90 protein-coding genes (2 of these 90 running past the window's edge) are annotated in these 115343 nt (G+C 72.5%); 43 read left to right on the top strand and 47 right to left on the bottom strand.

All coding sequences use genetic code 11. The annotated features are described in order from the left end of the window. The 3 genes in view from ACIBSW_RS11585 to ACIBSW_RS11575 are tightly spaced (at most 35 nt apart) and all read left to right on the top strand, a layout consistent with a single transcriptional unit that may run on beyond the window. On the top strand, positions 1-817 hold the 3' portion of the coding sequence (locus tag ACIBSW_RS11585; protein WP_354722258.1) for a polysaccharide deacetylase family protein. 65 nt of this gene lie to the left of the window's left edge; the window shows 817 of its 882 coding nt (coding positions 66-882); its start codon lies beyond the left edge, outside the window; it ends in the stop codon at positions 815-817. 35 nt (positions 818-852) lie between these two features. Then, entirely contained in the window at positions 853-3393 is a 2541-nt protein-coding gene (locus ACIBSW_RS11580) for a cellulase family glycosylhydrolase (protein WP_354722259.1), read from the top strand. A 22-nt stretch (positions 3394-3415) separates the two neighbouring features. Continuing rightward, positions 3416-4240: an MBL fold metallo-hydrolase gene (locus tag ACIBSW_RS11575; RefSeq protein ID WP_354722306.1), complete on the top strand. Its 825-nt coding sequence runs from the start codon at positions 3416-3418 to the stop codon at positions 4238-4240. On the opposite strand, the gene ACIBSW_RS11570 is transcribed toward ACIBSW_RS11575, so the two are convergent. From ACIBSW_RS11570 to ACIBSW_RS11560, 3 genes are all read right to left on the bottom strand, one after another. Continuing rightward, positions 4237-4995: a hypothetical protein gene (locus ACIBSW_RS11570; protein ID WP_354722260.1), complete on the bottom strand. Its 759-nt coding sequence runs from the start codon at positions 4993-4995 to the stop codon at positions 4237-4239. The genes ACIBSW_RS11575 and ACIBSW_RS11570 overlap by 4 nt on opposite strands. Before the next feature lie 52 nt (positions 4996-5047). Further along, positions 5048-6829 carry an FAD-binding dehydrogenase gene (locus tag ACIBSW_RS11565; RefSeq protein ID WP_354722261.1) on the bottom strand — a complete coding sequence of 594 codons (1782 nt, stop codon included), beginning with the start codon at positions 6827-6829 and terminating at the stop codon, positions 5048-5050. A 144-nt stretch (positions 6830-6973) separates the two neighbouring features. Then, positions 6974-8074, bottom strand: coding sequence for a LacI family DNA-binding transcriptional regulator (locus ACIBSW_RS11560; RefSeq protein ID WP_354722262.1), 1101 nt, complete (start codon positions 8072-8074; stop codon positions 6974-6976). 310 nt (positions 8075-8384) lie between these two features. Between ACIBSW_RS11560 and ACIBSW_RS11555 the strand changes: the two genes are divergently transcribed. The 5 genes from ACIBSW_RS11555 (at position 8385) to ACIBSW_RS11535 (ending at position 12418) form a co-directional block, all read left to right on the top strand. Further along, on the top strand, positions 8385-9689 hold the full coding sequence (locus ACIBSW_RS11555; protein WP_354722263.1) for an extracellular solute-binding protein: 1305 nt from the start codon (positions 8385-8387) through the stop codon (positions 9687-9689). Positions 9690-9765: 76 nt separating this feature from the next. Further along, the gene (locus tag ACIBSW_RS11550) at positions 9766-10785 is read left to right on the top strand and encodes a sugar ABC transporter permease (protein WP_354722264.1); all 1020 of its coding nucleotides are present in this window, start codon (positions 9766-9768) and stop codon (positions 10783-10785) included. Position 10786: 1 nt separating this feature from the next. Then, positions 10787-11653: a sugar ABC transporter permease gene (locus tag ACIBSW_RS11545; RefSeq protein WP_354722265.1), complete on the top strand. Its 867-nt coding sequence runs from the start codon at positions 10787-10789 to the stop codon at positions 11651-11653. 67 nt (positions 11654-11720) lie between these two features. After that, a complete protein-coding gene (locus ACIBSW_RS11540; protein ID WP_354722266.1) occupies positions 11721-12212 on the top strand; it encodes a DUF2975 domain-containing protein in 492 nt (163 codons plus the stop codon). After that, positions 12212-12418 carry a helix-turn-helix transcriptional regulator gene (locus ACIBSW_RS11535; RefSeq protein ID WP_354722267.1) on the top strand — a complete coding sequence of 69 codons (207 nt, stop codon included), beginning with the start codon at positions 12212-12214 and terminating at the stop codon, positions 12416-12418. Before ACIBSW_RS11540 ends, ACIBSW_RS11535 begins: the two co-directional genes overlap by 1 nt. Positions 12419-12445: 27 nt before the next feature. Here ACIBSW_RS11535 and ACIBSW_RS11530 read toward each other — a convergent pair whose 3' ends face one another. The 9 genes from ACIBSW_RS11530 to ACIBSW_RS11490 all read right to left on the bottom strand — a co-directional run bounded on the left by ACIBSW_RS11530 (position 12446) and on the right by ACIBSW_RS11490 (position 24316). After that, positions 12446-12841, bottom strand: a complete 396-nt coding sequence (locus ACIBSW_RS11530; protein ID WP_354722268.1) for a DUF2750 domain-containing protein — start codon at positions 12839-12841, stop codon at positions 12446-12448. Positions 12842-12913: 72 nt separating this feature from the next. Beyond that, positions 12914-14410 carry a sensor domain-containing diguanylate cyclase gene (locus ACIBSW_RS11525; protein ID WP_354722269.1) on the bottom strand — a complete coding sequence of 499 codons (1497 nt, stop codon included), beginning with the start codon at positions 14408-14410 and terminating at the stop codon, positions 12914-12916. 105 nt (positions 14411-14515) lie between these two features. Further along, the gene (locus tag ACIBSW_RS11520; RefSeq protein ID WP_354722270.1) at positions 14516-15838 is read right to left on the bottom strand and encodes a nucleoside permease; all 1323 of its coding nucleotides are present in this window, start codon (positions 15836-15838) and stop codon (positions 14516-14518) included. A 46-nt stretch (positions 15839-15884) separates the two neighbouring features. Then, a complete protein-coding gene (locus tag ACIBSW_RS11515) occupies positions 15885-16964 on the bottom strand; it encodes a Gfo/Idh/MocA family oxidoreductase (protein WP_354722271.1) in 1080 nt (359 codons plus the stop codon). 61 nt (positions 16965-17025) lie between these two features. Further along, positions 17026-19140, bottom strand: a complete 2115-nt coding sequence (locus ACIBSW_RS11510; RefSeq protein ID WP_354722272.1) for a PQQ-dependent sugar dehydrogenase — start codon at positions 19138-19140, stop codon at positions 17026-17028. A gap of 10 nt (positions 19141-19150) precedes the next feature. Next, positions 19151-20107, bottom strand: coding sequence for a sugar phosphate isomerase/epimerase (locus tag ACIBSW_RS11505; RefSeq protein ID WP_354722273.1), 957 nt, complete (start codon positions 20105-20107; stop codon positions 19151-19153). A 320-nt stretch (positions 20108-20427) separates the two neighbouring features. Further along, complete coding sequence (locus ACIBSW_RS11500; protein WP_354722274.1) at positions 20428-22032, bottom strand: methyl-accepting chemotaxis protein; 1605 nt, start codon at positions 22030-22032, stop codon at positions 20428-20430. Positions 22033-22158: 126 nt separating this feature from the next. Then, positions 22159-23070 carry a hypothetical protein gene (locus ACIBSW_RS11495; protein WP_354722275.1) on the bottom strand — a complete coding sequence of 304 codons (912 nt, stop codon included), beginning with the start codon at positions 23068-23070 and terminating at the stop codon, positions 22159-22161. 88 nt (positions 23071-23158) lie between these two features. Then, positions 23159-24316: a TetR family transcriptional regulator gene (locus ACIBSW_RS11490; protein WP_354722276.1), complete on the bottom strand. Its 1158-nt coding sequence runs from the start codon at positions 24314-24316 to the stop codon at positions 23159-23161. 80 nt (positions 24317-24396) lie between these two features. Between ACIBSW_RS11490 and ACIBSW_RS11485 the strand changes: the two genes are divergently transcribed. Further along, complete coding sequence (locus ACIBSW_RS11485; RefSeq protein WP_354722277.1) at positions 24397-25611, top strand: acetyl-CoA C-acetyltransferase; 1215 nt, start codon at positions 24397-24399, stop codon at positions 25609-25611. Positions 25612-25621: 10 nt separating this feature from the next. Beyond that, positions 25622-27721 (top strand): 3-hydroxyacyl-CoA dehydrogenase NAD-binding domain-containing protein, encoded by a 2100-nt coding sequence (locus tag ACIBSW_RS11480; protein ID WP_354722278.1) that lies wholly within the window; start codon positions 25622-25624, stop codon positions 27719-27721. Here ACIBSW_RS11480 and ACIBSW_RS11475 read toward each other — a convergent pair. Further along, entirely contained in the window at positions 27672-28802 is a 1131-nt protein-coding gene (locus ACIBSW_RS11475; protein WP_354722279.1) for an acyl-CoA dehydrogenase family protein, read from the bottom strand. The genes ACIBSW_RS11480 and ACIBSW_RS11475 overlap by 50 nt on opposite strands. Before the next feature lie 63 nt (positions 28803-28865). On the opposite strand from ACIBSW_RS11475, the gene ACIBSW_RS11470 reads away from it, so the two are divergent. Continuing rightward, on the top strand, positions 28866-30296 hold the full coding sequence (locus tag ACIBSW_RS11470) for an aldehyde dehydrogenase family protein (RefSeq protein WP_354722280.1): 1431 nt from the start codon (positions 28866-28868) through the stop codon (positions 30294-30296). Here the strand turns inward: ACIBSW_RS11470 and ACIBSW_RS11465 are convergent. After that, positions 30262-30912: a GntR family transcriptional regulator gene (locus ACIBSW_RS11465; protein WP_404799302.1), complete on the bottom strand. Its 651-nt coding sequence runs from the start codon at positions 30910-30912 to the stop codon at positions 30262-30264. The genes ACIBSW_RS11470 and ACIBSW_RS11465 overlap by 35 nt on opposite strands. Positions 30913-30971: 59 nt before the next feature. On the opposite strand from ACIBSW_RS11465, the gene ACIBSW_RS11460 reads away from it, so the two are divergent. Beyond that, positions 30972-31760, top strand: a complete 789-nt coding sequence (locus ACIBSW_RS11460) for an enoyl-CoA hydratase-related protein (RefSeq protein WP_354722282.1) — start codon at positions 30972-30974, stop codon at positions 31758-31760. On the opposite strand, the gene ACIBSW_RS11455 is transcribed toward ACIBSW_RS11460, so the two are convergent. Then, positions 31746-32402, bottom strand: a complete 657-nt coding sequence (locus ACIBSW_RS11455; RefSeq protein ID WP_404799301.1) for a TetR/AcrR family transcriptional regulator — start codon at positions 32400-32402, stop codon at positions 31746-31748. The two genes, ACIBSW_RS11460 and ACIBSW_RS11455, sit on opposite strands and share 15 nt — an antisense overlap. Positions 32403-32420: 18 nt before the next feature. Further along, complete coding sequence (locus ACIBSW_RS11450; protein WP_354722284.1) at positions 32421-34193, bottom strand: AMP-dependent synthetase/ligase; 1773 nt, start codon at positions 34191-34193, stop codon at positions 32421-32423. A 194-nt stretch (positions 34194-34387) separates the two neighbouring features. On the opposite strand from ACIBSW_RS11450, the gene ACIBSW_RS11445 reads away from it, so the two are divergent. The 4 genes from ACIBSW_RS11445 to ACIBSW_RS11430 are packed head-to-tail and all read left to right on the top strand — an operon-like array spanning position 34388 to position 39546. Continuing rightward, positions 34388-35611, top strand: a complete 1224-nt coding sequence (locus tag ACIBSW_RS11445) for an oxygenase MpaB family protein (protein ID WP_354722285.1) — start codon at positions 34388-34390, stop codon at positions 35609-35611. A gap of 11 nt (positions 35612-35622) precedes the next feature. Then, positions 35623-36834, top strand: coding sequence for an oxygenase MpaB family protein (locus tag ACIBSW_RS11440; protein WP_354722286.1), 1212 nt, complete (start codon positions 35623-35625; stop codon positions 36832-36834). Continuing rightward, positions 36831-39074: a molybdopterin cofactor-binding domain-containing protein gene (locus ACIBSW_RS11435; protein ID WP_354722287.1), complete on the top strand. Its 2244-nt coding sequence runs from the start codon at positions 36831-36833 to the stop codon at positions 39072-39074. Before ACIBSW_RS11440 ends, ACIBSW_RS11435 begins: the two co-directional genes overlap by 4 nt. Further along, positions 39067-39546, top strand: coding sequence for a (2Fe-2S)-binding protein (locus ACIBSW_RS11430; RefSeq protein ID WP_354722288.1), 480 nt, complete (start codon positions 39067-39069; stop codon positions 39544-39546). The genes ACIBSW_RS11435 and ACIBSW_RS11430 overlap by 8 nt, the downstream gene beginning before the upstream one ends. Positions 39547-39550: 4 nt before the next feature. Here the strand turns inward: ACIBSW_RS11430 and zwf are convergent, their stop codons facing one another. From zwf to ACIBSW_RS11415, 3 genes are all read right to left on the bottom strand, one after another. Further along, positions 39551-40951, bottom strand: a complete 1401-nt coding sequence (gene zwf, locus ACIBSW_RS11425; RefSeq protein ID WP_354722289.1) for a glucose-6-phosphate dehydrogenase — start codon at positions 40949-40951, stop codon at positions 39551-39553. Between the two features lie 10 nt (positions 40952-40961). After that, the gene (locus tag ACIBSW_RS11420; RefSeq protein WP_354722290.1) at positions 40962-42548 is read right to left on the bottom strand and encodes an MFS transporter; all 1587 of its coding nucleotides are present in this window, start codon (positions 42546-42548) and stop codon (positions 40962-40964) included. An 84-nt stretch (positions 42549-42632) separates the two neighbouring features. Beyond that, positions 42633-43046, bottom strand: coding sequence for a hypothetical protein (locus tag ACIBSW_RS11415; protein ID WP_354722291.1), 414 nt, complete (start codon positions 43044-43046; stop codon positions 42633-42635). A gap of 181 nt (positions 43047-43227) precedes the next feature. Between ACIBSW_RS11415 and ACIBSW_RS11410 the strand changes: the two genes are divergently transcribed. Continuing rightward, a complete protein-coding gene (locus tag ACIBSW_RS11410; protein ID WP_354722292.1) occupies positions 43228-44130 on the top strand; it encodes a hypothetical protein in 903 nt (300 codons plus the stop codon). Positions 44131-44136: 6 nt separating this feature from the next. Here the strand turns inward: ACIBSW_RS11410 and fxsT are convergent, their stop codons facing one another. The 5 genes from fxsT to ACIBSW_RS11385 all read right to left on the bottom strand — a co-directional run bounded on the left by fxsT (position 44137) and on the right by ACIBSW_RS11385 (position 52785). After that, positions 44137-48036, bottom strand: a complete 3900-nt coding sequence (gene fxsT / locus ACIBSW_RS11405) for an FxSxx-COOH system tetratricopeptide repeat protein (protein ID WP_354722293.1) — start codon at positions 48034-48036, stop codon at positions 44137-44139. Positions 48037-48039: 3 nt separating this feature from the next. Further along, on the bottom strand, positions 48040-49491 hold the full coding sequence (locus ACIBSW_RS11400) for an effector-associated domain 2-containing protein (RefSeq protein ID WP_354722294.1): 1452 nt from the start codon (positions 49489-49491) through the stop codon (positions 48040-48042). Between the two features lie 50 nt (positions 49492-49541). Continuing rightward, positions 49542-51233, bottom strand: coding sequence for an HEXXH motif domain-containing protein (locus tag ACIBSW_RS11395; RefSeq protein ID WP_354722295.1), 1692 nt, complete (start codon positions 51231-51233; stop codon positions 49542-49544). 321 nt (positions 51234-51554) lie between these two features. After that, positions 51555-51728, bottom strand: a complete 174-nt coding sequence (locus ACIBSW_RS11390) for a hypothetical protein (RefSeq protein ID WP_354722296.1) — start codon at positions 51726-51728, stop codon at positions 51555-51557. Positions 51729-51876: 148 nt separating this feature from the next. Then, positions 51877-52785, bottom strand: a complete 909-nt coding sequence (locus ACIBSW_RS11385) for a TIR domain-containing protein (RefSeq protein ID WP_404799300.1) — start codon at positions 52783-52785, stop codon at positions 51877-51879. Positions 52786-52906: 121 nt separating this feature from the next. On the opposite strand from ACIBSW_RS11385, the gene ACIBSW_RS11380 reads away from it, so the two are divergent. Further along, complete coding sequence (locus ACIBSW_RS11380) at positions 52907-53263, top strand: DUF6204 family protein (RefSeq protein ID WP_354722298.1); 357 nt, start codon at positions 52907-52909, stop codon at positions 53261-53263. 211 nt (positions 53264-53474) lie between these two features. Beyond that, positions 53475-53858 carry a hypothetical protein gene (locus tag ACIBSW_RS11375; RefSeq protein WP_354722299.1) on the top strand — a complete coding sequence of 128 codons (384 nt, stop codon included), beginning with the start codon at positions 53475-53477 and terminating at the stop codon, positions 53856-53858. 18 nt (positions 53859-53876) lie between these two features. On the opposite strand, the gene ACIBSW_RS11370 is transcribed toward ACIBSW_RS11375, so the two are convergent. Then, positions 53877-54548, bottom strand: coding sequence for a hypothetical protein (locus tag ACIBSW_RS11370; RefSeq protein WP_354722300.1), 672 nt, complete (start codon positions 54546-54548; stop codon positions 53877-53879). A 112-nt stretch (positions 54549-54660) separates the two neighbouring features. Next, positions 54661-60954: an amino acid adenylation domain-containing protein gene (locus tag ACIBSW_RS11365; protein WP_354722301.1), complete on the bottom strand. Its 6294-nt coding sequence runs from the start codon at positions 60952-60954 to the stop codon at positions 54661-54663. A gap of 174 nt (positions 60955-61128) precedes the next feature. Between ACIBSW_RS11365 and ACIBSW_RS11360 the strand changes: the two genes are divergently transcribed. The 4 genes from ACIBSW_RS11360 to ACIBSW_RS11345 all read left to right on the top strand — a co-directional run bounded on the left by ACIBSW_RS11360 (position 61129) and on the right by ACIBSW_RS11345 (position 67472). Further along, complete coding sequence (locus tag ACIBSW_RS11360; protein WP_354722302.1) at positions 61129-63942, top strand: type 2 lanthipeptide synthetase LanM family protein; 2814 nt, start codon at positions 61129-61131, stop codon at positions 63940-63942. Continuing rightward, positions 63935-64165 carry a hypothetical protein gene (locus ACIBSW_RS11355; protein WP_354722303.1) on the top strand — a complete coding sequence of 77 codons (231 nt, stop codon included), beginning with the start codon at positions 63935-63937 and terminating at the stop codon, positions 64163-64165. The genes ACIBSW_RS11360 and ACIBSW_RS11355 overlap by 8 nt, the downstream gene beginning before the upstream one ends. 34 nt (positions 64166-64199) lie before the next feature. After that, on the top strand, positions 64200-67145 hold the full coding sequence (locus ACIBSW_RS11350; RefSeq protein ID WP_404799299.1) for an ATP-binding protein: 2946 nt from the start codon (positions 64200-64202) through the stop codon (positions 67143-67145). A gap of 111 nt (positions 67146-67256) precedes the next feature. Continuing rightward, the gene (locus ACIBSW_RS11345) at positions 67257-67472 is read left to right on the top strand and encodes an MbtH family NRPS accessory protein (RefSeq protein ID WP_354723199.1); all 216 of its coding nucleotides are present in this window, start codon (positions 67257-67259) and stop codon (positions 67470-67472) included. Between the two features lie 56 nt (positions 67473-67528). Here ACIBSW_RS11345 and sbnB read toward each other — a convergent pair whose 3' ends face one another. Together sbnB and sbnA are read right to left on the bottom strand one after the other, a co-directional pair. Further along, positions 67529-68512 carry a 2,3-diaminopropionate biosynthesis protein SbnB gene (gene sbnB, locus ACIBSW_RS11340; RefSeq protein WP_354723197.1) on the bottom strand — a complete coding sequence of 328 codons (984 nt, stop codon included), beginning with the start codon at positions 68510-68512 and terminating at the stop codon, positions 67529-67531. Further along, entirely contained in the window at positions 68506-69516 is a 1011-nt protein-coding gene (gene sbnA, locus ACIBSW_RS11335) for a 2,3-diaminopropionate biosynthesis protein SbnA (RefSeq protein ID WP_354723195.1), read from the bottom strand. The genes sbnB and sbnA overlap by 7 nt, the downstream gene beginning before the upstream one ends. Positions 69517-69680: 164 nt before the next feature. Between sbnA and ACIBSW_RS11330 the strand changes: the two genes are divergently transcribed. Further along, a complete protein-coding gene (locus tag ACIBSW_RS11330; RefSeq protein ID WP_354723193.1) occupies positions 69681-76712 on the top strand; it encodes an amino acid adenylation domain-containing protein in 7032 nt (2343 codons plus the stop codon). Positions 76713-76727: 15 nt separating this feature from the next. Here ACIBSW_RS11330 and ACIBSW_RS11325 read toward each other — a convergent pair whose 3' ends face one another. From ACIBSW_RS11325 to ACIBSW_RS11315, 3 genes are all read right to left on the bottom strand, one after another. Then, positions 76728-77264, bottom strand: coding sequence for a hypothetical protein (locus ACIBSW_RS11325; RefSeq protein ID WP_354723191.1), 537 nt, complete (start codon positions 77262-77264; stop codon positions 76728-76730). Between the two features lie 361 nt (positions 77265-77625). Beyond that, positions 77626-78183, bottom strand: coding sequence for a GNAT family N-acetyltransferase (locus ACIBSW_RS11320; protein ID WP_354723189.1), 558 nt, complete (start codon positions 78181-78183; stop codon positions 77626-77628). A gap of 156 nt (positions 78184-78339) precedes the next feature. Beyond that, positions 78340-78555 carry a hypothetical protein gene (locus tag ACIBSW_RS11315; RefSeq protein WP_354723187.1) on the bottom strand — a complete coding sequence of 72 codons (216 nt, stop codon included), beginning with the start codon at positions 78553-78555 and terminating at the stop codon, positions 78340-78342. A 176-nt stretch (positions 78556-78731) separates the two neighbouring features. On the opposite strand from ACIBSW_RS11315, the gene ACIBSW_RS11310 reads away from it, so the two are divergent. From ACIBSW_RS11310 to ACIBSW_RS11290, 5 genes are all read left to right on the top strand, one after another. Continuing rightward, the gene (locus tag ACIBSW_RS11310; RefSeq protein ID WP_354723185.1) at positions 78732-79481 is read left to right on the top strand and encodes a helix-turn-helix domain-containing protein; all 750 of its coding nucleotides are present in this window, start codon (positions 78732-78734) and stop codon (positions 79479-79481) included. 280 nt (positions 79482-79761) lie between these two features. Continuing rightward, complete coding sequence (locus ACIBSW_RS11305) at positions 79762-79965, top strand: cold-shock protein (RefSeq protein ID WP_354723183.1); 204 nt, start codon at positions 79762-79764, stop codon at positions 79963-79965. Between the two features lie 124 nt (positions 79966-80089). Then, positions 80090-80368, top strand: a complete 279-nt coding sequence (locus tag ACIBSW_RS11300) for a hypothetical protein (protein WP_354723181.1) — start codon at positions 80090-80092, stop codon at positions 80366-80368. Between the two features lie 63 nt (positions 80369-80431). After that, a complete protein-coding gene (locus tag ACIBSW_RS11295) occupies positions 80432-81868 on the top strand; it encodes a hypothetical protein (protein WP_354723179.1) in 1437 nt (478 codons plus the stop codon). Between the two features lie 51 nt (positions 81869-81919). Next, positions 81920-82903 carry an NAD(P)-dependent alcohol dehydrogenase gene (locus ACIBSW_RS11290; RefSeq protein WP_354723177.1) on the top strand — a complete coding sequence of 328 codons (984 nt, stop codon included), beginning with the start codon at positions 81920-81922 and terminating at the stop codon, positions 82901-82903. A gap of 42 nt (positions 82904-82945) precedes the next feature. Here the strand turns inward: ACIBSW_RS11290 and ACIBSW_RS11285 are convergent, their stop codons facing one another. The 12 genes from ACIBSW_RS11285 to ACIBSW_RS11230 all read right to left on the bottom strand — a co-directional run bounded on the left by ACIBSW_RS11285 (position 82946) and on the right by ACIBSW_RS11230 (position 96302). Beyond that, positions 82946-85207, bottom strand: coding sequence for a lantibiotic dehydratase (locus ACIBSW_RS11285; RefSeq protein WP_354723175.1), 2262 nt, complete (start codon positions 85205-85207; stop codon positions 82946-82948). A gap of 1 nt (position 85208) precedes the next feature. Further along, positions 85209-85448, bottom strand: coding sequence for a phosphopantetheine-binding protein (locus ACIBSW_RS11280; protein ID WP_354723173.1), 240 nt, complete (start codon positions 85446-85448; stop codon positions 85209-85211). Next, the gene (locus ACIBSW_RS11275; RefSeq protein WP_404799318.1) at positions 85445-86947 is read right to left on the bottom strand and encodes an amino acid adenylation domain-containing protein; all 1503 of its coding nucleotides are present in this window, start codon (positions 86945-86947) and stop codon (positions 85445-85447) included. The genes ACIBSW_RS11280 and ACIBSW_RS11275 overlap by 4 nt, the downstream gene beginning before the upstream one ends. Then, on the bottom strand, positions 86947-89250 hold the full coding sequence (locus tag ACIBSW_RS11270; protein ID WP_354723169.1) for a lantibiotic dehydratase: 2304 nt from the start codon (positions 89248-89250) through the stop codon (positions 86947-86949). The genes ACIBSW_RS11275 and ACIBSW_RS11270 overlap by 1 nt, the downstream gene beginning before the upstream one ends. Further along, entirely contained in the window at positions 89243-90499 is a 1257-nt protein-coding gene (locus ACIBSW_RS11265; RefSeq protein WP_354723167.1) for an MFS transporter, read from the bottom strand. The genes ACIBSW_RS11270 and ACIBSW_RS11265 overlap by 8 nt, the downstream gene beginning before the upstream one ends. Beyond that, the gene (locus ACIBSW_RS11260; protein ID WP_354723165.1) at positions 90472-91404 is read right to left on the bottom strand and encodes an ornithine carbamoyltransferase; all 933 of its coding nucleotides are present in this window, start codon (positions 91402-91404) and stop codon (positions 90472-90474) included. Before ACIBSW_RS11260 ends, ACIBSW_RS11265 begins: the two co-directional genes overlap by 28 nt. Positions 91405-91430: 26 nt before the next feature. After that, positions 91431-92720, bottom strand: coding sequence for an aspartate aminotransferase family protein (locus ACIBSW_RS11255; protein WP_354723164.1), 1290 nt, complete (start codon positions 92718-92720; stop codon positions 91431-91433). A gap of 81 nt (positions 92721-92801) precedes the next feature. Further along, positions 92802-93404 (bottom strand): response regulator transcription factor, encoded by a 603-nt coding sequence (locus ACIBSW_RS11250; protein WP_354723162.1) that lies wholly within the window; start codon positions 93402-93404, stop codon positions 92802-92804. Between the two features lie 267 nt (positions 93405-93671). Further along, positions 93672-95057 (bottom strand): RNA-guided endonuclease TnpB family protein, encoded by a 1386-nt coding sequence (locus ACIBSW_RS11245; protein WP_354723160.1) that lies wholly within the window; start codon positions 95055-95057, stop codon positions 93672-93674. A gap of 19 nt (positions 95058-95076) precedes the next feature. Continuing rightward, the gene (locus ACIBSW_RS11240) at positions 95077-95403 is read right to left on the bottom strand and encodes a transposase (RefSeq protein ID WP_354723158.1); all 327 of its coding nucleotides are present in this window, start codon (positions 95401-95403) and stop codon (positions 95077-95079) included. Beyond that, on the bottom strand, positions 95327-95641 hold the full coding sequence (locus tag ACIBSW_RS11235) for a transposase (protein WP_354723156.1): 315 nt from the start codon (positions 95639-95641) through the stop codon (positions 95327-95329). Before ACIBSW_RS11235 ends, ACIBSW_RS11240 begins: the two co-directional genes overlap by 77 nt. A 43-nt stretch (positions 95642-95684) precedes the next feature. Then, positions 95685-96302 carry a response regulator transcription factor gene (locus tag ACIBSW_RS11230; protein ID WP_354723154.1) on the bottom strand — a complete coding sequence of 206 codons (618 nt, stop codon included), beginning with the start codon at positions 96300-96302 and terminating at the stop codon, positions 95685-95687. Positions 96303-96573: 271 nt separating this feature from the next. On the opposite strand from ACIBSW_RS11230, the gene ACIBSW_RS11225 reads away from it, so the two are divergent. Next, a complete protein-coding gene (locus ACIBSW_RS11225) occupies positions 96574-97008 on the top strand; it encodes a hypothetical protein (RefSeq protein ID WP_354723152.1) in 435 nt (144 codons plus the stop codon). 3 nt (positions 97009-97011) lie between these two features. Here ACIBSW_RS11225 and ACIBSW_RS11220 read toward each other — a convergent pair whose 3' ends face one another. Beyond that, on the bottom strand, positions 97012-98058 hold the full coding sequence (locus ACIBSW_RS11220; protein WP_354723150.1) for a hypothetical protein: 1047 nt from the start codon (positions 98056-98058) through the stop codon (positions 97012-97014). 59 nt (positions 98059-98117) lie between these two features. Here ACIBSW_RS11220 and ACIBSW_RS11215 point away from each other — a divergent pair, with 59 nt between their 5' ends. Then, positions 98118-98555: a MarR family transcriptional regulator gene (locus ACIBSW_RS11215; RefSeq protein ID WP_354723148.1), complete on the top strand. Its 438-nt coding sequence runs from the start codon at positions 98118-98120 to the stop codon at positions 98553-98555. A 75-nt stretch (positions 98556-98630) separates the two neighbouring features. After that, on the top strand, positions 98631-99593 hold the full coding sequence (locus tag ACIBSW_RS11210) for an alpha/beta hydrolase (protein WP_354723146.1): 963 nt from the start codon (positions 98631-98633) through the stop codon (positions 99591-99593). Between the two features lie 17 nt (positions 99594-99610). Here ACIBSW_RS11210 and ACIBSW_RS11205 read toward each other — a convergent pair whose 3' ends face one another. Then, positions 99611-100237 (bottom strand): isochorismatase family protein, encoded by a 627-nt coding sequence (locus tag ACIBSW_RS11205; protein ID WP_354723144.1) that lies wholly within the window; start codon positions 100235-100237, stop codon positions 99611-99613. A 2-nt stretch (positions 100238-100239) separates the two neighbouring features. After that, positions 100240-101433 carry a CoA transferase gene (locus ACIBSW_RS11200; RefSeq protein WP_354723142.1) on the bottom strand — a complete coding sequence of 398 codons (1194 nt, stop codon included), beginning with the start codon at positions 101431-101433 and terminating at the stop codon, positions 100240-100242. A 59-nt stretch (positions 101434-101492) separates the two neighbouring features. Here ACIBSW_RS11200 and ACIBSW_RS11195 point away from each other — a divergent pair, with 59 nt between their 5' ends. Genes ACIBSW_RS11195 through ACIBSW_RS11185 form a run of 3 tightly spaced genes read left to right on the top strand, consistent with a single transcriptional unit; the run spans position 101493 to position 104761 of the window. After that, complete coding sequence (locus ACIBSW_RS11195; protein WP_354723140.1) at positions 101493-102383, top strand: hydroxymethylglutaryl-CoA lyase; 891 nt, start codon at positions 101493-101495, stop codon at positions 102381-102383. Between the two features lie 42 nt (positions 102384-102425). Then, a complete protein-coding gene (locus tag ACIBSW_RS11190; RefSeq protein ID WP_354723138.1) occupies positions 102426-103907 on the top strand; it encodes an AMP-binding protein in 1482 nt (493 codons plus the stop codon). Beyond that, the gene (locus tag ACIBSW_RS11185) at positions 103904-104761 is read left to right on the top strand and encodes a DUF4437 domain-containing protein (RefSeq protein WP_354723136.1); all 858 of its coding nucleotides are present in this window, start codon (positions 103904-103906) and stop codon (positions 104759-104761) included. Before ACIBSW_RS11190 ends, ACIBSW_RS11185 begins: the two co-directional genes overlap by 4 nt. 38 nt (positions 104762-104799) lie before the next feature. Here ACIBSW_RS11185 and ACIBSW_RS11180 read toward each other — a convergent pair whose 3' ends face one another. Beyond that, entirely contained in the window at positions 104800-106233 is a 1434-nt protein-coding gene (locus ACIBSW_RS11180) for a dihydroorotase family protein (RefSeq protein WP_354723134.1), read from the bottom strand. 76 nt (positions 106234-106309) lie between these two features. Between ACIBSW_RS11180 and ACIBSW_RS11175 the strand changes: the two genes are divergently transcribed. From ACIBSW_RS11175 to ACIBSW_RS11140, 8 genes are all read left to right on the top strand, one after another. Then, positions 106310-107503 (top strand): CoA transferase, encoded by a 1194-nt coding sequence (locus tag ACIBSW_RS11175; protein WP_354723132.1) that lies wholly within the window; start codon positions 106310-106312, stop codon positions 107501-107503. Then, a complete protein-coding gene (locus ACIBSW_RS11170) occupies positions 107504-108271 on the top strand; it encodes a cyclase family protein (RefSeq protein ID WP_354723130.1) in 768 nt (255 codons plus the stop codon). It abuts the gene before it with no gap. Continuing rightward, the gene (locus tag ACIBSW_RS11165) at positions 108268-109644 is read left to right on the top strand and encodes an MmgE/PrpD family protein (protein ID WP_354723128.1); all 1377 of its coding nucleotides are present in this window, start codon (positions 108268-108270) and stop codon (positions 109642-109644) included. Before ACIBSW_RS11170 ends, ACIBSW_RS11165 begins: the two co-directional genes overlap by 4 nt. 239 nt (positions 109645-109883) lie before the next feature. Further along, entirely contained in the window at positions 109884-111491 is a 1608-nt protein-coding gene (locus ACIBSW_RS11160; RefSeq protein ID WP_354723126.1) for a WxL domain-containing protein, read from the top strand. Positions 111492-111565: 74 nt separating this feature from the next. Continuing rightward, positions 111566-112537: a WxL protein peptidoglycan domain-containing protein gene (locus ACIBSW_RS11155; RefSeq protein WP_354723124.1), complete on the top strand. Its 972-nt coding sequence runs from the start codon at positions 111566-111568 to the stop codon at positions 112535-112537. Next, positions 112534-113628 (top strand): hypothetical protein, encoded by a 1095-nt coding sequence (locus ACIBSW_RS11150; RefSeq protein ID WP_354723122.1) that lies wholly within the window; start codon positions 112534-112536, stop codon positions 113626-113628. The genes ACIBSW_RS11155 and ACIBSW_RS11150 overlap by 4 nt, the downstream gene beginning before the upstream one ends. Continuing rightward, complete coding sequence (locus ACIBSW_RS11145) at positions 113625-114947, top strand: ABC transporter substrate-binding protein (protein ID WP_354723120.1); 1323 nt, start codon at positions 113625-113627, stop codon at positions 114945-114947. The genes ACIBSW_RS11150 and ACIBSW_RS11145 overlap by 4 nt, the downstream gene beginning before the upstream one ends. Then, a protein-coding gene (locus ACIBSW_RS11140; RefSeq protein ID WP_354723118.1) for an ATP-binding cassette domain-containing protein crosses the window boundary here: on the top strand, positions 114934-115343 show its 5' portion. Its footprint extends 313 nt past the window's final position; 410 of the gene's 723 nt are visible here — the first part of the coding sequence; its start codon is at positions 114934-114936; the stop codon falls past the right edge of the window. The genes ACIBSW_RS11145 and ACIBSW_RS11140 overlap by 14 nt, the downstream gene beginning before the upstream one ends.

Raw genomic sequence — 115343 nt, 5'->3', positions numbered from 1 at the left:
GGGCGCCCGGCCCGAGGCGTTGCCGGCGAGCGTGGCCGCGGCCCCGTCGGCCCCGTCCGCCGCGCCGACGCTCGAGGCGGCGCCCGCTGCGGCGGTGCGGCCCGGTGAGCGCCCGCCGGGGTCGCTGCCGCCGGTGCGCCGGCACGGCCCCCGCGGGGCGAAACGGGTGGCGCTGACCTTCGACGCCGACATGACCGACGCCATGATCGGCCGGCTGCGGCGCGGCGAGGTCTCCTCGTACGCGAATCTGAAGCTGCTGGGTCTGCTGGAGCAGCAGGCGATACCCGCGACGTTCTTCGTCACCGGGCAGTGGGCCGAGCAGTACCCGCAGGTGATGCGCCGGATCGCAGGGAACCCGCGGTTCGAGGTGGCCAACCACAGCTACGAGCACGCCGCGTTCACGCCCGGTTGCTACACGCTGCCGCCGCTGCCGGCGAAGGAGATGACCCGCGACGTCGACCGGACGTTTCGGACGCTGGAGCCGTTCGGGGGCCGGCAGACCCGGTACTTCCGGTTTCCGGGGCTGTGTCACGACCGGGCGGCGCTGCGGGCCCTCGCGCCGCTCGGCGTGACCGTGATCGACGGCGACGTGGTCAGCGGCGATCCGTTCGCCCGGAGCGCGTCGCCGGTGGTGCGGGCGGTGCTGTCGCAGGTGCGGCCGGGCTCGATCGTGATCATGCATCTCACCGAGGCGAACGCCCGGTACACCGACGACGCGCTGCCGCGGATCCTCGCCGGCCTCCGCGAACGCGGCCTGGAGCCGGTCGCCCTGTCGGAACTGCTGGGCGAGCGGCCGGTCGCGCCGGGCCAGGGCTGACAAAACGCGGAACGCGAGTAATACTCGCGTCCACCATGACCAGTACTGACCTTGCCGGGTACCTGCGTGCGCGCTGGGCGGCGCCGCGGGTCCGGGCCGCCGCGGCCGCCGTCGTCATCCTCGTCGCCGTCCTCGCGGTCGCCGCCGCCACGGACCCCTCGGGCCTGCTCGCGCCGATCGGCGGCCGGGGGCTGCCGCTGCTGGGTACGGGCGGCGTCTACCGGTGGGCGCCGCTCGTGGTCGGCCTCCCGGTCCTGCTCGCGGGCACCGCCGTACCCACCTTCCTGGTCGCCGGGTACGCGCGGGCCAGGTGGGTGTTCGCCGCCGCCTGGATCGCGGTGATCGGCGCCGGCGCCCTGGCGACTGCCGCGACCGGTTTCGCGTCGGCCGTTCCGATGCTGGGTCCGCACCTGTCGCTCGGCTCGGCCGCGACGTACGCGCTCAGCACGTGCGGCTTCGCGGCGGTCAAGTTCGTCTTCGTCGGCCCCCTCGTCGCGGCCGGCGCGGCGCTCGCGGCCCGGTTCGGGCCGCGCCCGGCCTCCGGCGCCGAGAGTGGCGAGGCCGAGCCGTACCCGGTGGCCCGCACCGCGGCGGTCATGGTGGTGGTGACCGGCCTGGCGGCGATCGGGCCGGCGGCGCACTGGTGGCTCGGCGGGCCGGTCGGCTACTCGTTCGCCGGATTCGTCGTCGCGCCGACCGCGGCCAACGGCGTGCTCGGCTTCCTCGCCGGCACGGCCGTGTTCCTGGCGGTGTTCGCCGGGGTCGTGCGCCTGGCGCGGCCGCGGCCGCCGCGGGCCGGCCGGTCGGCGGCGGCGGTGACCGTCGGCCTGGCGTCGGTGGTGGCGGGGCTCGGCCTCGGGGTGGCCGGCGCGGTCGCCGCCGCGCTGCCCTGGTCGAACCGGCTCGACGGCGCCGGGCCGGACGAGTGGTGGCTCGCCACCTCGCTGATCAGCGTCGCTACCGGCGTCGGCTATGGCGCGGTCGTCGGCCTCATCGGGGCCGTCGTGGTCGCGGCGGGATGGCGCCTGCGGTCGCGGTCGGTGCCGGTCGTGGCGATCGGCGTGCTCGTTCTGGCGCTCGTGCCCGTGATCGGGGCGTCGGCTCCGGCCGGGCCGCCGGCCGTCGAGGCGGTCGCGGCGTCCGGCGGCATGGAGTACCTACAAGTGCACCCGGCGCCCGCCGCGGGCGGGCTCGCCACGATCGGCGACGTCACGGGGCGGCAGGTGATCCTGCGGGGCGTCAACGTGAACCAGCTGATCGACTACCACCTGCGGGATCCGGCCGTTCCCGCGACCCAGCCGCCGACCGACGGCGACTTCGAGCAGATGGCGGCGATGGGCTTCAATGTCATCCGCCTCGGCATGTCGTGGTCGCGGCTGGAGCCCCGGCGCGGGACGTTCGACGAGTCCTACCTTCGGCAGGTCCAGGCCGCGGTGGCCGGTGCGAAGGCGCACGGGATCTACACCGTGCTGGACATGCACGAGGACGCGTGGGGCAACGCGCTCGCCCGCCCGTCCGAGCGGTGCGGCGGCGGGACCACCCCGACCACCGGCTGGGACGGCGCGCCCGCGTGGGCGACCATCACCGACGGGACCGCGCACTGCCAGTTCATGGCCCGCGACCTCGCGCCGGCGGTGGCGACGGCGTTCGGGAACTTCTACACCGACCGCGACGGCATCCAGAGCGAGCTCGTACGCACCTGGGCGTTCGTCGCCGAGGCGTTCGCCGGCGAGCCCGCTGTGGCCGGCTACGACCTGCTCAACGAGCCCGGGATCGGTGCCAACCCGCCGATCAGCTCGGGGCTGCTGCTCGGGCGGTACTACGACGCCGCGATCACGGCCATCCGGGCGGCCGAGCGGGCCGCCGGCGGGCACACCCACCTGGTCTTCTTCGAGCCGAGCGTGCTCTGGTCGGGGCTCGGGTTCGACGCGGCGCCGGCGCCGGGATTCACCGACGACCAGCAGCTGGTGTTCGCGCCGCACCCGTACAGCGAGTCCATCAGCATGGACCAGAGCCTCGGGCTGACGATCGCGTCGATCGAGCGGAATGTCGCCATGTCGGCCCGGGCCGCCCGCGCCTACAGGTCCGCGTTGTGGCTCGGCGAGTGGGGGTGGTTCGGCAATCCCGCCGCGGAGGGCGACAACGTGTGGCGCCTCGGTGCGGCGCAGGACCGGCTCGGCGTCGGCGGCGCGTTCTGGGTGTGGCGGCAGGGCTGCGGCTCGCCCGAGACCGGTGCGGACGCCACGACCTCCGGGAATCTGGTCGCCGTCGACTGCCGCACCGGTGCGTCGACCCCGCCGCCGGCGGACTTCGCCCGGCCGCTGTCGAGGGCGTTCCCGCGGGCGCTGCCGGGCCGGTTGGAGTCGCTCTTCTCAAGCCAGATCGGCGAGCTGCGGATCGCCGGCACCGCCCCCGACAGCCCCGCGAACTGCCGGGTCGACATCTGGGTGCCCGGCGCCCCGAAGCCCCGCCTGACGACGACCGGGGTCACCGAGGCGTCGTCGGAGCAGGTGCCGGGCGGCTGGCGGGTCACCGGCTGCGCCCGCGGCTCGTACACCCTGACCGCGGGCCGTTGATCACTGGCAGAATCACGATGTGATGCGCTTCCGGGAGGTCGCCGACCGGGTGTACGTCCTGCGGTATCCGGTGCTGGACGTCAACGTCACGCTGGTCACCTCCGCCGGTGCGGCCCTGGTGGTGGACACGCTGTCCACCGCCGGCCAGGCCGGCGAGCTGGCCCGCGCGATCCGCGGGATCACCCGCGATCCGTTGATCGTCGTGAACACCCACCACCACTTCGACCACTGCTTCGGCAACGCGACGCTGGCCGCGCCCGGCGCGCCGATCTGGGCGCACGAGGAGGCCGCCCGGGAGCTGCGCGAGAACGCCGGAACCCTGCAACGGCACTGGTACGAGCAGTGGCTGCCGCGCGACCCGGAGCTGGCGGCCGGGCTCGCCGAGGTCACCGTGCGGGTGCCCGACCGGCTCGTGCGCGCCGAGGCGACCGTCGACCTGGCCGGGCGTACCGTGTCGCTGCGCCACCTCGGGCGCGGGCACACGGCGGGCGACCTGGTGGTCGGGGTGCCCGACGCCGGGGTGGTCCTCGCCGGTGACCTGGTGGAGCAGGGCGCCCCGCCGTCGTACGGCGACGACGCGTACCCGCTGGAGTGGCCGGACACGGTGGCCGCGCTGCTGGGCCTGGTCGCGCCGGACGGCGTCGTGGTGCCGGGGCACGGCGCGCCGGTGGACCGCGCGTTCGTGCGCGCGCAGCACCAGCAGCTCGGCGAGCTGGACCGGCTGATCCGCGAGGGTCACGCCGGCGGCGCCGAGCCGCCGGACGTGGCGGCCCGCTCGCCGTTCGGCGCCGAGGCGTCCCTGGTCGCGGTGCGCCGCGGCTACGCCGAGCTGTCCGGACACGCCTAGCGCGGAGCCCGGCGTCCGGACGGCAGGAACGTCCGGTACATCAGCACCACGACGACGACGAGGCCGATCGCGCCGGCGCGGCCGATCCACAGCCAGGGCGAGGTGGGCTCGGCCCAGATCAGCCGGGCGAGCACCGTGCCGATGCAGCGGCCGCGCGGGCCGACCGCGCCGAGCGCGACACCGAACGCGGTCATGAGCATGAACAGGAACAACAGCCCGACCAGCGAACGCCGCAGCACGCTGGTCCCGGGTGGTGCTCCGACGGCGAAGAACAGCGATGCCCAGGTCATCAGGAGCAGGATCAGGATCGACCCGCCGCCGACGAGGGTGCCCACGAAGATGGCGACGAACGCGTACGGCACGGCGTGCTCGTCGATCAACCACAACGGGTAGATCAGCGGCAACTGGGCGATGCCGAGGACGAACACCGCGGCCATCGGGGGGAGCGTGTTCCGCAGGACCGACAGCACGTCGCGGGAGCGGCGCAGCGACGCACGCAGCGCCGCGACCACCGGGATCGCCAGCGGCAGCAGCGGCCAGATCGGCATCGTCTCCGGGTCCTCGTCCACCGCGAGGCCGGCGGCGGCCACCGCGACGAAGATGACCACGGTGTTGATGACCAGGGCCCACCGGATGGAGTGCCAGGGCAGCAGGTCGCTGACCGGCGGGGCCGGTGCGGGCTGCTCCGCGGTCCGCCACGGATCGGGACGCTGCGGGCGGCGGCGAGGCGGGTGCAGGCGGCGGCGACGTGACATCGGCACGACCATAATCCACCCGCGCCACATCGCCAACCAGGAGAAACACGCCTCAGGACGCGGTGGCCGCCGCGGCGGCGCGGCCGGCCGCGCGGCCGGTGAAGAGGCAGCCACCCAGGAACGTGCCCTCCAGGGAGCGGTAGCCGTGCACGCCACCGCCGCCGAAGCCGGACGCCTCGCCGGCCGCGTACAGGCCCGGTATCGGGGTTCCGGACGAGTTGAGGACCTGGCCCTGCAGGTTGGTCTGCAGGCCGCCGAGCGTCTTGCGGGTGAGCACGTTCAGCCGCACGGCGACCAGCGGCCCGGCGTCGGGGTCGAGGATCCGGTGCGCGGAGGCGGTCCGGCTCAGCGAGTCGCCCGGGTAGGAGAGCGCGTTGCGGATGCCCATCACCTGGGCGTCCTTGCTGTACGTGTTGTCGATCTCCCGGTCCCGGGCGTCGATCTGTCGCTTCAGGTGTGCCGGATCGATCAGGTTGGTTCCGGTCAGTCGGTTCATCCCGGCGACCAGTTCGGGCAGCGTGTCGGCCTTCACGAAGTCCTCGCCGTACCGCTGGAACTTCTGGATCGGTTCCGGGGTCTGCCAGATCCGGCTGAGCAGCAGCCAGATGTTCTTGTTCGTCAGGTCCGGGTTCTGCTCGGAACCGGAGAGCGCGAACTCCTTGTCGACGATCTTCTGGGTGCCGACGAACCAGGAGTAGTCGTAGCCGGAGGCAGCGATCGTGCCGAGCGTGTGCAGGGTGTCGTAGCCGGGCCAGTCGGGTGCGCTGAAGCGTCTGCCGGTGGCGTCGAACCACATCGACGACGGGCCGGGCAGGATCCGGATGCCGTGGCCGGGCCAGATCGGGTCCCAGTTGCGCAGGCCCTCGGTGTAGTGCCACATCCGGTCCGGATTCACGATCCGCCCGCCGGCCCGCTCGGTGATCGCGAGCATCCGCCCGTCGACATGTGCCGGGACGCCGGTGATCATGCGGCTCGGCGCCTTGCCGAGCCGGGCCGGCCAGTTCTGCCTGATCAGGTCGTGGTTCGCGCCGATGCCACCCGAGGTGACGATCACGATCGGCGCCCTCAGTTCGAATTCGCCGATCACCGTACGCGAGCTCGGCCTGCCCCGGGCGACGCTGCTCGGCTCGAGGATCGCGCCGCGCACGCCCGTGACGGCCCCGTTGGTCCGGACGATCTCGTCGACCCGGTGCCGGAACTTGAAGACCACCTTGCCCGCCGCGACGCCAGCGCGCACCAGCTTCTCGAAGGGTTCGACAACGGCGGGACCGGTGCCCCAGGTGACGTGGAAGCGGGGCACCGAGTTGCCGTGCCCGTCGGCCAGGCCGCCGCCGCGCTCGGCCCACCCGACCATCGGGAACCACTGCATGCCGAGCCCGGCGAGCCAGGCGCGCTTCTCACCGGCCGCGAAGTTGACGTACGCCTGCGCCCACTTGTACGCCCAGTAGTCCTGGCCGGCGGGGTCGTCGACGCCGCGGTCGAAGCCGGCCGTGCCCCGCCAGTCCTGCCAGGCGAGGTCGTAGGAGTCCTTGACGCCCATCAGCCGCTGCTCGTCGGAGTTGACGAAGAACAGGCCGCCGAACGACCAGTACGCCTGCCCGCCGAGGCTGGCCTGCGGTTCCTGGTCGACCAGCAGCACCTTGCGCCCCGCGGCCACCAGTTCGGCGGTGGCGGCCAGGCCGGCGAGGCCGTGACCGACCACGATCGCGTCCGCGTCCGCCGCGGCGGCCGCGCCGAACGCCGGCAGCCCCGCCGTCTGCGCGATCGCCGTGCCGGCCACGATGCCACCGGCCGCGCCCAAGGCCCGACGGCGACTGATCTGGGGAGATGTCATCCGCTCCACACGCCCTCCCGACAAACGCGAGCTGTACTCGGGTTTATCTTGAGATCGAAGCAGAGCGATGAATCGCGCCGATAGTCGCCGGGCCCCAACGCGCCGGGGCCGGCTTGTCGACGGTGTACAAACCCGGGGAGTCGATCAGGTCCGGGCGGGAACCGGCTGATACCGGCCGTCCGGTGTGGCCGGCTCCGCCGGCGGCTTGCTCGACTCGCGGGTGATCAGGACGGTCTGCAGGACCTGGTGCTGGTGCTGGTCCTCGCCGCGGATCGCGGAGATGAGGAAGTCGCCGGCGATGCGTCCCTTGGCGACGATGGGCTGGCGCACGGTGGTCAGCCGGGGCCGCGTCCACTGCGCCTCCGGCAGGTCGTCGAACCCGGTGACGGAGACGTCGCCGGGCACGTCCAGGCCCAGATCGTGCAGGGCGTCGATCGCGCCGAACGCCATCAGGTCGGCCAGCACCACGAGCGCGGTCGGCCGCGGGCGGGCGGCCATGATGGCCTGGGTCGCGCGGTAGCCGTCCATCCGGGTGCAGGGCACCTCGGCGACCGTGATGTCACCCCGGCTCAGGCCGACGGCGGTCAGCGCGTCCTCGATGCCGGCGATCCGGCGTACGAGGGGGTCGCGGTAGGTCGGCGCCGGCCGGTCGGCGCGCGGCTCGACGCTGAGCACCGCGATCCGGCGGTGGCCGAGCTCCAGCAGGTGCTGCGCCACGTCGCGCGCGCCCTCGCGGTCGTCGATGTCGACGCTGGGCGCGCCCTCGGGTGCGCCGCTGTCGACCAGCACGTAGGGCAGCGCCCGGCGGGTCAGCTCGGCGATCTCCCCGCGGTCGGTGTCGAGGCCGCAGACGACGAAGCCGTCGACCGCGGCGTGCCGGACGGCCTTGACCAGCGAGTCGCCCACCGGGGGAATGAGCTGCAGCGACATGCCCTCGCGGGTGCACACCTGCCCCAGGCCCATGAGGAACCGGGCGTAGTACGGGTTCTCCATGACCTTGGGGATGTCGTGGGGCAGCAGGACGCCGAGGCTCTGGGTGCGGCCGTTGCGCAGCGTCCGGCCGGACGGCGGCGGGGTGTACTCCAGCTCCCGGGCGGCGGCCAGGATCCGCTCGCGGGTCGCGGTGGACACCCGGGTCGGGTCGTTGAACGCGAAGGAGACGGCCGAGCGGGATACGCCGGCGGCCGCCGCGACGTCCCGCGAGGTGGGGCGGCGCCGGGCGGCGGGTGCGTCTTTTGCTGTCATCGCGTCCTCTTGGCCGGAATTCGGGCCATGCTATCAGCCGCCCTGTTGTGCGTTTAGTAAATGGTTACGTCATTTATGTCCGGTTTGGCCCGGCCGAAGGGCTACGTTTCAACGCGCCGAAGAGTCGATCACGGGCCGGAGTCGGCGGTGGGAAGATCTCGTTTCTAAACAGTTACCTAACACGTGTTACTGACGTGTTAGCGTGGCGCCGGCCACAGCCGCCAAGCCCCTTGCATCACGGCGGCGATCCCACCCCGTACGTCGTGGCGCCGTTCAGCGGCCCGCGACGCGAGAACTGACAGGAGCCCCGATGCGCATTCGTAGCGTCGGTATGATCGCCACCGCCCTGGCCGTGGCGCTCACTGCCGCGGCTTGCGGCGGTAACGACAAGAGCAGCAGCGGCGACACCAAGACCGCGGCCGACCCCGCGTCGCTCAGCGCGCAGCTGACCTGGTGGGACACCTCGGACCCGAAGAACGAGGGCCCGGCGTTCCAGGAGCTGATCAAGAAGTTCAACGTGACCTACCCGAACGTCAAGATCGACTACCAGTCGGTGCCGTTCGCGGACGCGCAGAACAAGTTCAAGACCGCCGCGGCCGCCAAGTCGGGCGCCCCGGACATCCTGCGCGCCGAGGTCGCCTGGGTGCCGGAGCTCGCCTCGCTGGGCTACCTCTACAACCTCGACGGCTCCGAGCTGCTCAAGGACGAGAGTGACTTCCTGCCGACCCCGGTCTCGTCGAACAAGTTCGGCGGCAAGACCTACGGCGTCCCGCAGGTCACCGACTCGCTCGCGCTGATGTACAACAAGAAGATGTTCGAGGCCGCGGGCATCACCGCCGCCCCGAAGACCTGGGCCGAGGTCAAGACCGCGGCCGCCGCGATCAAGTCCAAGACCGGCAAGCAGGGCCTGTACATCAACTCCGGTGGCTACTTCATGCTGCCGTTCATCTACGGCGAGGGTGGCGACGTCGTCGACGCGGCCGCCAAGAAGATCACCGTGAACAGCCCGCAGGCCGTCGCCGGCGTCAAGATCGCTCAGGACCTGGTCAAGGACGGCAGCGCCGTCAAGCCCCCGGCCAACGACGCCTACGGCAACATGATGACCCTGTTCAAGGAGCAGAAGGTCGCCATGATCATCAACGGCCCGTGGGAGGTCAACAACGTCAAGGGCGCCCCGTCCTTCGGCGGCCTCGAGAACCTCGGCGTCGCGCCGGTTCCCGCCGGCAGCGTCAAGGCCGGTGGCCCGGTCGGTGGCCACAACTACACGATCTGGTCCGGCATGCCGCAGGAGAAGGTCGCCGCCGCGGTCGCCTTCATCAAGTTCATGGCGTCGGCCGAGTCGCAGGCGTTCCTCGCCGAGAAGGTCGGCCTGCTGCCGACCCGCACCTCGGCGTACGACCTGCCGGCTGTGAAGAGCAACGCCACCGTCGCCGCGTTCAAGCCGGTCCTCGAGGCCGCTGTCGCCCGTCCGTGGATCCCCGAGGGCGGTCAGTTCTTCGGCCCGATGGACAAGATGGCCGTCGAGACGCTGGTGCAGGGCAAGGACGCGCAGGCCTCGCTCGACTCGGTCGCCAAGACCTACAAGTCCGAGGTCGTCAAGGACTACAGCAACTGATCGATGGATCGTCTGGCCGCCGGCCCTCGGGTCGGCGGCCAGCCGCGTTTGAGCCTCCCCCGGAACTGGAGCAGCGATGAGTACCGCAACGGTCGAACGCCGCACCCCGACCCCCGCCCCGGGCCCCGAGCAGGCCCCGCCGGGTTGGCTGCGGCGCAGCTGGGACAAGTACTGGTACGCGTGGGCGATGGTCGCGCCCGTGGTGATAGTGCTCGGCGTCCTGGTCTTCTACCCCCTCGCCCGGGGGATCTACCTCTCCTTCACCGACCTCACCGAGGCCAACCAGCAGCAGGAGATCTGCACCCCGTCGATCACCGGGGAGCTGAGCTGCCAGGCCAACCCGAACGGCTGGGAGTTCGTCGGCCTCGACAACTACATCCAGGTGCTCAGCGGACGGGTCGGCCAGTTCTGGCCCCAGTTCGGGACCACCATCATCTGGACCGTCGCCTGCGTGGTCTTCACCTACGGCGTCGGCCTGGGCCTGGCGGTGCTGCTCAACCGCCCGATCCGCGGGCGCGGCATCTACCGAGTGCTGCTGATCCTGCCCTGGGCGGTGCCCGGCTTCGTCAGCGCGTTCTCCTGGCGGTTCATGTTCAACCAGGACTTCGGGGTGGTCAACGGCCTGCTCAAGGCCGTCGGCATGGAGCCGGTCGCCTGGTTCGACAACCAGTGGACCTCGCTGTTCACCGCGATCGTCACCAACATCTGGCTCGGCGTCCCGTTCATGGTCGTGTCGCTGCTCGGCGGCCTCACGGCGATCCCCGCCGAGCTGTACGAGGCGGCCACCATCGACGGCGCGACGCCCTGGCAGCGCTTCAAGAACGTCACCCTGCCCGGGCTGCGCCCGGTCAGCATGACCGTGCTGCTGCTCGGCACGATCTGGACGTTCAACATGTTCCCGGTGATCTTCCTGGTCACCCGCGGCCAGCCGGCCGGTCAGACGGAGATCCTGGTGACCGGCGCCTACCGGGCCGCCTTCGAGGGCATCCGCAACTACTCCCTCGCCTCGACCTACGGCGTACTGATCCTGTCCATCCTGCTCGTGTTCTCGGTGTTCTACCGGCGGGCGCTGCGCAAGCAAGGCGAGGTGTGGTGACATGACCGCTCAGGCAGGAACGGCCAAGCGCCGGCCGAGGAACCGCCGCTCACCGCTGGCGTCCATCGCGATTCACGCCACCCTGATCGTCGCCGTGCTGATCGCGATCTTCCCGATCGCGTGGGTGGTGCTGTCGTCGCTCAAGCCGGGTGTGTGGGTGCAGAGCAGCGAGCTCAGCCTCATCAAGGAACCCACCCTCGACAACTACAAGTACGTGCTCACCGAGACGCTGTTCCCCCGGTGGGCGCTCAACTCGCTGATCGTCGCGGTCGCCACCACCGCGATCGGCGTGCTGATGTCGGCCACCACCGGGTACGCGCTGTCCCGGTTCAACTTCCCGGGCCGCCGCCAGCTGCTGCTGGTCTTCCTGGTGACCCAGATGTTCCCGGTCTCCATCCTGATCGTGCCGATCTACGTGATCATGGCGAACCTCGGCCTGATCAACACGCACGGTTCGCTGATCATCGCGTACCTCACGATCGCCGTGCCGTTCTGCTCGTGGATGCTCAAGGGGTACTTCGACTCGATCTCCAGGGAGCTGGACGAGGCGGCGCACATCGACGGGTGCGGGCCGTTCGCCACGTTCTGGCGGATCATCCTGCCGCTGGCCCGGCCCGGCATCGCCGTCACCGCGTTCTTCACGTTCCTCACCGCGTGGGGCGAGGTCGCGTACGCCACGGCGTTCATCCAGGAGGAGAGCAAGTTCACCCTCGGGTACGGCCTGCAGCAGTTCGTGCCGGCGTTCAACCCGCAGTGGGAGTACCTGACCGCCTCGGCGGTGCTCATCACCGTACCGGCGGGGATCGTGTTCTTCTTCGCCCAGCGCCACCTCGTGTCCGGCCTGACCGCCGGAGCGGTCAAGGGCTGACCGCGCGGCTTGCCGAACCTATCGTTTTACGATAGATTTCCATCGTCAAACGATGGAAGGATGGGTCGTGGGGAAGCTGACAGTGCTTGCGCTGCGCGCAGTGCTCGTGGTGGTGCTCGCCGGCACGGTGTTGATACAGGCGGCGATGGTGTGGGTGCTGATCAGCGGGAGCGACCCGGAGGACGGTTCGCTCCCGCTGACGGCGCTGCGGGTGATCACGATCCTGGGCCTGGCGACGGTGCAGGTGTCCCTGGTCTGCGTCTGGCGGCTGGTCACGATGGTGCGCCGCGGAACCGTGTTCTCGCCGGCCGCCTTCCGGTGGGTGAACATCCTGATCGGCGCGATCGTGGCGGCCGCGCTCGTGTGGTTCGCGGTCACGATCGTCAACGCGCCCGATCAGCGGGACGACCCGGGCGTCACCGTCATCATGGGCGGGATCGGCCTGGGCATCCTCGGGGTCGCGCTCATCGTGCACGTGCTGCGGATGCTGCTCGCCCAGGCCGTCGCGCGCGACGTCGAGGCGACGCGGATGCAGGCCGAGCTGAACGAGGTGATCTGATGCCGATCACCGTCGACATCGACGTGTGGCTGGCCCGGCGGAAGATGTCCGTCGGCGAGCTCTCCGAGCGGGTCGGGATCACGCCCGCCAACCTGGCGGTGCTCAAGAACGGCCGCGCCAAGGCGGTGCGCTTCGCGACGCTCGCCGCGCTCTGCGAGGCGCTCGAGTGCCAGCCCGGCGACCTGCTGCGCTGGGAAGCCGAGTAGGCCGCGGATCGGCGTGGCGCCGGCGCCTCAGTTCAGGCGGAGCGCGACCGTCATCCTGGAGCGGAACTCGGCGAGCGTGAGGACCGCCGCGTTCCGCTCCTCGACCGGGAAGACCGCGATGTCGGCGTCGTCCTCCCGCAACTGGGGGAGCCAGTCCTTCAGGAACACATCCGCCGGGATCCTGATGGCGTGCTCGCCGTCGACGTCACCCTCGTTCTCCAGCCGGGCCACCGTCGCATGGGGCCAGATCGGCAGCAGGGTCCGGCGCCTCGCGTCCTCGGTGAACAGGATCTCGTCCTCGTCGCCCCAGACCCACAGCGCGCCCTTGTCGGCGATGACCTCGAACGTCCGGGTCACCCGGGCCGCCTCGTCCAGCCGGCGAAGTTGCTCCGCTTCACCGCGCGAGATGTCGTCCCGTGCCACTTGACCTCCGGCTGTCCGATCGCCTGCCTGTTACGGCGATCGTATCGGCAGGACCGCGTGGCCGGGCCGCGGCTACGGTGCGGTGGCGTGCTTGACCGCGTACATCGCCTTGTCGGCGTGGTCCAGGATGTCGTCGACGCTGAACGTCGTGCCGGGCTCGCAGGTGACGACGCCGACGCTGCCGCTGACATGCACGGCGTCGAACCGCGCGACCGCGGCGCGGCGCACCCGCTGGGACCAACCCCGCACGTCGGCGTCGGGCGGCAGGATCGTGGCGACGATGAACTCGTCGCCGCCGAGGCGCCCGTGCAGGTCGCCGGCGCGCCCCGTGCGCACCAGCGACGCCGCGATCCGGCGCAGGACCTCGTCGCCGGTGCTGTGCCCGTACGTGTCGTTGACGGCCTTGAATTTGTTCAGGTCGACGAAGGCGACCGCGAGCCGGCCGCCGCCGTCGGCGATCCGCTCGCCCGCGGCCCGCAGCCAGCGGTGGATGCCGGCCCGGTTCGCCAGCCCGGTCAGCGGGTCGCGCTCGGCGCTGTCGCGCAGCGCGCCGAGGCGCTCCTCGAGGACCGTGGCGCGGGTGGCGGCGACGCTGTGCGCGGTCTCGCGGGCCAGCTGCGCGGCGAGCAGCTGCGCGAACGTGGCCATGACCGCCAGGTCGCGCTCGTCGATGACCATGCCGGTGCTGCTGGCGCCGCACAGCGTGCCGACGATCTCGTCGTGCGCGTCGCGCACCGGCACGCTGGCGTAGGTCGCGATGCCGAGGCCCAGCGCGACGTGCGCGTCGGGCCACACCGCGGAGATGTCCGCGACGTAGTAGCGGTCCTCGTCGATGGAGCGGCGGCACAGCGAGTCCTGCCAGGCCACCGTCACGCCCTCCGGGATGTGCAGGCTGCCGGTGTTGTGCGTGTACGCCAGGACCAGGCCGTCGGAGACCGGGTCGAGCAGCGTCAGGTACGTCGACTCCAGGCCGGTGACCTCGTGCAGCAGCTGCAGCAGGGGCCGGGTCAGCGTCTGCAGGTCGTGGCCGCCGGCGACGGCCTGCGCCAGGCGGCGCAGCCCGGGACCGGCCGGTGCGACGTCGTCGCCGTCGAGGACCTCGCCGATGTAGGCCGCGGCCGCGCGCAGCGTTGCCTCGTCGCGCGGGTTCAGCGTGTCCGCCGATTCCGTACCCGCGCAGCACACCGCGCCGCGTACCTGCCCACCGACCCGCAGCGGGACACCGGCGTACGCGGCGACGCCGTACGCGACGGCGTGCGGATGCCCGGCCAGCACCGGGTGGGTGCCGGCGTCGCCGATCACGGGTGGTAGGTCCCCGGACGCGACCAGGTGGCAGAGCGTTTCCTCGAGCGGATGCGCGGTGCCGACGGGCAGTTCCGGTCCGCCCGGCACGTGCACGCTGTGCGTGACCACCCGCGTGCCGTCGCGGAACTCGCTGACGTAGGCGAGCTGCAGGCCGAGCTGCTCGACGAGCATCCGCAGCGCCCGCTCGATGCGCTGCCCGGCGGTGCCACCGCCGGCGCGCAGCACCTCGACGAGGGCGCCATCACCGGCCGACTGGCTCTGCATGCCACCCCGTGTCGGCCGCCGCCGGCCGAACCTTAGGCCGCTAACCCGACTGCTACCGAAGCCGGGCGGCCCGCCGGTGACCGGCGGGCCGCTGGGCCGTCGCGGTCAAGGGTTGCGATGGCGCGGCAGGCCCTCCGGCGGGACCGTCGTTCCAGGCGCCTCCAGCGTCGTCCTCGACGCGTCGAGCATCGTCGCGTGCCCCACCGTGCCGCGGTCCTTGAACAGGAGCAGGAACAGCACCAGCACGACGCCCGCGATGACGGCCGGGATGATCCAGATCTGGGTCCAGTCGTGACCGTCGGCGGTTGCGAAGCTGTCGACGATGGGGCCCGCCGCGAGCGAACCGATCAGGATGCCGACGCCGTACGTCGCCAGGGTGATCATTCCCTGGGCCGCGCTGCGGAACCGTTCGCCCGCGAACTTGTCGGTGTAGATCTGCCCAGCGACGAAGAAGAAGTCGTAGCAGATTCCGTGCAGGAGGATGCCGAGCAGGAGCATCCAGTACATGCCTCCGGCATCGCCGTAGGCGAAGAAGACATAGCGCAACGCCCAGGCCGCCATGCCGATCGCCAGCGTGATCTTCACGCCGAGGCGTATCAGCAGGAACGGCATGAGCAGCAGGAACAGCACCTCGGACGCCTGTCCCAGCGACTGCACCGCCGCCGCCGAGCGCACGCCGGCCTCGTTGAGGAAGAGGTTGGTGAAGTTGTAGTAGAAGGCGAGAGGGATGCAGATCGCGATGGAGGAGAGGAAGAACACCAGGTAGGAGCGGTTCTTCAGGAGGGCGAGCGCGTCGAGTCCGAGAATGTCGCGGATCGTCGACTTGCCACCGCTACGGACCGGCGGCGTCGCGGGAAGCACGAAGCTGAACACGCCGAGGATCAGCGACGCGATGGCGGCCATCCGGAACGTCAGGGTGAGTGTTTCGTTCTGCTCCCAGGCCAGCCACCCGATGATGACTCCGGCGACGATCCATCCGATGGTGCCGAGCACCCGAACCGCCGGGAACTGCTTCTCCGGATTGGTCATCTGGCGGAACGACACCGAGTTCACCAGGGCCAGCGTCGGCATGTAAAGGATCATGTAGGCGAGGATGACCGGGAAGAACGCGCTGAAGGTGGAGAGCGTGGACGCCCAGAACAGCAGCCCGGCACCGGCGATGTGCAGGATGCCGAGGACCTTCTGCGCGGAGAAGAACTGATCGGCGATGAGCCCGATGAAGAACGGCGCAACGATGGCGCCGAGGGACTGGGTCAGATAGGCGAGGCTGATCTGGCTTCCGGAGGCCTCCAGGCTGGAGTCGAGGAACGTGCCCATGGTGACGAACCAGGCACCCCAGACGAAGAACTGGAGGAACATCATCGAGGACAGCTTCAGGCGCGTCACCATGTTCATCGCGCCCGGGGACTGACCGGTCGTGGCAGTCATGTGATGGTGCCTCCTATACAAGTGGATGTCCCCCGTGAGTGGCCTTTCAGGGCACGTCCACCCAGCCGCCGCTGCGGGCGGAGGTCAGAACGGCGTCGGTGACGACCGCGGCCCGCAGGCCGTCGTCGAATGTGGGTAGACCGTCCGGCGTGTCGCCCGCGGCGGCTGCGTAGACGTCCGCGATGAACGCGGTGAAGCAGTCGAGGTAGCCCTGCGGGTGGCCGACCGGGACGATGTTGTAGCGGACCGCATCGCCGGTCGAGGACTCGGCGCCGCGGTGGACCAGGACGTTCTGCTCCCGGCTTCCCAGCCATAGCGCGTCGGGGAGTTCCTGGTCGAACTGCACGGACGCCTTGGCGCCGTCGAGGGAGAACCACAACCGGTTCTTGCGTCCCGGTGAGATCTGGCTGACGACGAGCGAGCCGAGCGCGCCCTGATCGGTCTCGAACAGGATCGCCGCCGCGTCCTCGGTGCCCGGCCCGGATCGATGGCTTCCGCGCGGGATGGTCATCATCCGGGCGGCGAGGCGGGTGATGCGGTGCCCGGTGACGAATTCGACGACGTCGCACCAGTGCACGCCGACGTCGCCGAAGGCGCGGGAGCCGCCGCCGAGCGACGCGTCGACCCGCCAGTTGTGATCCTCAGGGCGCGACAGCCAGTCCTGCAGATACGAACCGTGTACCAGCCGCAGGGGTCCGGCGTCGCCGCGCCGCACACGTCCGCGGGCGTCACGCACCGTGGGGTAGAACCGGTACACAAACGGCACCGCCGTGACGGTGGAGGCCGCGGCCGCCAGGTCGGCGAGCCGGCGGGCACCGCCCAGATCGGTGGAGAGTGGCTTCTCGCAGACCACGTGCTTGCCCGCGGCCATGGCACGCTCGGCGAGCGGCGCGTGCAGGTGGTTCGGCGTGCAGATGTGTACGACGTCGACGTCGTCGGATTCGACCAGGTCCTCCGCCGACGCCGACGCCCGCTCCGCGAGCAGCCGGCTGGCCGCGGCCGTCGCCGACTCCACGTTGGAGCCCGCGACAGCGGCCAGGACGCCGCCTGCCGCCCGTACCGCCCGCGCGTGGACCTCGCCGATGAAGCCCGGGCCGATGATTCCGGATCGAGGGCGACCTGTCATCGGGCATCCCCTCTCAACAAGGGGCAGGACGCCGCCCGGTGGGGACGGCGCCCTGCTCGGCTCAGGGAACTGGCGTCAGCACGACCTCATCCGAGCCGCTGAGCGGCGGTAGCCCGCCCTCCGGCGCGTCTGTGTAGCTGGCGACGAAGACGCCGCGCAGGTTGCTCGCGCCGGCGTGCCCGGTGTCCACGAATGTCTGGATCGTGCCCGAGCAGCCCGCGGTGGAGGTGAGCGGATGCCCGTGCTCGTCGTGTCCGAGGATGTAGGCGACGTTGACGCGCGCGCAGTCGACCGGCGCGTCGTCCTCGACGGTGACCGTGAAGGTGACCACGTCACCGAATTGGAACGTGCCGCCCGCCGGCTCGGCGGTGAGCGTCACCACCGGGATCGTGTTGCCGACGACGATCTGCACCGATGCCCAGGCCCGGCGGCCGGTGGAGTCGGTGACGATGAGCGTCGCCTCGTAGACGCCGTTCTCGGTGTAGGTGAAGGACGGGTTCGGCGCCCGGGAGTCGATCCGCCCGTCGGCGTCGAAGTCCCACGCGTACCGCAGGGCGTCGCCGTCGGGGTCCGTCGTTCCCGCGCTGCTGAACTGCACGGTCAGCGGCGCCAGGCCGGCCGTGACGTCGGCCGCGACGACCGGCACCGGCGTCCGGTTGCCCCGGGTCCAGTCGATCCTGGCCAGCTGCGCCTCCGGGTTCTCGGAGAAGAACCCGTCGCCGTACTCCAGGATGTAGAGCGCTCCGTCCGGCCCGAACTCCATGTCCATCGGGTTGTCGGTCACGACGTCCGGCGCGACGTCCTCGATCGACGTCACCTGGCCGTGCGTCAGCGAGAACGCCTTGATGTAGTCGCGGGTCCACTCGTAGAACAGCGGTTTGCCCTCGAAGGTCCGCGGCCACTTGGTCCGCGACCGGCTCTGCGGCGAGTAGTCGTACGCAGGCCCGGCCATCGGGCCGATGCCGCCGGTCTCCAGCTCGGGGAAGAGCGCGGATTCGTCGTAGGAGTAGTAGACCTCCGGCTGCTCCACCGGCGGCAGAACTCGGCGGCCGGTGTTGTACCGGGAGTCGTTCACCGGTGCGGCGCAGTTGAACGCCGGCCCCGCCGTCTGCGTGGCGAAGTCGTAGTCGCGGTAGGGCATGGTCGGGGTGACGCAGAACGGCCAGCCGTAGTTGGCCGGCTTGTCGATGACCATCCAGCGGCCGTGCCCGGCCGGCCCGCGCCCGGGATCCGGGTGGTCCGCGTCGGGCGAGTAGTCGGCCAGGTAGACCTTGTCGGTCTTCGGATCGACGTCGAACCGGAACGGGTTGCGCAGCCCCATCGCGTAGATCTCCGGCCGGGTCCGCGGCGTGCCCGGCGCGAACAGGTTGCCGCGCGGGATGGTGTACCCGCCGCCCGGCTTCACCTTGATCCGCAGCAACTTGCCGCGGAGATCGTTGGTGTTGCCGGCGCTACGGCGCGCGTCGAACGCGGGGTTGCGGCCCACACGGTCGTCCAGCGGCACGTAGCCGTCGGACTCGAACGGGTTGGTGTCGTCACCGGTCGACAGGTAGAGGTTGCCCTTGCTGTCGAAGGCGATCTGTCCGCCGACGTGGCAGCAGATGCCGCGGTCCACCGGTACGTCGATGATCTGCTGCTCGCTGGCCAGGTCGAGCGAGTTGCCGCGCAGCTTGAACCGGGACAGCCGGAGCGCGCCCTTGAACCGGTCCCAGTCGGCCTGGGTGCCGGTGGTCGGCGCGTCGCCCTCGTTCACGTCCGGCGTGGCCGGGTCGTCGACGGGTGTGGTGCCGGGCGGGGAGTAGTACAGATAGACCCAGTTGTTGCGCCTGAAGTCCGGGTCGATCGCGACGCCCTGCAGTCCTTCCTCGTCGTGCTGGTAGATCGGGACGTCGGCGGCGATGGGGTTCAGCCCGGTACGCGGGTCGTTGATCCGCACCTGGCCGGTGCGGGCGGTGTGCAGCACCCGCAGGTCGGGCAGCACGGCGAGGCTCATCGGTTCGCCGGGCCGGTCGTTGAGGGTGACCTTCTGGAACGCGGTCTGGTCGGTGGGCAGCGGGTCCGGCTCGTGGCCGGGGTGCGCGGCGGCGGGCAGCGACGTCAGGCCGGCGAGCCCGGCGAAGGTCGCGGTCAGCACCGCGATGGTGGTGCCTCTGCTCGGTGTTCTCCGGTTGGACATGGTCATCTCCTCAGAACCGGATATTCCGCAGGAACTGGTAACCGACGGCCGCGGTGTCCAGCGCGTCCTCGGGCTCGCGGTCGCCGGTGCCGGCGTCGTCGCGTTCGACGATGTACTCCCGGACCCCCGCCACATCGGACTGGGCGAAGATGCGGCGGAAGTCGATCAGACCGGTGCCCAGGTCGGCGAACCCGCTGTCGATGTTCATGTCCTTGCAGTGGAACTGGCGGATGCGGCCGCGGTGCGCCCGGATCACGTCGACCGGGTCGGCGGTACCCCGCCACGACCAGTACAGATCGAGCTCGAGGTGCACCAGGCGCGGGTCGGTGACCGAGGTCAGAACGTCGAACGGTACCCGGCCGGAGCCGTCGGACAGCGGCAGGAACTCGAAGTGATGGTTGTGGTAGCCGAAGTCGAACCCCGCCGCGCGGGCCATCGCCCCGGCCTTGTTGAGGTCCTGCGCGAAGGCCCGCCAGACGGCGACGTCGCGGATCGGGCCGTTCGCGCCGACACCGAAGAACGGGTGCACGACGTAGCGGCAGCCCAACGTGCGGGCGTCGGCGAGGGTCGCCCGCCAGGCGGCGGCGTCGAACGGCTGCGGGATGCCGAAGTGTCCCGAGGTGGCGCGGATCCCGTTCGCGTCCAGCAGCGCGCGGAAGGCCGCCGGCGTGAGGCCGGCCGTGCCGGCGGCCTCGACCCGGGTGTAGCCGATGCCGGCGAGCGCGGCGAGCGTGCCGGCCGGATCGGTCGAGAGCACGTCGCGCACGGTGTAGAGCTGGATGCTGATCCGGTCGACCGGGACCCGGCGGCCGCCGGCGGGTGCGGAGCCGTGTGCGAGCGCGGGCCCGGCGGGCGCGGCAACGGTGCCGGCGACGCCGACGGCCGCGGCCACCAGGGCGCCGGAGCGGAGGAATCCGCGACGGCCCAGCTCAACGGGGTTTTGGCTGTCGTCCTGAGCGGCGTACATGGGCGATCTCCTTCCCGGCCCGCGCAAGGGCGGACCGCGACGACGTCGGCGCTGCGGTCTGGAGGAGGCACTGAGATCGGCGGTAACGAATACGGCCGTGAAGGTGACGCTACTACCGCGGAATCGATTCAGCGCTCTGAGAGCGGGTGATCGATGGAGCCGCTCAGGACGGCGAACAGGGTTGATCTTTTCGTGACAGATGCTGACTTAAACACCGTGGATCAACGGTGGGCGGCGGTGAGCACCCATCGATCAGCGTAGAAGGGCATTCCCTCACGTATCGGGAATGTCAGCTAGCGGCCGCAGCCAGGTAGGGCGCATCAGGTGCGGAACTGGGCGACCTCGCCGCGCAGCCGGCCGGCCACCCGGGTGAGCTCCTCCGCGGTCTGGTGTGCCTGCTCGGAGCCGGCCGAGGTGGTCTGCGCGGCGAGGGCGACCCCGGTGATGTTCTCGGCGATCTGCGCCGATCCCGTCGCCACCTCGCCGACGCCGCGGCTCATCTCCTGCGTGGTGGCCGTCTGCTCCTCCACGGCCCCGGCGATGGTGATGGAATAGTCGTTGATCTTGTTGATGATGCCGTCCACCCGGGTGATCGCCGCCTCCGCGGCGGCAGTGTCCCGCTGGATGCTCTGTACCAGCTGCGCGATGTCGTCGGTCGCCTTCGCGGTCGCCTGCGCGAGATCCTTGACCTCGCCGGCCACCACGGCGAATCCCTTGCCGGACTCGCCGGCGCGGGCGGCCTCGATCGTGGCGTTGAGCGCCAGCAGGTTCGTCTGTTCCGCGATCGCGGTGATCAGTTTTACGACGTCGCCGATCTCGGCGCTGCTCGTGCCCAGCTGGGAGATCGCGCGCGACGCCTCGCGGGCGCCGTCGACTCCCGTGGTGGCGACCCGGGCGGCCTGCGCCGCGCTGCCCGAGATCTCCGCGATCGCGGCCGTCATCTCCTCGGTGCCCGCGGCCACGGTCTGCACGTTGCGGGACACCTCCTCGGACGCGGAGGCGACCTGATCGGACTGCGCGGAGGTCTCGGTGGCCGCCCCACCCAGATGCGCGGACACCGTGGCGAGCTGCTCGGCGGCGTTGGCCACCGTGACGGTGTCGGAACCGATCGCCGCGAACGAGGTGCGCAGCCGGTCCAGGGTGGTGTCGACCGCCCGGCCCAGCTCGGCCAGTTCATCGCGGCCGGCCAGTCCGACCCGGACCGTGAGGTCCTTGTCGGCGACCTGGCGCATCGCGGCGACCATGCGGCCCAGCGGCCGGGTGATCGTGCGGGTGACCAGCAATGCCAGCGCACCGGCCAGCAGCAGGCAGACCAGGCCCGCACCGACCATCAGAACGCGGGTGTCGGCGCTGATGCCGTCGAAGTCCGCCCGGGCCCGATCGGCCCTGCTGGTGGCCAGGTCCACCAGGGTGTCGGCGCCCTGCACGATCTTGGTCATCCATTCCAGCGACTCACCCGAGGCCAGTGCGTTGGCGGCGGCGATCGATGCGGGGGTGCCGGCCCGGTACCCGGCGATGATCTTCTGGTCGACCTTCAGGAACGCGCCGAACGACTCCTGCAAGTCCGCGACGGTCGAGCGTTCCCGCGCGGCGAGTGGATCGCCGGTCAGGGCGGACAGGTCAGTACGGAACGCCGCGGTCGACGCCAGGAACTCCTTGCGCTGGCCCACCTTGTCGTCGGTCGCGCCCGGCACCTCACGCAGGAAGTCGAACGCGTACCCGGTCTGCCAGCCGGCGAAGTCCGCGGTGCGGAACTTCGCGGTCTGGGCGTGTGAACGGATGCGGGCGGCCTCGGCCACGCGGTCGGAGGCCGCGTCCATCCGCGTCTGCCCCCAGAGGCCTGTCCCGATGCTCACCGCCAGCAGCAGTCCGACCAGCCCGAAAGCCGCTCCCAGCCGGGCACCCACCCGCAAGTTCCTGATCATGTCCACACCCCCTCGGATTCCGTTCCCCGTTGCGGTGTGATTCGGCCGCCGACACCGGAAGCTGACTCGGCGTCCCACAAGCTAGGAAAGCGGGTCCGAGCGCGGACCCGCTTTCCTAGCCAGGGATTACTGGGTGGCGCAGATGGCGATCGCGTCGACCCGCCAGTCGCCGGTGAACGAGTCCTCCTCGACGGCACGGACCTGGACGCTGCCGCCGTTGGTGGCGGGGCGGACGCTGTCGATCGTCACCTGGCCCTCGACGCCGTTGATCGGGACGGTCAGGTAACCGACGCCGGTCAGGGTCTTGCCGGCCGGGCAGCTCGCGGTCACGGTCTTGGCCGAGGACGAGTCGATGGCGCTCGACGTCCAGACCTTCACCAGGCCCGGCAGCGGGTTGGCGCAGACGGCGAACGCCTGCACGCTCCAGGAGGCGGCGACGGCGTCGGACTCCGAGGCGATGACGGTGACGGCGCTCGGCGCCCCGGACAGGCCGTTGTCGGGCTGGACGCGGCTGATGACGATCTCCCCGGCCGAGCCGTTGATGCTGTAACCGGTACCGGTCAGCTGCTTACCCGTCGGGCACTGCGCGGTCGCCGACTTGACGCTGTTCGAGTCGAAGGCGCTGTTGGCCACCACCCGCTGCAGGCTCGCCAGCGCGTTGGCGCAGATGGCGCTCGCCGAGACCGACCAGCTGCGGTCGGCGGTCGGGTCGGACTCGACGGCGCCCACCCTGGCGGAGGTGGGCGCCGCGTCCGGGCTGCCGACCGGGATGACCTCGTCGACGACGATCTCGTTGCCGGTGCTCGACGAGGTGGTGTATCCCGTGCCGATCAGCCGCTTGCCGCTCGGGCATACGGCGTCGGGTGCGGTCTTGAAGTCGGTCGCGTTGAACGCGCTCGACGTGACGACCACCTGGTAGCCGGGTACCGCGGCCGAGGCGGGTGCGGCCGCGACGACCAGCGCCGCCACCACGCCGCCGACGAGTGACAGCGACCGCGCCAGCGGTCGTGGAGTGCGAGCAATCGACTTCACAGTCATGTCTCCGATCCACGGGTCAGGGTCTGAAAGGCAAGCTAATGCCGGGCGACCCGCGGCCGGGATAGGGCGAATGACATATATCGGCGGCTCAGGCGTGCAGGACGGTGAGCGCCAGGCCGGCGGTCTGCGCGTCGAAGCCGGCGCCGCGGTCGAAGCGGCCCAGCCGGCCGACGTCGGTGATGACGTTGAGGGCGGCGTGCGCCAGGACCCGGGCCTCGGCGACCGCGAGCCCGGGCCGGGCCGCGCGCAGGAGCTGGACCCACTCCTCGACGTGCCGCCGCTGGGCGCCGCGCAGCTGGTGGCGGTCCTCCCGCGGGAGGTTGTTGTTCTCCGCCAGGTAGACCGCGACCAGGTCGCTCTGGTCGAACGCGAAGCCGACGTACGCGTGTACCGCCCGGTGCAGCGCGTCGTCCGGATCCGCCGCGCCGGAGACCGCCGACGTCGTCGCCTGGGTGAGGCGGTCGGTCGCCCGGTAGTAGGCGGCCGCCAGCAGGTCGGCCTTGCCGGGGAAGTAGCGGTAGACGCTGGAGGCCTGCATGCCCGCGGCCCGGCCGATGTCCTCCATGCCGACGGCGTGGTAGCCGTAGCGGTGGAACAGCCGGACCGCCTCGACCAGCAGCAGCTCGCGGCGCGACGCCGGGCGGACCGCGGGCGGCGGCGGGGCGTCGCCGGCCGGGCGCGGCAGGGCGGGCGGGTCGCAGCGCAGCAGCGCCCGGGCGATGCGGGACAGCGAGGACTCGGTCGCCGCGGCGCGGTGGGTGGCGACGCTGCCGATGGCGCTCAGCGCCGCGTTGACCAGCAGGTCGACCTGGCCGCCGGTCAGCTCGGGGCGCTGCTCGCGCAGCGGCGCGGCCAGCCGGCCGGTCAGGGTGGCCAGCGCGGCGCCGAATTCGCGCCGGTGCTCGGCGCCGAGGTAACGGCCCTCCCACTGGTAGAGGCCGGCGACGCGGCGGCGGCTCACGGCGACGCCGGCCACCGCGGCGAGCAGGTCGTCGAGGTCGTCGAGGCCGTCGGTCGCGGCGAGCGCCGCGCCGGTGATCTCGCGGGTGGCGTGCACCAGGATCGCGTACTTGTTCGGGAAGTGCTTGTAGACCGCCGGGCCGCTGATGCCGACCACGGCGGCGATCTCCTCGACCGAGACGCCGTGGTAGCCGCGCTCGCAGAACAGCTCCGCTCCGGCCAGGGCGATGCGGTCCTTGCGGTCTTTCGGGCGCTTGGCCGCCGGAGGGGTTGTCGCTGCTCGCACCGCTACACCGTAGCGCGGTTGACAAGCAGCGGCGTCGTGTCAGAAAGTTAGGCGAGATTCGCACTCGAAGGGGTGATCCATTGACGACCGAGGCGTACATCTTCGACGCGCTACGCACGCCGCGTGGCCGCGGCAAGCCGAACGGCGCCCTGCACGCGGTTAAGCCGATTTCGCTTATCGCCGACCTGATCGGCGCCGCGCTGCGCCGGTCGCCGGGCCTGGACCCGGCGCTGATCGACGACGTCGTGCTCGGCGTGGTGTCGCCGCTGGGCGACCAGGGCGCCGACATCGCCAAGACGGCGGCGCTCGTCGCCGGGCTGCCACACACGGTGGCCGGGGTCCAGGTCAACCGCTTCTGCGCGTCCGGCCTCGAGGCCGTCAACATCGCCGCGCAGAAGGTCCGCTCGGGCTGGGAGGACCTGGTGCTGGCCGGCGGCGTCGAGTCGATGTCCCGGGTGCCGATGGGTTCCGACGGCGGCGCCTGGGCGATGGACCCGGCGACCGGCTACGACACCGGCTTCGTGCCGCAGGGCATCAGCGCGGACCTGATCGCCACGCTCGGCGGTCACGACCGCGAGGCGGTGGACGCGTACGCGTTGCGGTCGCAGGCGCGGGCCGCCAAGGCCTGGGCCAACGGGTACTTCGCGCGATCCGTGGTGCCGGTCCGGGACCGCAGCGGGCTCGCCGTCCTCGACCGCGACGAGCACCTGCGGCAGGACTCCACCGCCGCGGGCCTCGCCGCGCTGCCCGCCTCGTTCGCGACGATCGGCGACCTGGGCGGCTTCGACGCGGTGGCGCTGCAGAAGTACCACTGGGTCGAGCGCATCGACCACGTGCACACGGCCGGGAACTCCTCCGGCATCGTCGACGGCGCCGCGCTGGTGCTGATCGGCAGCGACGCCGCGGGCCGGGCGGCCGGCCTGACGCCGCGGGCGCGGGTGGTCGCCACGGCGCTCAGCGGCGCCGACCCGACCATCATGCTGACCGGGCCGGCGCCCGCGGCGCGTAAGGCCCTCGCGAAGGCCGGCCTGGGCGTCAAGGACCTGGACCTGGTGGAGATCAACGAGGCGTTCGCCGCCGCGGTGCTGCACTTCGTCGCCGATCTCGGCCTGAGCATGGACATCGTCAACGTCAACGGCGGCGCGATCGCGCTGGGGCATCCGCTCGGCGCCACCGGGGCGATGATCCTCGGCACCCTGGTCGACGAGCTGGAGCGCCGCCGCGGCCGGTACGGGCTGGCCACGCTCTGCGTCGGCGGCGGCATGGGCATCGCGACCATCGTCGAACGAGTCTGAGGGGGATCACATGGTCAGCACCATCCGATGGGAGTCCGGTGAGGACGGCGTCGTCCTGCTCACCCTCGACCACCCAGGCCGCTCGGCGAACGTCATGAACGACGAGTTCGCCCGGAGCCTGGCGGCGACCGTCGACCGGCTCGAGGCCGAGCGCGACCGCATCACCGGCGTCATCGTCACGTCGGCCAAGAAGACCTTCTTCGCGGGCGGAGACCTGGAGTCGCTGGTCCGGCTCACCCCGGACGACGCCGAACAGACCTTCACGGGTACCCGCGCACTGAAGCGGTCGGTGCGCCGCCTGGAGACGCTCGGCCGCCCGGTCGTCGCCGCGATCGGCGGATCGGCGCTCGGCGGCGGGCTGGAGCTCGCGCTCGGCTGCCACCACCGCATCGCCGTCGACGACCCGGGCATCGAGATCGGCTTCCCGGAGGTCACGCTCGGCCTGCTGCCGGGCTGCGGCGGGGTGGTCCGTACGGTTCGGCTGCTCGGCGTGTCCGACGCGCTGGTGAACTGGCTGGTACGCGGCCAGCGGCGCCGCCCGCAGGACGCCCTCGAGCACGGCCTGATCGACGAGCTCGCCGCGGACGGTCCGGCCATGATGCACGCCGCCCGGGCGTGGATCGCGGCCAACTCGGACGCCGCGCAGCGCTACGACCGCAAGGGCTACCGGATGCCCGGCGGGACGCCCGCCTCCCCGGGGCTGGCCGTCCAGCTCCCGGCGATGGCCGCGGTCCTGCGCAAGCAGAGCAAGGGCGCGCCGTACCCCGCTCCCCGGGACATCGTCGCCGCCGCGGTCGAGGGCGCGCAGGTGGACCTGGACACGGCGTTCACCATCGAGGGACGCTACTTCACCGGGCTGGCCACCGGCCGGATCGCGAAGAACATGATCGGGGCGCTCTTCTTCGACGTGCAGGCGGCCGGCTCGCGGGACATCGGCGACGACCTCCCGCCGCTGCGGAAGGTCGCCGTGGTCGGCGCCGGCATGATGGGCGCCGCCATCGCGTACGTGTGCGCGCGGTCCGGCCTCGACGTCGTGCTCAAGGACGTGACCCTCGAGGGCGCGCGGCGCGGCGCGGAGTACGCCCGCTCCCGGTCGGCCGCCGCCTTCTCGCGCATCCGGCCGACCGCCGAGCTCGCCGACCTCGCGGGCGCCGACCTGGTCATCGAGGCGGTCTTCGAGGATCCCGCCCTCAAACAGAAGGTGTACGCCGAGATCGAGGAGGTCGCGCCGGGCGCGCTGATCGCCTCGAACACCTCGACGCTGCCGATCACCCTGCTGGCCGAGGGGGTGAGCCTGCCGGAGAGTTTCGTGGGCCTGCACTTCTTCTCGCCGGTGGACAGGATGCCGCTGATCGAGGTGATCCGGGGGAAGCGGACCAGCGACGTGACAGTGCGCCGGGCGCTGGGCGTCGCCCGCCGGCTGCGCAAGACCCCGATCGTCGTCAACGACAGCCGGGGCTTCTTCACCAGCCGGGTGATCGGCACGTTCACCAACGAGGGGGTGGCGATGCTCGCCGAGGGCATCCCGGCCGCCACCATCGAGCAGGCGAGCAGCCAGGCCGGCTATCCGGCGCCGGTGCTGGCCCTGATGGACGAGCTGACCCTCACCCTGCCCCGGAAGATCCGCCAGGAGACCGCCGCGGCCGTGGTCGCCGCCGGCGGCGACTGGACGCCGCACGCCGCGGACGCCGTCATCGACCGGATGATCGACGAGTTCGGCCGGCCCGGACGATCGGGGGGAGCCGGCTTCTACGAGTACCGCGACGGCCGGCGCGCAGGCCTCTGGCCGGGCCTGCGGGACGCGTTCGGCGGCGTCAACCTCGACGTGCCGTTCGAGGACCTCAAGGAGCGGATGCTGTTCATCGAGGCGATCGAGTCGGTGCGCTGCCTCGACGAGGGCGTGCTGACCTCGGCGGCGGACGCCAACGTCGGCTCGATCCTCGGCATCGGCTACCCGGCCTGGACCGGCGGCGTGCTGCGCTACGTGGAGCAGTACGAGGGCGGGCGGCCCGGGTTCACGGCCCGGGCCCGCGAGCTGGCCGCGCGCTACGGCGACCGGTTCACCCCGCCGGAGTCGCTGCTTCGGCCAGGCCGTACGTCTTGGCGATGATCTCGCGTTGGATCTCGCTGGTGCCGCCGTACACGGTGGAGACGATCGACGCGCGGACGAGGCGCTCCATGTCGTACTCGGTGGCGTATCCGTAGCCGCCCATCATCTGCATGGCGTCCAGCGTCACCCGGCGGGCGGTCTCGGTCGCCTTCAGCTTGGCCATCGAGCTCTCCCGCGGCAGCACGGTCGCGGGGGAGCGGTCGACCTTCGCGGCCGTGTCGTACACCAGCAGGCGGGTGCACTCGATCTCGGTGGCCAGGTCGGCGAGCCGGTGCCGGAGCACCTGGAACGATCCGATCGCGCGGCCGAACTGCCGGCGCTCCTTCACGTACGCGACGACGTCGTCGAACGCCCGCTGTGCGGTGCCGAGCATGACCGCGGCCAGGATCAGGCGCTCGGCGTTGAGGCCGGCCATCAGCTGCCGCCAGCCCTGGCCGACCTGCCCGACGACGGCGTCGGCGCTCAGCACGCAGTCGGTGAAGTAGAGGTCGTTGACCTCGCGCCCGCCCATGGTCTCGATGCCGCGGACGCGCAGCCCGGCCGCGCCCGCCGGCACCTGGAACATGGTCAGGCCGGCGTGCTCGCCCGGCCGGCCCGAGGTGCGCGCGACGAGCAGGATCCGGTCGGCGAAGTGCGCGTTGGAGCACCAGGTCTTCTGGCCGTTGACGACGAACTCGTCGCCACGGCGCTCGGCACGGCAGCTCAGGTTGGCCACGTCGGAGCCGGCCTCGGGCTCGGACATGGCGATCGACTCGACGGAACCGCCGGACACCCCGGTCAGCACGGTCTCCTTCTGCCGCTCTGTGCCGAAGCGCTGATAGGCGGCCGCCACGATGATCGACGTGGCGAAGCCGCCGATCGGGGCCATCGCCTTCGCGGTCGTCTCGAGGAACAGACACAGCTCGACCGTGCCCGCGCCGCCGCCGCCGAACTCCTCCGGCAGGGAGAGCCCGAGCCAGCCCAGGTCGGCCATCTTGCGGTACAGCTTCGGGTCGTGTGTCTCGCCTCGCGTCGTGACCTCGCGCCGGCAGAAGTCCTCCACCGCCGCCGTGAAGTTCCGCTGTTCCTCAGTGAGCTCCACTGTGCACCACCTCCGTTGACAGCCAGGTTAGGCTATCGAATATCAAATGTCAGGAGGCTTGACATGCCGGATTTGAAGGCGGTGGAGGTGGCCCGGGCGGCCGCGGAGTGGTGGGCCGGGCAGGGGGCCGGCGTGCGCCGTCGGCATCTGCTGGCGTACAAGGCGTCGATCGCGGGCCGGATCGACGAGCTGGCCGCGCTGATCCGGGCCGAGACCGGCAAGCCGACCGCCGGGGCGCTGCTCGAGGTGATGCTCGCCGTCGAGCACCTCGACTGGGCCGCCCGCAACGCCCGGCGCGTGCTGCGCCGGCGATCCGTGTCACCGGGCCTGCTGGCGCTCAACCAGTCGGCCGCGGTGGAGTACGTCCCGTACGGCGTCGTCGGCGTGATCGGGCCGTGGAACTACCCGGTCTACACGCCGATGGGCTCCATCGCGCACGCGCTCGCCGCGGGCAACGCGGTGGTGTTCAAGCCGAGCGAGGTGACGCCCGGCGTCGGCGAGTGGCTGGCGGACCGCTGGGCGGAGCTGCTGCCCGACCGCCCGGTCCTGCAGGTCCTGACCGGCGACGGCGAGACCGGCGCCGCCCTGTGCCGGTCCGGCGTCGACAAGATCGCCTTCACCGGCTCGACGGCGACGGCCCGCGCGGTGATGGCCGCCTGCGCCGAGCGGCTCACCCCGGTCGTCATCGAGGCCGGCGGCAAGGACGCGCTCATCGTCACGGCCGACGCCGACCTGGACGCGGCGGCCCGCGCGGCCGTCTTCGGCGGGCTGGGCAACGCCGGGCAGACCTGCGCCGGCGTCGAGCGCGTCTACGTGGAACAGGCCGTGCACGAGCCGTTCGTCGCCGCGCTGGCCGCCCTGATGCGCGAGGTGACGCCGGGCGCCGAGCCGGACGCGCCGTACGGCCCGATGACCACGCCGGCGCAGCCCGGCATCATCCGCGCGCACATCACCGGCGCGCTGGCCCGCGGCGCCCGGGCGGTGGTCGGCGACGCGGGCTCGGTGCGGCCGCCGTTCGTCGACCCGGTCCTGCTCACCGACGTGCCGGAGGGCTGCGCGGCGGTGACCGAGGAGACGTTCGGCCCGGTGCTGGTGGTGAACCCGGTGGCCGACGCCGAGGAGGCGGTGCGCCGGGCGAACGCCGGCGGCTACGGCCTGGGCGGTTCGGTGTTCACCCGGCACCGCCGGCGCGGGCTGGCCCTGGCGGGCCGGATGCGGGCCGGCGCGGTGTCGGTCAACTCGGTGCTCGGCTTCGCGGGCGTGCCGTCACTGCCGTTCGGCGGCGTCGGCGACTCCGGTTTCGGGCGGGTGCACGGCGCCGACGGGCTGCGCGAGTTCAGCCGGGCCCGATCGGTGACCTGGCAGCGCTTCCGGCCGCCGATCGACGTGATGACGCTGCGGCCCTCGGCGTCCGCGCTGCGCGTCTCGCTGGCCCTGTTCCACCGGCGGCACGGCGCGCTCAGCTCCAGATCCCGAGACCGTCGAGATGCTTGACCAGGCGCTGGGCGCCGTCGGTGAAGTGCCGGGCCATGATCGGCCGGATCGCGGCCGGGTCGCCCGCCTCCAGCGCGTCCAGCAGCGCGTCGTGATCGGTGACCATGGCGGCCCGCCACTCCGGGTCGGCGGCGTAGAAGTGGGTCGGCGTGTAGCGCATCGCGGCCCGCAGCATCCACGACAGCTTGCGGGCGCCGGCCAGCCGGTTGATGCCGCGGTGGAACTCGAACTCGAGCTGCTCGACCCGGGTGACCTGCCGGCTCTGCGCGGCCCGCCGCAGCTTCTCGTGCTGGCGGCGCAGCTCGCCGAGCTGATCGGGGGTGATGCCGGCCGCGACGCGGGCGGCGAGCTCGCCGGCGATGTCGCCCTGCAGGCCGAACACGTCGAGGATGTCCTGCCGGGACAGCGGGGCGACCACGTGCCCGCGCCGCGGCTGCAGCTCGACCATGTCCTCCGCGCGCAGCATCAGCAGGGCCTCGCGCACCGGGGTGATGCTCAGCCCGGTCTCCTGTGCGATCTCCTCCAGCCGGATACGCTCGCCCGGCCGCAGCTGACCCGACATGATCCGGTCGCGCAGCAGGGCAGCGACCGACTCGGACAGCTGAGGTTGCGCCATCTTCAGTTCCACGCCGCTGAACTTATCAAATGTCACATATCTGAACGGAGGTGCGGCGGATGAGTCTGCGCGAGGCCACGGTGGACGGTGTCCGGACGATCTGGTTCGACCGGCCCGAACACCGTAACGCCATGACGTCGGGCATGTTCCGGGACTACTACGCGGCGCTGGCCGGCGCCGACGCCGACCCGGGGGTGCGGGCGATCGTGGTGACCGGCGCCGGCGACTGGTTCTGCTCGGGCGCCGACCCGCAGGCCCTGACCGCGCTGCTCGACGGCGGCAACCGCGACCGGATGACCGGCGACCTCGGCTTCGACCCGCACCTGCCGGCCACGCTCGGCACGCCCATCGTGGCGGCCATGAACGGGGGCGCGGCCGGCCTCGGCCTGGTGCACGCGCTCTACGCCGACGTGCGCTTCCTGGCGCAGGAGGCGCGCCTGGCCGCGGCGTTCAGCCGGCTCGGGCTGATCGCCGAGTACGGCAGCGCGTGGCTGCTGCCCCGGCTCATCGGCGTCGGCAACGCGCTGGATCTGCTGGTGTCCAGCCGCAAGATCGACGCGGCCGAGGCGCTCCGGATCGGCCTGGTGCAGCGGGTCCTGCCCCGCGACCAGGTGCTGCCCGCGGCGCAGGCGTACGCGGCCGACCTCGCCGCGAACTGCTCGCCGACGGCGATGGCGGTGATCCGGCGCCAGGTGTGGTCCGGCCTGGAGACGGGCCTCGCCGAGGCGTCCGCCGACGCCGGGCGGCTGATGGTCGCGGCGCTGGGCGGCACCGACTTCCACGAGGCGCTGGCCGCTCGCTTCCAGGGCCGGGCGCCGGCCTTCGGTCCGCGGTCAGCGGGCCTCTGACGGCGGGTCCAGCATCGGTACGAGGTACCGGCGGGCCACCGCGCGCAGCTGCGCGGTGTCGTCGATGTCGACGACACCGCCGGGCGTGACCAGGAACGAGCAGGACAGCCGCGTCATCAGCTCGGCGACCACCTCGACGTCGACGCGGGAGGAGATGTTGCCGGCCTGCTGCTCGCGGCGCAGCTGACCGGCGACGAAGCGCTGCACGGTGGCCAGGGTCCGCCCGCCGTCGCTGACCATCGACGGGATCAGCACGTCCGGCTCGGCGCTCATCAGGCCGCCGATCAGCGGGTTGCGCCGGATCGCCTGCAGCGAGCTGACGAAGCCGAGCACCACCCGGTCGGCGACCGTGCCGGCCTGCTGGATGTCGATCAGGAACCGGTCGAAGTAGCGGCGGAACTCGCGCCGGACCACCTGCTCGACCAGCGCGTCCTTGGTGGCGAAGCGGCGGTAGGCGGTGATCCGCGAAACGCCGGCGCGGCGGGCGACGTCCTCCATCGTCGAGCGCCGGATGCCCATGCGGCAGAACTGCTCGTACGCCGCGTCGAGCAGCCGCATGGTCACGTCGTCGTGGTCGTCGGCCCGCTCGACCGCCTCGGCGAAGGCCCGCTCCAGGAGGGATTCGGAGAGCAACGGCTCCATGATCGTCCTCCCGCCGGGCTACCCGGATGCGCTGGTCGTCTCATCGTATAGAGCCTCGATGGCGTCCTGGTGGCGGTCGGTGATGACCCGGCGCCGCAGCTTCAGGGTCGGGGTGAGCTCGCCCGACTCCGGCGTCCAGCCGGATGGCAGCACCCGGAACGACTTGACCTGTTCCGGGCGGGACAGCCGGGCGTTGGCCGCGTCGACCGCGGCCTGGATCTCGGCCAGCAGCCGCGGCTCGGCCGCCAGGTCCGCGAGCTTGGTCCCCTCGATGCCCCGCGCCTGCGCCCACCGCGGCGCTACCTCCTCGTCCAGCACGATCAGCGCGGTGACGTACGGCCGGCGGTCGCCGATCGCGACCGCGTGCCCGATCAGCGGGTGCGCGCGCAGGTGGCTCTCGATCAGCGCCGGGGAGATGTTCTTGCCGCCGGCGGTGATGATCAGCTCCTTCTTGCGGTCGGTGATGCTGAGGAACCCGTCGTCGTCGAGCGTGCCGATGTCGCCGGTGGACAGCCAGCCGTCCGCGCCGGTGACCGGCTCGACGCCGCCGCCGGCGCGCAGATAGCCGGAACAGATCAGCGGCCCGCGTACCTGAATCTCGCCGTCGTCGGCCAGCCGGACCTCCATGCCGGGGTTGGGCCGGCCGACCGTGCCGGTGCGGAAGTGGTCCGGGGTGTTGATGGTGGCGGTGCCGGTGGTCTCGGTCATGCCCCACACCTCGAGCACGTCGAGGCCGATCCCGGCGAGGAAGCGCAGCACCTCGACCGGGATCGGTGCGGCGCCGCTGCCGGCCCACACCACGTTCTGCAGGCCGAGGCCCGCCCGCATCGGTCGCAGCACAGCGTCGGCCTGTTCCAGCCGGGCGGCGAGGTCGTCGGGCACCGGCCCGCCCGCGGCGCGTAGCTCGTACGCCTCGAGGGCGAGGGCGCTCGCGGCGCCGAACGCGTCGCGTACCGCCGGGTCCGCGGCCGCCAGGTGTGCCTGCAGCCCGGCGGCCATCTTCTCCCAGACCCGCGGCACGCCGAAGAAGACCGCCGGGGTGACGGCGCGCAGCGCCGGGATCAGCAGGGCGGGGTCCGGGCAGATGGTCACGTGCCCGGCGCGGTAGATCGGGCTGTAGACGCCCAGGATCCGCTCGGCGATGTGGGCCAGCGGCAGGTAGGCCACCGAGGCCGGATGGTCGGGCATGGCGACCGTCGACTCGAGCACCTGGCACTGGTAGATCACGTTGGTGTGGCTGAGCACGACGCCCTTCGGCTCGCCGGTGGTGCCGGAGGTGTACAGCAGCGTCACCGGGTGCTCGGGCCGGATCTCCCGCCAGCGCCGCTCGAACGCGGCCGGGTCGGTGCGGTGCGCGGCCTCGCCGAGCTCCCGGATCCGGGGCAGCTCGTCGGCCATGACGACCCGGCGCAGGTTCGGCAGCTCGGCAAGGATCGGCTCCCAGCGGGCCAGCTCGGCCGGGCCGTCGAGCACGACCACCTGGGCGGCGCTGTGCAGCGCCAGGTACCGCAGCTGCTCGGTGCTGAGCGTGGAGTACACGGTGGATGGCACGGCGCCCAGGTGCAGCGCGGCCAGGTCGACCAGCCAGTGCTCCGGCCGGCCGGACATCATGATCAGCAGGTGCGCGCCGGGTGTCAGGCCGATCTCGGCCAGCCCGCGGGAGAGCACCGTCACCTCGTGGTGCAGCTGCGCCCAGGTAAGGGTGTCGTCGCGGCCCAATGTGCTCAGGGCGGGTAGGTCGCCGAACATCGTAGCGTTGCGGTGCAGCAGTGCCGGGATGGTCAGATCCATTGTGGCACTGTAAACGACCACTAACTTTCTGGGTAGGTGATGTTAGAGATGAGCGACTTCTGGCGTCACGGATGCCGAGATTGTGGGAATCGCGCCTAACGTCTTGTCGCCATCGACGCGCTGTGTTCCCATGCTTGATACACGGAAGCAACATTTGTTTCACCGTATCAGCAGTCGGCCATGAGGAGGCCAGGGTGGAACCACTGAGCAGGCGCAGGATGTTGCAGGCGGGCGGCGCGCTGGGCGCACTCGGCGCGCTCAGCGTCGCCCAGCCGGCGCACGCTCAATCGATCTGGACCTGGTCGGCCGCGGGATCCGTGGCCGGCGCGGGCGCCGGCACCGACCCGCGGTGGGTGTGGGACGACGAGGCCGACCCGCTGGTCGCCTCGCTGATCGACCGCGGCGACGTGCCGGCGGTCAACGCGCTGCTGCGTACCTGGACCAGGAACGGCCAGCCGCTGCCGTCCGGGCTCCCCGCCGACCTGCGCGACTTCATGGAGCGCGCCCGGCAGCTGCCGTCCTGGGCCGACGAGCGCAAGCTGGCCCTGGCCGTCGACTTCAACACCAAGCGCGGCCTCTACCTCGGCGTCCTGTACGGGCTGGCCAGCGGCATGATGAGCACCGTCATCCCCAAGGAGGCCCGCGCCGTCTACTACTCCCAAGGCGGTGCGGACCTGAAGGACCGCATCTCCAAGACCGCCAAGCTCGGCTACGACATCGGCTCGCTGAACGCGTACCGGCCCGAGGGCGAGATGATCGTGACCTCGGTCAAGACCCGGCTCGTGCACGCCGCGGTGCGCCACCTGCTGCCGCAGTCGCCGCAGTGGGCCGACCGGGCCGAGGAGGACATCCCGATCAGCCAGCGCGACATCATGGTCACCTGGCACAGCCTGCCCACCACGGTCATGCGCAGACTGGTCGACTGGCGGGTGCCCATCCCGGCCGCCGAGTCGGCCGCGTTCCTGCACTCGTGGCAGGTGGCCGCGCACCTGCTCGGCGTCCGGGACGAGTACATTCCGGCGTCCTGGGACGAGGCGAACGCGCAGGCCGGCCAGGTCCTCGACCCGATACTGGCGCCGACGCCCGAGGGCGTGCGCCTGGCCGACATCCTGTTGAAGCTGGGCACCCCGATCGACGCGGGCATCCTCAGCAAACCCATCCTCGGCGCGTTCACCCGCTTCATGCTCGGCGACCGGATCGCCGAGTGGCTCGACATCCCGCGCGAACCGGTCTGGGACCCGCTGCTGCGCACCGCGTGGGGGCCCTTCATCGCCGTACGGGAGGGCCTGCTGCCGTTCCCGCTCGCGCCGCAGGCCTACTGGCTATTCGACGAGTTCCTGCGCAAGGCGGCGCTGCTGTTCCTCTCCAACGCGCGGCCGATCAGCATCGAGATCCCCCTCACCAACCGTCCCTCGTAGGAGTCGTCGTCATGAGTGAGCTGAGCAGGCGCAAATTGCTGATGACCGGGGGAGCCCTTGGCGCGCTCGGCGCGCTGGGCCTGGGATCCCCGGCCCGGGCGGTGCCGTGGACGTGGCCGTCGAGCGGTTCGATCGCGGGCGACGGCTCCGGCGAGGATCCGCGCTGGGTGTGGGACGAACTGGCCGACCCGGTCTCCCGGGCGCTGCTCGAGAGCGGCGACGTGCCCGAGGTCAACCGGCTGCTGTGGGACTGGAACCGCAACGACCAGCCGCTGCCCGACGGCCTGCCGGCCTACCTGCGCGACTTCATCGAGCAGGCGCGCCGGCTGCCGTCCTGGGCCGACCGGGTCAAGCTGGAACGGGCCGCCGAGTTCAACAAGTCCCGCGGCATCTATCTCAACCTGCTCAACGGCGTCGGCGGCGGCATGCTCAGCACCGCCATCCCCAAGGAGGCCCGCGCGGTCTACTACTCCAAGGGCGGCGCCGACATGGAGGACCGCGTCGCCAAGACCAGCATCCTCGGCTTCGCCGTCGGCGCGCTCAACGCGTACCGGCCGGACGGGGACTGCATCGTGCAGGCGGTGAAGACGCGGCTGGTGCACGCGGCGGTCCGGCACCTGCTGCGGCAGTCGCCGCACTGGACCGGCGGCATCCCGATCAGCCAGGAGGACATCCTGGTCACCTGGCACACCCTGCCCACGTACGCGATGCGCACGATGCGCGACTGGCGGGTGCCGATCAGCGCCGCCGACTCGCAGGCCTACCTGCACGTCTGGCAGGTGACCGCGCACCTGCTCGGGGTCCGCGACGAGTACATCCCCGCCACCTGGGCCGCGGCGAACGCGCAGTCGGACCAGGTGCTGCCGCCGAACATGGGCCCGACGCCGGAGGGCGTGATCCTGACCGACATCCTGCTCGGCCAGCTCGCCGAGCAGACCAGCCCCGCCAGTGTGAGCCGGCCGCTGTGCAACGCGCTGGCCCGCTACCTGGTCGGCCCGCAGGTGGCCGGCTGGGACGAGATACCGCGGGAGCCGGTGTGGGAGGCGCTGATCGCGACCGCCTGGCCGGCGCTGGTGCGGTTCCGCGAGGGCCTGATCCCGCTGCCGCTGGTGCCCGAGTCGGCCTGGGTCATCGACGAGGCGGTGCGGCAGTACATCATGTTCTATCTGACCAAGGGCCGCGAGACGAAGATCGAGATCCCGACGATCAACCGGCCGGAATGAGCCCGCCGCTCGGCCGCCGGCGCCTGCTCGGTTATGTGCTGGCGGCCCCCATCCTGGTGACGGCCGCGCCCCTGCGCGCCTCGGCGGGCGACCTCACCGAGGTGCTCGACCTCAACGACATCATGACCGCGGCGGCGCTGCCGACCTCGGGCCTGATCACGGTCGAGGTCAACCAGGACGGCACGGTGTCGTTCGCCCTGCCGCGCGCCGAGGTGGGGCAGGGCATCACCACCTCGACGGCCATGCTGATCGCCGAGGAGCTGTCCGTTCCGCTGCGGCGGGTCCGGGTGACGCTGGCCGACGCCCGCCCCGAGCTGCTGTTCAACCAGCTCACCGGCGGATCCAACACCACCATCTCGACGTACACCCCGATCCGGGTCGCCGCCGCCGTCGCCCGTCAGCGGCTGCTGGCGGCGGCGCAGGAGGAGCTCGGCACGCCGGCGACCGGGCTGCGCCTGGACGCCGGCGTCATCGCCGACGGCCGGGGCCGGAGCATCGACATCGGCTCGCTCGCCGTCCGGGCCGCCAGCCCGCGGACCACGCCGGTGCCGGTGACGCTCCGGGCCCGGGAGAGCCTCACCGTCATCGGCCGGCCGCACAACCGGGTCGACGCGCTGGACGCGGTGACCGGCCGCAAGCGGTTCGCCATGGACCTCGACGTTCCCGACGCCAGGCCGACGATGGTGTGCCGGGCGCCGACCATCAACGGCACCGTCCGCTCGGTGGCCAACCTCGCCGCCGTCCGCGCCATGCCCGGCGTCACCGACGCGGTGGTGATCTCGACCGGGGTCGCGGTCCGTGCGGAGACGTTCGGCCAGTGCATAGACGCCATCCGTACGCTCGACGTGACGTGGCGTCCCGGCACCGCCGAGGGCGAGAGCGACGAGACCGTGCTGCGCCGGCTGGCGGCCGCCGAGCTGCCGCTGGGCCCGCGCCCGCCGACGCCGGTCGTCGAGGGCCGGTTCACGTTCCACTTCCGCGGCAACAGCGCGCTGGAGCCGAACTGCGCGATCGCCGACGTGCGCCGCGACCGCGCCGAGATCTGGTCGTCGCTGAAGTCGCCGATCGTCGCGCAGGAGACCATCGCGGCCCGCCTCGGTCTGCCACCCGGCCGGGTCACCGTGCACGTCACCGAGGGCGGCGGATCGTTCGGGCGCAAGCTGTTCTTCGACGCCGCCCTGGAGGCCGCCGAGGTCTCCCAGCAGATCGGCAAGCCGGTCAAGCTGATGTGGCACCGCGCCGACGACACCCGCCAGGGCCGCACCCATCCGATGGCCACCTCGCGGGTGCGGATCGCCTACGCCGGCGACGTCGTGCTCTCCTACGAGCAGCGGCACACCAGCATCACCACCGACCTCGGCCACGGGATCGGCGAGCTGTTCACCGCCATGGCCGCGCAGCTGCCCATCGGCGGCGCCGCCTTCTCCCAGGTCTTCTTCCAGTTCAGCCAGACCTCTCCGTACGCCTTCGGCAGCCACAGCCGGCTGCTCAACGAGACCGGCCGCGGCTTCAACACCGGCAGCATGCGCAACGTCTACTCGCCGGACGCGACGTGCGCCCGCGAGCTGATGGTCGATCAGCTCGCGGCGCGGATGAACCGGGACCCGTACCGGTTGCGCCGCGACTTCCTGCGCGACGACCGCGCCCGGGCGGTGCTGGCGGCCGCCGCCGCGGCCGGCGAGTGGGGACGGTCGCTGCCGGCCGGCGTCGCGCAGGGCATCGCGTTCCACTCCGAGTACAAAGCCGTCAGCGCCTGCCTCGTGGAGATCGACTGCCGGCCCGCGACCGCGAACCGCCCCATCCGCGACGGCGTCGGCGGGCCGCGGGTCACCCGGGTGGTCTTCGCCGTCGACGTGGGCCTCGCCGTCAACCCGCGCGGGCTCGAGGCGCAGATGATGGGCTGCGTCATGGACGGCATCGCGCTCGCCCTGACCTCCAGCCTGCACCTGCGCGACGGGTACTTCCTCGAGGCGAGCTGGGACAACTACTTCTACACGCGGCAGTGGAACACGCCGCTGGACCTGCGGATCATCATCATGCCGAGCGCGTCCGAGCAGCCCGGCGGCGCGGGGGAGCTGGGCGTGGCGACGTCGATGGCGGCGGTGGCCTGCGCGTACGGGCGGGCCACCGGGACGCTGCCCACCCGGTTCCCGATCAACCACGGGACGCTGTCGTTCGTACCGAAGCCGACCGTGCCGCCGGTGCCCGCGTCCCCGACCGATGGGATACGCCATGCCTGAGCACTCCTTCCGGGTCAACGGTGCGCCGGTCACCGTCGACGTGCCCGGCGACGTGCGGCTGCTCTGGGTGCTGCGCGACATCCTCGGCATCACCGGGCCGAAGTACGGCTGCGGCATCAACGTCTGCAAGGCCTGCACCAGCCACCTCAACGGCCGGGCCGTCAGCCCCTGCGCGATACCCGTCGGCGACCTCGGACCCGACGACGAGGTGACCACGATCGAGGGCCTGCCGGCCACCGTCGGCGCCGAGCTGCATCCCATGCAGCAGGCGTGGCTGGACCACGACGTGGTCCAGTGCGGCTACTGCCAGCCCGGTCAGATCATGGCGGCGGTCGACCTGGTCCGGCGGGTCGCCGCCGAGGGCCGCGCGATCACCGACGCCGACCTCGACGGCATCCGCAACATCTGCCGGTGCGGTACCTACTTCCGGATCCGCGCGGCCATCCGGGCGGGCGCGGCGGGCATGGGCTAGCCGGTCAGGGCGCCGTCCATGGACCGTGCCAGCCGCCGTGCCCGGCGACCAGCCGGTCGGCGCCGGGCGGCCCCCACGACCCGGGGGCGTACGCCTCGACCGGCGGCGGGTTGTCGATCAGCGGCTGCAGGATCCGCCAGGTCTCCTCGACACCGTCCTGCCGCTGGAAGCGCGTGCCGTTGCCGAGCAGCGCGGCGTGCAGCAGCACCTCGTACGGGGTGGGGCCCTCGCCGCCCTCCTGCGCGAACTCCATGTCCAGGGTGACCGGCTCCGGGCCCTCCGCGTCGGAGCGGTGCGCCTGCAGCTTCAGCCGCATCCCGGTGGACGGGTCCAGCCTGATCACGAGCTCGTCGGGCTCCGGCCGGTGCGCCACGCCGGGCAGCCGCAGGCCCAGCTTGGGCGGGCGCTTGAAGACCAGGCGGAACTCGGTCTGAGTCACCGGTAGCCGCTTGCCGGTACGGATGAAGAACGGCACGCCCGACCACCGCCAGTTGTCGATGTCCAGCCGGATCGCCGCGTACGTCTCGGTCTGGCTGTCCGCGGCCACGCCGGGGATCTGCCGGTAGCCGTCGTACTGGCCGCGGACGCAGCTCGCCGGGTCCGCCTCGGCGACCGCCCGCCAGAGCGCCAGCTGGGCGTTCTTGAGGATGTCCGGGTCGTGGCCCGCCGGTGACTCCATCGCGCCGGCCGCGACCACCTGCATGAGGTGGTTGACGACCACGTCCCGCACGGCGCCGACCGGGTCGTAGAAGTGGCCGCGGTCCTCGACGCCGAAGCTCTCCGCCATGGTGATCTCGACGGACTCGACGTAGTTGCGATTCCAGACCGGGTCCAGCATCGTGTTGGCGAACCGGAAGTAGAGCAGCTCCTCCAGGCCCATCTTGCCGAGGAAGTGGTCGATGCGGAACAGCTGCTCCTCGGGCACGTGCTGGTGGATCTCCGCGGCCAGCGCGACGGCCGACTCGCTGTCGTGGCCGAACGGCTTCTCCACCACCACCCGGCCCGCTCGGACCAGGCCGGCCTCGGCCAGGCCCCGGGTGACCCGGCCGAACAGGAACGGCGGGATCTCCAGGTAGAACACCGGAACGGCGGCGGCGTCGATCGCCTCGCCGACCCGGCGGTAGGTGCCGGGGTCGTCGAAGTCGCCGCTGACGTAGCTCATCCGGCCGGTGAGGCGCGCGAACGCCTCATCCTCGATCTTCTCGCCGGTGCCCTCGATCGCGGCCCGCGCGTGCGCGACCAGGTCCGCGTGCGTCCACGCGTCGACGGCCACCCCGATGATCGGGCAGTCGAGCAGCCCGCGCAGCTCGAGGCGGTACAGCGAGCGGAACGTCATCACCCTGGCGAGGTCGCCGGTGATGCCGAAGATGGCCAGCACGTCGGCGGGCCTGGTGGTCGGTGCCATGGTGTTTCCCTTATTTGTCGGAGTCCTCGACCTGGTAGGCGTCGAGGAGCTGCTGCTCGGTGTCCCGGTGCGGGAAGAGGAAGAACACGAGCGCGGCGCCGATCGCGATGGCGACGATGCCCGCGGTGTACGCCCAGTCGGCGCCGTCCAGGAACGACTGCTTAGCCGCGGAGATGATCTCGTTCTCGTACTGCGGATAGCGCTGCGCGGCGTCGGCGGCGCTGGAGAACGACTTCGTCAGGACGTTGCGCACCTGCGCCGAGGCGCTCGGATCCTCGGCGTTGATCGCGGCGGAGAACGCCGCCGCGTACCCGGCCGTCAGCAGCGCGCCGAACGTCGACTGCAGGATCGCGCCGCCCAGGTCCCGCTGCAGATCCGCGGTGCCCGACGCCATGCCGGCGCGCCGCACCGGCACGGACCCGGTGAGCGAGTGCGAGGCGGGCGTGCCGGCGAACCCCACGCCGACGCCGATGAACGCGTACGCGAGAGCGATCTGCCAGTAGGCGCTGTTCGAGTTCCAGAGCAGCAGCATCCAGCCGAAGGCGAGCAGCAGGAACGCGTACCCGAGCAGCAGGGTGAAGCGCGCGCCGCGCGTCTCGACGAGCCGGGCCGACCGCGGCGCGACCAGCACCATCAGGATGACCGCCGGCAGGAACGCCGCACCCGCCTCGAACGTGGAGTAACCGAGCACGTTCTGCAGGTACTGCTGGCTGACGAACGCCGAACCCATCAGCGAGCCGAAGACGATCACACCGGCGCAGGCCGCCACCCAGAAGATCCGGCGCCCGGCCACGCGCAGGTCGTAGAGCGGATTGACCGCTGCGCGCTGCCGCAGCACGAAGCAGACCAGCGCGACCAGGGCGATCCCGGCGAGCAGCAGCGTGAGCGCGCCCCGGTTCGGCACCGGCGCGAAGTTGATCGACAGGATGAGCGAGCCGACCAGCACGATGGACAGGACGCCGCCGAGGTTGTCCACGGGCTCGGTCGTCTCGTTCACCCCGCCCGGTACCAGGAAGAACGCCATCAGCAGGGCCAGCACGGCCAGCGGCAGCGTGATCAGGAAGACCGAACCCCACCAGAAGCTCTGCAGCAGCGCCCCGGCCACGAGCGGGCCGAGCGCGGCGATTCCGCCGCCGAGCGCCGACCACAGCGCGATCGATTTCGTACGGCCGGCGCCGGTCCACAGCGCGGTGATCAGCGCCAGCGTCGTCGGGTACGCGAGACCCGCCGAGACCCCGCCGAGCACCCGGGCCAGGAACAGCACCAGGTCCGACGGCGCGTACGCGGCGAGCAGGCAGGCGGGGATCGACAGGCCCATGCCGAGCAGGAGCAGCAGCTTGCGCCCGTACCGGTCGCCGAGCGCGCCGAGGTAGAGGACCGACGCCGCGAGGCCGAGCGAGTAGCCGACCGCGATGAGGTCCAGGGTCGTCTGCGAGGAGTCGAACGCCCGTCCGATCGAGGGCAGGGCTACGTTGGCCACCGACAGGTTCAGGTTCGCGACCGCGGCCACCGCGATCAGCGCGGTCAGCACCAGACCGGCCTGCTTCGGCGCCTGCCCCGCCGCCGTGCCCGAGGTCTGCCCGGTCTGGTTCGCCATGGAATTCAACCTGGCCCGTTCGACCGGGCCGCACATCATTCGCGGAGGGTGACGTCGGCGACGCCGCCGGGCGGCCGACCAGACTCATCCGCCACGGGCGAGGCTGGCCAGGTCGATCCGGAGGCGGTCGATCGCCGCGGCCAGCGCCCGGACCGTCTGGTCCTGGACGGCGGCGCGATGCGGGCTCGAGGGGAAGGCGGCCGACCGGGCCAGCTCGTCGGCCAGGCCGGCCAGCCCGGTCAGCGCCGGCCGCAGGCGGGCCGGTCCGCGCCGCGCCGACTGGTCCGCGCGTACCGCGAAGTCGCGCGCCCCGCGCCGGATCAGCTGCTGTTCCGCCGAGGGGCCGTAGCCGTTGACGTACTGACAGAGCGTGTCGCCGTCGGCCAGCAGGGGACGCAGGCCGGCCCAGTGCGCCCTCCGTTCCGTGTGCGGGTGCGGACGGCAGGCGAACACGGCGGCGGCCAGGAGCGTACTGATCAAATCGGGGTCGATGAGCACGGGTCCGTCTCCCTAGCAGCGGAAATGAGGTGACGGGAGGTTTCTATCGCAATGATCGGCGGCTAAACAGGTACGCAGCCGTGTACCCGTTTCTTCCGTGACCGATCAGTTACCTGAGGTGACAAATTGGGTACGCAGCTGCGTACCCATTGCCACCTGGCATCGTCGGTAGCATCCACGCATGATTGCGTCCAAGCGGCATTTGCCGTATCCCTATGATCAGGATCTGATCGGTATCGTCACCCGGGTCAAAGGCAAACGACCGGCGACGCGCGCCACCCTGCCCAATGATCCGAAGGTGGCCTCCTATCTGCGGGCCGGCGTGACCTTGATAGAGCGGAACCTCGGCCCGCCGGACGGGTCGGGCGAGCTCGACCAGGGAGTCAACCGCCCATACCGCTCCGGAATCCGGTTCCTGACCGAGCGGGCCGTCATCGCGGAGATGGAGCGCATCGAGCCGCCCTTTCTGCGGCTGAAAGGCGATGGCCCCTACCGGTGTACCTGGGCCACTCACGACGACTACATCGACGACCTGCTCGATTTCCTGTTTCACCCGATCAATTACGACGACCAGTACGGCGCCGCGATGCAGACGCGCGGCGAGTCACTGATCAATGCGGACACCTTGGTGGCGGCGTCCGACCATGTCGCCTTCTATGAACTGCAGGCGATCTGCCGGATGTCGCTCTTCCGGCTGCAGTTGATGATGGCGGCGACGGCCCGCCACGACGACGGTATCCACCGGGCCATCGCGAGAAACTACACGGCCGCGCTGGAACCCTGGAAGAAGTACTACGAGTCCACGATCGCCGAGCGTGGCTTCCGCCTCTGTGAAGGTGTCAGCCTGGATCAGTTCGCCGACATGCTGGCGGCCGTCATCGAGGGCTTCGCGGTGCGTCACCTGGGCGACCCCGAAGCCGGCGTCCTCGGGCCGGCGCCCACCACCGGCAGCACCACCTCGATGCTGATCATCGCCGTCCTGAACAGCTATCTCGAGCCGGCCAACGGTCCCCGGCGCCCGCCGCTCCGGGAGCAGTTCGCCGCGACCGAGAACGCCGCCCGCGGTCGCCAAGTCATACATTGATCCTTGTCAGAGCGGCATCGGGTCCATGTCGCAGTTGGCGCGCTCCCACTTCAGCGCGGCCTTGGTGGCCGGGTGGTCCGGGCCCAGCACCCGCTGATAGCGCTCCACGGTGTCGTCGTGCAAGGCGTGTGCCTCGTCGGCGCGGCCCAGCGCGCGCAGGTCGATCGCCAGGTTGAGCGCGGCGGCCAGCGTTGACGGGTGGTCGAGGCCGAGCGCGGCGCGATAGCGCCCCAGGTACTCGGTGTCCATCCGGCTCGCCGTCTCGATCTCACCGGCCGCGTAGACGTCGCTGGCCAGGTTCGTGGCACAGCTCAGCGTCAGCACATGGTCGGGCCCCAGGCCGTCCCGCAGCCGCGCCAGCGTCACCTCGTTGAGCTCCCGGGCCTGCACCACGTCGTTCTTGAGCCGGAGAATGATCGCCAGGTTGCCGCCGGCGGCGAGTGCGTGCGGGTGAGTCTTGCCGAGCGTGTCCCGGAACCGCTGGAAGTTCTCGGTCGCGAGCGCCTCGGCGCGGTCCAGGTCGCCGGCCTGGCGCAGGTCGAGCGCCAAATTGAGGGCCGCCGACATGGTGCCGGGATTGGCCTCGCCGAACGCCGCGACGTACCGCTTGAGCGCGTCCTCGGAGGTCGCCAGGGCGCCTCGGTGATCGCCGGCCTTGCGCCGGGTCACGGAGAGGCTCCGGTTGGTCTCGACCGTCTGCGGGTCGCGTTCGCCGAGGCTGTCCACGAACGAGTCGGTCAGCCGCTCGAACTCCTCGCGTGAGGCGAGGTAGTCGCCGAGCTGGCGCCGGTCGATCAGGACACCACGGTGGGCGCGCAGGCTCTCCTCGTGACTCTGCCCGAAGATCTGCACCTTCCGGTCCCAGGTGTTCTGGTCGACCTCCCGCGCCGCCTCGAACTGCCCGGCCAGCCGCAGGCTGACCGCCAGGTTGTGTGCCGCGTTGAGGGTGAACGGCTCGTCATCGCCGTAGAGGCTGACGCAACGGTCGTACACCTCGCGGGAACGCTCCAGCGCGTCCTGGAACCGGCCCTCGACCCGGCGGTCCGCCGCCACCGCCTGCATCGCGTCCAGCAGCGCCTCCGGGTACTCGTCGGCGAACCGCTGATGCCGGGTCAGCAGGTCGGCGTTGAGCGTGGCGGCCTCCTTGTACCGGCCGAGCGCGAACAGGACGAAGGCGAGCCAGCGTCCGATCTCCAGGGTCTGTGGCGCGTCCTCGCCGAGCTTCTCCCTCCAGGCGGCGTACGCGGTCTCGCAGATGGTCAGACTCTCCGTCGGGTTGCCCCAGAAGACGTGGTACTTGGCTTCGCCGATCACCAGATCGCGTACCCAGTCGTCCTCGGCGTCGGTGATCGCGCCGGAGGCGACCAGGTGCGGGTACAACTCGGCGTACACCGGCCACTCGTCCCGGTTGGCCGGCTGCTGCGGGTTGTTCGCCGCCAGCAACTGGTGAGCGCTGTCGCGCATGGCGGTCCGCTCCTCGGGCGTCATGCGCTCGACGAGAACGGCCTGCACCAGGCGGTGCATCTGGATCGTGTTCTTGGCGTGGTCGACGCGGGCCAGCGCGTACCGGTTGATCTCCCGGATCGCCCGGCCCAGCTGGATCGGGTCACGCAGGGCCGAGGCCAGCTCGGGGGAGACGTGCATGCGGTTGCCGGCGGACAGCAGGGTCCGCGAGATCGGCTCCGGCGCCAGGAGCGCACACAGCTGCAGCAGCCGCAGCGCGGCGGGACGGGTCCGGGCGAGGTGGTCGAGCGACACGTTCCAGGCGGCCGCCACCGGGAACTCGTAGTCCGATGGCGGCGAGATGTCCATCAGCTCGATCTTCTTCTCCTCGAAGAGGGTGAGGTACTCCCGGGCCTGCATTCCGGTCTCGGCCAGCCACGCCGCCGCCTGCTCGATCGCCAGCGGCAGGTCGCCGAGCACCGCGGCCAGCGCGTCGGTCTCCGCCGGGCCCAGCGCCGGTGCGCGCCGGGCCAGCAGGGCCTGGCTCTCCTCCCGGCGGAACACGTCTACCTCGACCTTCTTGGCCACCGCCTCCCACAGCGGGTTCCGCGAGGTCACCACGATGTGCCCGGGGCCGCCCAGCGGGAAGTACGGGCTGACGTCGTCGGGCACGTCGGCGTTGTCGAAGACCAGAAGCCATTTGGCGTACGGGTTCCCGACGCGCAGCGCCTCCTTGACCGCGGGCACGGCCGCCGCCTCCGCGTTCACCGGTAGCCGCAGCTTCGTGGCCAGCTCCACCATCGAGGCCGTGATCTGCGCGGGCCGTTCCGCCGAGATCCACCACACGACGTCGTAGTCACCGGCGTTGCGGTACACGAACTCGACCACCACCTGGGTCTTGCCGACGCCGCCCATGCCGTGCAGCGCCTCCGGGAGCACGGCGGTCGGCTCGGCGGTCAGGCTCTCCCGCAGCTGGCCGAGCAGCTCGATGCGGCCGGTGAAGTTCGGGTTGCGCGGCGGAACGCTGCCCCAGACGGCCGGCACGCGCACGGAGGAGCGGGTGGTGGCGATCACCGTCGGCGCCGGCTCCGGTGCGTCCGCAGGTCCAGGTTCCTGAATCAGCGACATTCCCGCCTCCGCTGGATCGTAGGGTTTGACCGTCGGGTTGAGCTCGGCTTCGCGGCCGGACGCCTGCGCGACCAGACCCTGGATGCGCCGGGCCAGCGGCAGATGACGGCCGGACAGCGCGTGCAGTACCACCGCCTGGATCTCGACCAGCCGGAGCTCACCCGGCTCCAGCCGGACCGTTGCCGGCTGGGTCGGATCGTCCACCATCGCGCGCAGTCGCCGGATCGCCGGTACCCGGGCACCGAGGAAGTCGTCGAGCGTGTGCACGACCCGGATGGTCTCGTGGCGGCGCGCGTTGGCGAGCAACTCGACCCGCAGGCGCGGCGGGAACTCGTGCGTCACCAGTCCACTCGCGTCGGCGGCGTGGTCGCGCGGTACCGGCCGGATCAGACCGGCGACGAGAATCTCGGAGAGGTGTTCGGTCCGTGAGTCCGGTAGCAGCTCGGCCTGGATCAGCCGCATCACCGGCACGTTGAGCGGCGCCGCGGCGAGGAAGGTGGCGAGCTTGAACGCCTGCGGCGAGGCGACCGCCCGGAAGGCGGCGGCCTGGACACTCCGTGGTGGTTCCGCGTCGGGCGATCCGGCGTCCGGCGGCGCCATCAGCAGGCACGGCAGGTCGGCGTGGTCGCCGGCGGGCTGAGTGATCAGCCGTAGCCAGACCTCGATCCACTGCGGGCTCAGCTCGAGCAGCGGGACCGGCATCCCCCCGGGCTCGTCGCGGGCGACCGTCGGCGGGCCGTCGTCGGCGTTGAGGATCGCATCCAGCGGCCGCCAGGCGAGGAACGCGTTGGCCGTTGCGGTGCCGACCGGCAGGATCCGGAGGCGCTCACCGGCCAGACCGGTGCGCCGCCACATGGCCTGGGGTAGCAGGTGAACGATCGCCACCGGGTGGGTCCGGCCCCACAGCTGGAAGGCCGCGGCCGAGGCGGATGCGGACCAGCCGGGAGCCGACCCGTCGGTCAGCACCAGCAGCAGGCGCCGCCGGCCGCCGTCGACGAGCCGGGCCGGCGGCTGGGCCGCGGACCCACCCTCCGCGGCGCGGACCAGCACCTGGCCGGCGCCGGAGGCGGGCAGCGTCAGGTGCCAGTGCTGCACCCGGGTGACACCGACGGAGCGGCCGGCGATCTCGATGAACCGGTCGATGGTCTCGCGCCAGACCACCATCGACGGATGGTCGTCGACGACGATCAGGGCCTCCCACCCGTCGGCCGGGCCGCGAAGCCGTGCCAGGGCCTCGGTCATCCCCGGCTCGTCGAGGCCGGCAATGATCGACGGCCAGGCATTCTCCTGCGAACCATCGGCGGACATCCGCGCGCCGCCCCACCCCTCGGCCAACGGTCAGTATCCTCCTCCCGAGGCGGCGCGGAACTCCTCCGGCAGGCGCACAGGGTCGTCCCAGAGGACGACGAGGTTGTTGCCGATGTCCGCGCGTTCATCATTGGACATCGATTGGTCCAGCCTCAAGTCGAATACGCGATCCGGCAGTTTTGCTATATCGCCGTAGTACATGGATTCGTCGATCACTCGGCGGAACTCATCGCTGAATCGGTGACTGCGATGCCAGATGATGATCGGAATTCCGGTTCGGATCGCAATTCTGATCTCGCTCATTCCCTCGCCGGACGCCGGGACCGGTGGTTCGCTCAGCACGAGCGCGACGATCCGGCGATCGCGCGTGATCGTTTCTTCGAGGCGGTCGCGCGCGTCCTCGCTGTACTGGCAGCGGGCCTGGGTCGGAGTGTCCTCCAGCATGTGCCAGCGTGCTCGCCAGACCCGGTGGCGGTCGGGCCGCCGGATCCGGTCCAGGCTGCGGACGACGACCGCGTAGTGCTTGTAGAACGGAACCGGCCCGTCTTCCGGGTCGAGTTCTTTGGGCCAGCGCTCCACCGGCAGGTTGAGCAGCTCGAACGGCAGGATGAACTCGATCCGCAACTGCTGGTCGTCGGTCGGCCAGCCCTCCTCGGCCTGTTTCACGATGTCGCGGACCGCGTGCTCCAGGCCCGCCTCCGCCACGACGAGATCCTCGCCGCCCTTGACCAGCAGCGTTCGTTCGGGCGCCCAGCCGTACCAGTGCATGACGGTGAACATGCCCGGGTTCAGCGGGTGCGGATCGATGAGGATCAGCAGGGCCGCGGTCTGATCGGCGCGGCCGACCTCCCGGGTGCGGGTGCGGTACACGCGCTGGAACGAGTCGGTGATGTTCCATTCGGAGGCCAACTGGTCGAGCAGTCTCTTCAACGGGCGGCCGTCCTGCGTCTCCAGCTGATCCGCGACCATGCGGAGAAAGGTCATGAAGTAGGGGACGCCCTCGTCGTCGCCGTTCGAGCCGGCGAGGTAGGCGAACAGGTGCCAGACGTTGCGGCAGTGCGGCGGCTTGGGGTTGCGCCACTGCGCCGTGTTGAACAGGGTGGTGCCGTTGGAGACGTCGACCTGCTCCAGGGTGTCCTTGATGGCGAGCCACACCCGGTCGGTGAAGTGTTCGATGCCGTCCCACTCGTCGTTGAGCTGCCGCAGCCGCCAGACGGTCCACCTGTCCACGTCGTCGCAGACGCAGTCCAGCAGGTCGGACAGGCATCCCCGGCGGGCGCACTCGCGGATGATCATGAGAAGGTGCAGCCGCTCATCGGGCGATTGCGCCACGTCCATGCGCCGCCGGGTCCGCTGAGCGACCTCGCGGACGATCGCGTGGCGACGGTCCTGATCGCTGAAGCGCCCGCTTCGCTGCAGAACTTGGACGATGGCGTCGAGGATCTCGGCGCGGGCGCCGGACTCCGGCTGGGGAACGGTCACGGGCGGAGAGTGTCCGAGTCAGACCGCACCGCGAACCCTCCCCGGCGTGACTACGACGACGAACTGAGATTACTGATAGTACTAATGTCGACGCATTCAGCAAGGGGAAGTGTGCCGTCCATCCATTCGGCGAGCGCCACGATGTGCGGCCGGTCGATCCGGCCGGCGAGTGCGCGGATCGCCTCCGGTCGCTCGAGCAGGACGGCGAGCGGTTCGCCCAGCGCCTCGCGGGCCAGACCGAGACCCACCAGGGCCCGTGGGTGCGTCGGGTCGATCGTCAGGTCGCGGAGGTAGCCGCGCTGGGCCGCCTGGGCATCCTCCGCGATCAAGGCGAGATCGGCCGGCAGCGTGCCCGGCACCTGTGACGCGATCTCGCCGGGCGCCTTCGCGAGGATGGTGAACTGATCCGGATCGGCCAACCGGATCCGGGCCAGCACGGCCCGGGCGTCCAGCCAGCGTGCGCTCGTGTCGGTCACCGGATCGGCCTGCCCGGCCGGAATGGCCGGGCACGGCTCGCCGGCGGTCCACGCCGACGCCGCCAGGTCGACCCACTCCGCCGGCGGCGCGAGGTGAAAGGCGCGCCACTGGCCACGATGGTCGGCCGCGGCCCAGGTGGCCTGCCGGAGGATGTCCGCCGCGACCGGCACGTCGGCCCATCCGGTCACCGTGGCGTGCAGGTTGGCGAGCAGGTCCCGGCCGGCGTCGGTCAGCCGCGGATCCGCGCGCAGGTCGCCGAGGACGTTGGCGAGCTGAATGCGCCAGAGCGCGAACTCGTACTCGGCGATATGTGTAGCGCGATGCCGCCAGAAGTCGGTGATTCCGATAAAGGCATAGATGCCTTGCAATATCCCACTCAGCGGGCGCGGGTCGTCCCGCCAGGGTGCGTATGCCAGCGGGCCGCCGAGGTCATCGACGAACGTCATCAGGTGTAAGAGCGCGCCGAGCTTGACGTGCTGGGTCTCGTGAACGAGCGTGGCCGCCAGCTGTTCGGCATCGTCCGGCATCGACGCCATGATCGCCGCGAACGCCTCGTCGCAGGAGGCGCTCAGCGGCCGCCACGGCTTGGCGGCCGGGAGCGGGATGACCGTGCTGAGCGAGGCGGCGACGCTCTCGGCCCGGACCCGGTCCTGGCGTACCAGCAGCTGCCACGCCTCGGTCAGTAGCTGCTGCCATCGGTTCAGATCATCGCGGTCCAGCGGATCCGGCGCCGAGTAGCCCCGCATGTCCCGATAGGGATCGACATCATCGATCAGGAATTCGATGCGCAGGCCGTCCGACTCGGCGGAGCAGCGAGGCGCCGGACGCCAGTGTGGATCGTCGGCGTCCAGGCGAACGGTCCGGCCTCCCGCCGAGACCGTGACGTCGTCGCCGACCCGCCGCACCTCGGCGGTCTCCGCGTCGCCTACGGTCGCGGCGCCGAGGGTGGGCAGCACGACGGTTCCGGCGCGGACGGGCACCGCGAGCGCGAAGTCCACTCCGGACCGGATCGCCGCCGCCGCGCTGAGCGAATGCAGATATCCGACATCCATCCACAGTGGGCACTGCTCGGTGACGACTCCATCGAGGCGGCGCAACATGTGTGAGATCCAGATGCCCGTCAGCGGATACATCAGGACGTCGGTGGTGGCCGCCTCGTCGCGGGCCTCCGCCCGGACGAACAGCTCCCAGGCGCGGTCGACCGAAGGCAGCGGATAGTGGTTCATGCCGCTGCACGCCGTCAGCAGGTGATGGATGCCCGGCATGCGCCAGCTCCGCTCGGTCTCGGTGAACCGCCGAATCGCTGCGGCGTCACCGTTCCCGCTCGTGAGTGCGGCGAAGACTTCCGCCGCCACGACGTGGTGCGGATGAGGAGAGCGTACGGCGGGCATCGGAGATCCTTGGCGTCAGCGGTCGCGGCCACGTCGTCATGACGGACGGTGCGGCACCGGACCCGCCGGACCGTCGAGGCCCGTGGTTGCCGACTGATTGTCGTGGGGGCGATGCGCCGAATCAACCCGGCACGCCAGAAATAGGCCACGTGTCACCCTGGGGCGTCACGCGGCTTCGGCCGGCCGAGGTGGAGCTCAGTCCAGGCGCTGCGGGTTGTATCCGCTGATGCTGCGGCTCGGCTGGCCGACCCGGGCGCGCAGGCGGCGCAGCGTGTCGGCGAACCGGGAGCTGTCCTGGTCGAGGAGTTCGGACAGCTTCAACCCGCTCAGGTCCTCCACCTCGGTTACCACGCCTACGCTCTCCTGCATCGTTCACTTCCCAGACTAAGGCGTGTTGGACTGCGTGTGCACATGCAGATGCACACGTGTCGCAGAGTGTACTCAGGTGCAGTCTAGGACCTGGCCGCGCTATCGCAGCGGATTTGAAATGTGTCGGTGCCCGGGCGGAGAATCCGTGTCACGGCCCTCGGAGGAAGGCTTCCACCAGCCGGCGTACCTCGACGTCCACGGGTTGGTCGGGGTGGAGGAAGTGGACGGTACCGGACAGGGTCCACAGGCCATTGGGCACCTCCGTGAGGCCGGTGACCAGGTGGCGGAGGAAGCGGTCGGTGTCCTGATCCCCGGATGCCACCGGGGCGACGGGCAGGCGCCCGGCGATCATGGCGTGGAAATGCGCCTTGGTCTGCGCGGTCTCCATGGCCGGGAGCTCCCGCAACTGCGCGACCAGGTCGTCGGCGAGACGGGCGCGCTGGTCACCGGGTGCCGGCAGGGGTGGCGGGAACGGAGGTTTGCCGATGGGGGGAGCGATCTCGCTGGGCTGGTCACCGGGTGCCGGCAGGGGTGCCAGGAACGGAGGTTCGCCGATGGGGGGAGCGATCTCGCTTGGCTGGTCGGTGAGCACCCGCAGCAGGCCCTTGGCGCCGGCGACACTGAAGTCGGTGACCCGGTAGACGGTGCTGGTCCTGGGCAGCAGGAACTCGGGCAGGTCGTCGGTGGAGCCGCCGGGAAGCACCACCGGCAGCACTCGTGCGAACCATCGGTGACGGTCGTGGTAGATCCGGTCGCGGATGAAGGCCGACTCGTACTCGACGCCGCGGCCGACGATCTCGCCGGGCGGGCGGTCCGCGGCGGCGCGCCTGCGATATTCCGGCGATGCGATGATCAGAATGAACTCGGCCCGGGCCAACTCGGATTCCATTGTGCGAGGCCATTCCAGGCGCCTTTCGGCGGATTCGAAGTCGCTCCAGGCATCCAGGCCCGACTTCCGCAGGAAGAACCAGAATTCACGAACCAGCGAGCGATGCTCCGGGTTGTCGTGTGCGTACGAGATGAAGGTCCGAGCGGGACGACCGCCATCGTGCGCCATGACCTCAAGATATAACGTCGGCGAAACATCCCGCGTGCATCGGATCGGCTGATCCACGAAGGGCGCCGTCGTGCTGTTCAAACCGGTGGAACGAGGCCGTCCGGGCGTCTACGGTCGCGGCATGACTACACGCACCATCCGGGTCACCGTGCGCGGGGCCTTCGACGGGCTCGACGCCGAGCAGCGCGCCGGGCTGCTCGCCCGCGCGGCGCAGCACGACGTGGCGTTCGCCGCGTACACCGATGAGGGTTCGCTGACCTACGACATCGCGGCCCGGCCGTTCTTCACGTTCCGGTTCTCCCGTACGGCGCAGAGCGAGCAGGACGTTCCGGCCGTGGTGCGCGGCGCCGAGGCGGCCGCGGTGGCGTACCTCGACGAGCACGGGTACGGCTACAAGAACCTCAGCGCGCAGGCCGTCGACATGTCGCAGGTGCCGATGGGCAAGCGCGGCCGCAAGGAGGCCGCCCGCCGCGAGTAGTTCATGCCCGTACCTCCACTTGTGCTCCCCAAGAGGCGACTTGTCGGCAGCGCGCCGCCCGGTTGTCGGATTGCCGACGTCGTCTCGAGATCCGCGCGCTGGAAAATGGTCGGACGAACTGTGCTGTTCTCGAAATTGATCGTCGATTCTCGAACCTGTGGCAGCATGGGCAGCCTGGCATTTTGCGAACTGCGCGAGCGGGGGTGTGCGAATGCGACGGAAATTGCTGGCAGCCGGTATCGTCACCGCATTGACCAGCGCAAGCATCTCGGTGATCGGATCGCCCGCGGCGGCCGACACCAAATATGGGTGCAGGTATCCGCGGGTCTGCCTATACCTGAACAGCGCGGACTGGATGGCCCGAAAACCGACCGCGGCCTACCAGGACATAACGTCGAATTGGCAGCAGTTGGGCTCGCGAGGGCGCCAGGCCTACGCCGTTTACAACTCACGCGACGACGACACCGTCTGGCTGACCGACGGCAATATTGCGGGCTGTCTGGATCCGAACGAGATCTGGTTCTATGAACCCGACGTCCCCATGAAGATCGTGAAGATACGAATCAAAGGCGAGCCGGACTGCTTCGGCCACTGAGGTGGGCCGGGAAGGCGGTCAGGCGGGCGGGACCGAGCCCGCGAGCTCCCTCTCCGGCGCGGTGCGTGCGGCCGTCCACCAGATACCGAGGATCAGCAGCAGCTCGCCGACGTTGCCGATCCAGAACGCCATCGCGCCCGCCGCGGCCGCCACGAACATGGCGACCGCCCCGGCGAGCAGCCACGGCCGGCGGGCCCGGACCAGGAGAGCGACGCCGAGTCCGATCAGCACCAGGATGGTCACCACGGCCGGTATCGGCGCGCCGTGCGCGGCGGCGTTGGTGTAGCGCACGGTGTCGGCGTACCGGGTCGGCTCCAGCTGGAGCGTGACGACGTCGAGCCAGAGCCCGGCGGCGATCAGCGCGACGGTGAGCGCGCCGAACGCGGCGGGCGCGGCCCTGCCGGCGAGGGTCCGGATGCCGTGCCGGCGGCCGAGGCCGACCCCGACCATGATCAGCAGGGGTACCAGCAGGGCGTGCGTCACGTAGCGCGGCACGGACAGGGTCCGCAGCGGCTCGCCCTCGCCGAGGGTGCCGCCGCTCGCGATGACGGCGTTGTCCCAGATCAGAGCCGCGATCACCAGGATCAGCAGGCCGAGTGTCCAGTCCGGCCGGTGCCGGAGCATCGCGATGACCAGGCAGAGCAGGACGATCTCCGCTACCGCGATCAGGCCGAGGGACGCGCTGAGCATGTGCCCCCTGTTCCATTGAGGGAAACGATGTTCCGTCACGGTAAACGGCGGTTGGCCGGGAGGCAAGGTCGGATGCGGCGGGCGAGCGGAGCGCCCACCGCCTCCGGTCACGTCAGGCGATCAGGTCCGCCACCTCGGCGTCGGACAGGGCGGCGATGTCCGCCTCGACCGCGGCGGTGACGGCCTCGGCCAGCTGGGCGACCGTCCGGGCCTCGAACAGGCAGCGCAGCGCGAGCCGCACCTCGAACGTGGCGTGCAGCCGGGCCAGCACCCGGGTGGCGAGCAGCGAGTGACCGCCGACGGCGAAGAAGTCGTCGTCGACGCCGATCGTGTCGCGGTGCAGCACCTCGCGCCAGATGTCGGCGATGATCTGCTCGACCGGGTTCCGCGGCGCCGTGTGCTCCCGGGCGCCGAGGGCCAGGTCGGGTGCCGGCAGCGCCTTGCGGTCGACCTTGCGGCTCGCGGTCAGCGGCAGGGCGGGCAGGGTGGTCCACCACGCGGGGACCATGTTCTCCGGCAGCAGCTCGCGCAGGTGTTCGCGCAGCTCGGCCACCGTCGGCGCGGTCCCGGGGCGGGGGACGAGGTAGGCGGCCAGGCCCCGGTTGCCGGGGGTGGGTTCGGCGACCGTCACCGCCACGGCCTGGATAGCCGGGTGCTGGGCCAGGGCCGCCTCGATCTCGCCGAGCTCCATCCGCAGCCCGCGGATCTTGACCTGCTGGTCGATCCGGCCGAGGAACTCCACCACGCCGTCGCCCCGGTAGCGGACCAGGTCGCCGGTGCGGTAGAGGCGCGCGCCGGGCGCGCCGGAGAGCGGGTCGGGCACGAACATCCCGGCGGTCAGCTCGGGCCGGCCGCGGTAGCCGCGGGCCAGCCGGACCCCGCCGAGGCACAGCTCTCCCGGTACGCCGACCGGCACCGGCCGCAGGTCCGCGTCCAGCACGTACGCGCGGGTGCCGGCCACCGGCCGTCCGATGGGCAGCGCGGCCGTCGCCGGCTCGCCGGACGGCGTCCGCGGCACCGGGTGCAGGAAGCAGGTGACGGTCGCCTCGGTCGGGCCGTAGTTGCACAGGAAGCGGCCGGGCAGCCCGCTGCCTTCCCAGCGCCGGGCGTCGGCGACGGTGACGACGTCGCTGCCGACGTTCATCAGCGCGAGGCCGTCGAGCGCGGACACGTCGTACTCGAGCATCTCCCGGTAGTACGCGGGGGTGATCTCCATGATGGTGACCCGGTGCTCGGCGAGCCGCGCGGGCAGCTCGGCCGGCGGCCAGAACACCGGGTCGCTGACCACGATCGTCGCCCCGGCCAGCAGGGTCGCCGCGATCTGGTCCATGGCCACGTCGAACGTCAGCGCCGACAGCAGCACCACCCGATCCTCGGGCGTGATCCGGTACGCGTCGGCGATGACCCGGCAGTGGTGTGCGTACGCGCCGTGCTCGATCATCACGGCCTTGGGCCGGCCGGTCGATCCGGACGTGTAGATCAGATAGGCGAGGTTGCCCGGGGTCGCGGCCGGCGCCAGGTCCGGGCCGGGCAGGCCCGCGGTCGCGGTGACCACCTCGTACCCGCCGGCGGTGAAACGGTCGGCGAGGTCGTCGCTGGTGACGACGATCCGCGCGCCGGCGTCGGCGATCATGAAGTCGCGCCGGTCCGCCGGGTGCGCCGGGTCGAGCGGCGCGTACACGCCGCCGGACTTCAGGACGCCGAGCAGCACCACCACCGCGTCCAGGCAGCGGTCCAGGCACACCGCGACGGTCGACTCCGGCGTCACGCCCCGCGATCGCAGGTACCGGGCGAACGCGTCGGCCCGGGCGTCGAGCTGGGCGTAGGTGAGCCGTTCGGCGCCGAACACCACAGCGAGCGCGTCCGGGGTGCGCCGCGCCCGCGCCTCGAACAGCTGCGGTACGCACACCGGCTCGGCGGCCACCGGCCCGGTGTCCGCCCAGTCGCGCAGGAGCAGGCGCCGCTCGGCGTCGCCCAGCAGGTCCAGCTCGGACGCCCGGGCGCCCGGGTCGGCCACGATGCTGTCCAGCAGCCGCAGGTAGTGCCCGGCCAGGCGTTCCACCGTCGTGCGGTCGAACAGCTCGGTGGCGTACTCGAAGACGCAGCGGAGCCGGTCCCCGGCGCGCTGCTGGACCGTCAGGGTCAGGTCGAACTTCGCCACCGGCGTGCCGGAACGCAGCGGCTCGATCGCCGCGCCGCCCAGCGTCGCCGGGAAGCGGTCCAGGTGCTGCACGTCGAACATGATCTGGAACAGCGGGTTGCGCGACAGGTCGCGGTCCGGCTGCAGCGCGTCGACCAGGTGCTCGAACGGCACGTCCTGGTTCGCGAACGCGTCGAGCGCCATGGCCCGTACCCGGGACAGCAGTTCGGCGAAGCCGGGATCGCCGGCCAGGTCCGTGCGCATCACCAGGGTGTTGGTGAAGAAGCCCAGCAGGTCCTCGGTCTCCGGCCGGGTCCGGCCGGCGACCGGCGTGCCGACCGCGATGTCGGTGCGCCCGGTGTAGCGGGCGAGCAGCACCTGGAACCCGGCCAGCAGCAGCATGAACGGTGTCGCGTCGTGCCGGCCGGCCAGGGCGACCAGCGCCCGGCCCAGCGGCTCGGGCACGTCGACGCGGACGTAGTCGCCGCCGGGGTCGCGCTGCGCGCCCCGGGGACGGTCGGTGAGCAGCTCCACCGGGGTGAGGCCGGCGAGCCGCCCGCGCCAGTGGTCGAGCTGGCGTGCGATGTCCTGCCCGGTGCCGTGCTCGTGCTGCCAGGCGGCGAAGTCCGCGTACTGGATCGCGGCGGCCGGGCCGGGCGAGCCCCGCAGGGCCGCGTCGAGATCACGCAGGAACACGCCCATCGACCAGGCGTCGAACGCGATGTGGTGCAGCGACATCACCAGCAGGTGGTCGTCGGCGGCCACCCGGATCAGGGTGACCCGCAGCGGGTGCTCGCGGGCCAGGTCGAACGGCCGGCTCGAGGCGCGGCCGAGCAGCTCCAGCCCGGCCGCCTCGGCGTCCGGCAGCCCGGCGAGGTCGACATCCTCGAACGCCGCGGGGCCGGGCGGGTCGATGACCTGCACCGGCTCGCCGTCGCGGTGGACGTAGCGGGTGCGCAGCACCTCGTGGCGGGCGACCACCTCGTCGAACGCCCGGCGCAGCGCGTCCGCGTCGAGCGGGCCGCGGGCCCGGACCGCCAGCGGTATCAGGTATTCGGCGCTGCCGGGGGTGAGCTGGTCGAGGAACCACAGGCGCTGCTGGCCGAACGACAGCGGCAGCGTCCGGTCCCGCGGCACGGCCCGGATCGCGGACGGGTCCCCGGCCGCGGTGGCCGCGCCGATCCAACCGGCGAGGCCCTCGACGGTGGGCCGGGCGAAGAAGTCGCCCACCGACATCTCGATGCCGAACATCCGGCGCAGCCTCAGGACCAGGCGGATCGCGACCAGGGAGTGCCCGCCGACGGAGAAGAAGTCGTCGTCGACGCCGACGCGTTCGACGCCGAGTACCTCGGCCATCGTCCGCGCGACGTCGCGCTCCAGGCCGGTGCGGGGCTCCCGCGACGGCGCCGCGACCGCGGGCGGCGCCGTCAGCGCGGCCCGGTCGATCTTGCCGTTGGCGGTGAGCGGCAGGGCCTCGAGCGCGACGGTCACCGACGGCACCATGGTGGCGGGCAGCCGGGCGGCGAGGTGCTCGTCCAGGTCGGCGGGGACGGCCGGCACCACGTACGCGACGAGCTGGGCGTCGCCCGCGCCGGTGCGCCGGGCGATCACCACGGCCGCGGTGATCTCCGGGTGTTCGACCAGCGCGTTCTCGATCTCGGCCGGCTCGATCCGTACCCCGTTGACCTTGACCTGGTCGTCGGTGCGCCCGAGGAACTCCAGCGCGCCGTCCGCCCGCCACCGGACCAGGTCGCCGGTGTGATACCAGCGGGCGCCGGGCTCGTCCGCGTACGGGTTGGGGGTGAACCGCTCGGCGGTCAGGTCCGGGCGACCACGGTAGCCGCGCGCCAGAGCGATCCCGCCGATCCGCAGCTCGCCGGGGGTACCGATGCCGACGAGTCGGCCCGCGGCGTCCACGACGTACGCCGTGGTGTTGGGCAGCGGGCCGCCGATCGGCACCGTGGCCGGCAGCTCGGCGCCGGTGAACGCCCAGGCGGTCGCGTCGATCGAGCACTCGGTCGGGCCGTACGTGTTGATCACCTCGACGCCGGGGAGCGCGCCGGTCAGCTGCCGGCACAGCTCGGCGGGCAGTGCCTCGCCGGCCGAGCAGAGCAGCCGTAGCGAGGCGCACGCGGCGAGCCCCGGGTCGGCGACCAGCAGCCGCAGCACCGACGGGACGACCTGGAGCAGGGTGACGCCGCCGCGCACGATCGCGTCGATCATGACGGCGGGGTCGCGGTGGCCGTCGGCGGGCGCCATCACCACGCTGCCGCCGGAGACCAGCGGGGCCAGGAGCTCCCACATCGCGGCGTCGAAACCGATCGTGGTCTTGTGCAGCAGCCGGTCGGCGGCGGTCATCGCGTACCGCTCGACCGAGAAGAGCACCCGGTTGCGGATGCCCGCGTGGGTGACCACGACGCCCTTGGGCCGCCCGGTCGAGCCGGAGGTGTAGACCAGGTAGGCGCCCTGGGCGTCGGCGATCCGCGGCGGCTCGCCGGGCGGCGTGGCGGCGATCTCCGCCCACCGGCGGTCCAGCGCCACCGCCGGCACCCCGGCGGGCAGGCCGGCCGCCACGGCGTCCTCGGTGAGGATCAGCTCGGCGCCGGCATCGGCGATCATGAAGGCCAGCCGGTCGGCCGGATACTCCGGCGGCAACGGCACGAGGATCCCACCGGCGAGCAGGATCGCCAGTACGGCGGTGGCGAGGTCCCCGCCGCGGTGCATCGCCACCGCGACCGGGGTCTCGGCGGTGACGCCCCGCCCGCGCAGGTAACCGGCGAGCGCCTCGACCCGGCTGGCGAGCGCGGCGTAGCTGAGTTCCCGGTCGTCCCAGTGGACCGCGACCGCGTCCGGGGTGGCCCGCGCCTGCTCCAGGAACAGCTGCGGCAGCGACGCGGCCGGGCGTTCGAGCCCGGTGGTGTTCCAGGCCGTGAACCGCGCGAGGTCGGCCTCGGGCACCAGGTCGAGCGCGCCGACCGGGCGGGTGGGATGCTCGGCGATCGAGTTCAGCAGCCGCACGTGGCTCGCCGCGATCCGGGTCACCCGGTCCCGGGTGAACAGGCTGGTCGGGTACACGAGCTGGCCGGTGAGCGACCCGTCGGCGTTCTCCGCGAGGTACAGCGACAGGTCGAACGGGGACGCGGCCCAGATCGGCGGGCACGTCTCGACCTCCAGGCCGTCCAGCATGAACGCCTGGCGCCGCCGGGTGTGGAACGTGAACGCGGCCTGGAACAGCGGATTGCGGGAGGTGTCGCGGGCCGGCGCGACCGCCGCGACGACCTTGTCGAACGGCACGTCGAACTTGCGCAACGCGGTCAGCGACCCATGCCGGGCCTGCTCGAGCAGCGGCGCGAAGCCGGCCGTGGCGTCGACGTCGGCGCGCAGCACGACGGTGTTGACGAACATGCCGATCAGCGGGGCCTGCCCGGCGCCGGTGCGGGTGGAGACGGACAGCCCGACCGCGACGTCGGATCGGCCGCCGAGCCGGGCGAGCAGCAGCTGGAAGGCCGCCATGTGCACCATGAACGGGGTGGCCCGCGCCGAGCGGCCCAGCTCCCGCAGCCGGTCGGCGACCTCGGCGGGCACGGTCAGCTCGACGCTGTCGCCGGCCGGATCCCACTCGACGGGGCGCACCCCGTCGGTGGGCAGGTCCAGCGGTTCGAGCCCGGCCAGCCGCTGCCGCCAGTACTCCAGGTGCGCCGGGTCGTAGCCGTCGCCGCTCGGCGCGACCTCGTGGTACTGCCGCGCCGGCGCGGGCAGGGCGTGCGGCTCGTTCCGCAGCGCGGCCCGGTACAGCTCGGTGAGTTCGCCCGCGAGCAGGCTCCACGACAGGCCGTCGAACGCGATGTGGTGCACGGTGATCAGCAGGACGTTCTCGGCCGGGCCCAGCCGGACCAGGCCGGCCCGCCAGGGCGCCTGTTTGCGCAAGTCGATGGGGTTGCGCAGCTCGTCGAGCCGGATCTCGCGCAGCTGCCGCTCGCGTTCGGCGGCGGGCAGCCCGCTCAGGTCGACGGTGGTCAGCTCGACCGGCACGGCCGGGCCGACGATCTGCACCGCCGAGTCCCCGGCCGTGTCGTAGCGGGTGCGCAGCACCTCGTGCCGGGCCGCCACCTCGCTCAGCGCGGCGCCCAGCGCGCTCACGTCCAGCGGCCCGCGCAGCCGCAGCGTCGCCGACAGCAGCTGGTCGACCGCCGCGCCCGGCCGGAGCTGGTCGAGGAACCACACCTGTTGCTGGGTGTACGACAGCGGATGCGTGTCAGCGCTCATGGGCCCAGCATCGCCACGTTCCCGCGGGCCGGGCAGAGAGAGAACGGCAGTCCCGCGGGTAGCCCGGCTGCCGCCGCCGTCGCGCGTTCTTCTCCCGCCGGGACCCCGTTCCCGGAGAAGATGGGTGGCTTCTACCTATCCGGTGTTCCCGCGGGTCTGGCACCGTACCTGGGTATGACCGAGTCGGCGTCCGATCAGCTCTCCTCCTGGTCAGACGTCCTCGGGCGGCTGGCCGGGTCCACTCCGGACGCCGCCGCGGTGACGGCCGCGCTCGCCGTGCCGACGCGCGGGATCGTCACCGCCGCCCGCGACCGGATGCTCGACCGGGTGCGCGGCGTGCTGCCGGCTGCCGAGCTCGCCGCGGCGGCCGACGGATTCACCGAGGAGCTCGGCGCCCGCCTGGTCCGCCTCACCGGCGGCGTCCTCGCCACGGACTTCCACGCCCGGCAGCGCGCCGGCGAGCTGACCGGCGACGACGGCCCGGGCCGGTTCGCGGACTTCGTGCACCGCCTCGCCGGCCCGGACGGCCTGAGCACCCTGCTGGCCCGCTATCCCGTGCTGGGCCAGCTGATCGCCGAGGCCGCGTCGTCGGCCGCCGACACCGGCACGGAGCTGCTCAAACGGTACGCGGGCGACCGCCGCGCCCTGATCGACGCCCTCCTCGACGGCCGCGACCCGGGCCCGCTGACCGGCGTCCACGCCGGACTCGGCGACCCGCACCAGGGCGGCCGGTCGGTGGCCCTGCTCACCTTCGGCGACGGCCGGCGGGTGATCTACAAGCCGCGCAGCCTGGCCTCGTACGCCACCCTCGCCGCGCTGATCGACTGGCTCAATGGGGCCGTGCCCGGCCTGGACCTGCGCGCCGCCGCGACCCTCACCCGCCCCGCGTACGGCTACGCCGAGTTCATCGCGCACCGCCCGCTCGCCGACCTCGAGGCCGGCGCGCGCTTCTACCGCCGGGCCGGCGCGCTGCTCGCGCTGCTGCACGCGGTCCGGGCGGTCGACCTGCACTGCGAGAACCTGATCGCGGACGGCGAGCATCCGGTGCTGGTCGACGCGGAGATGCTGTTCCACCCGGAGCTGCCGCCGCCCGGTGCGACCGACGACCCGGCCCGCCGGATGCTGTCCGCCTCGGTGCACCGGACCGGCCTGCTGCCGGCGGTGATGGTCGTCCCGGCCGGCATCGTCGACTGCTCGGGCCTCGGCGGCTACGGCGCCGCCGCGCCCGACGGTCCGAAGTGGAACCTGACCGGCCCCGGCCACGACCGGCTGCGCCCGCACCCGGGCGGCACGGCCGCCGGCCTGAACCGGCCCCGCCTGCACGGGCGGGAACTCGACCCGAGCGACTTCGAGGCGGCGCTCCGCGGCGGGCTGCGCGACGGCTACGACGCGATCATGAACGACCGGGCCGGCTTCCGGAAGCTGCTGGACACCGCCGACGGGCTCGGCGTGCGGATCACGTTCCGGCCGAGCCGCACCTACGCGCTGCTGCTGGACGGCGCAACCCACCCGGACCTGCTGCGCGACGACGCCGGCCGGGTCCGTGCCTTCGGCGTCCTGTCGAACGCCTCGGCCGCCGATGAGTTGCGCGCCCCGCTGGTCGAGCACGAGGTGGCCGACCTGCGCCGCGGCGACATTCCGTTCTTCACCGCGCTCGCGGGCGGCCGCGACGTGTGGACCGCGACCGGTGCGTGCCTGCCCGGCCTGCTGCCCGGCACCGGGCTGGACGACGCCGCGGCGACGCTGGCCGCCATGGGCGCCGCCGACCTGCACGACCAGGAGTGGATCGTCCGCGCCACCCTGGCGTCGCGGCACCCGGTCGACGGCGGGCACCGGGCCGCCGCCGCGCTGCCCGGACCGGTACCGGGTCACGAGGCCGGGCCGTTCCGGCTGCTCACCGCGGCGTGCGGGCTGGCCGACCAGATCCTCGCGCGCGGCGTCACCGGCGGCGACCGGGTGAACTGGCTGGGCCTCGAGATCGTCGACGGCGTCCGGTGGATGGTGCTGCCGATGGGCGCGAGCCTGGCGAACGGCTATCTCGGCGTCGCGTTGTTCCTCGCCCAGCTCGCCGAGCTGACCGGGATCGCCCGGTACCGGGAGACCGCGCGGCGAGCCGCGAGCGCCGCCGGACCGCTCTGCGAGAGCCTGGCCGCCCGCCCAGACCTGGCGGTGCACGTCGGCGTCGGCGGCTACCAGGGCTTCGGTGGCATCTGCTATGGACTGTCGCGGCTGTCGACGCTGCTCGACGACCCGCGGATGCGCGCCTGGGCGCAGGCCGGCGTCGTGGCCGCCACCGCGGCGGCCGCCGCGCCCGGCCCGCCGGGCGTGGCCGGCGGCACCGCCGGGTGCCTGGCGGCGATGCGCGCGGTCCACGCCGAACTGGGACTGAGCTCGGCGGCGGCGCTCGCCGCGACCTGCGCGGACCAGCTCGCCGCCGGGCCGGCGGGGGACGGGCCGGGCTTCGCCGACGGCCGGGCCGGCATCGCGTGGGCGCTGGGCGACGCGCGCGGCCTCGCCGCCCTCGACCCGCCCGGCGACGGCGACCACGGCTGGTGCCGCGGTACCGCGGGCCTCGTCGCGGCCCGCGGGGTACCCGCCGGCGCCGATCCGGTCGACCTGGCCCGGGCGCTCGAGCGGCGGTCGGTGTCGAGCGACCTCAGCCTCTGCCACGGCGAGGCGGGCATCACCGAGGCCCTGCTGGTGCTGGCCGACGCCGACCCGCAACGGTCGGTGCAGAGGATCCTGCGCCACCGGGCCGGCCTGGTGCTCGACGCCATCGAACGGTACGGACCCGGCTGCGGCACCCCCGGCGGGGTCGCGACGCCCGGGCTGTTCAACGGACTGGCCGGCATCGGCTACGGGCTGCTGCGCCTCGGGTTCCCGGCTCGGGTGCCCTCGGTGCTGCTGCTCGAGCCGAGCCGCCCGAAAGAGATCACCACAACCCGCACGCCGACGGCGAGCGCCAATGAAGGAGATAACAGTGTCTGAAAAGGAACTCATCGGGTCCCACGACGACAGCGCGTCCGATCTGGACCGGGCGACCGAGGCACACGCGAGGCCTCAGGCCTCCTTCGGGGTACAGACCGCGATCCTGGCCGGCGTGCTCGTGGCGGCCGTCGGCGTCGGTAACGCGCTCGCCGCATTCGGGCCGCGCGACACGACCTGCTGCGACCCCGGGAATCCGAACGTGAGTGCCGTATCGCCGTCCTAGCAGTGCCGGAACATCTATGAATAAAATCCCTGTCGTGAAGGGACCGTCACGGTGGGGAGCGTTGCGGCACCGCACCCCGGCGCTGGTCGGGCGCGACGACGAGCTCCGATCCGCGGAACAGATGCTGGCCGCGGCGCGAGCCGGGCGAGGCGGGACGATGTTCGTCACCGGAGACGGTGGCATCGGCAAGTCCCGCCTCGCTGCCGCCGCCGCGGACATGGCCTTCGCCGCCGACATGAGCCTGCTGCGCGGGCGCGGCAGCGCGGTCGGCCTGACCATGCCCTTCCGCTCGCTCACCGAGGCCCTGCTGTCGCTGGTCCGCAGCGGCGACCCGATCGACGTGACCGAGCTCGGCCCCTACCGCCACGCGCTGGGCCGGCTCATCCCCGACTGGGCCGACGGGCCGGCCGACCCCGGCCGCGACTCCCTGGTGGTGCTCGCCGAGGCGGTCCTGCGCCTGACCGCGCTGGCCGGACGCGACCGCGGCTGCCTCATCGTGCTGGACGACATGCAGGACGCCGACGCGGAGACCGTCGCCGTCGTCGAGTACCTCATCGACAACCTCGGCCAGCAGTCCACCATGCTGCTCTGCACCGTCCGGGACGGGCCCTGCGCGGCCCTCGACCTGGCCCGGGCCGCCGAGCAGCGTGGTCTCGCCGCCCTGCAGAGCCTGCGGCCGCTCGGCCCGGCCGACATCCGCGCCCTGGCCGCCTCCTGCCTGGACTGCCCGCCGGGCGACGTGCCCGGGCCGCTGGTCGACAGCCTCGTCGCGGACAGCGCGGGCAACCCGCTGCTGGCCGAGGAGCTGCTCGCCGCGATCGTCAACAGCGGGCAGCTCGTGCACGAGGGCGGCTGCTGGACCCTGCCCGACGTGATCCGCACCAGCGTGCCGGAGGCCCTCGCCCGCGCGGTGGCCGGCCGCGTCGCGCAGCTCGGCCCCGAGGCCCGCGACCTGCTCTCGGTCGGCGCCGTGCTGGGCCGCCGCTTCCCGCTCGCCCTGCTGCACGCGGTCTCCGGCCTCGACGACCGTGCCCTGCTCAACCACCTGCACGGCGAGGACGCCGGCCGGCTGGTCGCGCCCGACGAGCAGACCCCGGACTGGTACGCCTTCCAGCACCCGCTGCTCGGCGAGGCGGTGCTGCAGCTGCTCGCGCCGGGACACCGCGTCGTGCTGGCCCGCCGCGCCGCCGACGCGATCGCGGCGACCTACCCGGGCCTGCCCGACGAGTGGTGCCAGGTCAGCGCGTCGCTGCGGCTGCAGGCGCAGGAGCCGGGCGCCGCCGCCCGGCACTACCTGGAGGCGGGCCGGCGGGCGCTGGCGCAGGGCGCGGCGTCCTCGGCCGTCGACCTGCTCGACCGCACCCGCGAGCTGCTCGACGGCGACCCCGACCGGCTCGCGCACGCCACCGCCATCGAGGCGCTGGTGTCGGCGCTGGCCGAGGCCGGCCTGATGGAACGCGCCCTCGACCTGGCCAACCGTCTCGACGTGGCCCCCGACGGCCCCGACCGGCGCCGCCGCGCCGACCTGCACACCCGCCTGGCCTGGGCCGCCAACCTCGCCGGGCGCACCGCGGACGGCCTGAGCCAGGTCGCGCTCGCCCGCGCCGCGCTCGGCCCGGACGCGCCCGACGCGGCCACCGCCCCGATCGACGTGGTCGAGGCGCACGTCCTGCTCGACCTGCCCGGCCCCGAGCGGTTCACGGTCATCGAGGCGATGACCCGCCGGGCCGCCGCGGTCGCCGAGGCGGTGCCGCTGCCGGAGGTGGCCTGCCAGGCGTGGCAGCTGCTGGGCGCGCTGAGCCGCCGCCGGGACCGGGACCTGGCCGAGGCGACCGCGTGCCTGGAACGGGCGCGCGCCATCGCCGTGCGCCACCGGCTGCCGATCTGGGAGATACATGCCCTGGTCCGGCTCGGCCAGGACGAGGCGCTGCGCAACGGCGGCATCGAACTGCTGGAGCAGACCAGGCAGGCGGCGCTGCGCTGCGGCGCGGTGACCGCCGGATACCACGCCGACACGAACATCGCGCTGCACACCGTCCTGCACGGCGACTTCGCGACGGCCGGCCCGCTCATCGATCGCACCCTGGGCGCCACCACCCGCCTGAAGATGATCGAGACGACGCAGCTGCTGCTGCTCTCCCGGGCCATCCTCTCCGCGCACCAGGGCCGGCGTCGCGAGATGAACGACGCCATCGCCGAGTTCCGGCGCTGGGACGGCGACCAGGAGCGGCACGCGCCCCGCGTACACGGCCTGGCCCGCGCGTTCTGCGCCCTGCTGGAGGAGGACCGCGAGCGCGCCGCCGTGGAACTGGCCCGCGCGCGGCGGCCGGGCGCCGCCAAGGTCAGCGCACACCTGAGCGGCGAACACGGCCTCGGCCCGCTGCTGCGGGTCCTCGCCGGGCCCGGCGAGGACCCGGCGCTCGGCCCGAGCGCCCGGGCCGGGCCGGCCGCCGCGCTGCGCTGGAACCGGCAGTTCGCCCTGCTCGCCGAGGCGATCGTCGCCGGGCGGGCGGGCCGCGCCGACGAGGCCGCCGCGTCGTTCGGCGAGGCGCTGCTCGCCGCGGCGCCGTACGCCACGGCCCGGCACCTCTGCCTGCGGCTGGGCGGGGAGGCGGCGCTGCGCGACGGGTGGGGTGACCCGGTGGCCTGGCTGCGCGCCGCCGAGGAGCACTTCCACGCCGCCGATGTGGTGCCGGTGTCCAGTGCCTGCCGGGCGCTGCTGCGCCAGGCGGGCGCCGTGGTCAACCAGCGCCGCACCGGGGCCGAGGACCTGCCCCGGGAGCTGCGCGCCGCCGGGGTGACCGTGCGCGAGTACGAGGTGCTGCGGCTGCTCGTGGAGCGCCTCGGCAACCGGGAGATCGCCAGTCGGCTGCACCTGTCCCCGCGTACCGTCGAGAAGCACGTCGCCAGCCTGATCGCCAAGACCGGCCAGGCCAACCGGATCGTGCTCGGCGAATTCGCCGGTGAGTTCGTCAGCTGAGCGCCCGGCGCCGACGGTGCTGCCCGTTCTTCTCTGCTGCCGCCGCGCGGCACGGTGCAGGCTCCGGATAGCGCGACAGCGCGGCAGGAACATCCGGATGGAGGAGTGGTCATGCCCGACGAGCAGGCGGACGAGCGGACGTATCAGGTAGTCGTCAACGACGAGGAGCAGTACTCGGTCTGGCTCGCCGACCGGGAGCTGCCGCCGGGCTGGCGTGCCGAGGGCACGCGCGGCGAGCGCGCGGACTGCCTGGCGCACATCGGCACGGTGTGGACCGACATGCGGCCGCTGAGCCTGCGCCGGCAGATGGAGAGCGCCGGCGCCTGAGACGGCCCGACGTGGATCCCGCGAGGGATCCACGTCGGCCGCCCGGCCCGGCCACATCAGAAGTCGGTGAACTCGGTGCCGACGCCGAGGGCGGCGGCGCGCCGCCGTGCCAGCCGGGCCACGGCCAGGTCGAGAATGCCCAGCCCGAACGGGGAGAACACGGTCAGCCCGGTCTCGTCGCGCCGGTACGGCACCCCGCCGGCCAGCAACTCCCCGAGCGACGCCGCGATGAATTCCCGGTTGCCCACCTCCTGCTCCGCCAGGTGCAGCGACGTCGAGGCCCGGCACACGTGATCGGCGTCGTCCACGATGTTCGTGCTGGTCAGCACGGTCTGCGGGGTCAGGTCGCGCAGCGACAGGTGCAGCAGCAGGCTTCCGGGCCGGCAGTGCCGGTCGTCCAGGTGCGGGGTCGACGCCGTGGTCGCGAGCGAGACCAGCCGATGCGCGCCGAGCGCGGCCTCGATACCGGGCGCCACGTCGACCTTCAGGTCGGGGTGCCGGGTCGCGCACTCGGCGGCGAACGCGCGGGCCCGCTGCCGGTCGAGGTCGAAGACGGTCACCGCGCCGAGCTCGGGCAGCGTGGTGCGCAGCAGGCGCAGCACCTCGCCGTTGATGACGCCGCAGCCGACCAGCGTGACCCCGGCGTCCGGCACGTCCGCGGCGAGGGTCGCCGCGGCCAGCGCCGCCGACGCCGCGGTACGCCGCGCCGAGATGGTGGCCGCCTCCAGCAGCGCCTCCGGAACCCCGGTCCGCATCGAGTTCAGGATCATCACCGCGCTGGCGCGCGGGTGACCGGCGGCGACGTTGCCGGGGAACGACGAGATCCACTTGACACCGGCCACGGCGTCGTCGCCGCCCAGGTAGGCCGGCAGCGCGATGATCCGGTTGCGGTCGTCGTCCGGGAACCGCAGGAACACCGAGTGCGGCACGGCGGTGCCGCCCCGCTCGTGTCGCTCGTACGCGGCCCGGACCGCCGCGACCACCTCCGCGTCCGCGCCGTCGAGGGCCTGCCGGACCTGTTCCCTGCCGATGATCAACATGTGGCTGTCTCCATGACGTCCTGCTTCCACAGATGGGCGATGTCCCCGAAGTGCCGGCGCACCCAGTCGTCGTCGTAGATGGTGTCGAGATACCGCTCGCCCCGGTCCGGGAAGATCAGCACGCACGCGGCGCCCGCCGGAATCCGGGGGCGGGTGCGCTCCAGCGCCGCCACCACCGCCCCCGAGGAGCCGCCGGCCAGGATCGCCTCCTGCGCGACGAGCTGACGGCAGCCCACCACGGCGCCGGCGTCCTCGACGTGCACGACCTCGTCGGCCAGGCCGTCGAGGTAGAGCGCCGGGCGCACCGCCGCGCCGTGCCCCGGTATCAGCCGCGCCGCGAGCTGGTTGCCGAAGATGGCGCTGCCGACCGCGTCCACCGCCACGAACCGGGTGCCGAGCCCCTGCTCCCGGGCGTACTCCACGCAGCCGCGCAGCGTCCCGCAGGAACTCGTGGCGCAGAACAGCACGTCCGGCGGGGCCGGCAGCGCCGCGACGATCTCGCGCATGGTGGCCCGGTGCGCGCGCGGGTTCAGCGGATTGGAGTACTGGTCGGGGCAGTAGCCGTACGGCGTGGCCGCGGCCAGCTCGCGAACCCGGGCGATCCGCACCGGCAGGTACTCGCCGGTCGCCGGATCGGTGCGGGTGACCACCTCGACCTCGGCGCCCAGCGCCCGCATGATGGCGATGTTCTGCGCGTTGGTCCGCGGATCGACCACACAGACGAACCGGACCCCGTAGTACGCGCACACCTGCGCCAGCCCGATCCCCAGATTGCCCGAACTGGACTCGACCACCACCGAGCGGCCCGGCACGATCCGCCCGGAGGCGATGCCGTGGCGGACCATCTCCAGCGCGGAGCGGTCCTTGACGCTGCCGCCGGGGTTGTAGGCCTCCAGCTTCGCGAACACGCGAAAGGGTCTGCTACCGCCGAGCCTTGCCAGCTCGACGAGCGGGGTCGAACCGACCGTGGCGGTTATCCCGCTGACGAATGCCGGCAAATTCATGGATCGAGCCTTGCCGCGCCGCGGCACCGCTCGCAGAGAAGGACGCGCAGAGATCCCGACAGCCCGGGTACGCCGGTTGTTCTCTCACGGACGGCCCCGCCCGGCGGACACCCTGATACCTCGACCCGGGCCCGCGCGCGGCCCGCTGCTGCGGAGGTGGCTCAATGACCGAGACCCTGGACCCGGCGACGCTGCGTGCGGAGCTGGCGCGCCGGCGGCTGCTGGGCGCCACGTCCGCCCGGCCCGCCGCCGGACCTGCCCACGCCGACCGCGGCGCCGAGCTCCCGCTGTCGCACGCACAGCATCGCCTATGGGTCCTCGAACAGGTGCGGCCCGGCAGCACCGAGTACCTGGCCAGCGTCGCCCTGCGGCTGCGCGGCGACCTGGACGTCGATGCCCTGCGCGCGGCCCTGGACGCCGTCGTGGCCCGCCATGAGGTGCTGCGCACCCGGTACCCGCTGACCGCAGCCGGAACTCCGGTGCAGGCGATCGACGAACCGGGCCCGGTCGAGCTGACCGTCCTCGACCTGCGCGCCCTGGCCCCGGCCGACCGCGAGGCGCGGATCGCCGCGCTCGGCACCCACGACCGGCGGCCGGTCGACCTGGCCGAGGGCCCGCCGCTGCGCGCGACCCTGGCCCGCCTCGCCGCCGGCGAGCACGCCCTGGTGCTCACCGTGCACCACATCGCCATGGACGGCTGGTCCGAGGGCGTGCTGGTCGGCGAGCTGGCCCGGAACTACGCGGCGACCACCGTCGCGGGCCCGCTGCCGCTGCAGTACGCCGACGTGGCCGCGTGGCAGCGCACCGAGATGTCCGGCGGCGTCCTGGACGGCCACCTCCGATACTGGCGCGAGCGCCTCGCCGGGCTCAGCCCGCTGGAACTGCCCGCCGACCGGTCCCGCCCGCCGGTCCGCGACTCCTCCGGCGCCCTGCACACCTTCGCGATCCCCGCCGAGACCGCCGCCGCGCTGACCCGGCTGGCCCGGGACCGCGGCGCCACCGTGTTCCAGGCCCTGCTCGCCGTCTTCGACATCCTGCTGTCGCGCTACACCGGGCAGCACGACATCGCCGTCGGCACCCCGATCGCCGGCCGGGACCGCCCGGAGGTGCAGGACCTGATCGGCCTGTTCGTCAACACCGTCGTCCTGCGCGCCGACCTGGCCGGCCGGCCGTCGTTCGCCGAGGTCCTGCGCCGGGTCCGCGACGCCGTGCTCGACGCGCACGCGCACCAGGACCTGCCGTTCGAGCTGCTCGTCGACGAGTTCGCGCCCAGCCGGGACCTGTCGCGCACCCCGCTGTTCTCCACCATGTTCCTGATGGACGACGCCGGCACGACCGCCGTCGAGGCCGGCGGCCTGCGCATCGAGCGCATCCCGGTCGGCGAGAGCAGCGCCAAGTTCGATCTCACGCTGGGCGTCGCCGTGCGACCCGACGGATCCCTCGGGGCCGGCATCACCTACGCCACCGCCCTGTTCGACCCCGCCACCGTGCAACGCCTCGCCGGGCACTTCGTCCAGTTGCTGACCAGCGCCGTCGCCGCGCCGGACGCGCCGGCCGACCGGCTCGAGATGCTCACCCCCGGCGAGCGGCGGCAGCTGACCGTCGACTGGAACGACACCGCGGCCGGCTACCCCGGCGGCACGCTGCCCGCGCTGTTCGAGGCGCAGGTCGCCCGTACCCCCGATGCCGTCGCCCTGGTCTTCGCCGGTCGCTCGTGGACCTACGCGCAGGTCAACGCCCGGGCCAACCGGATCGCACACCACCTGCGCGGCCTCGGCGCCGGGCCCGAGTCCGTGGTGGCGGTCGACCTGCCCCGCGGCGCCGACCTCGTGCCCGCCCTGCTCGGCACCCTCAAGGCCGGCGCCGCCTACCTGCCGCTGGACCCCGAACACCCGGCCGAGCGCCGGGCCTTCATGGTCGCCGACGCCGGCGCCGGGATCGTCATCACCGAGGACTGGCTCGCCACCGTCTCCGGCGACGACAGCGACCCGCGGACCGGCCCCGGGCCCGGCCACGCCGCCTACGTCATCTACACCTCCGGCTCGACCGGCCGGCCCAAGGGCGTCCTGATCGAGCACCGCGCCATCGTCAACCGGCTGCGCTGGATGCAGCAGAGCTACCCCCTGGACGGCACCGACCGGATCCTGCAGAAGACCCCGGCCGGCTTCGACGTCTCGGTGTGGGAGTTCTTCTGGCCGCTGCTCAACGGCGCGGCCCTGGTCATGGCCCGGCCCGGCGGGCACCGCGACCCGGCGTACCTCGCGGACCTGATCACCACCGAGCGGATCACCACCCTGCACTTCGTACCGTCGATGCTGCGGGCCTTCCTGGCCGAGCCGTTCGACGGCCTGCCCTCGGTGCGGCGCATCATCTGCTCCGGCGAGGCGCTCGGCGCCGACCTGGTCGACGGCGTGCGGCAGCGGATCGGCTGCGAGCTGCACAACCTGTACGGCCCGACCGAGACCGCCGTCGACGTCACCGCCCTGCGCTGCGAACCCGGCCGCCCGGTCACCATCGGCCGCCCGATCGCCAACACCCAGGCCTACATCCTCGACCGGGAGTTCCGGCCGCAACCGGTCGGCGTACCCGGCGAGCTGATGATCGGCGGCGTCCAGCTCGCCCGCGGCTACCTCGGCCGCGCCGCGCTGACCGCCGACCGGTTCGTGCCCGACCCCTTCGCGGCCGAGCCCGGGCGGCGGCTCTACCGCACCGGCGACCTGGCCCGCTACCGGCCCGACGGCACCATCGACTTCCTCGGCCGCCTCGACCAGCAGGTCAAGATCGCCGGCCAGCGCATCGAACCCGGCGAGATCGAGGCGGTCCTGCGCGACTGTCCCGCCGTCGCCGAAGCCGCCGTGACCGTCCACGACGGGCAGCTCGCCGCGTACCTGGTCGCCACCGCCGACCTCGACGAGGTCCGCGCGTTCCTGCGCGAACGCCTGCCCGACGCGATGATCCCCGCCCGGTGGACGCTGCTCGACGCCCTGCCCCTGAACAGCAGCGGCAAGGTCGACCGCCGGGCCCTCCCGGCACCGGACGACCCCCGCCCGGGCGGCGGCGGGTACGTCGCGCCGGACGGCGACCTGGAGCAGACCATCGCCGACGCGCTGCGCGCCGCGCTCGGCGTCGACAAGGTCGGCCGCCACGACAGCTTCTTCCGGCTCGGCGGCGACTCCATGCGCGCCATCCGCGCCGTCGGCCTGCTCCGCGCCGCCGGCATCGCGCTGGCGGTACAGGACCTGTTCACCCACCAGAGCGTGCGCGAGATCGCCGCCCTCGCCGGGCCGCCGGCCGCCGCGGCCGTCCCCGAGACCACCGTCGAACGCTTCACCCAGCTCGGCGACGACGACCGGCGGCTGCTGCCCGACGGCCTGACCGACGCCTACCCGATCACCGAGAACCAGGCCGGCATGCTGTACGAGATGCTGGCCGGCGGCGACCAGGCCGTCTACCGCAACGTCTCCTGCTACCGCATCCGTGACCCGCGGCCGTTCTCCGCCCCGGTGCTGGCGCAGGCTGGCCGCCTGCTCCTGGACCGCCACGAGATCCTGCGCACCTCGTTCGACCTGTCCACCTACTCCGGGATCATGCAGCTCGTGCACGCCCGCGCCTACCTGCCGATCGCCATCACCGACCTGCGCGGCGTCGGGCACGACGAACAGCAGGCGACCGTACGCGCGTTCCTCGCCGCCGAGCGGGCCGTGCCGTTCGACATCACCGCGCCGCCGCTGCTGCGCTACCACGTTCACCTGCTCAGCGACGGCGAGTGGCTGCTCACCCACTCCGAGGTCCACGCCATCCTCGACGGCTGGAGCCACACCTCCACCGTGGCCATGCTCATCGACCTGTACCGCGCCCTGCGCGACGGCGGGACACCGGAACTGCCGGAGCCGCCGACGGTCCGCTTCGCGGACTTCGTCGCGCTGGAACGCGAAGCGCTCGCCTCGGAGTCCGACCGCGACTTCTGGGCCGCCACCATCGCCGGCCACGACCGGTTCGAGCTGCCGCCCGAGTGGGGCACCGGGCCGGCCGGCGCGCCGGTCACCATCGTCGAGGTGCCGTGGGCCGACCTCGCACCCGGCCTGCGCCGCCTCGCCGCGTCCGCGAACGCCTCGCTCAAGAGCGTCCTGCACGCCGCGCACCTCAAGGCGCTGAGCATCGCCACCGGCCGGCACCGCTACTTCGACGGCCTGCTCTGCAACGGGCGCCCCGAACGGCTGCGCGGCGACGAGGTGTTCGGCATGTACCTCAACACTGTTCCGTTCGCCGCCGACACCACCGCGCGCACCTGGCGCGAGCTCGTCGCCGACGTCTTCGCCGGCGAGGCGCGGCTCTGGCCGCACCGCCGCTACCCGCTGCCGGCCATGCAGCGCGACTCCGGCACCACCCCGCTGATCGAGGTCGCGTTCGGCTACCTGGACTTCCACGTCCTGGACGGCAGCACCGACACGGTACGCATGATCGACGACTTCAGCCCCGGCAGCCTCGCGCTCGAGGTGTGGACGTTCCCCGGCGTGCTCCGCCTCGGCGCCGACCCCGGCCGCATCGACCGGGCGGGCGTGGAGATCCTGCGGCGCACCTACCGGCACGTCCTGGAGGCGATGGCCGGCGACCCCGACGGCGACGCCCGTGGACTCGGGCTCGCGCCGGCCGACCACGCCGACGCGATCGAGCGCCACCAGCGGTTCGTGCCGTTCGCGTCGTCGCCGCCGGTGGCGGACCTGATCGCGGCGCAGACCGGGGTGGCGCTGCGCCACGGCGACCGGACCGTCACCTACGCCGAACTGAACGCCCGCGCCGACCGGCTCGCCACCCGGCTGCGCGAACTCGGCGTCGGCACCGACACGATCGTCGGCCTCCTGCTGCCGCGCGAACCCGACCTGATCATCGCCACGCTCGCCGTGCTCCGGGCCGGCGGCGCGTTCCTCCCGCTCGACCCGGCCTACCCGGCGGAGCGGATCAACTGGATGATCACCGACGCGGCGCCCGCGGTCGTCCTGACCGACGGCCGGGCGTGCCCCGGGGACTCGCCGGTCGAGGTCATCGACCACGACGCCTACCGGGAGCTGCCCCCGGCGCCCCCGGCGACGCCGCACGGCGACGACCTCGCCTACGTCATCTACACCTCCGGCTCGACCGGCCGGCCCAAGGGTGTCGCCGTGCCGCACCGGGCGATGCTCAACCTGCGGTACGCACAGAACCGGCACCTCGACGTCCGCCCCGGCGACCGGGTACTGCAGTTCGCGGCCTCCAGCTTCGACGCCTCGGTCTGGGAACTGGTCATGGCCCTCACCAACGGCGCCTCCCTCGTCCTGCCGCCGCCCGGCGCCGACCCCGGCGACCTGCGCCACGACGCGGCCACCCTGACCCACATGACCCTGCCGCCGTCGCTGCTGGACCGCCTCGACCCGGCCGACTTCCCGAGCCTGCGGGTCCTGGTCACCGCGGGGGAGGCCTGCAACGCCGAGCACGCCGCCCGCTGGAGTCCCCGGGCCCGGTTCCTCAACGGGTACGGCCCCACCGAGATCACCGTGTGCGCCTCGATCGCCGAGATCCGCACCCCGGTACCGCCGACCCCGCCGCCGATCGGCCACCCGATGGCCAACCTCCGGGTCTACGTCCTCGACGACGACCTGCGCCCCGTGCCGGCCGGGGTTCGCGGCGAGCTCGTCGTCGGCGGCGCCGGGGTCGCCCGCGGCTACCTGCGCCGGCCCGGCCACACCGCGGACCGGTTCGTTCCCGACCCGTACACCGACCGCCCCGGCGACCGGATGTACCGCACCGGCGACCTGGCGTCCCGCGACGCCGACGGCACCCTGCACTTCCACGGCCGGCGCGACCAGCAGGTCAAGGTCCGCGGCTTCCGCATCGAACCCGGCGAGATCGAGAACGCCCTCGCCGCGCACCCCGCCGTCGACGGTGCCGTGGTCACCGTGCACCGGCCGGGGACCCCCGACGCCTGCCTGGTCGCGTACACCCGCTCCGCCGTCGACCCGGCCGAGCTGCGCGACCACCTCGCCGCGCGGCTGCCCCGGCACCTGGTGCCGGCGCACTACCTCACCGTCGACGAATTCCCGACCACCCCCGCCGGGAAGATCGACCGCGCGGCCCTGCCCGGACCCGACGGCACCCGCCCCGCCTCCGGCGTCGAGTACGTCGCACCCCGTACCGCGCGGGAACAGGCCGTCGCCGCCGCCTGGCGCGACGCGCTCGGCATCGACGGCATCGGCATCCACGACGACTTCTTCACCCTCGGCGGCCACTCCCTGGCCATGATGCGGATCATCGCGGCGCTGCGCGCCCGGCACGGCTACGAGCTCACGTTCCGCTCGTTCATCGAGGAACGGACCGTCGCCGGGCTGGCCGGCGCCTCCCTGCGCGCCGGCGCGCTCATGTGGCTGCGGCCCGGCGCCGCGCGGGTGCCGCTGTTCTGCGTGCACCCCGGCGGCGGCAGCGCGCACTGGTATCTGCGCCTGCTGCCGTACCTGGACCCGGAGCAGCCGGTGGCGGCGTTCGAATGGCCGGGCGCACACAGCGACGGCAGCCCGAGCACCGAGAGCATGGCCGAGCGGTACCTCGCCGAACTGCGCGACGCCCGGCCGCACGGCCCGTACCGGATCTTCAGCTGGTGCGGCGGCAGCGGCATCGCCACCGAGATGGCCCACCGCCTCGCCGACGAGGGCGAACGGGTCACGCTGATGCTGCTCGACCCCGCCCTGGACATGCACACCCGCGCCGACGGCTGGAGCGAGCTGGCCCTGATGCAGCGCCTCGAGACCCTGCTCGCCGACCCGGCCGCCGAGACTTTGCCGCTTCGGGAGGAGATCCTCGAGCTGCTCAACCACCTGGTCGACGACGTCAATCCGGAGACCGGGATCGTGCTGCCCGACCGGGGTGTCGGGGAGGTCTGGCTGCCCGCGGTCCGGGTCTGGCGGGAGGTCATGGAGATGGACATGAGCTACCGGCATCGCCGCTTCCCCGGGCGCCTCGAGCTGATCGCCAGCGACGAACTGGTGCGCGGCGAGCACGAGGTGGCCTCGGGCCAGAGCTACCAGGGCTACCTCGACCGCTGGACCGAGCTGACCGGCGACGGCGTGCGCGTGCACCGCGTGCCCGGCGACCACTTCGGCGTCATGAGACCGCCACACGTACGGCGGCTGGGCGACGTACTCACCGGCCTGCTCGCCGCCGACTGACGGCCGGGCAGATGGTCAACAGGGTGACTGAAGAGACTCGGTGTCCTGATCACTCGCCTCGACGGCGTATGTCAGGGAAGCGGGAGACGGCGACGTACTCGGCGGCGGGTCGAACGAGACGGTGAACTCCACCCTCGTGCCGGCGACGTCCTTGACCAGGCACGATATGCCGCGCTGGAAGGCGAGCGACGGAGCCACGTCCGGAGGTATGGCCGTCGAGGCATCGCGCCAGCCGTCCCTCATCAGCTCATCCCAGTAGAAGGACCGAATCTCGGGCTCCGGCAGAGTGCTGCGGTAGCGCCGACCGGCGTGGGAGGCGATCGGGTCGCCGGAGTCGTCCTCTCCACACCCCGAGTACGCGCCGGCGGCCTCGGTGGACGGGGGACGCACGTCCAGGATCGGAAGCTGCGCCAGAGCTGCCACCCGCTGATTTTCGCTGTCGGAACAGCCCATGTCTCCCGGTCGGTCGTCGGCGCACCCGGCGAGCAGGCAGGCGGCCAGCGTGGCGACCACCGTGACCCCGCCGACGTTGCCGAAGATCCGGATGATCATGAGCGCAGTATGAACCACGGCACGGCGGCAATGACCCCCCAACCACTCATTGCACGATCTCTGGCCGACCCAGTTGATCAACCTGGATGGGGCGGTCGGCACGCGAACCCGCGCGCGGGTGGTTCCCCACCGAGCGCGACCGGATCCACGCAGTTCAGCCCGGCGGCCGCGTAACGGCCCGGTCCGGGCAGACCGGCCGCGCGGTGAAGTGTGGACGTCACCGCGCCCGTCCGGGAAAAGGATTCAAAAGCGTTCGCAGCCGCCGACGTTGTCGCGGTCGCTGCCCGCGCCGCCCGACAGTTTCGCGTTGTCGTCGTAGGCGGTCAGCCGGTCGTTCCCGCCCCGGCCCTCCATGACGGTATTACGGCACGATTGGTAGTGACACAACCATTGCATCGTAGGTCGGGGAGTCGTCAAAGGGCTTCAGTCCGCCCAATTTCCGCCATCCCCAGGATGCATATGCCGTCGTTGCTGGAATGTTGTCCGGTAGAACCAGGAGAGTCGCTCGTTCCTCCTTCCGATTCGCCAATAACTCGTCATGCAGTCGACGTGCGAAGCCGCGACGTCGCCAAGACTCGCGTACCATGATTTCCGTCATCGCAAACGTTCGGTGCCCGTCCTCGCGCACTTCGTCCTCGCTGGCGTTCGACTTGAGCCCGCGCCACCACCCACTTCCGGCGGGGAGCGTGTAGCCGAGTGCGTAGCCGATGGGAGTCGTTCCTACCTCGCCGATCGAGATGGCGAAGCCCTGTCGGGATGCATAGCCTTGGAGCCTGTCCCAATACCTCGATGTTGAAAAAAACGGGTCTCCAAGCCTCTCGCGGTAGACCTCTTCATAAACGTCAAGCAACACCTTGCGTTGCTTGTCCAGGTCGGGAGATTGCAGGGTCGAAACGCTTAGTTCTACAGGTGAGGCCATGGTCGCCTTTCTCGTCGGGTTGGATCGAATGTGCAATGTCTAGCGTGGTATCGATCCAAATGCGTCGAGGTTCCACCTCGCAATCTGCCACCTCGGCCTCGGTCCCGGCCAGCTTCAGGCGGGTTCGAGTTCAACGCCGAGAAGGCCGCGTCGCAGTCACCTGGTCCAGGCGAGGAATCGGTCGAAAGCCTCGGTGGTCGGCAGGTCCGGCAGGTCGCCGGCCGCCTCCTCGAGGTTGGCCCACATGTACATCGCGAGCTGTACCAGACCGAGTTCGGCGGCCAGGCGCTCGCGGGCGGGATCGCAGGGCCACGGCATGCCGCAGGACGCGCAGTCCCAGGTGGGCCGGTGGGCGAGGTGCTTTACCTGCATAACGTCCCCCTGCGCTTGGGTCCTTGCCGGACGCCCAGGGTTCGTAGGTCCACTGCGCGCCCGGAGGCTAGGCACAGAATGTCGTCGTGACGTGGCTTCCCGCGACGACGTGCAGGGCGACGTTCAGGCGACATTTGAGGCGACATTGCGGCGACGCACGGAGTAGGTTCGGCGTCATGCAGAACGAGCTCCGGCCCAACACCGCGCTGCGGGCGGTCCGCCTGTCGCTGCGGCTCAGCCAGGACGAGCTGGCCGAGCGGATGCGTCAGGCCGGCGCCCCCAGCACCACCAAGCGCACCGTCCAGCGTTACGAGAGCGGGGAGATCGCCACCCCGCGCCCCGCCAGCGCCCGCGCTCTCGAGGTCGTCACCCGCCTGCCGATGGCGTCGCTCGGATTCCCGGCCGGTGCCGGGACCATGGTCGTCGAGGACGGCCGCGGCGGACACGACCTCGAGGTCCGGGTGGACGGCCTGCTCGCGGCCCCGGCCGGACAGCACCGCCCGACCGGCAACTACACCGGGATCTGGCTCAGCGAGTACCAGTACTACTCCAGCAGCCGTGAGCAGTACTTCCCCGCCTACCACCACGTCGTTCTCCTGCAGCACGAGGACGGACTCACCGCGCGCAGCATCCCCGGCTCGGCGAGCTCGCTGCTGACCATGGACCTGACCGTCGAGGGCGTCGTGGTCACCGGTACCTGGTCGGAGACCACCGACGCCGAGGGCTATTACCGGGGTGCGCGGTACCACGGGGCCGTCCAGTTGCAGGCCGACGCCACCGGCCTGCGGATGACCGGCAAGTGGGTCGGGTTCGGTAAGGACGGCGAGACGAACACCGGCCCGTGGACCCTGGCGTTCCAGGAGGCCGGCACCGGCAAGGCGACGATGGAGAAGTACAGCCGGCCGATCGGCTCTCGCCAGTCATGAGCTGCGGCTAATCGTGAACCCGCGTCAGCATGCCGTCCAGGAGCGTAACGTGGAGGTCAGATACCCTGCGTCACGTCCAGCCGTCGGGTCGGCGGCGGACTGTGTGCTATATTTGCCGAGTTGCAGTTTTGATTTCCGTAGACGTTTTCCGGCGCCTGATGGGGTATCTGAGCCCATACAGGCGCTTTTCGTTTTTCGTGTCGTTTTCGACGCGGGTTATCAACGCGGCAGCGCAAGAGTCCGCGTCGTGCGGTCTCGAGCAGCCTGCGAAGGAGCAGACATGACTACAGGTACCGTGAAGTGGTTCAACGCCGACAAGGGCTTCGGCTTCATCACCCCGGACGACGGCGGCGCTGACGTCTTCGCCCACTTCTCCGCGATCGCGACGAGTGGCTACCGCAGCCTCGACGAGAACCAGAAGGTGGAGTTCGACGTCACCCAGGGCCAGAAGGGCCCGCAGGCGGAGAACATCCGCCCGCTCTGACCCACGCTTTGCGATCGGCGGCCCGACTGGTTCAGCGGGCCGCCGATCGGCGTTTCACGCGCTTGGATGACGGTCCGACAGCCGCAACCGCGGGTACACGGCGCACACCCCGAAGGACATGACTATGGCGACGACCTACTCCGGCCCGGCGAGGCTGATACTGGTGGACGGCGCATACATTTCCGGCATGGCCTCCCTCAGTACCAACCACCGCGGAGGACTGAACGGCTGGGGTGGCACGTTCCGTCCGGACGAGATCACTACGGAACTGCGCAACGCCGTCGAGCTCGACCTGGAACTGCCCTACGATCGGGTAGGGGCGGTCACCGTCACCGGCATGCGCAAGCTACTCGCCACGCAGCTACTGATGTCATTGGCAGGCCGCGGACCCGCACCCTTCTGAGTGTCATGCCGAGATGACAGCCCGGAAGGCGATTTGACGTGTGACACATCTACTGTTGGCTCAGTGGAGACCGCAACCCAGATCCTGCACAGGCTGACTTCCTACGAGCCGGGACGGGAGTGGGACGACGTCATCCCCGACCCGCGTCTTGTCCTCGACCTCAAACCCAACGACTTCGACAGATTCCCGTTGTTCTACAAGCGATACGCCGGGGAACTGTCGCGCGTCGAGCTGCCCCGTGGCCTGCCGTCCACTGAGGCGTCGACCATCGATGTGCTGGCCGGCACCGCGAAGATCGCCGCCGGCGACCTCGATCTGCCGCACCTCGCCCGGCTGCTGTACCTGTCCGCGGGCGTCGTGCGCACGTCCACGCGCAGCAATGGGATCACTCACCTGTTCCGCGCGGCCGGCTCGGCCGGCGGCCGCTTCCCGCTCGAGCTCTACGTGCTCATCCCGGAGGATCATCGAGGGCTGCCGGCCGGCGTGCACTGGTACGACCCTGCCGGTCACGCCCTGGTGCGGGTGGCGCCCGCACCGAGCGGCGGCGGCGCGGCGATCGTGGTCACCGGCGTCCCGTGGCGGACCGGCTGGCGGTATCGCGAGCGCGGCTACCGGCACATCTACTGGGACGCGGGCACCATGCTGGCCCAAACCCTCGCCCTGGCCCAGTCCGCGGGGATCCCGGCGCGGCTCTACACCACGTTCCCCGACCGGGTGGTCACCGAGCTGGTCGGCGCGGACGGCGTACACGAATGGCCGGTCGCCGTGGTCGGACTGGGCTCGCAGCAGCCCGCGTTGACGCCGACCGGGCCCGCGGTCGCCGGCGAGGTCGACGCGGATCCGGTGGAGTTCCCGCTGGCAACGGCGGCGCAGCGGGCCGGTGACAGGACCGTGCTGGGTGCGCCGTGGGCCGAGGGCGCCCCGGCCGACGTGCCGGAGACCAGGGCCGAGCCGGTCGAGGCGGTTGTGCTCACCCGCGGCTCGCAACGGCGGATGGACCCGACCCGCGGGGTACCGAAGAACGTGCTCACCACCGGCCTGCGGGTGGCCGTACGGGGAATCGACCTGCCGCAGTTCGTGGCGGTGCACGACGTCGACGGCGTGACGCCGGGCGTGTACCGGTGGCCTGATCTCGGTACGGCGGTTCATGCGGGCAATCAGCGCGAGGAGCTCTACCGGGTGAGCCTGGCGCAAGGGCTGAGCCGGGACGCGGCCTTTGTGGTGATCACCGCGGCTGAGGTGGCGAGCCTGGATGACCGCGGGTACCGGGCTGCGCAGCTGGCTGCCGGGCTGGTCGAGGGGCGAATGCACCTACTGGCGTACGCGATGGGTGCGAGCGCGACCGGAATGACCTTCCTTGACAGCGAGATCCCGGCACTTCTCGGAGCGCCGCTGGACGCCATGATCTTCACCTGCGTGGGGGTACCGGACTACCGCGCCACGCCGGGCGGGCTGCCGGGGGCGCCGTCCGACGTGCGCCCGATGCAACACCGGGACTGAAGGTGCTCCGCGCCGGTTGACAGCGCGGCCGGCGGCAGATCCGATGACTTCGTGAAAGCCATCGTCTACGACCGCTATGGCGGGCCGGACGTCCTGCGTCTGGCGGAGGTGCCGGCGCCGGTCGCGGGCGACCGGCAGGTCCTGATCAAGGTGCGGGCGGCCGAGGCGACCAAGTCCGACTGCGAGCTCAGGAGCTTCCGGTACGCCGTGAGGTGGTTCTGGTTGCCGCTGCGGATCGCGGTCGGCATCCGGCGGCCGCGGCGCCGCGTCCTGGGCGGCTACTTCGCCGGTGAGGTCGTGTCGGTGGGCGAGCGGGTCACCTCCTTCGCCCCGGGCGATCAGGTGTACGGTTCCGCCGGCCTGAGGCTGGGCGCCTACGGCGAGTATCTCGTCCTCGGCGAGGACGCCACCATCGCGCCGAAGCCACGGAACATGACATTCGCCGAGGCCGCCGCCGTCCCGCTCGGCGGGCTCAACGCCCTGCACTTCATGCGGCGCGCGAGCATCAGGCCCGGGGAGCGGGTGCTGATCAACGGGGCCGGCGGCAGCATCGGCGCTCATGCCGTCCAGGTCGCCCGCTCGATGGGCGGGCGGGTCACCGCGGTCGACCATGCGACCAAGGAGGAGCTCGTCCGGCGCCTCGGGGCGGACGACTTCATCGACTACACCGTCGACGATGTCACGACCACCGGCCGCACGTTCGACGTCATCCTCGACATGGTCCCCGGGAGCCCGTACCGCCTTCTGGTCGGCATGCTGCGACCGGGCGGGCGCTATCTCAACGGGAACCCGCGTCTGTCGGTGCTGGTCCGCTCGGTGCTGACCACCCGGCTCACCGACAAGACCGTCATCGTGGCCTTCGCCGCCGAGACGAAACAGGAACTGGCGACGCTCACCGAGATGATCGAAGCCCGGGAGATCCGGTCGATCGTCGACCGGACCTACCCGATGTCACAGGTGGCCGCCGCCCACCGCCGGGTCGAGACCGAGCAGCGGCTCGGCGCGGTCGTGATCATCGTCGGCGAGCCGGGCTAGCGGCCAGCCCCAGGTAGGGGACTGGCCGCTCGGCCGGCCGGCTCAGTCGAGGCCGGCGGTGTCGTACGCGACGAAGCGCAGCTCCGAGGTGTACCGGTTGCCCTGGTCGTCGACGAGCCAGGTCTGTTCCGGGGTGGGCAGCATCTCCGAGACGGTCAGCCGGGCCGCCGGGTCCTTGCGGGCCAGGCGCCGTACCGCCTTGGCGAACAGGTTCACCGAGGCCGGGCTGTCGAAGTCGACGAACAGCGGCCGCGGTTCGGTCGGCGAGACCACGAACACGAACCGGGGCAGCTCGTGCGAAGCCCGGAACCGCCGGGCCCGCAGGTAGCGCCGCGCCTCGGTCTTCTCGTCGGCGAAGGACAGCACCGCGCCCGGGAACCGCCACGTCTCCCGCGAGATGACCAGCCGGTCCACGGTCACCCGGGGTGTGTGGTCGTGCTCGGGCAGGATCCGCCAGCGGTCCATCACCAGCGTGGTCAGCACGTGCGAGAACACGTCGATGACGTCGAACTCGGCGCCGTCCGGCAGTACCGCGAGCAGCTCGTCGCCACGGGCCCGTACGACCACGTCCGCGCTGTTGACGGTGCGCGGGCGCCGCGGGTCGGCGGTGGACTCGGTCAGCGCCACGTAGTAGTCCTCCGGCCGTACCAGGCTGTAGCGGATCCGGGTGGAGAGCCGCGACCGGTTCTCCTTGGGGATCAGCGGCATGAGCCGTGGGCGGGGGTGGTCCCGGCCGGTCAGGTCGAGCATGTCGTCCGGCCGCGGGTGCTGGTTGAGGTAGAGCGAGGCGCCCAGGGTGTTGATGGCGATGTGCAGCTCGCCGAGGACCAGCTCGAACTCGCCGCGCCGGACCGCGTCCTCGCCCGCCGCGGCGATCATGACGTCGGGGCTGAGGTAGCGGGCCGTCGGCCAGCCGCCGCCGGGCGCGGGGAACGCGTCCCGGACCCGGCCGGCGATGTCCGCGAGCGACAGCCGGACCTGCCGCGCGTCCTCGGGCAGGTCCAGCACCCGTTCCCAGCGTGCCCAGAACTCCCGCTGCAGTTCGGCGGCGTCCGCCGGGGCGTCGCGGTGCAGGATCGGCATGCAGGCGAACCAGAACGCGGCCAGGTCGACCGGCCCCAGCTCGTCGAAGACCTCCCGGACCCGGCGCCGGACCTTGCCGGCCAGCTGCGAGGTCAGCCAGGTCGCGCTGGTCAGCAGCGCGTCGAACGGCTCGAGGGCGGCCAGCACGTCGTCGCCGAGGCGTACCGTCGCGGCCCGCCGGCAGTCGGCGTAGACCAGGCCCCGGCCGGGCGCGGTCGACGCGCCCTTCTCCCGGGCGGCGGCGGTCTCGGTGATGGTCACGAAGTCCGCCTCGAGCGCCTCGAGCGCGGCGGACAGCTCGTCGGGACCGGCGGCCGCGCGGACCCGGTCCCGGCCGCGCTCCAGCACGTCGAGCCGGTCGAGGCCGAGCCGCCGGGCGGCCGGGTCGCCGACGCCCTCGAGCCAGGACCGCAGGTGCCGTTCCGGGTACGCGTCCGCCGGCAGGTCGAGGCGCCACAGCACCAGGCGGCGGCGGACCAGCTCGGCCAGCTCCGTGCCGACGTCCGCGCCGAGCTCCGCGCCGATCGCGTTCGCCGCTCGGATGCCGTCGCAGAGGCGCAGCACCCGCAGCAGCTCCGGCGTCAGCTCCTGCGCGGGGCGGCCGGGCAGCGCCGCGCCGGTCGCGGTGAGGTGTACGAACGGGACCCGCCGCGGTGCGACCCAGCCGGCCAGGGTCGGGTCGGCGCCGAGGCCGCGGGCCAGGGCGTCGATCGCCCAGCTGGCGAAGTAGACGTTGGTGGCGGCCACGAGGCCGTTGCCGGGCGTCACCGCCAGGCCGGTGATCGCCGGGTCGCGCCGGCCCCAGCCGACCGGGCCGAAGAAGCCGATGGTGTCGTTCTTGACGCAGAACCGCTGCCAGTAGTGCGTGATCAGCTCCTCGCGCTGGCGGGCCTGGCTGGTCCGGCCGGACTCCGGTACCCAGCGCAGGAACGGCCGGACGGCGCGCCCGAGCACCGCCCGGTTCTGCCAGCCGACCGCCTCCTGGAACGCGTGCGTTCCGGCGATCTCCTGCAGCCGGCGCGCGTTCTTGACCGCGGCCGCGTCGTACGCCTCGTGGAACTCCGCCCACTGCGCCGCCGAGGGTTCCGGCCCGAGCCGGTCCGCGGCCGCGACCAGCTCCTGCGGCACCAGCCGCAGTACGCCGTCGGCCGGGAATCCCGGCCCGCGCAGGGCGAACTGGTCCCACCACCGCCACCGGCGGGCGTCGCCGACTCCCGCCATGTCAGACGACCCGCTCGGCCAGGTCGGCGTCCACGACGCCGGCCAGGTCCTCCGGCGACGGGTACGAGAACACCAGCGCCACCGGCAGGTCCGCGCCGATCTCCTCCTGCAGCCGGGCGGTGACCTGGAACGCGGCCAGCGAGTCCCCGCCCGCCTCGAAGAAGTCGCTGTCGGCCTCGAGGGTGTCGTCCGACAGGGTCTCGCGGTAGATCTTGGTGATCAGCATGGTCAGGTCGGTCATCGGTTGATCCCTTCGGTGGCCCGGCGCGGTGCCGGGGCGGTGGCGAGAGCGAGGCGGTCGACCTTGCCGGTGCGGGTGGTCGGGAAGCGGCTGAGCCGGGCGAACCGGCGCGGCATCATGTGTGGCGGCAGCGTCCGGGCGAGATGCGCGCGCAGGACGGCGTCCGCGACCGTGGCGAGGTCGCCGGTGAGGTGCGCGACCAGATGCGTGCGGGCCTGCGCGTCGGTGTCGGTGGTGATCGCGGCGCCGGTCACGGCCGGGTGGGACAGCAGCGCGCCCTCGATCTCGGCCGGGTCGATCCGGTACCCGCGGATCTTGATCTGGCGGTCGCCGCGGCCCAGGTAGGCCAGCTCGCCGCTGGGCAGCCGGCGGGCCAGGTCGCCGGTGCGGTACAGCCGGGATCCGGGCAGGCCGTACGGGTCGGGTACGAAGCGCTCGGCGGTCAGCGCGGGCCGGCCCGCGTAGCCGCGGCCGACTCCCGGCCCGGCGATGCAGACCTCGCCGGGGCTGCCCGCCGGAACCCGTCGCAGGTCGCCGTCGAGGAGCCGGACCGAGACACCGTCGATCGGCTTGCCGATCAGGTCCACAGTGGTGTCCGGCCGCGCGGGCACGTCGAACCGGGTGGCGGTCATCGTGCTCTCGGTCGGCCCGTACTGGTTCACCAGCCGGCCGGGTACCAGCCGGCGGCCGCCGGAGGCGAGGAACGGGCGCATCGACTCGCCGGTCGTCGCGACCAGCCGCAGCCCGCGCAGCGCGGCCTCGGCGCCGGGCTGGCCGGCCAGGAAGCTCAGGAACGACGGCGTCACGCTGAGCATCGTGTCGACCTCGTACTCGGCGAGGGCGGCGAAGAGCTCGGCCGGGCGCAGCAGCGTGGCCCGCGGCAGCACTACCAGGCGCCCGCCGGCGAGCAGCGGCGCGAAGGTGTCCCGCAGGCCTGCGTCGAAGCCCGGCGGCGCGAGCTGGATCGCGACGGTGTCCGGCCCGAGCCGGTAGTCCCGGACGATCGAGCGCAGGTACGGGTGCATCCACCGGTGCTCGATCAGCACCGCGTTCGGGGTGCCCGTCGACCCGGAGGTGTGGCTCACGTATGCCAGCGAGCGTGGCTCGACGCCCGCCGGCAGCGGGACCCGCGGGCCGGTCTCGTCGACCAGCACGGCCGGGCCGGGCAGGCCCAGCGCGGCGAACCGCGGCGCCAGCGCGGCGCTGGTGATCAGCGCGTGGCCGCCGCGGGCCAGCGCCTCGATCCGCTGGTCCGGCAGGTCGACGTCGACGATCAGGAAGGCCGCCCCGGCGCGCAGGACCGCCGCGATCGCCACGATCCGATCCGCGCCGCGTTCCAGGGCGACGACGCAGACCCGTTCCGGGCCGATTCCCCGCCCGGCCAGCGCCCAGGCCAGCGGGTCGACCCGGCCGCGCAGCTCGCGGTAGCTGATGTTCCCGGCGGGGGTCACGATCGCGGTGGTGTCGTCGTCCGGCAGTCCGGACAGGAAGGTGGTGATCACTTCTGCACCCCGTGTGTCTGGTCGACGGCGACGAACCGCAGCTCCGAGCAGTACCGGGCGCCTCGGTCGTCGGTCAGCCAGGCCTGTTCCGGCGTCGGCAGCATCTCGCTGACGGTCAGCCGTGCGCCGGGCTCGGACTTGGCCAGGCGGCGGACGGCCTTGGCGAGGATGTTCACGTAGACCGGGCTGTCGAAGTCGACGTAGAACGGCCTCGGCTCGGTGGGGGAGACGACGAACACGAAGCGCGGCATCTCCCGCGCGTCGCGCCACCGGCGGGCCAGGACGAAGCGCCGCGCCTCGGACTTCTCCGCGGCGAAGGCCAGTTCGTCGGCGGTGAAACGCCACGTCTCGCGGGCCAGCACCATCTTGTCGACGGTCACCCGCGGCGTGTGGTCGCCGTCCGGCTGCGGCGCGAACCGGTTCATCACCTGGTTGGTCAGCGCGTGCCCGAAGACGTCCAGCAGGCTGAACACGGCGCCGTCGGGCAGCACCGCGACGAGCTCGCCGTCGCGCTCCTCCACCCGGACGTCGGCGCCCGGCACGGTACGCGGGCGGTGCGGATCGCCGCTGTAGTCCACCAGCGCGACGTGGTAGTCCCGCGGGCGGGTCAGCGCCGGCCGGCTGCGGGTCGACCAGCGCAGCAGCTTGGACTCCTTGGGCAGCATCGGCATCAGCCGCGGCCCGGGGAAGTCGGCGTCGGTCTCGGCCAGCAGCTCGCCGGCGTCGGGGTGCTGCATCACGAACAGCGACTGGGTGAGCGTGTTCGTGGCGACGTGCATCTCGCCGAGCACCAGCTCGAAGTCGCCGCGCGCGACGTCGGCCGCGTCGTCGGCGAGCACGAACACGTCCGGGCTGAGGTATTTCGCGAGGCTCCAGCCGTGGCCCGGCTCCTCGAACGCGTCCCGTACCTGGTCGGCGATGTCGGCCGCGCGCAGCCGGACGTGCCGGGCGCCGGGCGGTGCGTTCACGATCGCCGCCCAGCGCCGCTGCAGCTCGACCCGGATCCGCTCGGCGTCCTCGGCGGCTCCCGGGTACGGGTTCGGCATGCACCGCATCCACAGCGACGCCAGGTCCACCTCGCCCTGCCGCTCGCGCACCAGCTCGTACATCGCGCGGATGCGCAGCTCGGCGACCTCGGCGAAGCGGTTCACCAGCCACCGGGCGGCGACCATGCAGAACGACAGCGGGGTCAGCTCGTCCAGGACGGCCCGGCCGACCCGCACGGTCGCGGCCCGCCGGGTGTCGGAGTAGGTCAGTGCCCGGCACGGCGCGGTCCGCGAGCCCTTCGCCCGCTGGGCGGCGGACCGGGTCAGCTCGACGAACGACGCCTCCATCGCGTCGATCGCGGCCAGCAGCGCGTCCGGGTCCTGCCCCGCGGCCCGTACCCGTTCGCGTCCGCGTTCGAGGACCGCGAGCCGGTCCAGGGCGTCCGCGCGGACCGCCGGGTCCGCGATGCGCTCCAGCGCGGCCCGCAGCTGCCGGTCGGGGTGCGCGCTCGCGGCGATCTCGAGCCGCCAGACGATCCAGCGCCGCCCGGCCATCTCCCGCAGCGCGTCCAGCACGCGCGGCAGCGCCACGCCCGTCGCGGCGGCGATCGCGGCCGGGTCCCGGGTGCCGTCACACACCGAGAGGATCGCGTGCGTCTCCCGCGTGATCGGCTGCGGCGGGCACCCGGCGAGCGTGACCGCGGCCTCGGTGACGCGGGCGAAGGAGACCCGCCGCGGCGAAAGCCATCGGCGTACCCCGGGGTCCGCCTCGATGATCTTCGCGAGGCTGTCGATCGCCCAGCTGGAGAAGTAGACCTGCGACTCGGCGATCAGCCGGTCGCCGGCGTCGACCTCGACGCCGGCCAGCGCGGGGTCGATCCGCCCCCAGCCGACCGGCCCGAAGAAGCCGATCGTGTCGTTCTTCACGCAGAACCGCTGCCAGTAGTGCGCGACCAGCTCCTCACGCTGGCGGGGCATGCTCGTGCGCCCGGCGACCGACGGCCGCCACGCCAGGAACGAGCGGATCCCGGAACCGATCACGGCCCGGTTCTGCCAGGTGACCGCCGCCTGGAACGCCGGCGCCGCCGCGATCTCCTGCAGCACCCCGGCCGTGCCGACCGCCGCCGTACCGAAGAACTCCTCGAACGAATCCCATTCCGGGCCCGGCACCGGGCCTTCGCGGAACTTGTCCGCGGCCAGGCCGAGCCCGGCGGGGGCGAGCCGCAGCACCCCGGCGGCCGGGAAGCCGGGCCCGCGCAGCGCGAACTGGTTCCACAGCCGCCAGCCACCGGCCAGCAGCACCTTGTCAGACATGTCCCAGCGTCCTTTCGGGGGCGGGTGCGGCGCTGTCGCGGTCCATCCGGGCCAGCGCGAGCAGGACATTGACCGTGGCCAGGGTGGCGATCGCCGCCACGACGAACAGGCTGGCCCCGATGCCGGCCCGCTCGGTCAGCACACCGGCGAAGAGCAGGCCGAGCGGGCCGGCGACGGCGCCGACCGTGATCACCGTCTGGATCACCGACGGCAGCAGGTCCGACGGCACCCGCATGCCGACGATCGCGGCGTAGGGCGCGTTCGACACGGTGACCGCCGCCGCCGAGACGGCGACGGCCGCGACCAGGGCCGCCGGCGGCGCCGGCAGCAGCAGCAACCACAGCGGCAGCGCGATCATCACCATCGCGATCCGGGCCAGGCGGGCGGGCGCGACCCGGCTGGCTATCAGGTACGTCAGCAGCGAACCCAGCAACGCGCCGGCGCCGGAGCCGGCCACCAGCAGCCCGCCGGCCCGGGCGTCCTGCCCGAACCGGGTGAACGCCAGCAGCGGCAGCGTGATCGCCAGCACCCGCAGCACGAAGCCGAACAGCACCGTCGAGATGACCGCCTGCCCGAGGAACCGGTCCTCGCGCAGGTACCGCAGCCCGGCCCAGGAACCGCGGGCCGCCTCCGGCACCGCCGACCGGCCCGCCGTGCGGGGCACCATCGTCAGCAGCACCACGAACGACACCAGGTAGGAGGCCGCGTCCAGCCACAGCACGTTCGACGGCCCGATCACCGCGATCAGCGCGCCCGCCACCGCGGGGCCGCCGAACGCGGCGGCGTTGTAGATGCCGTCCAGCACCCCGTACGCCCGGGTCAGGCCCCGCGGGTCGGCGCCGATCAGCTCCAGCGCCAGCACCCGCTGCGCCGCCGCGTACGGCACCCCGGCCAGCCCGATCAGCGCCACCAGGGTCAGCAGCATCCACAGGCTCAGGCCGCCGGACGCGTGCAGCACCGGCACCAGCGCCACCAGCGGGGCCCGGGCCGCGTCGCCGGCCAGCATGGTCCGCCGCGCGCCGAGCCGCTGCAGCACGTTTCCGCCCGCGAGGCCCAGCAACGCCAGCGGCAGCACCTGCACGGCGAACACCAGGCCGGTCTTCGCCGCCGACCCGGTGGTCTCCAGCACCAGCCAGGGCAGCGCCAGCATGGTCATCTGGGTGCCGAACGACGAGACGCCGCCGGCGACATACATGGCGGCCCGCGACCGCCGGCCGTGGTTCACGAGGTGCCGGCCCCGGAGCACCACTCCAGCACGGCCCGCGCGCTGTGGTACTTGTTCTCCGCCTGATCGAACGCGATGCTGGCCGGGCCGTCCAGGACCTCGGCGGTGACCTCCTCGCCGCGGTGCGCCGGCAGGTCGTGCATGAAGACCGGGCCGCCGCAGCGCTCCAGCACCGCCGCGTCCACCTGGAACGGCGCGAACCGGGTACGCCAGTCCGCCGTCGGCTTCGCCGTCCCGGTGGTCTGCCAGCGTGTCGTGTAGACCACGTCGACCTCCGGCAGCGCCGACATGTCGTGGCGCTGCTCGACGCGCGCGCCGTGCGCCTTCGCGTACGTCGCCGCCCGGTCCAGGAACGGCTGCTCCACGCCGTACCCCGGCGGGGTCCGCAGGTGCAGTTCGACGCCCGGGTACCGGGACAGGGCCAGGCACAGCGCCGACGCGGTGTTGTTGCCCTCGCCGGCGTACAGCACCCGCAGCCCGTCCACCGCGCCGAAGCGCCGGGTCATGGTGGTCAGGTCGGTCAGCGCCTGGGTCGGATGCTCGGACGCGCTCATCGCGTTGATCACGCCCATCCGCCGGGAGAGCGCGTACGAGCGCAGCTCGCTGTCGCCCTTGGCGCTGCGCACCACCAGCAGGTCCAGCATCCGCGACAGCACCGCCGCGGTGTCCCCGGCCGTCTCGCCGGTGTTCTCCTGCAGATCGTCCGGGGTGTAGGTGATCAGCCGCCCGCCCAGGCGCAGCGCGCCCGCGGAGAAGGCGGTCCGGGTCCGGGTGGAGGTGTTGCGGAACAGCACCCCGACGACGTCGCCGTCCAGCGGCGTGCCGTTCCCGGCTTCTCCGGCGCTGTACCGGGTGCCGCGCTGGACGATCCAGCGCAGGTCCTCGTCGCCGAGGTCGTCGATCGAGATGAGGTGTCGGCGCAGGCGCATCGGTCTTCTCCTGTGGTGAGTCGGGGTCAGCCCGCCCGCAGCGCGTCGAGCAGCACGCCGGCACCGCGATCGAGCCGGGGAATGTCGATGTTCAGCGGGGGAAGGATCTTGACGACCTCGTCGTGGCGGCCGCACAGCTCCACCACCACGCCGTGCTCGAACGCGTGGCGCTGCACCCGCCCGGCCCGCTCCGCCCCGCCGGCGGCGCCCAGGTCGATGCCCATCGCCATGCCGAGCCCGCGTACGGCCACCCCGGGGTGTGCGGCGGTGACCTCCCGGCCGAAGCGCTCGAGGCGGCGGGTGGCGACCACCATGTCGGTGCGGAACCGGGTCTCGCGCCACAGCTCGCAGGCCGCGGTCGCGGCGACGAACGCCAGCTGGTTGCCCCGGAACGTGCCGGTGTGCTCGCCCGGCTCCCAGACGTCCAGCTCGCGCCGGAACAGCGCCAGCGACAGCGGCAGCCCGTACCCGCCGATCGCCTTCGACACCGTGACCACGTCCGGGGTGATCCCGGCCCGCTCGAAGCTGAAGAACGTGCCGGTGCGCCCGCAGCCGGCCTGGATCTCGTCCAGGATCAGCAGGATGCCGTGCCGCTCGGTCACCTCGCGCAGCCGCCGCAGCCAGTCCGCGGAGGCCGGGTACATCCCGCCCTCCATCTGCATCGGCTCCACGATCACCGCCGCCGGCGGCTCGACACCCGACGACGGATCGGTGATCAGCCGCTCGATCAGGCCGATCGAATCGAACGGGCCCTGCGGCCCGTTCTCGTACGGGATGAACGTGACGCCCCGCCCCGACACCCCGCCGGCGCGGCGGGCCCGCAGCCCGCCGGTCACCCCGAGCGATCCCCGCGACATGCCGTGGTACGCGCCGGTGAACGCGAAGACCCCGGCGCGCCCGGTCACCTTGCGGGCCAGCTTCAGCGCCGCCTCGACCGCGTCGGTGCCCGTCGGCCCGCAGAACTGCGCCTTGTAGTCCAGCCCCTGCGGCCGCAGCACCGTGTCCGCGAACGTGGTCAGGAAGTCCCGCTTCGCCACCGTGTACATGTCCAGGCCGTGCATCAGCCCGTCGCCGGCGAGGTACTCGGCCACCCGGCGCTTGATGTACTCGTTGTTGTGGCCGTAGTTCAGGGTGCCGGCGCCGCAGAAGAAGTCGATGAACATCCGACCGTCCTCGGCGTACAGTTCGGCGCCCTTCGCCCGGTGGAACACCACCGGGAACTTGCGGCAGTAGACGCGGACGTCGGACTCCAGGTCCTCGAAGACCGAGAAGTCGACGGCCCTGGTGACGTGCCTGGTGACGGATGCGATGGACATCAGGTCCCTCAATTCGACGGGTTTGGCCAAGACTCACGAACGTCGGCGGCGCGCGGCAGAGAAGAACCGGCACGCCTGTCTTCAGAGCAGCCCGGCCCGCAACGCGTACGCGACCGCGTGCGCCCGGTTGCGCAGCCGGTACCGGTGCGTGATGTCGTGCACCACGCTGGTCACCGTCCGCGGCGAGTACGACAGGGTCCGGGCGATGTCGTCGGTCTCCTGGCCGTCGGCGACCATCCGCAGCACCGCACGCTCCCGCTCGCTGAGGCTGGCACCCACCGGCGGACGCCCGCCCGCGCCCGCCTCCAGCAGGCCGTCCAGCATGTCCGGCGGCACCGTGCAGTCCCCGCCGGCGGCGGCCAGCACCGCCCGGGTCAGCCGGGCGGCGCTCGCCTCCCGGCGCCGCAGCAGGCCCCGGGCGCCCGACGCGATCGCGTGCAGCGCCTCCGGCGGCGTCATGTCCGTGGCCACCACCACGATCTCGGGCCGGTGCGCCCCGGCCCGCGTCGCCCGCACGATGTCCAGGACCTGGTCGTCCACGTCGTCGACGATCACGACGGTCACCGCGGCGTCCTCGCCGGGCACGGCGACCCGCACGTCGGGACGGCCACTCAACGCGCTGGTCGTGCCGGCCTCCAGCACGGGATCCAGCGCTATCACGCTGACACTCACCGGTTCACCCATGCCGACAGCCAACTGCCCGGCGCCGGTGGGCACAGGCGTAGGAACTGCCCAACTTCTCACTGCGTGTGTTCCTTTCGGGTCCACACCGGTCGTCCTTGACCCCGGCGCGTGATGTGCCTGGGTGCTTGTTGACCGTCCGGCCGCCGTCCCGCCTAGGGGAACGGTCTTCTGCCGGTTCCGACCCAGGGCCCGGGCCGCGCTGGCTGCGTGGCTATGTGGGTGGCGATCGGCTCTTCCCCGCTGCATGCGGGTGCTCTCCGCTCCTTGCTACGCCCCAGTCAGGGTTGGCTGAGGTGCTCTGCTGGCTGGCCAGCGGGCCAGGTTGATCGCAGCGTTGACGTCGCGGTCGAGGACCATGCCGCAACCGCCGTCGGTGATCGTGCACCGGTAGATACGGTCGGACAGGCGCAGATCCGGCTTGATCCGGCCACACCCGGAACAGGTTCTCGACGAAGCGAACCACCGGTCCGCATCGACGACGGTCAGCCCATACCAGTCGGCTTTGTACCGGATCTGGGTGCCGAGTGTGCCCATCGCCTGATCGGCGACACCGCGGGCGAGCGACCGCAGCCCGGTCATGCCGACGATGTTGAGCGTCTCAACGGTCAGGATGGACAGGTGATGAGTAAGCCACCAGGACAGCCGGTGCAGGCTGTTCTCTCGAAGGTGCGCGATCCGGGCGTGGATTCTCGTGAGGCGCTGCTTGGCTTTTCCCCCGCCGCGGGACCCGGGTTTGGTTCTCGCCAAGGTCTTGTTCGCGGCCCGAAGGCGGGTCAGCGCTGCTGCAAGGGATTTCACCCCGCTTTCGACGTGCAGCACGTCTCCGTCGACGTCGGCGATCACGGCGAGGTCCTTCACTCCCCGGTCTATCCCGGCAGGCTTGTCCCACCGGGTCACCCCCGCGACAGGTCGGGTTGTGCGGCGGGCGCGGTTGAACACCGCGGCGACACCTTCGATTGACGCCCACCACCGACCGCGCTCGTAGGAGAACGACACCGAGTGCACATGGAACCGGCCCTGGGCGGCCAGGCGACGCAGCCGTTTCGTGCAGCCGTGGATCCGAAATTCGCCCAGCTTGGAGAACCGGATCCGCTTCGGCCCGGTCACCCGCACCGCTGCCGTTTCACCCGGCTTGCTCTTCGACCGGAGCCGAAACCGGGGCTTGTCCCTGCGCTTGGCGCGGAACTTCGGAAAGCCGACCTTGCGGCCTTTACGTTTTCCGATTTTCGACGACTTCCAGTTCCCGAGTGCCTCGGCCGCGTCCACACTGGCGCACTCGAACACATCGGTGGAGACCGCGTCACGCCACAGCAGCCCGCGTGCGTCGGTGTCGTCATTGACCGGGCTGTCCGCGGCTTTGCCGTTCTTCCACGCGTTCATCTCGTTGACGAACGCCACCTTCGACCACGACAACGCCGGCGTCAGCTCCGCAGCCGTCATGCCGTAGGACAGTTCTGCCGCACGCTGGCCGATGTTCGCCTTTACTCGATCGATGTGGTGGTTGAACGCCAGCCGGGCCGCGCCCGCATACTGCTGGCACCGGCCCTCCTGCTCACCGGTCAGGTCCAGGGCGAACCGGAACGCGGTCCGCCGCACGAGCCGGTGACCGGTGTGCGACACCAGCGCCTTCTCCTTGCCCGGCTTCCACGACACGTCACGATGATGCCACTAGTCATTGGGCAATACTTATCGAGATGCCGACGGGGTGCGACGCACCGTCTTGGCCCTGCTCACGGAGCAAGTCCAGCAACCCGGCGACGGCCGCGTTCTCGTGCGTTGACGCGGGAAAGACCGTCGCGGCGATCGGCAGGCCGGTCACGTCCACCGCGATCGCCCGTTTCGCGCCCTTGACCCGGCCGAACGGGTCGCCCCGGTCATGGAACGTCGCACCACCATGCGAGCTTCCGCGGGCAAGATGTGTATCAATCGTGATCAGCGACGGTGTCGGTGCCGCCCGGTCCAGCACCGTCCGGGCGTGCGCGTGCAGTCCTGCCAGCACCCGCGCCCAGGTGCCGTTGACCGACCAGCGCCGAAAACTGCGACCATACCCGCGTCCACGGCCCGAACTCACCCGGCAGGTGTTGCCACTGACAGCTGGTATGCACCTGGTAGAGCAGCGCGTCGACGACTCGCCGCAGATCACCGTGTTTGCGGCCCGGCTTACCAGGACGCAGCAGCAACGGCTCGACCAGAACCCACTCGGCATCGGTCAGATCGCTCGGGTAGCGCAGGTTCATGGTTATCGATCGTGCGCACACCGCTTGGATAGAACACACCCAGTCAGATCAGGCCGGTCCGGATGCCGCGGGCCACCGCGTGCGCCCGGTTGTTGACCTGCAGGCGGGCCATCAGGTCGTAGATGATGTTCTTCACCGTGTGCTCGGAGCAGGACAGCTCGCGCGCGATGGCCGCGTTGGCGTGCCCGTCCGCGATCAGCCGGAGCACCAGCGCCTGCCGGGCGGTCAGCGACTCGACCGGATGCTCCGCCCCCGCGCCGTTCAGCAGCCGGATCAGCACCTGGTACGGCAGCTGCCCGTCGCCGTGGCTCGCCGAGTCCAGGGCGGCGGCGAGCTGTGCCGGGGTCACCCCGGTCAGCGGCAGCATCGCCCGGACCCCGGCCCGCACGGCGCGCCGCACGCCGGCCGGGTCGAACGTGTCCGCGAGCACGAGCAGGCGGAACTCCCCGGACCGGCACGCCTCGGGAACCGCGCCGAGCGCCTCGTCGAGGGTGCGCGCCGCCGCTACGACGACGGCCCGCGGCGGAATGTCGAGCGGCACCAGCAGGGCGCCCGTGCGCAGCAGCACGGTGACCAGCCCGGCCCGGATCCGGTTGTCCCGGGCGATCAGATGCGCGCGCGGCGGGCCCGCGTCGCCCCGGTTCGGTGCCTCGTTCGCCATCGCGGACCTCCTCGTGACCAGACCGGCTCAGCTCACGAGCCTGCCGAGCCCGGCCGGGCGGCGCATCGGGTCCGCCTGCCCGTATTCGCCCGGCGGCCCCCACCAGGGAATCGACCGGCGGGGGAGCGGCGCGCCGGGGCCGTCGGCCGTCGCCGTCCGGCCCGTGCGACCACCGGGTACGCAATTCCGGGTAGAGATCCCCCATGAGGTTTGGCGTCGCACCGGCCGGGCACCCTCCCGGTAGAGCCATCGAGCCGAGAGGGGGACCGGCATGGCCGACCGCGCCTTGAGTCATCTCGTCGGGCGGGCCTTCCTGCTGGGAGCGGCCTGCGGCGGCCGGAGCATGGCCGGCCCGGCGGCCGTCGCCCTCACCGCCGGCCCGGGACGTGCACGCCGGCTGATCGTGGCCGCGGCCGGTGCCGAACTCGTCGCCGACAAGCTCCCCGGCGTACCCAGCCGGCTGTCCCCGCCGGCGCTGGCCGGGCGCCTGGTGACGGCGGGTTCCTCCGCCGCCGCGCTGGCCCGCCGCAACGGCGCATCGGCGGCGCTGCCCGTTCTGGTCGCCGTGTCCGGGGCCTTGGCGGCCGGCGTGGCCGGCGCGCGCTGGCGGGCGTGGGCGGCCCGCGGCCCGCTGCCGCCGGTCGCCGCCGCGGTGCTCGAGGACCTCGCCGTCGTCGGCGCCGCGGCAGCCGCGGTCCGCCCATAGCACTCAGGCCGCGACCGCCTCCTCGATCTCCTCGAGCGCGGCGGCGTCCTCGCCCGCGCCGACGGCCGGCGCGGCCCGGCGGCGCTCGGCGAACGCCGCGGCGGCGATCAGCGCCAGGCCCGCGGCCAGCCAGCCGGTCAGCGTCAGCAGATGCCCGGCGAAGCCGGCGGCGCGGCCGAAGTAGAGCAGGCTGCGCACGCCCTCCACGAACCCGGCCCCGGTCCAGAACGAGTGCAGCCCGCCGAAGAACGCGTTCTGCAGCTCGGGGCGGAAGATGCCGCCGGACGAGGTGAAGTTGAGCATCACGAAGACGACCACCATGGCGAGCGTGGTCCAGCGTTTGAGGAACGTGTGCGCGCCGATGCCGATGGCCAGGATGCCGGCCGAGTAGAGCAGCGACATCGTCCACACCAGGGGGTACTGGTGGTCGACGACGTGGAACACCGGCCCGGCCAGCACGATGCCGACGGCGCTGACCGCCAGCGCGGTGGCCAGGCCGAGCAGCGCGCGGATCCACACCGCGAGGCCGGCTCCGGCGGCGCCGATCGCGGCGACGCTCGCGTACGAGCCGATGCTCAGCAGCACGAGGTAGAAGAAGATGCCCTGGCCGGTGGGGTCGCCGGGGGCCAGCGGGGTGAGGTTGGTGACGGCCAGCGCGCCGCCCTGTGCCGCGGCTACCTCGCGGAACAGCGACTCGGCCACCGACGCGGAGGTCTCGGAGTTCGCCTTGGCGACCAGGAGCTCGGGCCGGTGCGGGTCCGGCACGAACGCGCCGACGAGCGTGCGGTCGCGCAGCGCGTCCGCCGCGGCGTCGCGGGAGGCGACCGTGCGCACGTCGAACGCGTCGCCCGCCCGCTGCCCGATCTTGGCGGCGAGCGCCCGTGCGGGCTCGTCCGCGCCGACGACGGCCACGTTCAGGTGCCGGGGGTGCGGCTGGTCGAAGGCGCTCAGATAGGCCAGGCCCATGCCGAGGCACATCAGCAGCGGCGTCACCAGGTGCAGGGCGACGTGGCCGATGGCGTGCCACGGGCCGGAGGAGGGTTTGGTCATGTGCCGTTCCAGGAGGTGAGTTGGTAAATACAACCTACGGGAAGTTGTAGATTACAACCATGACTCGGGATGTGGTGATCGACACGATCCAGCGGGGGATCATGGCCATGGCGCGGCGCGCCCGCACCACCGCGGCCGACCTGCACCCCGCGCTGACGCTTGTCGACTTCAGCATGCTCGACCTGCTCGCCGAGCGGGACGGGTGCCGGGCCGTCGACCTGGCCGGCTACTTCCAGCTGGACAAGTCGACGGTGAGCCGTCAGGTGGCGGGGCTGAGCCAGGCCGGGCTGATCCACGTCGCGGCGGGCGCGGGCGGGCGCGGCCAGCTTTGGCGGCTCACGGCGGCCGGGCGCGAGGCCCTCGCGGGCGCACGCCGACGCCGGCTCGACGCCATGTCGGAGCGGTTCGCCGGCTGGTCCGACCGGGACGTCGAGCGGTTCGCCGATTACATCCGTCGATACAACGAAGGCGGCGACGACTTGTTCAAGACTTCTTGACATGTTGCCAATAAGGGCGCTCAATGGGAAACGCCGTTTCGGAGAGTGTTACAGCTGACCTAAGTGGAGGGTCCTGTGCGCCGAATCTTCGCCACCCTTGCCCTGTCCGTCTCCCTACTGGCCGTCGCCCCTTCGGGCGCGCAGGCCGCCGGCTGGACCGCGGTCCGCACGACGGTCGACGTCCCGTGCGCGGCCTTCACCTACCACCCGGCCGCCGACTGGTACTTCCCGTCGACCGCGAGCCCGCGGGCGCTGGTCTACCTGCAGCACGGCTTCTCCCGGTCGAACGGGAACATGCGGGACCTGGCCGAGCACTACGCGGCGGCCGGCTTCCTGGTGTTCGCGCCGACCCTGCCCTCGGCCGACATCTTCGGCTGCACGGTCAGCAATCTGGGCAACAACAACCCGTTCCTGAACAACGTCGCCGCCTGGCTCGGCACCGCGAGCAGCCCGGCCGGCAACCTGGCCAGGAGCCACGCGGCCGCGGCGGCCAAGGCCGGACGGGCGGGCCAGGCGCTGCCGGCGACCTACGTCATCGCGGGGCACTCGGCGGGCGGCGAGTCGGCGACCTACGTCGCCAACCGGCTGCGCACCGCGTACCCGGCCGCGTTCGCGCGGCTGGCCCTCGTGCAGCTGCTCGACCCGGTGAAGTCGCTCATCGGCAACAACGAGCCGGCGGCGCTGGCCGGGCTCGCCGGCACCACGCTGCCGATCCTGGCGATCTCGTCGCCGCCGTACCTGGGTAACAGCAACGCGAACGGGACGGTCGCGCTCACCGACGCGCTCGACCGGTCGTTCCTCGGCGTGCGGCTGACGACCGGCTGCCACTGCGACGCCGAGGGTGCGAGCACCGACGCGCTGTGCACGCTGGTCGACGGCACGCCGCAGGCCAAGAACATCACGGCGCTGCAGACGCTCGCCGTGGCGTGGGCGGCCGACGCGGCCGGCGGCACGACCACGGCGGCGTACTACCCGGGCGGCGGCTACTACCAGGGCCTGCTGACCACTGGCACTGTCGAGACGCTCAGCGGCACCTGAGCGGGGATGCCCGCCCTTCACCGTTGGAGGGCGGGCAGGGCCTCGTCCAGGCCGACGACGTCGGCGTACTTCGCGTTCAGGTCGAACAGGTTGTGCTCGTGCGGGCCGGCGTCGCGGTCCGCGCAGGCCTCCCGCACCACCATCGGGCGGAACCCGTGCTGCAGGGCGTCGAGCGCCGACGCGCGCACGCACCCGCTGGTCGAGTAGCCCCCGATGACCAGCGTGTCCACGCCGTGCGAGGCCAGCCAGGCGGCGAGCGACGTGCCGGCGAACGCGCTGGCGTAGTGCTTGACCACCACCAGCTCGCCCGGCAGGGGCTCCAGCGGAGGCGTGAACTGGCCGAGCGGGTTGCCGGCCGCGAAGACCTTGAGCGCCGGCACCTTGGCGGCGAACAGCGGCGCCTCGCCGCAGCTCTCGTCGGCGTAGCTGACCCGGGTCCAGACCACCGGTAGCGCGGCGGTGCGGGCCGTCTCGGCGAGCGCGGCCATGGCGTCGGCGGCGGCCCGGCCCGTGGACAGGAAGAGCGGCGAGCCCGGCGAGGTGTACGCCAGCGCGGCGTCGACCAGCAGCACGGCCGGGTGCGTTCCCCACCCGAGCCGCCGGGCGAAGCCGGCCGCCGCGTAGTCGTCGTCGAGAGTCGACAAGCTCAGATCACTCCCGCCGAGCGCAGCCGCGCACGCTCCTCGGCGGGCAGGCCGAGCAGGTCCCCGTACACGTAGTCGTTGCTGGCGCCCAGCGCCGGCCCGGCCCAGTTCACCGCGCCGGGCGTCGCGGACAGCCGCGGCGCGACGTTCTGCATCGGCACCGGGCCCAGGGTCGGGTGCTCGACCGTCACGACCGCCTCGCGGGCCCGCACGTGCGGGTCGGCCAGGATGTCGGCGGCCGTGTAGATGCCGCCGGCGGGCACCCCGCCGGAGTGCAGCAGCTCGAGCAGCTTGGCCGCCGGCAGCCCGGAGGTCCACTCCGCGACCAGGCCGTCGAGCTCGGCCTGGTGCTCGCCGCGCGCGCCGTGCGTGGCGTAGCGGGGGTCGTCGGCCAGCTCGGGCCGGCCCATCAGCGTCGCCAGGCGGCGGAAGACGGTGTCCTGGTTGGCGGCGATGAGCACGTCGGAGCCGTCCGCGGTGGGGTATCCGTTGCTGGGCGCCACGTTCGGCAGGATCGCGCCGGTGCGCTCGCGGCGGTACCCGGCGACCGCCCACTCCGGGATCAGCGACTCCGTCATCGCCAGGACGGCCTCGTAGATGGCAGAGTCGACGACCTGGCCGCGGCCGGTGCGCTCGCGCGCGTGCAGGGCGGCGAGGGTGCCGAACGCCGCGTAGGTGGCGGCGAGGGAGTCGCCGATCGAGATGCCGCTGCGCGACGGCGGCCGGTCCGGCTCGCCGGTGACGTAGCGCAGCCCGCCCATGGCCTCGCCGATCGAGCCGAAGCCGGCGCGCGGCGCGTACGGCCCGGTCTGGCCGTAGCCGGTGACCCGCACCAGGATGAGCCGGGGGTTGAGCTCCGACAGGGTCTCGTAGGACAGGCCCCACCGCTCCAGCGTGCCGGGGCGGAAGTTCTCCAGCAGCACGTCCGACTCGGCGACCAGGCGGCGCACCAGGTCCTGGCCCTCGCTGGTGCGCAGGTTGCAGGTCACCGACTTCTTGTTGCGCGCGACCACCGGCCACCACAGCGACTGGCCGTGCGGCTTCTCCCGGCCCCACTGGCGCATCGGGTCGCCCTTGCCGGGCTCCTCCAGCTTGATCACCTCGGCGCCGAAGTCGCCGAGCAGCTGTCCGCAGAACGGCCCGGCCAGCAGCGTTCCGGTTTCGATGACCCGGATGTCGGTCAGGGGAGCTGTCACGCGGCTAGCCTAGCTAGAGGAAACAATGTTTCGCTAGTCGGAACAGAGGAGGGTGGCGGGTGGAAATCGTCGAGGTCGGCCCGCGCGACGGCCTGCAGAATGAGAAGCGAGTCCTGCCCACCGGGACCAAGGTGGAGTACGTGCGCCGGGCGGTCGCCGCCGGGCTGCGCCGCCTCGAGGTGGCCGCGTTCGCCCGGCCCGACCGGGTGCCGCAGCTCGCCGACGCCGAGGACGTGCTGCGCGGCGTCCCGCGCGGCGCGGGGGTCCGCTACGTCGCGCTGGTGCTCAACGGCCGCGGCCTCGACCGCGTCCTCGCACTGGAGCCGGGCCACCGCCCGGACGAGATCAACTTCGTGGTGGTGGCGACCGACGAGTTCGCCCGGCGCAACCAGGGCATGACCACGATGGCGTCGCTGGACGGCTTCCGGTCGGTGGCGCAGCGGGCGCGGGCGGCGGGCATCCGCGTCACCCTCACCGTCGCGGCCGCCTTCGGTTGCCCGTTCACCGGCGAGGTCCGCCCCGACCGGGTGCGGGAGATAATCGCGAACGCGGGCCCGATGGACGAGCTGTGCCTGGCCGACACGATCGGCGTCGGCGTGCCGGCGCAGGTCGGCGAGCTGGCGGCCGCCGCCCGCGAGGTCGTCGACGTGCCGCTGCGCGCCCACTTCCACAACACCCGCAACACCGGGTACGCCAACGCGATAGCCGCGGCGAACCTGGGCTTCGCGGCGCTCGACGCGAGCCTCGGCGGGATCGGCGGCTGCCCGTTCGCGCCGGCGGCGACCGGCAACATCGCCACCGAGGACCTCGCCTACCTGCTCGGCCGCTCCGGCCTGGCGACCGGCGTCGCGGTGCCGCACGCCGCCGCGACCGGCACCTGGATCGGCGCCGAGCTGGGCCTTGACGCGGTGCCCGCCCAGCTGGGCCGGGCCGGCGACTTCCCCGGCTGAGCCGCCCTTGCGCAGGAATGGAAACGGTGTTTCCATTCTGGCATGTTGCGGTCCGGTGGCGCCGATCTCACGATCGCGGGTGGAGTGCGGGAATTCGGCCGGGCGACCCCGGCCGCGATCGCGGTGCGCGACGGCGACCGCGAGCTGACCTACGCGGCGCTCCACGAGCGCTCGTCGCGGCTGGCCAACGCGCTGCTCGCGGCCGGGCTCGGCACCGGCGACCGGGTCGGGCTGCTCTGCGGCAACCGCCTGGAATACCCGGAGATCGCCGCCGGCATCGCCAAGGCCGGCCTCGTGCTGGTCCCGGTCAACCCGCGGCTGACCGCGCCGGAGGCCGCCTTCATCCTGGGCCACTCGGGCGCCCGGCTGCTGATCGCGGACCCCGCGCTCGCCGTGCCCGAGGCGGCGGTGCGCGTCGTCGGCATCGGCGGCGAGTACGAGCGGTGGATCGCCGCGGCGCCGGCCCGCGACCCCGAGGTGCCGGTCGACGAGCGCGACCCGTTCTGCATCGCCTACACGGCCGGCACCACCGGCGACCCCAAGGGCGTGCTCATCTCGCACCGCTCCCGCTGCCTGACCTTCTACGCCACCGCGCTGGAGTGGGGGCTCGGCCCCGGCCGCCGCACGATCGCGGTCGCGCCGATGTACCACGGCGCCGGCTTCGCGTTCGCTTACGCGGCCGTCTACTGTGGCGCCACGGTCAGCATGCTGCGCTCGTTCGACCCCGGCGCGCTGCTCGACCTGATCGACCGCGAGCGGGCGCAGTCGGTCTTCCTGGTGCCGACGCACGCGCAGCTGATCCGCGAGGCGGTCGGCACCGTCCCGGCCCTGCCGTCGCTGGACACCCTCTACTTCAACGCCGCCGCCCTGCCCAAGGTCCTCAAGGAGTGGGTGTTCGAGGCCTTCCCCGGGGCCGGGGTGCACGAGCTGTACGGGTCGACCGAGGCGGGAGTGGTGACGAACCTGCGGCCGCCGGACGCCCGGCGCAAGGCCGGCACGGTCGGCCACCCCTGGTTCGCCACCCAGGTGCGCATCGTCGGCCCGGACGGCCTGCCCGTCGCGCCGGGCACGCCGGGCGAGCTGTACAGCCGCTCGCCGTACCTGATGAACGGCTATCACGGGAACCCGGCGGCGACCGCGGCCTGCACGACCGACGACGGCTTCCTCACCTCGGGCGACATCGTCGTCGCCGACGAGGAGGGCTTCATCTCGATCGTCGACCGGGCGAAGGACGTGATCATCACGGGCGGGGTGAACGTCTACCCGCGCGACGTCGAGGAGGTGCTGCTCACCCACGACGCCGTGGCCGAGGCCGCCGTGGTCGGCGAGCCGGACGGCCGCTGGGGCGAGCGGGTGGTGGCCTACCTGGTCTGCCGTCGCGCGGTCGAGGCGCCCGCGCTGGACGCGCACCTGCGGCAGCGGCTGGCCGGCTACAAGGTGCCGAAGGAGTTCAAGGTCGTCGCGGCGCTGCCCCGCAACGCCGCCGGCAAGGTGTTGAAACGCGAGCTGAGGAGTACGCCGTGAGGGCACACGTGGAACTCATCCACGAGGACGACTACATCTTCCACGCCGGCGAGCTGCCGTACGGGGAGGGCAGGATCCTGGAGCGGCGGCTGTCGGTCGACGAGGAGGACGGCTCCTCCTCGCTCGCGCTGCACGCCACCGCCGACTGGGGGCGCTCGGCCGGCGTGCCGCACGCCGACACCGAGTTCTACGTGGTCTCGGGCTCGCTGTCCTACGGCGGGCGCGAGCTCGGCCCGGGCGGCTACCTGCAGGTGCCGCGCGGCGTCCCGATGGACTGGCTGAAGATCCACGAGGGTGCGCACGTGCTGCACTGGCGCGAGTACGGCGACTGCGGCTTCGACCCGGCCACCAACCTGGGCGAGGCGACCCGGCAGGCGGACGCCGACGGCGAAGTCACCGTCGTCGACGCGAATGCGCAGGAGTGGGTGGCCGCGCCGACCGTCGGCCCGCTCACCCCGCTCTACATCAAGCTGCTGCACCGAGACCCGAAGACCGGCTTCTACACCCGGCTGATCCGGGCGCCGAAGGGCTGGAGCGACCACCGCCTCGCGCACCACCCGTGCTACGAGGAGTTCTATACGCTCAGCGGAAAGATGGCGTACAACTTCGGCGACATCGACGAGGGCACCTACTGCTTCCGCCCGGCCGGCGTGAAGCACGGCCACTTCGTCGCCGAGACCGACATCGACTGGATCATCCGCTCCGACGGCGAGCTGATCAACTGGTACACCACCGACGAGTGGGTCAAGTGGGGCGGCACCGCCGAGAACTACGAGCACGGCCACGCCCCGGTCATCTCGACGCTGCCGGTGCGCTCCCGCTCCCGCGGCGAATGGTCCGGCGACGGCATGTGAGCGCGGCCAGAGCGCCGGGGGCCGCGGCCCCCGGCGTTTCAGCGCGCCACGAACGCTCCGCGCGGGGCTCCGGTCACCACCCCGTTCGCGTACGCGACCCGGCCGCGCAGCACCGTCGCGACGGGCCAGCCGCGCACCTTGTGCCCCTCGAACGGGCAGTGGTCCTGCCCCGAGAGCAGCAGCTCGGCCGTGACCTCCCGCTCCAGGTCGGGGTCGACCACGGTCAGGTCGGCGTCGTAGCCGACCAGCAAATTGCCCTTGCGCCCGTCCAGGCCGTACGCGCGGGCCGGGTTGCCGGCCGCGAGCTCGGCGACCCGGGCCGGTGTCAGGCCGCGCTTGTGCATCCCCTCGCTGATCAGGATGGGGTAGAGCAGCGCGGTGCCGCCGAAGCCGGGCAGGGCCGGCCAGAGCGCGTCGCCCTTGTTCTCCTCGAGGCAGCAGGCGTGGTCGGAGGCGACCCAGTCGATCGAGCCGTCGAGCACGCCGGCCCAGAGCGCCTCGGTGTCGGCCGCCGACCGGATCGGCGGGTTCACCTTGCCGCCCAGGCCGCCCCGGGCGTCGAGCTCGTCGTGGGTGAGGCAGAGGTGGTGCAGCGTCACCTCGAGGCGCATGTCGGTGCCGGGCATCGCGGCCCGGGCCTCCCGCGCCGCGGCCAGGGCCTCGCCGGAGGAGAGGTGCAGCAGGTTGACCGGGCAGCCGGTGTGCCGGGCCAGGGTGGTGGCCTCGCCGATCGCCACCCGCTCGGTCAGCGGGGGCCGCGCGTCCGAGTACGCCCGCAGCGTCTGCGGGTCGCCCGCCGCCCGTACCCGATCGATGAAGAGCCGCATCAGCTCGGCCTGCTCGCAGTGCAGCGACAGGGAGATCCGCCGGTCGCCGGAGGTGTTCGCCGCCGCGACCGCCTCCATGAGCTGGTAGAGGTGGCCCAGGTCGTACTCGTCGCTCATGGTGAACGCCTTGGCGTCGCGCGAGTCCGCGGCGAGGTTGAATCCCTTGTAGAACATGTAGTACTTGAAGCTCGACACGCCGTGCCCGTCGACCAGGGCGGGCACCTCGCGCACCTGGGCGGTGTCCATCGGCGCGAGGTGGAAGCCGTAGTCGGTCCACGCGTGGCCGGCCACCGCGCCGAGCACCTCGGGCAGGATCTCGCCGTACGGCCCGGTCTTGTCGAGGTAGTGCTGGCCGGTGCGGAAGTAGGAGAGCACCGTGGTGGCGCCGCCGACCAGCGACGAGCGGGTCTCCTGCGCCGCGTCCACCTCCAGCGGGCGGTAGATGCCGAGGTGGAAGTGCGCGTCGACGGCGCCGGGGAAGACCAGCCTGCCGGCGGCGTCGAGCACCTCGTCGCCCTCGGCGGCCGGGATGTCGTCGGCGATCGCGGCCACCCTTCCGTCCCGGGTGGCGAGGTCCGCGCGGACCGTGCCGAGGTAGGGCAGCACCAGCGTGCCGCCGCGGACCACCAGTTCGTAACGGCTCATGCCTCGACGACCTCCCTCTGCGTTTCGCACACTGTAACGAGGTTTCCTTCACCGGAACAGGGCGTTAGGGTGTGCCATGCCCGCCTCTCCGCTGGACGGCGTCCGCGTCGTCGACGCGTCCACCCTGTTCGCCGGCCCGCTCGCCGCCACCGTGCTGGGCGACTACGGCGCCGACGTGGTCAAGGTCGAGCACCCCGGCAAGGGCGACCCCGCCCGCGGGCACGGCCCGGCCAAGGACGGCGTGCCGCTGTGGTGGACCATGCTCGGCCGCAACAAGCGGACCGTCAGCCTCCACCTCGGCAAGCCGGCCGGCGCGGCGGTCGCCCGGCGGCTGCTCGCCGGCGCCGACGTGCTGATCGAGAACTTCCGCCCCGGCACCCTCGAGCGCTGGGGCCTCGGCCCCGACGTGCTGCACCGCGACAACCCCGGCCTGGTCATCGCCCGGGTCACCACGTACGGCCAGACCGGGCCGTACGCCGGCCGGCCCGGCTTCGGCACGCTCGCCGAGGCGATGAGCGGCTTCGCGGCGATCACCGGCCCGGCCGACGGCCCGCCGACGCTGCCGCCGTTCGGCCTCGCCGACGGCATCGCCGCGCTCACCTGCGCGCAGGCCGTGCTGACCGCGCTGTACCACCGCGACGTGCACGGCGGCGGCGGTCAGGTGATCGACCTGGCCATCGTCGAGCCGATGCTCACCGTGCTGGGCATGCAGGCGATGGTCTACGACCAGCTCGGCATCGTGCAGGGGCGGACCGGGAACAGGTCGGTCAACAACGCGCCGCGCAACACCTACCGGACCCTCGACGGGCAGTGGGTGGCGATCTCGACCAGCGCGCAGGCCGTCGCCGAGCGGGTCATGCGGCTGGTCGGGCGCCCCGAGCTGATCGACGAGCCGTGGTTCGCCACCGGGGTCGGGCGGGCCGGGCACGCCGACGAGCTGGACGAGGCGGTTGGCTCCTGGATTGCCCGACGGGACCTGGCGAGCGTGCGGGCGGCGTTCGACGAGGCGCAGGCCGCGGTCGCGCCGGTCTACGACATCGCCGGCGTCTTCGCCGACCCGCAGTTCGCCGCGCGGGACTCGGTGACCACGGCCGACGACCCGACGCTCGGGCCGGTGCGGATGCCCGGCCCGCTGTACCGCCTGTCGCGCACGCCCGGCCGGATCGCCTGGACCGGCCGCGAGCTCGGCGCGAACACCGACGAGGTGCTCGCCGGACTCGGCTACGACGAGGACGAGCGGGCCGCACTGCGGGCCGAGGGAGTCATCTGAATGAAGGTTTTCGATCTGGCCCAGCCGATGCGGCGGGGCATGCCGCAGTCGCCGAACCATCCGGCGTACACGCACGCGCTGGTGCGCCGGCACGGCGACCAGGTGCGCGCGGGCGGCGGCTCGGCGGCCAACGACATCCTGGTCACCGGCACGCACGTCGGCACGCACATCGACGCGCTCGCGCACGTGTCGCAGGACGGCCTGCTGCACGGCGGGGTCGAGGCGGCCTCCGTCCAGTCCGACGCGGGGTTCTCCCGCCTCGGCATCGACGAGTTCCCGCCGTTCGTCGGCCGGGGGGTCTTTCTCGACGTTGCGGCGCTGCACGGCGTACCGGTGCTGCCGCCCGGCTATGCGGTCACCGCGGCCGACCTGTCCGCCGCGGCCGGGGAGCTCGAGATCCGGCCCGGCGACGCGGTCCTGGTCGGCACCGGATGGTCGCGGCTCTTCGCCGACGGCGCCGCCTTCCTGGGTGCCGGGTCGGGGGTGCCGGGCGTCGGCGAGGACGCGGCGCGCTGGCTGGTCGAGCGCGGCGTCGCGGTCACCGGCGGAGAGACCATCGCGTACGAGGCGATCGCGCCCGGAGCGGGGCACGCGAGCCTGCCGGTGCACCGGATCCTGCTGGTCGAGGCCGGGATCAACATCGTCGAGACGATGCTGCTCGCCGGGCTCGCCGACGCCGGGGTGACCGAGTTCCAGCTGATCCTCGCCCCGCTCAAGCTCGTCGGCGCGACCGGCTCGCCGGTCCGGCCCCTCGCAGTGATCCCGTGACCGCCACGCTCGCCGCCCGGCTCGGCGAGTTCGCGGCGGGGGTCGAGCCGCCCGCAGAGGTCCGGGCCGACGTGCCGGGGCGTGTCCTCGACACGTTCGGCAACGCCCTCGCCGCGTACGCCGAGCCGGACGCCGACGCCGCGCGGGCGGCCCTCGCGACCATGACGCGCTGGGGCGGCGTGCCCGAGTCGACCGCGATCGGCTCCGGCGCCCGGCTGCCGGCGCCCTCGGCGGCGCTGGTCAACGGCGTGCTCGCGCACTCGCTCGACTACGACGACACGCACCTGCCGTCGGTGCTGCACCCGAGCGCGTCGGTGGTGCCGGCCGCGCTCGCCGCGGCCGAGGCGGGCGCGCCCGGCGACCTGATCGCCGCGATCGCCGCCGGGATCGAGGTGACCAACCGGCTCGGCATGGCCGGGCTGGACCCGGACACCGGGGCGAACCTGTTCTTCGAGCGCGGCCAGCACGCCACCTCGATCTGCGGCACGATCGGCGCGGCCGTCGCCGTCGCCCGCCTGTACGGCCTGCCGCCGGGTGGGATCGCCGACGCCATCGGGATCGCGGCCTCGATGGGCGCCGGGGTGCTCGAGGCCAACCGCACCGGCGGCTCGGTCAAGCGGGCGCACTGCGGCTGGGCGGCGCACGCCGGGGTGGTGGCGGCGACCCTGGCGGCCGACGGGCTCACCGGGCCGCCGACGGTCCTGGAGGGACGCTTCGGCTTCTTCGCGGCGCACACCGGCGTCTTCGGCGCCGACGCCGTGACCGACGGGCTGGGCCAGCGGTGGGAGCTGCTGCGGACGGTCTTCAAGCCGTACCCGGCCAACCACTTCACCCACCCGGGCATCGACTGCGCACTCGCGCTGCGCGCCCAGGGCCTGCGGGCGTCCGATGTGGAGGGCATCGAGCTCGGAGTCGCCGAACCCGTGCTGCGCACGATCGCGGAGCCGACCGTGGAGAAGGCCCGCCCGCGCAGCGGCTACCACGCGAAGTTCTCCGGGCCGTACACGATCGCCGTCGCGCTGACCGGCGGCGGCGGGCTCGGCGTCGGCCTGGACGACTTCGCGGTGCTCGATCCCGTGCGCCTCGACCTGGCCGCCCGGGTGCGCGTGCACGCCGACGCCGCGGCCACCGAGGCGTTCCCGCGCGCGTTCGCGGCCGTGCTGCGCGTGCACACCCGCGACGGACGCGAGCTGTGCCACCGGGTCGCGGGCTCGCGCGGCGGGCCCGAGAACCCGCTCACCGCCGCGGAGGTCGCCGCCAAGTTCGCGGCCAACGCGTCGCGGGCGCTGAGCGCCGAGCGGGTCGCCGCGCTCGCGGCCGCCGCCGGCCGGCTGGCGGACGGCGGAGCGGTCTCGGACCTCTTCGCGGCCTGACCCGTTATGGGAAACGGTGTATCGCAGGGCGAGATACGGCCGTCCGGAGGCTTGACACGGCAGGTGGGCCGGACTTTATTGAAACCACGCTGATGGAAAACGCCGTTTCCTCTATGGAAACAGGGGGAGGCCGGATGCGTACCGCGCGCCAGCGCACCGGTCGCGGCACGCTCGGCGGCCGGTGCTCCCACCTGAGAGAGGGGACGCGGCAACACATGAAACAGTCCGCACGCAGGGCAATGACGGCTGCGGTGGCGGCGCTCGCCGCCGTCGCGGCCGGGGCGGCACCGGCCGCCGCATACGGGCCGGCCGCCAACTCCCTCGGTTGCCGGCTCTACTTCGGCAACACCGGCACCGGCAGCTCGCCGACGACGTGGAACGACACCTTCACGCTGAACCAGACGCCGGCCTCGCCGACGCCGGGCCAGACCGTGACCGTGACGTTCACCGCCGTCGCCGGGCCGAACAACGGCCCGGTCCCGCTGGTTCCGGGCGACGTGCCGGTCAAGGTCACCGTCAAGATCGCCGGTAACCAGACCGGGACGCTCGTCCTCAACCAGGCGACCTACCCGGCGGTGGCCACGGCTCCGGACGCACCGCTCGGGCCGATCAGCGCCACCGGCACGTTCGTCGCCGGCGCGGCCGGCGCGGGCACCCTCACCGTCGCCCAGGTCAACTTCGCCAACACGTCCGCGGCGACCTACTGCTCCAACGCCGGGGACCGCGACCACAAGGCCGCACCGCAGGACACCACGATCGTGCAGGGCTTCTCCGTCTTCGACGGCGGCGCGACGATCACCTCGGTCACCGGCCAGACGGTCACCGGTCACGCCCGGGCCGGCAACACCGTCAACTACTCGGTCACCGGGTTCGCACCCTCGGCGGCGCTGACGTCGTCGCTGAGGGACGGCACCGGTGGCGGTACGGGGCAGGGCAGCGGCACGGGCACGACCGACGCCACCGGCGCGGGCACCGGGTCGATCGCCGTGCCGACCGGGGCGACGGCCGGCAGCCGGTCGGTGGCCATCACCGACGGCACCAACACGGTGACCGTGCCGATCACCATCCTCGGCAGCCCGACGATCTCGATCACCCCGACCGGCGGCGGGATCGGCACGGCCGTCACCGTGACGGGCACCAACTGGAACCCCGGCAGCACCGTCACGGTGCGCGGCTACAAGCCGCTCACCGGAGCTCCGCCGCCGCCGGCCAGCGCCGACCCGGCGGTCACCGCCACCGCGTCGGGCACCGGCGGGCTCACCGCCGCGTTCACGGTCAACGACCCGGCCACCGCGTACCTGGGCGCACAGGCCGCGAGCCTGTTCGCCACGGCCGTCTGGACCGCCTCGGCGGACTCCTGTGTGGCCGGGGCGGGGAGCTGCGCGCTGTCCTACACCCTGTCCGAGACGGTCACGGCGGGCTCGCTCGCCATGTCGCGCGGCGCCGGCACCAGCTCGATCACGCTCGGGGGCGTCACGCTCAACGGCTCCGCGCAGTCGGCGACCGGCAACCTGCCGGCGATCAACGTGACCGACCACCGGGGCAGCACCTTCGGCTGGAGCCTCACCGCCGCGGTCACCGACTTCAGCGGTGTCCCGGCCGGCTCGATCCCGAAGTCGGCGCTGACCTGGACGCCGGCCTGCGTCGCGCACACCGGGGCGACCAACGCGGTCACCGCGGTGGCCGGCGCCGCCGGGGCGGCCGACACCGCGACGCTCTGCTCGGCGCCGGCCTCGGCGTCCGGCACGGGCGGCTCGTTCGACGCGTCGGCCGGCCTGGCCCTCGCGGTGCCCGCGAACCAGCTCGCGGGCGCGTACTCGGCGACGCTCACGGTCACATTGAGCTGAGCCACGGCAGTCGGGTGGGGACGGTCCGCCAACCGTCCCCACCCACCACCGGCAGCAACGGAAGGGGCCCGGGCATGCGGTTACGCGCGATCGCCGCCGCCGGCATCGTCGCGGCGCTGGCCTGGCCGGCCGCGCCGGCGTCCGCCGCCGGTAACGGGGAGTGGGCCGTCACGCCCACCCCGGCGGCCAAGGCCGGGCCGACCCCGCGGGTCTACTTCTTCCTCGACGCGAGCGCGGGCCAGACCGTCAAGGAGTCGGTGCGCGTCGTCAACCTCGGCAAGTCGCCCAAGTCGTTCCTGCTCTACGGCGCCGACGCGTACAACACCGCCCGGGACGGCGGCTTCGCCATGCGTACCAGCGCCGAGCCGCAGAAGGACGTCGGCGCCTGGGTCAAGGCTGCGGTCGCGCGGGTGACGGTGCCCGGCGGCGCGCAGGCCGACGTCCCGTTCACCATCGCCGTGCCGCGGAACGCGACGCCCGGCGACCACGTCGGCGGCATCGTCGCGATGGAGACCGAAGCCGGCGTCACCACCGGGGCCGACGGCGCGACGGTGCGGATCCAGCGGGCCGTCGCCGCCCGGGTCTACCTGCGGGTGGCCGGCACCGTCGTGCCCGGCCTCGCCGTGCCGTCGGTGCGGCTGAACCTCGCCGCGCCGCTGCTGCCGCACGCCGCCGACGGCGAGCTCACCTACCAGGTTGCCAACGTCGGCAACGCGCACCTGGTGCCGACGGCGACGGTCCGCGCGACCGGCCTGTTCGGCCACCGGGTGACGATGACCGGCTCGTCGCCGTCCGGGGACTTCGTGCCCGGCGCGACCGGCACGTTCAGCATGCGGGCGCGCGGCGCCTGGCCCGTCGACATCGTCACCGCGTCGGTGGTCGTGCGCGCCGACGGCGGCGTCTACGCCAAGCGCACCGACCGCGCCCTCGTCCTGTCCTGGACCGCCCTCGCCGTCCCGATTGCCGCCGCCGCGGCCGCCTGGTGGGTCCTGAGCCGCCGCCGGCGCAGCCGAACCCTGCGGGCGCGGGGCCCGGTGACCGGATGAGAAGGGTCGCGATCCTGGCGGCCGTCCTGCTCGTCGCCGCGCCGGCGACGCCGGCCTGGGCCGGGAGCCCGAACGCCCGGCTCTCCACCGACCGGGCCCGGACCGGCGACACCGTCCGGGTCACCGGGTCCGGCTGGCCCGCCGGGCAGCTCGTCCAGGCCGTCACCTGCGGCGAGGGCGGGCTCACCGGCTCGGTCGCCTGCGACAACCGCGGCGCGCTGGCGACACCCGTACGCCCCGACGGCACCTTCCGCATCGACCTGCAGGTCGGCGACCCGCCCCGGGCCTGCCCGTGCGTCGTGCACCTCGGACTCGTGCAGGGCGCCGACGACTCGGTGGTGAACCTGCCGCTGGCCGTCACCGGGCACGCCTCAGGCCCGCTGCCGAAGACCGCGGCGCCGCCGCACGTGCTCACGCTCCAGGAGGCGCGGCTCTCCGGCGGGTCCCTGCTCGCCTGGTTCGGCTGGCCCGACCACCTGAAGCTGACCTACACCGTGCGCAACCCGTCCACCGCGACGCTGACCAGCGCCACGCTCAGCGCGCGGATGGCCGGCAACGGCAACGACGACATCTTCTACCAGGCGCCGGTCGGCAGCCTCGGGCCCGGGCAGAGCCGCACCTTCGTCGTGCCGGTCGAGATCCCCCCGCTCGCGTTCGGCAGGTACGCGATGGGCGTCGACGTCGGCGGCCTCGCCGTCGGCCGCGCGCATCACCAGGCGTACCCCTGGGGCCTTTTCCTGCTCAACGCGGCCGGCCTGCTGCTGATCGCCTGGGGTGTGCTGCGGCGGCTGCGCAGGCGGCGCCGGTTCGCCGAGCTGAGCGCGGCCGACGCCGTGCTGCCGGCGGTCGTGCGGCTCGGCGGTCTCGGCGCGTTCCTGGTCTTCGACGACGCGCCGATGGCGGGCCGGCTGCGGCGCCACGCCGGCGGAATGCTCAGCACCGAGGGGCTGCGCACGCTGATCGGCGCGGGCGGCGGGCCGGGGCGCGGCGACTCCGTGCTCGACCTCGACGCGCTCGGGCACGTGCTGGCCCGCCGGTACCCGCCCGGCCCGACGCTGCGGGACACCCTGCTCGAGGAGGAGAGCCCATGACATCGCTGCCGATTCGCGCGGGCGCGGTATTGGTGGCGTGCGTGCTCGCGTACACCAGCTGCGGTGCCCTGATGCCGGGTGCCGCTGGGCCGGAGGCAGTCACCGGCAGCGGGCCGGGTGTCACCGACGACGCGGTGAAGGTCGTCTTCATCGGCACCGACCTGTCCAAGACCGCCTCGCTCACCGGCTTCAAGGACCCCGACGTCGGCGACCCGGAGAAGCAGGTCGCGGCGCTGGCGTCTTACATCAACGCGCACGGCGGCGTCGCCGGGCGCAGGCTCGACGCGGTCTTCGAGAACTACGAGGCGAGCAACGACTCACCGGCCGCCGAGACCACGCTGTGCAACAAGATCACCCAGGACGACCGGGCGTTCGCCGTGGTGCTCACCGGGCAGCTGCAGCCCAACGCCCGGCCCTGCTACGCGCAGCGCCGCACGCTCATGCTCGACGCCACCCTGATCGCCGACGACAAGGGCACGTTCGCCGCGCTCGCCCCGTACCTCTGGACCGGCTCCTTCCCCGAGTACGACGCGTTCGCGACCTCGTTCCTGGCCGTGCTCGGCCGGGAGAAGTTCTTCGACGGCCGCAAGGCGGCCGGCATCGTCGCCGCCGACAGCCCCGCCAACCGGGCCGTCTACGACGGCATCGTCGCGCCGGCCCTGGCCGAGCTCGGCGTCGCCGGGACCGTCGGCTGGGTCGACACCACCGACCTGGGCACCCTCAACACCGGGCTCAACCAGGCCGCCGTCAACTTCCGCGGCAAGCGCATCGACCGGGTGTTCTTCCTCGGCGGCGCCCGGATCGCGCCGTTCTTCATGACCACCGCCGCCGCGCAGAACTTCACCGCCCGCTACGGCGTCTCCACCTTCGACAACCCGACCTTCATGGTCGCCAACCCCGGCACCATCCCGCCGGCCGCGCTCAAGGGGATGGTCGGCATCGGCTTCGCGCCCGCCCTCGACGTGCCCGACAGCCGGCTGGCCTTCCCCGGCACCGACGCCGAACGCAACTGCCAGGGCATCTTCGCCGCCGCCGGGATCGACTTCCGGCGCCGGGAGAACGCCCGGGTCGCGTTCGGCTACTGCGACGCGGCCCTGCTGCTGCAGGCCGCCGCCAAAGACATCGGACCGGACCTCAACGCCGCGGCCTGGGGCAGCGCCGCGCAGGCCCTCGGCACCGGCTTCGCGACGGCGATCGGCTTCGGCGGAAAGCTCGGACCCGGCCTGTACGCCGCCGGCAGCGGCTACCGGGTCCTGCGGTACGACGACGCCTGCCCCTGCTTCACCTACACCGGCGAGGTGGCCGATGTCGGTGCTTGAGGTGACCGGCCTCTCCGGCGGGTACGGCGCGATCCAGGTGCTGTTCGGCGTCGACCTGGCCGTCGCCGCCGGCGAGACCGTCGCGCTGTGCGGACCCAACGGCGTCGGCAAGTCCACGCTGGTCCGCATGGTCGCCGGACTCAACCGCCCGTCCGCCGGGCGGGTCGCCCTGGGCGGCGCGGACATCACCGCCGTGCCCGGGCCGCGGCGGGTACGGCTCGGCCTGTCCACCGTCATCGGGCAGCAGGCGTTCGGCACCCTGTCGGTGCGGGACAACCTGCGGATGCACGCGTACCCGAACGGCCGGGACGACGAGCCGCGGGAGGCCGCGGTCGACGGCGCGCTGGCCGTCTTCCCGCGCCTCGCCGCCCGCGCCGAACAGCCGGCCTCGACGCT

It is taken from the genome of Actinoplanes sp. NPDC049668 (assembly GCF_044465445.1).
GTDB lineage: Bacteria > Actinomycetota > Actinomycetes > Mycobacteriales > Micromonosporaceae > Actinoplanes.
The sequence above is the reverse complement of the archived record's forward strand: the minus strand, read 5'-3'. Positions and strand labels throughout refer to the sequence as shown.

Coding starts and splice junctions, on each gene's coding strand:
- ACIBSW_RS11580 (WP_354722259.1), top strand. CDS start 853: ATGACCAGTACTGACCTTGCCGGGTACCTGCGTGCGCGCTGGGCGGCG.
- ACIBSW_RS11575 (WP_354722306.1), top strand. CDS start 3,416: ATGCGCTTCCGGGAGGTCGCCGACCGGGTGTACGTCCTGCGGTATCCG.
- ACIBSW_RS11570 (WP_354722260.1), bottom strand. CDS start 4,995: ATGTCACGTCGCCGCCGCCTGCACCCGCCTCGCCGCCGCCCGCAGCGT.
- ACIBSW_RS11565 (WP_354722261.1), bottom strand. CDS start 6,829: ATGACATCTCCCCAGATCAGTCGCCGTCGGGCCTTGGGCGCGGCCGGT.
- ACIBSW_RS11560 (WP_354722262.1), bottom strand. CDS start 8,074: ATGACAGCAAAAGACGCACCCGCCGCCCGGCGCCGCCCCACCTCGCGG.
- ACIBSW_RS11555 (WP_354722263.1), top strand. CDS start 8,385: ATGCGCATTCGTAGCGTCGGTATGATCGCCACCGCCCTGGCCGTGGCG.
- ACIBSW_RS11550 (WP_354722264.1), top strand. CDS start 9,766: ATGAGTACCGCAACGGTCGAACGCCGCACCCCGACCCCCGCCCCGGGC.
- ACIBSW_RS11545 (WP_354722265.1), top strand. CDS start 10,787: ATGACCGCTCAGGCAGGAACGGCCAAGCGCCGGCCGAGGAACCGCCGC.
- ACIBSW_RS11535 (WP_354722267.1), top strand. CDS start 12,212: ATGCCGATCACCGTCGACATCGACGTGTGGCTGGCCCGGCGGAAGATG.
- ACIBSW_RS11525 (WP_354722269.1), bottom strand. CDS start 14,410: ATGCAGAGCCAGTCGGCCGGTGATGGCGCCCTCGTCGAGGTGCTGCGC.
- ACIBSW_RS11520 (WP_354722270.1), bottom strand. CDS start 15,838: ATGACTGCCACGACCGGTCAGTCCCCGGGCGCGATGAACATGGTGACG.
- ACIBSW_RS11515 (WP_354722271.1), bottom strand. CDS start 16,964: ATGACAGGTCGCCCTCGATCCGGAATCATCGGCCCGGGCTTCATCGGC.
- ACIBSW_RS11510 (WP_354722272.1), bottom strand. CDS start 19,140: ATGTCCAACCGGAGAACACCGAGCAGAGGCACCACCATCGCGGTGCTG.
- ACIBSW_RS11505 (WP_354722273.1), bottom strand. CDS start 20,107: ATGTACGCCGCTCAGGACGACAGCCAAAACCCCGTTGAGCTGGGCCGT.
- ACIBSW_RS11500 (WP_354722274.1), bottom strand. CDS start 22,032: ATGATCAGGAACTTGCGGGTGGGTGCCCGGCTGGGAGCGGCTTTCGGG.
- ACIBSW_RS11495 (WP_354722275.1), bottom strand. CDS start 23,070: ATGACTGTGAAGTCGATTGCTCGCACTCCACGACCGCTGGCGCGGTCG.
- ACIBSW_RS11480 (WP_354722278.1), top strand. CDS start 25,622: ATGGTCAGCACCATCCGATGGGAGTCCGGTGAGGACGGCGTCGTCCTG.
- ACIBSW_RS11470 (WP_354722280.1), top strand. CDS start 28,866: ATGCCGGATTTGAAGGCGGTGGAGGTGGCCCGGGCGGCCGCGGAGTGG.
- ACIBSW_RS11465 (WP_404799302.1), bottom strand. CDS start 30,912: ATGGCGCAACCTCAGCTGTCCGAGTCGGTCGCTGCCCTGCTGCGCGAC.
- ACIBSW_RS11460 (WP_354722282.1), top strand. CDS start 30,972: ATGAGTCTGCGCGAGGCCACGGTGGACGGTGTCCGGACGATCTGGTTC.
- ACIBSW_RS11455 (WP_404799301.1), bottom strand. CDS start 32,402: ATGGAGCCGTTGCTCTCCGAATCCCTCCTGGAGCGGGCCTTCGCCGAG.
- ACIBSW_RS11450 (WP_354722284.1), bottom strand. CDS start 34,193: ATGGATCTGACCATCCCGGCACTGCTGCACCGCAACGCTACGATGTTC.
- ACIBSW_RS11440 (WP_354722286.1), top strand. CDS start 35,623: ATGAGTGAGCTGAGCAGGCGCAAATTGCTGATGACCGGGGGAGCCCTT.
- ACIBSW_RS11435 (WP_354722287.1), top strand. CDS start 36,831: ATGAGCCCGCCGCTCGGCCGCCGGCGCCTGCTCGGTTATGTGCTGGCG.
- ACIBSW_RS11430 (WP_354722288.1), top strand. CDS start 39,067: ATGCCTGAGCACTCCTTCCGGGTCAACGGTGCGCCGGTCACCGTCGAC.
- zwf (WP_354722289.1), bottom strand. CDS start 40,951: ATGGCACCGACCACCAGGCCCGCCGACGTGCTGGCCATCTTCGGCATC.
- ACIBSW_RS11420 (WP_354722290.1), bottom strand. CDS start 42,548: ATGGCGAACCAGACCGGGCAGACCTCGGGCACGGCGGCGGGGCAGGCG.
- ACIBSW_RS11410 (WP_354722292.1), top strand. CDS start 43,228: ATGATTGCGTCCAAGCGGCATTTGCCGTATCCCTATGATCAGGATCTG.
- ACIBSW_RS11395 (WP_354722295.1), bottom strand. CDS start 51,233: ATGCCGGGCATCCATCACCTGCTGACGGCGTGCAGCGGCATGAACCAC.
- ACIBSW_RS11390 (WP_354722296.1), bottom strand. CDS start 51,728: ATGCAGGAGAGCGTAGGCGTGGTAACCGAGGTGGAGGACCTGAGCGGG.
- ACIBSW_RS11385 (WP_404799300.1), bottom strand. CDS start 52,785: ATGGCGCACGATGGCGGTCGTCCCGCTCGGACCTTCATCTCGTACGCA.
- ACIBSW_RS11380 (WP_354722298.1), top strand. CDS start 52,907: ATGACTACACGCACCATCCGGGTCACCGTGCGCGGGGCCTTCGACGGG.
- ACIBSW_RS11375 (WP_354722299.1), top strand. CDS start 53,475: ATGCGACGGAAATTGCTGGCAGCCGGTATCGTCACCGCATTGACCAGC.
- ACIBSW_RS11370 (WP_354722300.1), bottom strand. CDS start 54,548: ATGCTCAGCGCGTCCCTCGGCCTGATCGCGGTAGCGGAGATCGTCCTG.
- ACIBSW_RS11365 (WP_354722301.1), bottom strand. CDS start 60,954: ATGAGCGCTGACACGCATCCGCTGTCGTACACCCAGCAACAGGTGTGG.
- ACIBSW_RS11360 (WP_354722302.1), top strand. CDS start 61,129: ATGACCGAGTCGGCGTCCGATCAGCTCTCCTCCTGGTCAGACGTCCTC.
- ACIBSW_RS11345 (WP_354723199.1), top strand. CDS start 67,257: ATGCCCGACGAGCAGGCGGACGAGCGGACGTATCAGGTAGTCGTCAAC.
- sbnB (WP_354723197.1), bottom strand. CDS start 68,512: ATGTTGATCATCGGCAGGGAACAGGTCCGGCAGGCCCTCGACGGCGCG.
- sbnA (WP_354723195.1), bottom strand. CDS start 69,516: ATGAATTTGCCGGCATTCGTCAGCGGGATAACCGCCACGGTCGGTTCG.
- ACIBSW_RS11330 (WP_354723193.1), top strand. CDS start 69,681: ATGACCGAGACCCTGGACCCGGCGACGCTGCGTGCGGAGCTGGCGCGC.
- ACIBSW_RS11325 (WP_354723191.1), bottom strand. CDS start 77,264: ATGATCATCCGGATCTTCGGCAACGTCGGCGGGGTCACGGTGGTCGCC.
- ACIBSW_RS11320 (WP_354723189.1), bottom strand. CDS start 78,183: ATGGCCTCACCTGTAGAACTAAGCGTTTCGACCCTGCAATCTCCCGAC.
- ACIBSW_RS11315 (WP_354723187.1), bottom strand. CDS start 78,555: ATGCAGGTAAAGCACCTCGCCCACCGGCCCACCTGGGACTGCGCGTCC.
- ACIBSW_RS11310 (WP_354723185.1), top strand. CDS start 78,732: ATGCAGAACGAGCTCCGGCCCAACACCGCGCTGCGGGCGGTCCGCCTG.
- ACIBSW_RS11305 (WP_354723183.1), top strand. CDS start 79,762: ATGACTACAGGTACCGTGAAGTGGTTCAACGCCGACAAGGGCTTCGGC.
- ACIBSW_RS11300 (WP_354723181.1), top strand. CDS start 80,090: ATGGCGACGACCTACTCCGGCCCGGCGAGGCTGATACTGGTGGACGGC.
- ACIBSW_RS11285 (WP_354723175.1), bottom strand. CDS start 85,207: ATGGCGGGAGTCGGCGACGCCCGCCGGTGGCGGTGGTGGGACCAGTTC.
- ACIBSW_RS11280 (WP_354723173.1), bottom strand. CDS start 85,448: ATGACCGACCTGACCATGCTGATCACCAAGATCTACCGCGAGACCCTG.
- ACIBSW_RS11270 (WP_354723169.1), bottom strand. CDS start 89,250: ATGTCTGACAAGGTGCTGCTGGCCGGTGGCTGGCGGCTGTGGAACCAG.
- ACIBSW_RS11260 (WP_354723165.1), bottom strand. CDS start 91,404: ATGCGCCTGCGCCGACACCTCATCTCGATCGACGACCTCGGCGACGAG.
- ACIBSW_RS11255 (WP_354723164.1), bottom strand. CDS start 92,720: ATGTCCATCGCATCCGTCACCAGGCACGTCACCAGGGCCGTCGACTTC.
- ACIBSW_RS11250 (WP_354723162.1), bottom strand. CDS start 93,404: ATGGGTGAACCGGTGAGTGTCAGCGTGATAGCGCTGGATCCCGTGCTG.
- ACIBSW_RS11235 (WP_354723156.1), bottom strand. CDS start 95,641: ATGAACCTGCGCTACCCGAGCGATCTGACCGATGCCGAGTGGGTTCTG.
- ACIBSW_RS11230 (WP_354723154.1), bottom strand. CDS start 96,302: ATGGCGAACGAGGCACCGAACCGGGGCGACGCGGGCCCGCCGCGCGCG.
- ACIBSW_RS11225 (WP_354723152.1), top strand. CDS start 96,574: ATGGCCGACCGCGCCTTGAGTCATCTCGTCGGGCGGGCCTTCCTGCTG.
- ACIBSW_RS11220 (WP_354723150.1), bottom strand. CDS start 98,058: ATGACCAAACCCTCCTCCGGCCCGTGGCACGCCATCGGCCACGTCGCC.
- ACIBSW_RS11215 (WP_354723148.1), top strand. CDS start 98,118: ATGACTCGGGATGTGGTGATCGACACGATCCAGCGGGGGATCATGGCC.
- ACIBSW_RS11190 (WP_354723138.1), top strand. CDS start 102,426: ATGTTGCGGTCCGGTGGCGCCGATCTCACGATCGCGGGTGGAGTGCGG.
- ACIBSW_RS11180 (WP_354723134.1), bottom strand. CDS start 106,233: ATGAGCCGTTACGAACTGGTGGTCCGCGGCGGCACGCTGGTGCTGCCC.
- ACIBSW_RS11175 (WP_354723132.1), top strand. CDS start 106,310: ATGCCCGCCTCTCCGCTGGACGGCGTCCGCGTCGTCGACGCGTCCACC.
- ACIBSW_RS11170 (WP_354723130.1), top strand. CDS start 107,504: ATGAAGGTTTTCGATCTGGCCCAGCCGATGCGGCGGGGCATGCCGCAG.
- ACIBSW_RS11160 (WP_354723126.1), top strand. CDS start 109,884: ATGACGGCTGCGGTGGCGGCGCTCGCCGCCGTCGCGGCCGGGGCGGCA.
- ACIBSW_RS11155 (WP_354723124.1), top strand. CDS start 111,566: ATGCGGTTACGCGCGATCGCCGCCGCCGGCATCGTCGCGGCGCTGGCC.
- ACIBSW_RS11150 (WP_354723122.1), top strand. CDS start 112,534: ATGAGAAGGGTCGCGATCCTGGCGGCCGTCCTGCTCGTCGCCGCGCCG.
- ACIBSW_RS11145 (WP_354723120.1), top strand. CDS start 113,625: ATGACATCGCTGCCGATTCGCGCGGGCGCGGTATTGGTGGCGTGCGTG.